Here is a 114297-nt window from a genome sequence, read left to right on the forward strand (position 1 = left end):
TGCCAACTCCGCTGGCGGAAGATCGTTCAGCCTCAAGGTCCTTCAACCGGCGCGCCTCCGACACGTCCATGCCGCCGAACCTTGCGCGCCAAGTGCAGAACGACGCGTCACGGAACCCGTGCTTCCTGCACAGTCCCTTGACCGGCATACCAGCCTCGGCTTCCTTCGGAAACCCAATGATCTGCGCTTCCGTGAAGCGCTTCTCGATGTTCGTCTTCTTCTCCGAAAAGGAACCTTACTAGACTCCGGCTCGCCCTGTTTGCAGGGGGCAGGTCACCAGGGCAATGCCTATTGACAAGAGTGCCGGGCAACTTGCATCGTGACGCACCTGTCTTCGGGCCCAACAAAAAATAGAGAGACACACGCCATGAAAGCCGCCCCCGCCGACGCCCGCCACGCCACAGAAGCTCCCGAGCCGGTTGTCTACGTCGTCGATGACGATGGCGGCGTCAGGACTTCGCTGAAGTGGCTGCTGGAGTCCGTGGGCCTGTGCGTACACGCCTACGCCAATGGCCGCGAATTTCTTGATGCCGCAGATCCCTCTGTGCCGGGATGCATCCTGCTTGACGTCCGCATGCCGTACATGGGTGGCTTCGATCTGCAGGAAGGCCTCGCGCCCAGAGGCTTCCTGCTGCCGGTCATCTTCCTCACCGCGCATGGCGACATCCCCATGACCGTGCGCGCCATGAAGGGCGGTGCTCACGATTTCCTCGAAAAGCCCTTCAACGACCAGGCTCTGATCGACCGGGTCCAGGTCGCCTTGCAACTATCGCTGCGCCAGCACGCCGCGGCCACGACACGTGGCAGCCTCCGCAGCAGGCTGGGCCAGTTGTCGGCGCGCGAACGCGAGGTCTTCGAGAAGATGGTCGAGGGGAAGGCATCGAAAGTGATCGCCACGGAACTCGACATCAGCTACAAGACCGTCGAGGTGCATCGCGCGCATATCCGCGAAAAGCTCGGTGTCACTTCACTCGCGGAGCTGGTCCGCCTTGCGGTGGAAGACAGGTCCGCGAACGATTCCGGCCCACCCGTGCGGGAGTAAGTGCTCCCCCTTATTCCCCTAGGTGGGTGAACGAATTTACCCGCACCATGCCGTCACTTAACCTTGATTCCGAGATAACACGATCGGAACGAGGAGAGACAAGGCATGAAGAAGTTCGCAATCATCGGTGGCGGCCAGTGCGGGCTGCATCTCGCATTCGGCCTGCTGGACCGCGGCCACGACGTCACCCTTTACAACGATCGTAATCCCGAGCAGCTGCTCGCCAGCCGCATTCAGAGCACCGCCTTCCTGTTCAACCGCACCCTGGAGATGGAGCGCCGCCTGGGCCTCAACTTCTGGGAGCATGAGGCTCCGCTTGGCGAAGGCATGCTGGTCGATTTTCGCGACCCTGGCGGCAAGAGCATGCTGTCCGTCGCGGGCCGCCTGCACGAGAAGTCCGGGCAGGCGCTGGACCAGCGCACCAAGTTCGCGCGGTGGATGCAGGAGTTCGAGCGGCGCGGCGGCAAGCTCGTGATCCGGACCGTCTCGCTCGATGAGCTCGAACAGGTTGCTGCCGAACACACCCTGACGTTCATTGCCGCCGGCAAGGGCGCCGTCAACGCCCTGTTCGAGCGCGATGCCGAACGCAGCCGCCACCACACGCCGCCGCGCCAGCTGGCCGCGCTGCTGCTGCGCGGCCCCAAGCTGCTTGGCGAGCGCCCCTGGCCCAAGGCCGACTTCCGCCCGCTACGCTTCAACTTCATCATGGGCGTGGGCGAGTTCTTCTCGCTGCCGTTCTATACGCATACGGCAGGGGAATGCCGCAGTTTCCTCTTCGAAGCCCGCCCCGGCGGCCCGATGGACCGCTTCGGCGATGCAGCGGATGGGCAGGAGATGCTTGCCGTCGCCAGGCAGGTGCTGCGCGAGTACGCACCCGATGACGCCGCGCACCTCGAAGACGCCAAGCTGACGGACCCGAATGCGTGGCTCAAGGGCGCGTTCACCCCCACCATCCGCAAGCCGGTCGGTACCCTGCCCTCCGGGCGCGTGGTAATGGGAGTCGGCGACACGGTCTGCCTGAACGATCCGATTGCCGGCCAGGGCGCCAACAACGCCTCGCGCATGGCGGAGCACCTGCTCCAGGCCATCTCCGAGGCGCACGGCGAGGGCCTGGATGCGGCGTGGGTCCAATCGACCTTCGACGCCTTCTGGGAGAACTCCGCCAGTTACACGTCGGCCTTCTCGAACTTGCTGCTCGAGCCGCCAGGCGAGGCGGCGATGGAAGTGCTCGGCGCCGCGGCTCGCCACCGCGAGGTCGCCGATGCCTTCATGGCGTGCTTCGAAACGCCGCGGGATTTCTGGCCGTGGATCGACGACCGCGACGCGGCCCGGCAGTTCGTGGCGCGGAGGGTCCACGATGCAGCCTGACCTTCCCATGCTCTCGCCATTCGATCGCGCCGATCTGCGGCGGGCCCTTGGCACCTTCCCGACCGGCGTGACGGTCGTGACCGCGCGCGGCCCCGACGGGCAACGCCTTGGCGTGACCGCCAACTCGTTCACCTCGGTCTCCATGGACCCGCCCCTGGTGCTGTGGAACCTGGCGCTGAGTTCGCCCAATCTGGCTGCCTTCCAACGTTGCGGGCACTTCGCCATCAACGTGCTGGCCGGCGACCAGGCCGCCATCTGCCGGCAGTTCGCGACACCGTCGGCGGACAAGTTCGACGGCGTGGCGACGCTTGATGGCATCGAAGGCGTACCGCTCATCGAAGGCGCAGCGACGCAATTCGAATGCCGTACCGCCACGTCGCATCCGGCGGGCGACCACTTGATCCTGATCGGACAGATCGTCCGCTACCGGTCGCAGCAAGCATCGCCGCTGCTCTTTTGCCAGGGCCGCCTGCAGGCCTACCCGAGGCACCCGGGCGAAGCGCGCACCGTGGGCTGACGATTTCCGGAGACATCATCATGAAAGGCATACAGGACAAGGTCGCGATCGTCAGCGGCGGCGCAACCCTGATCGGCGCTGCGATTGCCCGCGAATTCCTGCGTTATGGCGCCAGCGTGGTCATCGCGGACATCGACGCGCAGCGTGGCGAAGCCTTGCAGGCCGAGCTCGGCGGCAAGGCCCGCTTCGTGCGCACCGACCTGCTGCAGGACCAGGAGATCCTGCACTGCGTTGAGGAGACGGTGGCCGCATTCGGCCGTATCGACTTCCTCGTCAATGTCGCGTGCAGCTATGTCGACGACGCGATCAGCTCGGACCGGCTGGCGTGGACGCAGGCGCTGAACGTCAACCTGATCGGCGCCGCCATGCTGCTGCGCGCAGCTCATCCGCACCTTGCGGCAAAGGGTGGCGCCGTCGTCAACCTCGGTTCCACCAGCGCGCGTGCGGCGCAGGCTGGCCGCTGGCTTTACCCCGCGTCCAAGGCAGCCATCCTGCAGCTCACGCGCAGCCAGGCGCTGGACCTCGCCGGCGATGGTATTCGCGTCAACAGCGTGTCGCCCGGTTGGACCTGGTCCGGCGTGCTGGACACCCTGTCGGGCGGCGACAAGGCCCGCACCAACGCCATTGCAGCGCCCTTCCACATGCTCGGGCGCGTGGGGGAGCCGGAGGAAGTCGCCGCCGCGGTGGTGTTCCTCTGCTCCGACCATGCGTCCTTCATCACGGGTGCCGACCTGCCGGTCGACGGTGGCTATAGCGCAATGGGGCCGGAACAGCGGCTGTCACCGATCGCCGCGCTGGTTGCATAGCCATCACGCCAGGCCGATACCGGGCCAATACGGCACCGGCGGCCTCATCGACGCAGTTTGTACGAGATCGATCCCATGGAAACCGCTGTCCACTCCCTGCACTTTCTTTGCCGCGCCGAGGAAGTCCCCGCCAACACCGCTCGCCGCGTCGACATTCCCGGCTTTCCCGCACTTGCCGTCTTCAACCTGGACGGCAGTTTCTTCGTCACCGACGACCGCTGTACCCATGGTGAAGCCTCGCTGTGCGAAGGAGAGATCGATGGCGACCTGGTCGAATGCCCGTTCCACCAGGGCACCTTCGATATCCGCACCGGCAAGCCGACCGGGGCACCGTGCCGCATTGCGCTCAGGACCTACGACGTGACGGTCGAGCAAGGCGGTGTCCACATCCGCCAACCGGAATGAGGTCGCCTTGATGTTCCGTATCCATCTTGAAGGCACCGCCGGCGGCTTTGCGTGCCACGCCGGCGATACGGTGCTGCGCGCCGGCCTGCGCGCAGGTCTCGCCCTGCCCTATGAATGCAATGTCGGCGCCTGCGGGACCTGCAAGTTCGAACTGCTGCAGGGTGAGGTCCTCAACCTGCGCGAGAACGCGCCGGGCCTTTCGGCGCGTGACCGCGCCAAGGGCCGGCTGCTGGGCTGCCAGGCCCGTCCGCTTGGCGACTGCACCATTAAGCTGCGCCTGGATGAGGCCTGCCGCCCGGCTGTGCTGCCTGCCATGCGGCTGGCGGAACTGACCGGGACACAGGACCTGACACACGACATCCGCGAGTTCCACTTCCGGGCGCAAGGGCGTGCGCAGTTCCTGCCGGGCCAGTACGCCCTGCTGCATCTGCCCGACGTCAACGCGCCGCGTGCGTACTCCATGTCGAATATTGCGAACGCGGACGGTCACTGGCATTTCCAGATCCGCCGCACGCCCGCTGGCGCCGCGACCGGGGTGTTGTTCGACCAAATGCGCATCGGCGACCGCATCGAGATCGATGGGCCATACGGCATCGCATACCTGCGTACCGACATAGCGCGCGACGTGGTCTGCATCGCCGGCGGCTCGGGCCTGGCGCCTATGCTGTCGGTTGCCCGCGGCCTTGCGGACAGCCAGGCCATGCACGCGCGCCGGCTCCATTTCTTCTATGGTGCACGCACGCCGCGGGACATCTGCGGCGCAGACCTGTTGCGGCAGCTGCCGGGGTTCGGCGAACGGATGGCCTACTACGCGACCGTCTCAGCCCCCGCCGCCGGGAATCCGCCATGGCATGGCCACACCGGCTTTGTCCATGAACTGGTGCGCGACACGCTGGCACCAGCCCTCGCAGACCACGAGTTCTACCTCGCCGGTCCCCCGCCCATGATCGAGGCCGTCGAGCACCTGCTGCTGGTGGAGCACGGCGTGCCGCAGGGCCAGATCCATTTCGATCGCTACTTCTGATGCTTGCGCTGAGCCTGCTCGATGGCGTCGGCCTGCTTGCCGCCGCCCTGACGACGGGCGCCTTTGTCCCGCAACTGCTCAAGATCTGGCGCTCGCGTTCCGCCGCTGACATCTCATACGGGATGTATATCGCGTTCATTGCCGGCGTCATGCTCTGGCTCGGCTATGGCGTCGCCATCGGATCGATGCCGATGGTGGTCTCGAACGCCGCCGTCCTGCTGCAGGCCGTCGCCATCCTCGTGCTCAAGCGCCGCTTCGAAGCGTGAAGCCCGCGCGCGGGCCAGGCGTGCTGCGGATACGTGTTTCACCTTATCCCCGTAGATAGCCGGCCGGATTCTCCGCAGCGCCCCCCACGCCTAAGCTGACCATTCGACAAGCCAGACAGGAGGAAGACCACATGTCCCCGGATACGCCCACTGCGACCATCACCGTCCCGCCTGTGGACCACGTCCATGTCAGCCGCTACACGCGCGGCGTGATCGGCCCCAGCCTCGAGATGCTGGGCCCGGTCCGCGACGGCGGCCGCATCTCCACCGGCACTCCGCCGGGCTGCTGGGGCCCGATGATCACGCCCATCTTCGAGGGCGGGCACGAGGTCACGCAGCCCGTCGCGATCGAAGGCGCCGAAGTCGGTGATGCCGTCGCGCTCAAGATCCTGCGCTGCGACGTGACGTCCGAAGCCACCTCTTCCGGCGTCATGGAGTTCGTGGAAGGACGCTATCTCGGCGATCCCTTCGTCGCCAAGCTGTGTTCGGCCTGCGGCACGCCGAGCCCGGCCAGCCACGTCGAAGGCATCGGCGACACGGCGATCCGCTGCAATACCTGCGGTGCCGAGGTCAACGCCTTCCGCTTCAGCAACGGCTATGTGATCGTGCTGGACCGGACCAATGGTGTGTCGCTGACCGTGGACCGCGCAGCCGCCCAGCGCATCGCCGCCATGCCGGGCGCGCACGCCTTGCTGCCGGAGCGCTCCGAGCAGCATTCGATCCTGTCGCTGGCACGTGCCGACATGGCCGGCGTGGCCGCCCACATGCAGCCATTCCTCGGCAATATCGGCACGCTGCCGTCTACCGATATTCCGGACTCGCACAACGCCGGCGATTTCGGCGCCTACCTGGTCGCCGCGCCGCACCGCTTTTCGCTGACTCAGGAGCAGCTCGACCAGCACAAGACCGATGGCCATATGGACACCAACTCGGTACGCGCGGGCGCGATCGTGATCTGCCCGGTCAAGGTGCCCGGCGCCGGCGTCTACATGGGCGATATGCATGCCCAGCAGGGCAACGGCGAAATCGCCGGGCATGCGACCGACGTAGCCGGCGAGGTCGAGCTGGAAGTCGAGGTGATCAAGGATCTCGCGCTGGACGGTCCGATCCTGCTGCAACGTCCCGATGACCTGCCGCCGATGGCCCGCCCGATGAGCGCGGCGCAGCGCGCCCACGTACGAGCACTCGCCGCGCGCTATGGCCAGGGTGAGATCGAATGCAATGGTCCGATCACCTTCATCGGCTCCGGCACGACGCTGAATGCGGCAACCAAGAACGGGCTCGATCGCGCAGCGAAGGTCACGGGCCTGCCCTACGACGAGATCCTCAACCGCGCCACGATTGCCGGGTCGATCGAAATCAGCCGCTTGCCGGGCGTCGTACGCGTGACCTTCCTGTGCCCGATGGCGGTGCTGGACCGCCTGGGCATCGGTCACCTGGTACGCCGCCAGTATGGATTGGAGGATGCGCCCGCGCAGCACGCCTGAGCGGGCCGCCTGATCATTGCACGAGAAAAAACGAGGAGCAACAATGAACGTACCCCATGAGCAATTGCGCTGGGCAAGCAAGTTTCCCGAGCTGGGACTGGAGCCCATTCCGGTCGAGCCATGCATCTCGCCGGAATACTTCGAAAAGGAAAAGGAGCAGGTCTTCATGAAGATCTGGCTCAAGGCGGGCCGCGTGGAAGAGATTCCCAATGCTGGCGATTACAAGGTCAAGAAGATCCATTTCGCCAAGACCTCGGTGATCCTGATCCACGGCAAGGATGGCAAGATCCGCGGTTTCCACAACACTTGCTCGCACCGGGGCAACAAGGTGATCGTGGAAAGCGGCGAGGAGACCTTCGGCCGCAGCAAGGCAGCCGTGGTGACCTGCCGCTTCCACGGCTGGGTCTACGACGCGCAAGGCCAGATCGCCCACGTGCCGGAGGAAGAACGCTTCTCACCGTGCTGGGAGAAGGCCTCCAATGGCCTGACCCCGGTCCATACCGACGTCTGGGAAGGCTTCATCTTCATCAATCTGTCCAAGGAGCCGGTCGACTCGCTGCAGAACTACCTGGGCGGCATGGGCAAGCACCTGGCAGGCTATCCCTTTGCTTCGATGAACCGGTGCTTCAGCTATCACACGACGCTCGACTGCAACTGGAAGATCGCGCTCGATGCGTTCTCCGAGGCGTACCACGTTTCGACGATCCACGCCGGCTCCTTCCCCAATGCCTTCTCGACCGGCCTGGCGGACGTGGAGCTGTTCGGCGACCACCGTACCACCGGCATCTGCCTGACGCTGGACGCCACGCCGACACCGATTGCCGCGATGGCCAACGAGATCACAGGTGCCTCCCTGGTTGCCAAGCGCGGTGCATCGATGCTGCCCGCCTCGGTCAACCCGAGCCGCCGCGAGGATTTCTCTTTCGAGCTCAGCGTGGTGTTCCCCAACATCCTGATCCACATCTCCGAAGGCATCTGGTTCACGCACCAGTTCTGGCCGATTGCCCACAACCGTACGCTGTGGGAAGGCAAGTACTACGTGCCGGCCCCCAAGACCAACAGCGAGCGCTGGGCGGTGGAGTTCGCGCAGGTCCTGCAGCGCAACGCCTGGCTGGAAGATACCGCCACGATGGAGGATACGCACGCAGCGCTGGAGTCCGGCGCGAAGACGCATATGGTTCTGCAGGACGAGGAGATCCTGCTGCGCCATGGGTACAAGGTGCTGGAGCAATACATGACCGCCAAGCAGGAGTGAAGACGCCATGAACGCCATGAACGCCGTGAACGCCATGAACACGAGTTTGCCGAAGGATTTCGAGATGCTGGAGCCCCTGGTGGCCGATTGGGCCCTGCAGACGCAGGATGCGCGCCAGGCGCGGCGCAAAGCCTCCAGCCGTGGGGAACTGCAGTACTTCTACGACAACATGCTGCCGCGGATGCCGGCGATCCTGAAGTACCTGGATCGTTATCCGCTGGGTGAACTGCCGCTCGACGTGTCGCGTCTGCTTGCGCTGTCGCTGTCGATGGCCGAGGTGGCGCCTCACATCGAGCTGTACGGCGGCAGTCCGGGCGTGCCCTACGCCTTCGAGGAGTCGCGCTTCGTGGCCGAGCACGGACAGTCCGTGCTGTAGGCGGCCGCCAGGCATCCACTTCGCCACCACCTGCCGCCGGCTTTTTGGCCGGCGGCCTTTCATCCCGCCATGACATAGCCCGCCATGACATCCGCGACCCTTTCACAGCGCCTGCGCAGGCTGGAAGCCATCGAGGCCATACGCCGGCTCGTTGGCGAGTACGCACGCGGGGCCGACCGTCGCAACGATCCCGGCATCCTGGGCCCACTGTTTCATGAGGACGCGGTCTGGGAAGCGGAAGGCTTCGGCCGATGCGTGGGCCGCGAGGCCATCGCCGCGCACCTGGCGCAGATCGGCACGGAGCAGATCGTCTGGAGCCTGCACTACATGGTCTCGCCGGTAGTCGAAGTCAACCCGGATCTGCGCTCCGCCCGCTGCCATTGGTACCTGTGGGAACTGGCGCAGCTCAAGGAAGACGGCGCACACCGCGCCCACTGGATCGGCGGTTGGTACCACAGCGAACTGACCGAGGCCGACGGTATCTGGCGCTTCCGGCACGTGCAGCTGGACCTGCGGCTCGTGCATCCGAACGGAGAGGACTGGGTGCCCACGGCGGCATGAGATGCCGTCCGCGAGGCCTGCTTGTTGCGCTAGGCGGCCTGCGCGGCGCAGCCGGGCAACAATACGTGGCAGCGGGTTTCGCGGACCCCGCCGTTCTCAGGCGCGGCTGCCTCGGTCATCCAAAGGTGTCCGCCATGTGATTCAACGATGGACCGGCACAGCGACAGGCCGATTCCCAAGCCCTCGCGCTTGGTTGTGAAGAAGGCGCCGAACATCTTGTCCGGGCTGATGCGCGGCAGGCCGTGGCCCGTGTCTGCGAGTGTCATCTTGATGCGGCCCGAGGATTGCCGTCCCACGGAGATCCGCAGGCGCCGGCAGTCGCCCTGTGCCTGTTCGATCGACTCGATGCCGTTGACGGCAAGGTTCACCACAACCTGCTGGATCAGCACGTCGTCGCACTCCACCCAGCATGGCTGCGCATCCATGTCGTACTCGAGCGTCACGCCCGCATGCCTGGCGCGCACACCGATCAGTTCGCCCATATCCGCCGCAAGCCGGCGCAGGTCGGCTGTGCGGCGTTGATAGTCGCTCTTGCAGGTGAAGTTCCGCACGGTATTGACGATCTTGCCGGCGCGTTCCGCCTCGTTCTGCGCGAGTTCGAGCGCCCGCAGGATGCCCGCTTCGGAATAGCTGCCCGACTGGATCTGGCGCCGGCAGCCGGCCACGAAATTGAGAATGGCAAAGAACGGCTGGTTTAACTCATGCGCCAAGGCCGCAGCCATCTCTCCGGTGGTCGACAACCTGGCGATATGGCCGAACTGGCGCTCGCGTGCGTGGGCCAGCTCCTCGTCCTGCACGCGGCTGGTGATGTCGCGGAAATTGATCAGGATGCCCGCCACGGCAGGATCGCGCACGAGGTTCCGGCATGTGGCTTCGTGGACGCGCCAGAGGCCGTTCCGGTGCAGGATCCGATAGGTCAGCGTGGTGTCCGCCTCCGGCGGCAGGCTGCCCAGGATTTCGCGGAACCGCTCGCCCTCTGCCTCGCTGACGAAGTCATAGACCGAACGGCCCGTGGCAAAGCGCGGCGGCACGCCCAGGAGCGGCAGGATGGACGGGCCCGCAAACCGTATGATGCCGTCTACCGACAGGATCGCGATGCCGTCGGCGGAGCGCTCGATGAGGCGGCGATAGTAGCGCTCTTTTTGCCGCAACGCAGCCTCTGCCTGCTTGCGTTCGGTGATGTCGCGCGCAATGGCGAGGACCCGGACCACGCCATCCAGCGTGATGGGCTTGAGGCTGACCTCCACCGCCGTCTCCGCGCCGGCACGGTCCCGGATCACCCATTCGAACAGCTTGTCCTCCGGGGTGGTCGCGGCCTCGCGGACGAGCCGCAATCCCTCGTCGTTGTCGTACGGAAAGTGGTTGCGCGTCAAGTCGCCGATCGCCATCCGGCGCAGTTCCTCGACGCTGCAGCCATACACCTCGCAGGCCTTGCGGTTGGCATGAAGGATCTCACCGCTGTCCTTGTCATGGATGACCATGACGTCGTTCGCGTAGTCGAACACGTCCCGATAGTTGGTGGAGGCGGTCATGTGTGAATCCGGAATAGCTACGGACAACTGGCGCGGCGTGCCGCTGGCGCGTCAAGCGTATGCCAGAAGCCGTCGTCCGCGCAAGCCGGTGTGGCGGTGCCCGCACCGGACGGAGGCTGCATTCGCGACGATCCCATAGCGCGATAAGGGATAGCGCTTATCGCCGTACATGGACGGACCGATCCCAAACTGCGCGAGCGCCGCGTACGCTCACGTCAGGCCTCGCATATGTCTGGGCCGGAAAAAATCATAACCATTCCATGGAGGAGACAATGCAGGCAAAGAGGGATCTTGCCGCCAGCGTGGAAGACCACGCGCTGGAGGCTGTACCGGAAGGCAGCCGCAAGGGCTGGCTATCGCTGTCATGGAGCACCGTGGGGATCGTCACGACACTGGTGCAGCTGTTCATCGGCGCCCTGACCACGTTCGTGGCCGGGCTCCATATCGCAGTGCTGGCTGGCATCACCGTGGCGGTGATCGGCGCCCTGCTTGGCTGGGGCGTCGGCCATGTTGCGTATCGCACGGGCCTGTCAAGCACCGTGCTGTCTCGCCACCATGGTTTTGGCAGCAAGGGATCGGTACTGACCGCCGCGGTGTTCGGCTTCATGATCATCGGCTTCCTTGCGCTGGAAAACGCCTTGCTCTACAAGGGTTTTCTGTTCTACCTGAACCAGCCGGACACACTGTCCAACCGCGTGATGATCTACGGCGGGCTGACGCTGGCATGGGTGGTCATCACCGCCTTCGGGTTCGGCCTTGTCTCACGCGTGTCCTCGTGGATGCTGGTCGCCTTCCTGGCCGTGCTGGCGTACATGGTGTTGGAAGTGATCGCCGTCTCCGGACAGAGCTGGAGCGCCGTCTTTGCATTCGGCGCACAGTTCCCGCCGAATGCCCTCAAGGCGCTCGGCGCCGCGACGGATTTCGGCAAGTTCGCTTTCTGCGTCAACGTCATGGTGGGTTCGGCCGGGGCGCTGGCCCTGATCGATGCCGATCTCGGGCGCTATGCCCGACGCTCGCGCGATATCGCGATCGCGGCGCTGCTCGGCAATCTCTTCATGGATGTGATCATGCTGGTGGTCGGCGGTGTCGTCATGTACGCCGGCATGGCGGCATTGACGGAGTACTACGTCGGCACCGGCATGTCACGCAGTGCAGCCCAGGCAGCCGCGTTGCAAAGCCCGGACAGCGTCGCGGCCGCCTTCATCGTCTTCGGCGGCGTTGCCGGCACCGTGCTGATGGTACTGGCGCAGTCGAAGGCTCAGGTGCTCAATGTCTACAGCGCGTCGCTGTCGCTCACCAACCTGTTTGATGCTGCGTTCTCGTGGCGTCCCGGCAGGCTCGTGTTCGTGGTACTGGCCAATGCCATTGCCCTGGTGATGCTTGCTGGCTCCATCCTTGCGTGGTTCAACACCTTCATCACGGTGCTTGGCATCCTGACCACGAGCTTCGCCGGCATCATCGTCGCTGACTACTTCCTGGTGCACCGCTTCGTTTCCTGCGCCGGCCCGCAGGCCGGCAGCCGGTCCGGCTTCAACTGGGCGGGCATCGTCACCTGCGCCGTCGCCTTTGTGCTTGCGCACTATGTGCTGGTTGAATGGATGCCGGTCGAGTTCTTCGTCTCCATCAGCGTCTCACTACTTCTCTACCCGGTGCTGCGCATCGCTTCCGTGCGGCGTCAACGGGATACCGCGTCTTCCGTCAGCCTCGGCTAGCCCGGGCACTCCTGCCAGTGGCGATCCTCCCGGCCGCTGGTCCACCCATCGGTAACGTGCTGGTGCGCTCCGCCCCTATCTGCGCACAGTCGAAACATAAAGCCATGACGATGATTTCAAGAAAACTGCTCGGCCGGCTCCTGCCTGGCCTGGCCGTGACGTGCGCCGCAACCGCGCACGCCCAGTCCTCGGTCACACTCTATGGTGTGATGGATGCCGGCATTACCTACGTCAACAACCAAGGCGGCCACGCCAACTGGCTGCTGGACACCGGCATGCTCTCCCCCAACCTGTTCGGGCTGCGCGGCAGCGAATCGCTTGGCGGCGGCCTCAAGGCGGTGTTCACGATCGAAGGCCAGTATGCGCTCGACAACGGGGCCAGCATCGGTGGCCTGTTCGGCAGGCAGACGTTCGTCGGCCTGTCATCGCCCTGGGGCACGCTGACGCTCGGCAGGCACTACGACTTCAGCTTCGACATGCTGGCCGTACTGCGCTATGGCCCCTCCTTTCCGTTTGTCAGCCTGCACAACCTCAGGCATGGGCCGTTCGGGGGGCTGGGCATTCCCAACATGCCAGGCGGCGCGATGGACTTCGACCGCGTCGGCGGAGCCGAGCGCATCCCCAACTCCATCAAGTTCAGCAGTGCCAACTATGGCGGACTCACGTTCGGCGCCTTGTATGGCCTGGGCGAGCAACCCGGAAGCTTCAGCCGCGACCGCGCCTACAGCGCCGGTGTCGGCTACGAGCGCGGACCGTTCGCGCTCAGCGCGGCGATCACCGAGGTCCGCTACGCCGCCATCAACAATGGCAACGACGGCATTCGCACCTGGGGCCTCGGCGGGCGCTACGCACTGGGCACGAGCAACATCAACGCGCTGTACACGAACACGCGCAATACCTTCACCGGGGGCGGCGTGCAGGTACTGCAGGCAGGCGTAACCATGCCGGTCGCACCCGCAACCACCGTGCTTGCGGACTATCAGTACCAGTGGGCCAATGCCGCGCTGAACCGCAACCACGCGCATCAGGTCGGCCTGACCTTGGATTACGCCTTCTCGCGCCGCACCGACACCTATCTCGGCGCCGTCTACCAGCGTGGCAGCGGCACAGGTGCCGCTGCCTGGATCCCGGGGTTGATGATCGGCTCCGACAACAAGAGCCAGGTGCTGGTACGAGCCGGGATCCGGCATGTCTTCTGACCGTGAATGACTCTGTTTTCCCGCAATGCGCGGCGCGCATCCGCTGCGTCTGACTCTTTATTACTCACACAAGAAGGAGGAACAGCCATGGCTGAACTGAATGCCAAACAACTGCTCGATCTGGTGAACAGCCGTCGCGTCGCCGACGGCAACGAACGCGTGCGCGCCATCACGGCGCGTATCGTCGGCGACCTGTTTCGCACCATCGACGAGTGCAACGTCTCGCCCGACGAGTTCTGGGCCGCGGTCAAGTGGCTGACGCGCCTTGGCCAGGCCGACATGATCGGCCTCATTACCGCAGGTCTCGGCTTCGACCGCCTGCTCGATATCCGCGAGGACGAGATCGACCGCGCCGCCAGCCGCTCCCTGGGCACCCCCCGCGCGATCGAAGGCCCGCTCTACATTGCCGGCGCGCCGCTGCACCAACGCGAGGTACGTCTTGATGCCGGCAACGAGGACAGCGGCACGCCCTTCGTCATGGAAGGCCAGGTGCTGGGCACGGATGGCCGCCCAGTGCCGCATGCCATGGTCGATGTCTGGCACTGCAACGCCTCCGGCCGCTACTCGCACTTCGACCCGTCCCAGCCGGCCTACAACCTGCGACGCCGCATCGAAGCCGACGAGCAGGGCCGCTACCGCTTCCGGAGTTTCCTGCCGCCCGGCTACGCAATTCCGCCCAACAGCCCGGTTTCGGAACTGTTCGAGAAACTGGGCCGCCACGGAAACCGGCCGGCCCACATCCACTTCCTGATCTCGGGCCAGGACAAGCGGACCCTGACCACCCAGATCAATCTGCCCGGCGATACCTACCTGGACGATGACTTTGCCTTCGCCACCCGCGATGGCCTTGTGGTGGAACTGCAGCAGGTACAGGACCCGACCGGCTATGAGTCGCTCGGCATCAGTTCGCCTTTCGCCCGGGTGCAGTTCGACTTCCGGCTCCAGGATGCAGCCAGCGATCGCGAAACGCGCGCCGCCAGCCGCTACGAGACGGCGCTCGGCTAGGCGTCGAGCGCACGCCCGGGCCGCCTTGACACTACCTGGGTACGACTCTCTTCCATGGCCGGCGTGCCCCGCCGGCAGAGATCTCCCGCCCGTTGGTTCCGACAACAACAATAACAACAGCGTGTTCATACCGCACTCGCCGGGATGGTCGGCTCTACGGCAGGCGATCGCCGGTGAAATTGCGATGCATGCGGCAGCAGCACCCGCCTGAGCGGTGCAATGGTGTCCGGGGCCGGGTCCGTGGCCGGGCTGGGGCGCGGCATCATCCAAGTACTTGCTTTGCCAGGTACCGCGAGAGCCCGATCTGTGGCGCCTTACGCCGGACAGGCCTTCCCCGCCACCGAGCCATTCGCCCGGCCAACAAAAAACGCCCCGCACAAGCGGGGCGTTTTTCCAGGCACCGGCAGCCCTCACTGCGACAACCGCGTCACCTTCAGTGCCGGATCGGCCGCGATGGCCGCTTCGGAGAACGGCAGCCGGTTCCAGTGCTTGCCCGAGTACGCACGCATCTGGTCGAACGCGTGCGGCGAGGCGTGGTCGGTCGATTCGCCGTAGGTGAGGATGGCGTCGGCGACCGGGCCCTGGTCGTCGAAGGTCACGGTCTGGATGTAGCTGGTGCCGAAATACACCGGCAGCCCCTTCGGCCCGATCGGCAGGGTTTGCAGCTTGTTGAGCACGCCTTCGTATTCCTCGCCGCCGTGCAGGGCGATGGAGCCGTCCGGTGCGTGCGCGGCCTGTACCGTGCCCAGCGGCGCATCCAGCGCGAAGCCCGCCTTGCGCACCGCGCCCACGGCTTCCTTCAGCGCCTTGAACACCGCCGTGCGTACCGTCGCGTCGTTCATGCGCAGGCCGCGCGGCGTGTGGACCGGGTCGGCCGGGTCGAACTCGACGGCGTGCACCTGCGCGATGTCCTTGGCGCGCATCCAGAACTCGCGGAACAGGTGCGCGGCGCGGGCGTCGGCGTTGCTGGTGCGGTTCCACTGGCCGAGGGCGGCGCAGCCGTCGCGCACGTCGGCATCCGGGGCCGGCGTGGCCTTGCATGCCGCGAGCAGGTCGCCCAGCACCAGTTGTCCCGCCAGGTTGGCATTGCTGAAGATCATCGCCTGCAGGTTCGGCAGGTCGATGCGGTTGCCGGGCAGTCCGTCGGTGCCGGCCAGGCGGCGGCCGATCTCGATCAGGCCGATGCGCGTGCGCAGCCGCTGCGGTACGTCGACCGAGCCCATCACCGGCGAGAAGCCGGTCAGTTTCTGCGCCGGGTTGGTCAGCCACGAGCTGTCATTGCTGTTGGCGACGTAGTCGTCGCGCTCGAGCACCGGCATGCGCGCGGGCGCCACCAGCCCGGGTACCGGCGAAGCCGGATCGACCTGCCAGTTGCAGGTGCCGCGCGAGCCGTCGAGCAGCACCAGGCCCGCGTCCTTGAAGAGTTTGCCGGCCAGCGGCGACGGGGCACAGCGCTGGAGCTCCGCGGCCGGCACGTCCGGCGTGGTCGACACGTCGGCGAACAGTGCGCGGCCGTTGCGGTCGGTGGCGATGGTGTTGACCCAGGGAATGCCCAGGTTGCCGATGGCCTGGCGGATGCCGGCCACGTCCCGGGCCTGCCCGATATGCAGCCAGCTGTCGACCGAGCGCGTGTTGTTGCGGTTGGCGTCGCGCAGGGCGTAGGCCTTCTGCGTGGTCCACGGCATGCCGCCGCTCGGCATCGACAGCACCGGGCCGTAGATGGTGTCGTAGAAGGTGTGCGTGCGGCGCTCGAGGCGGCCGTCCGGCAGCTTCACGTCGAAGGCGACCGTGCGGGTGGTCATCTTGTGCGGCGTGCCGTCGACCAGGTAGGTGGTCGGGTCGCCTTCGGCCAGCTTCAGTTCGAACAAGGTGAAGCGGCGGCCGGTGGAGACGGTGTGCGTCCACGCCACGTCCTTGTTGAAGCCGATGCTCACCACCGGGAAGGCCGCGATCGAGGCGCCCATCACGTCGAGCTTGCCGGGCACCGTCAGGTGGACCTGGTAGAAGCGGTTGGTGGTCGTCCACGGGAAGTGCGGATTGCCGAGCAGCACGCCGCGCCGGTTGGCGGTGGCGTCAGCGCCGAAGGCCCAGCCGTTGGAGCCGATCGGCATGTCGCGCAGCTGCAGTTCGCGGTCCAGCGCCACGGTGTCGACGGCCTGCGGCGGAATCTCGCGCTCGGCCACCGGCGTGCGGCCCGGCGGCTGCGCGGCGACGATGCCCGCCAGCATGGCGCCGGCGCTGGCCTGGATCGCCTTCTCTTCGCCCATGCGCATCATGTCGCCCAGCGTGAGCGGACGCACCCAGGCGGCATTGCGGCAGGCGGCCGGGAAGTTGGCGGGCGGCGTGTCCTTGAGATAGCGGTTGAAGCCGGCGATGTAGCCGCGCAGCAGCTCGCGCGCCTCGGGCGACATCTGCGCATAACCGGCGCGCAGGCCGTCCTCGTCGAAGATGCCCTTGAAGAAGGCGTCCGACTGCAGGTTGGGGATCGGCTTGAACGAGACCGTCACGGTGCCCTCGGGCCCGAAGGTCTTCGAGCGCTCGCCGTTGACGGTGACCACCTGGTCGGCCAGCAGGCACAGGTTGTCCTGCGCGTAGGCATAGGCCATGCCATAGCCGAGGCTGGCGTAGTCGTTGGCGCGGATATGCGGAATGCCGAAGCCGGTGCGGCGGATCTCGGCGGACAGGCCGGTGTCGCTGAGCGATCCCCAGCGGCCATCGGTGGAACTGGCGCAGCCGGCCAGCGCCGCGAGCGCGGCCATGGCGAGCGTGCCGCGCAGCGCGAATCCCTGCATCATGCGTTGTCTCCTGTTGTCGGTCTTGTCTTGTGTCGCTCTAGTCTTGCGGCGGCGCGCAGGCGCAGCCACCGCCGTATCGTCGACTGGGGCCCGCCCGGAGGAAAGAGGTATTCCCGCCAGAGTTGGGGTCAATCCCGCCACGCAGGAGGCCTCCGCCCCGCCTCCCCCTATACTCTGCGGCATGCCGACCATCGACCTGCTGACCTTTCCCGACGCCGGCCTCTCCACGCTGGCGACCGTCGCCGACACCCTCGGCGTGGCCAATGCGCTCGCCTCCATGCATGCCGGCAAGCGTGCCGATGCCGCCAGCCCGGTGTTCGGGTGGCGGCTGGTCGCGCGCGACCCGGCCCGCTGGCAGGCCGCCGCCGAGACCCTGGCCTGCCGCTGCCAGCCGCTGCCGGCAGACGACGCCGCGCTGGGCGACGCGCTGGTCGTCCCGCCCCTGCATTTCGACCACATCAGCACGCTGGAGCAGCGCCTGGCCCTGCTGGAGTGGGAACGCGCCACCATCCGGCGCTACCTGGACGCCGGCAGGCTGGTGGCCTCGTCCTTCACCGGCGTGGCGCTGCTGGCCGGCGCGCTGCCCGCCGGCCGGCGCCTGACGGTGACGTGGCTGATCGCCGGCTGGCTGCACGGCAACTACCCGCAGCTGAAGGTGGTGGCGGAGCAGGCCATCGTCAGCAGCGGCAACGTGCTGACGGCGCGCGCGATGGAGCACGGCGTGGCGCTCACGCAGCGCCTGGTCGGCCGCCTGGCCGACACCCGGCTGGCACGCACCCTCGGCCAGGCCGTGCTCGACCACCCGTCGCGCGGCGAGTCCACCGCCATCTGGCTGCGCAGCAAGCCCGCCATCCGCACCAGCGTGGTACTGCGGGCGCGGCGCTACCTGCAGCAGCACCTGCACGAGCCGTTCGACCTGGCTAAGCTGGCCGCCGCCGCCTCGACCAGCGAGCGCACGCTGCTGCGGCATTTCACCAAGACCCTGGGCACCTCGCCGCTGCAATTGCTGCACCGGCTGCGCGTGGAGCGCGCCTGCCACCTGCTGGAAGTCAGCACGCTGAGCCTGACGGCAATCGCCGAACAGTGCGGTTATCACGACATGTCCGCCTTCCGGCGCCTGATCCGGCGCCACACCGGCCAGCCGCCGGGCGCCCACCGGCGCGCGCATTCGGTGCGCGCCGAGCTGCGCGGCTGAGGGGCGGGGCGCTGCACAGCGCGCTCCCACCTTCCCCACCCCCTGATCAGGGAAACCTATAAGCCAGAACTACCCGGACGGGTGGGACCGGGCCGGCCGCCCGCTGCCTACACTGCAGGCACAACGATAAGCCACCGGAGACAGCCATGACCGACCACCCCGCCCGCCACGGTCCCTGAGCGGCCGCCCCGCGCCGGCCGCAGCGCCGGCTGCCTGACGCACCAGACGTACCGCTTGCCACCTGCCACGCGCTCCGCCTTCGCGCCGGAGCGAAGGCGTCCTTTTGCTCCTCGAAAAGCGAGACTGCGCATGAGCACCTCATACGATCCCGACCCCGCCGCCGGCACGCCGCCGGCGCCTGCCCACGCCGGCGCGGCGCGGAAGCTGCTGATCAACATCGACAACGGCGGCACCCTCACCGACATCTGCGTGATGGGCGGCGGCGAGGTGGTCCGCACCAAGACGCTGACCACGCCGCACGACCTGTCCCAATGCCTGTTCGACGGCCTGCGCAAGGCCTCGGAAGCCGTCTACGGCCACGAGGACCTGGAAGCCTTGCTGCTGTCCACGGCCGCCATCCGCTATTCCACCACGCAGGGCACCAACGCCCTGGTCGAGCGCAAGGGGCCGCGCCTGGGCCTGGTGGTGGGCGGCACGCTGTCGGTCGAGCAGGTGCGCGCCGCCGACGGCGCCGCCGCGCTGTTCGACAGCGTGCTCGGCGACCGTGCCGTGGCGCTGCCGAGCGGCCTGCAGGACGATGCGCTGGACGACGAAGCGGTGCGCCAGGTCGGCGAGCTGGCGGCGGCGGGGGCCAACCGCCTGGTGGTGGCGATCGGCGGCCCGCGCCGCGCCGCCCTGGAGCAGCAGATCAAGCGCAAGCTGCTGCGCACCTTCCCGCCGCACCTGCTGGGCGCGCTGCCCATCCTCTACGCCCACGAAGTGGCCGACGACGCGGACGACGCCCGCCGTACCTGGACCGCGCTGCTCAACGCTTTCCTGCACCCGGCCATGGAGCGCTTCCTGTACAGCGCCGAGCAGAAGCTGCGCGAAGCGCGCGCGCAGAGCCCGCTGCTGGTCTTCCGCAACGACGGCCTGGCCGGGCGGGTGGCCAAGACCATCGCGCTGAAGACCTACAGCTCGGGGCCGCGCGGCGGCATGGAGGGCACGCGCGTGCTGGCCGCGCACTACGGCTTCGGCCACCTGCTGTCGATGGACATCGGCGGCACCACCACGGACATCGGCCTGGTCGATGCCGACGGCGTGCGCGCCGACCGGCGCGGCCGCGTCGAGGGCGTGGCCACGGCCTTCCCTCTGTGCGACGTGGTCAGCGCGGGCGTGGGGGGCAGTTCCATCCTGCGCGCCGACGGCGCGGCGATCCGCGTGGGGCCCGACAGCGTGGGCAGCGCGCCCGGACCGGCCTGCTTCGGGCTGGGCGGCACGCTCGCCACCATCACCGACGCCTTCCTGCTGTCCGGCCTGCTCGATCCGGATTCCTTCTTCGGCGGCAAGCTGCGCCTGGACCAGGAGCGTGCCCGGCAGGCCGTGCACACCCATATCGCCGATCCGCTGCGCATGGGCGGCCAGGAGGCCATCGCGGCGATGGAAGCGGCCTGGGTGGCCAAGGTGGCCGACAGCCTCAAGGCCTATGCAGAGATCCGCCCGGACACCACGCTGGCGGCCTTCGGCGGCGCCGGCGCGCTGGTGGCCTGCCGCGTGGCCGAGGCGATCGGCGTGCGCCAGGTGCTGATCCCGGGCCTGGCAGCCGTGTTCTCGGCCTACGGCATCGGCTTCTCGGACGTCGGCCACACCGTGTCGGCGCCGCTGGCGCAGGCCAGCGACGCCGCCCTGCAGGAGGCCGCGACGGTCCTGCGTGCGCAGGCCGAGCGCGCCATGTTCGGCGAGGACGCCGCCATCGACGACTGCGCGCTGCGCTACACCCTCGAAGCAGTGACGGCCGACGGCGAGGTCCAGGCCCATGCGCTGCCGGACGGCGCGGCCCGGACGCTGCCGCGTGGCCTGCCCGTGGGCGCGGCACTGTCGCTCTCGCTGACGGCGGTCAAGCCGATGGACCGCCCCGCCATGACGGGACGCTTCGGCGGCACCAGCCAGCCGGCCGTGCCCGGTGGCAGCCGCCGCGTGGCCGTGGGCGGCCGCGAGTCCGAGCTGCCTCTGTACCGCGTGGAAGACCAGCCCAAGGGCGTGGCGGTGCGCGCCGCCGGTCCCGCGGTGCTGGAGGAAGCCTTCTTCACCGGCCGCATCGATGCCGGCTGGACCTTCGAAATCAACGCCAGCGGCGACATCCTGCTCAGCCGCGGCACGGAGAGTGTGCAATGAACGTCCTGATCACCGAGACCCTGCGCATCAACCTCGACAGCGAGCAGTGGGAGTGCCGCCGCTGCGGCCATGTGCACGGTAGCGCGCGCGACAACTACAAGCGCGGCCTGCTGGTGTACGACCGCGATCCGCGCGAGATCCACAAGCCGCTGCTGGATACGCGCCTGTACGCCCGCACCTATTCGCCCGATCCCGACTGGTGCCGCATCCTGGAGTACTACTGCCCCGACTGCGGCACGCTGGTGGAGGCCGAATACCTGCCGCCCGGCCATCCGCCGCTGCACGACATCGAACTCGACATCGACGCCCTCAAGGCGCAGTGGAAGGACCGCCCCGAGATGCAGGAGCCCGCGCAGGCGCCCGACCTGGCGCTGGAGCGCGTCAAGCTGCAGCGTGCGCTGCACGCCGCCGCGCACCATCCGCGCCACCTCGGTGCGCCGGCGGACGCCGGCTCCGCGCCTTCCACGCCCGATACCCCCACCCCCTGACCCGACCACGGAGCCACAGATGAAACGCGTTTCCGTCGACATTGGCGGCACCTTCACCGACTGCTTCGTCGCCTGGGGCGAGCAGTGCGTGGAAGGCAAGGCCCTCACCACGCACCACAACCTCGCCGTGGGCTTCAACGACGCGCTGGCCGATGCCTGCCGGCAGCTCGCGCTGACGCCCCAGCAGCTGCTGCCCGAGGTGGACTCGGTGCGCTACGCCACCACGCTGGGCACCAACGCGCTGATCGAGCGCAAGGGCCCGCGCGTGGGCCTGCTGGTCACCACCGGTTTCAAGCACACCGTACCGCTGTCGCGTGCACGCGGCTATGGCGAGGGCTTGAGCGAGCCGGAGCAGATGGACATCCCGAACGCCGCCCGCCCCGATGCCCTGGTTCCCATCCCGATGATCCGCGAGGTGCGCGAGCGCGTCGACTACCTGGGCCAGGTGTTCTGGGCGCTGGACGAAGACGATGTGCGGCTGCGCATCCGCGAGCTGGTCGACGCCGGCGCCCAGGCGCTGGTGGTCATGTTCACCAACAGCGTGGTCAACCCCGCGCACGAACTGCGCGTGCGCGAGATCTTCCTGGAGGAATACCCGGCCCACATGCTGGGCGCGGTGCCGGTGCTGCTGTCGCACCAGGTGGTGGGGCGCAAGGGCGAGTACGCGCGCGCCACCTCCACCATCGTCGACGCCTTCCTGCACCAGATCATGTACCACGGCCTGGGCACGCTCGAACTCAACCTGCGCCAGCAGGGCTACCTCAAGCCGATGCTGGTCAACCACAATTCGGGCGGCATGGCCCAGCTCAACTCCACCGATGCGCTGCAGACGGTGCACTCGGGGCCGGTTTCCGGCATCGCCGCCAGCGAGTACCTGGCGGCCGCAGCCGAGCTGGGCAATGTGGTGGCCACCGACATGGGCGGCACCAGCTTCGACATCGGCATCGTGGTGCAGGGCGGGCTGAAGTTCTATGACTTCAACCCGGTGATCGACCGCTGGCTGGTCAGCGTGCCGATGGTGCACCTGGTGGCGCTGGGCGCCGGCGGCGGTTCCATCGCGCGCTACGAGCGCATGTACAAGACCGTGGAGATCGGGCCGCAGTCGGCCGGTTCCGATCCCGGTCCGGCCTGCTATGACCGCGGCGGCCAGCATCCCACCGTGACCGATGCCGACCTGCTGCTGGGCTACCTCGACCCGAAGCACTACGCCAACGGCCGCATTCCGCTCAATGTGCGGCGCGCCCGCCAGGTCATGCGCGACGCCCTGTGCGATGAGCTCGGCCTCGACGTGATCGAGGTCGCCAAGCTGGTCAAGAAGCAGGTCGACGCCGCCATGGCCAACGGCATCGCCACCGAGCTGCGCACGCGCGGCTACGAGCCCAAGGACTTCACCGTGCTGGCCTACGGCGGCAACGGTCCGTTGCATGCCTGCGGCATCGCTTCCGCGCTGGGCGTCAGCAAGGTGCTGGCACCGCCGTACTCGTCGACCTTCTCGGCCTGCGGCGCCGGCACCGTGAACCAGATGCACATCCACGAGATGAACACCTGGACCGTGCTGTTCAATCCGAATACGCGCAGCTTCTTCGGCGACTTCGACGCCTTCAACCGCGGCGTCGAGGAACTGGAGCGGCGCGGGCGCGAGGACCTGGTGCGCCAGGGGCTCGACCCGGCACTGATCCGCTACCGGCTGGAGCTGGACATGCGCTACGGCAACCAGCGCGTGCAGACCGCGGTGGTCACGCCGCTGGCGCGGCTGCGCTCGCAGCGCGACGTGCTGCAGCTGATGGAGCTGTTCCACGCGCGCTATGGCGAGCGCTTCGGCGAAGGCTCGCAGAGCCCGGAGACCGGCGTGCGCATCAATACCCTGCGCGTGTGCGCCTATGTCGAGCAGCCCTCGGTCCGCTTCGCCAGCCTGGCCATCCGCGGCGAGCCGCTGGCCCCGCCGGAGCCGGTGGCCTGGCGCGAGTGCCACTTCGTCGGCCACGACGCACCGCTGCAGACCGCGGTGTACGACGACCGCGCGCGCGCCGAAGGCACGCAGATCGATGGCCCCGCCGTGATCACCACGCGCGCCACCACCTACCTGGTCGAACCCGGCTGGACCTACCGCGCCGTGGCGCAGGGCGGTGCCTGGTTCCTGCGCCGGTAGGCGCCGCACGACACCTTGCGCAAGGCCGTGCGCACGACACCGCATACGACGCCGCTCGCGACGATGCAGACGCCGATGCCCACGGCGGCGCACACGACAGAACAGATGGAGACGGAGTTCAGCATGTCACACGAAAGCAATGCCGAAGAGCGCGCCCTGCTCGACAAATTCCTCGCCGACAACACGCTCTTCCTCGGCCCGGATCCCGAGATCATGCGCAACCACAGCGTCCTGCCGCGCTCGCCGCAGGAGGATGCCGTGCTGCGCCGCGGCCTCGACCCGCACCAGGTCCACCATGTGCGCGGCCTGATCAACGCGGCCCTGTCCGAGGCCTTCACCATGGTCAACCAGATGGGCGCGGCCCCGGGCGCCAAGTGGGGTGACCTGGTCACCGCCATCTATACCGCGCAGGGCGACCTGTCGATGATCGCGCCGCACGGCATCATCGCCTTCGCCGCCTGCTGCTTCTATCCGATCCGCTTCATTGTCAAGAACTGGACCAACGACCCGACGGTGGGTGTGCGCGACGGCGACGGCTTCATCCACAACGACGCGCGCTACGGCGGCATCCACAACACCGACCAGTCGATGATGATGCCGCTGTACTACCGCGGCGAACTGGTGTGCTGGCTGTCCTCGACCATCCACGAAGGCGAGAACGGCGCCACCGAGCCCGGCGGCCTGCCGGCCGCGGCGGAGAGCAAGTACGACGAGGGCATCAAGATGCCGCCGTTCAAGATCGTCGAGAACTTCGAGCTCAAGCGCGACCTCGTCACCTTCCTGCAGAACTCGGTGCGCGATCCGCGCCTGCAGCTCGAGGACATGAAGGTCAAGCTGCACGCCGTGCTGCGCCTGCGCGAGCGCATCATCGCCATCCTCGACCAGTACGGCCGCGACGCGCTGATCGGCACGCTGCGCACCCACCTGGAGGATGTCGAGGGCGAGATGCGGCGGCGCATCGGCGAGCTGCCCGACGGCACCACGCGCGTGCTGCAGTTCATGGACTCCACGCTGCGCGAGAACGCGCTGCAGAAGATCTCGTGCGCCATCACCGTCAAGGGCGAGCGCATGACCATGGACTTCCGCGGCTCCTCGCCGCAGTTCCTCAACCGCTCGGTCAACACCAACCTGGCCTCCTTCAAGGCCGCGCTGTGCACCGGCCTGCTGCAGAACATCTGGCCGGACCTGCCGCACACCATGGCGGTGCTGTCGCCCATCGAGATCCTGACCGACCGCAACTCCATCCTCGATGCCGAGGGCGAGATGCCGCAGGCGATGAGCCTGATGCCGCTGTTCAAGGGCTGCGTGGTGTGGACCATCCCGATGAACAAGCTGAGCTACAGCCTGCCGCACCGCTACTCGGCCATCATCGCCTCGCAGTACGACCAGGCCGCCACCTTCATCTATGGCGGCCTGACCCAGCACGGCGACGTCACCGGCAACTTCTGCGCCGACATCAACGGCAACGGCCAGGGCGCGCGCAGCCATGCCGACGGCGAGCACTCGATCTCGCCGGTGTTCGGCTTCATGTGCGATACCGGCGAGCACGAGGTGGCCGAGGAAGACACGCCCATCATCCGGCTCGGCGCCCAGCGCCTGGCCAAGGACCGCATCGGCTGGGGCAAGTACCGTGGCGGCATGGGCTACGAGCAGATCGCGACCGCGCGCGGGTCCGGCCTGTGGGGCTTCATGACCGGTTGCGAGGGCTCCAAGTTCCCGTCGGCGCAGGGCCTGTTCGGCGGCTATTCCTGCCCCAGCTACCAGCTGATGAAGATCAAGGGCATCAATATCTTCGAGGTGCTGAAGGCCGCGCCGAAGACGGTCGAGGTGTTCGACATCGTCGAGCTGATGAACAAGCGGCCGATCCCCGGCGCGCAGTACAGCAGCCACGACATGGGCATGACCTTCGAGCTCTGCAACGAGGGCGAGATCTACATGATCTGCCAGGGCTCGGGCGGCGGCTACGGCGACGTGCTCGAACGCGATCCGGAGCTGGTCATGCAGGACCTGCGCGAGGACCTGATGTCGCACGAGAACGCGCGCGACATCTACCGCGTGGCCTACGACGCGCAGACCCTGGTGGTGGATGTCGAGGCCACCACCGAGCTGCGCGCGGCGGCGCGCCGCGAGCGCATCGCGCGCGGCAAGCCCTTCGATGCCTTCTGCCGTGAATGGGTCAAGCCGGAACCGCCGGCGGGCCTGCCTTACTTCGGCAGCTGGGACGATCCGAAGACCATCTACATGACCACCATGGGGCAGCGCGTGAAGGTGCCGGCCGAGCAGATGCAGGGCGCCTTCATGCTCAACCCCAAGGACGTGCGCATCGCCGAACTGGAGGCGCGGCTGGCCGCGCTCGAGGGCGGCGCGCCGGCGCTGCCGCGCTGAGGCGCGGCGCATCCGGTCCATTCCACGGGCCCGCCGCATGCTGGTGCAGCGCACAGGAAGCGAGGCAGGCGGCAGGCCCTGGCAACGAAACAGGTGAGACATCATGGATAGCTTGAAGCAAGCCGCGCAGGCGCGGCGGCTGCTGTGGCTCGAGCATGGCGGCTACGCCGCCCGGCTGCTGGCCGGCGGCGAGGCGCCCTGGCGCGACGTGGCGGCGACGCTGGCCTGGATGCGCCAGGCACAGGGCCTGTTGCGCTCCGACGTCGTCACGCTGCCGGCCGGCGAGGTGGCGCGCGCGCTGCTCGCGCAGGCGCCGGGTGCGCCTGCCGCGTCGGCCTCGTCGAGCTTAAGGCAGGCGATGGCGGACAAGGCGGCACGGCCGGCCGGTCCGCTGCGCGTGTGGCTTGCCGACACCGCCTTGCGCGACCACGTGGCGGCGCTGCTGGCGGGCCTGCGCGCCGCGCTGCCCGGCACGCTCATCGCGCTGGCTGTGCCGGCACCGCGCCAGTGGCTGCGGCTCGCGGCGGCCGCGGCCGGTGTGGCGGGGGAGGGACAAGGTGAGGTCGATGAGGCCGATGAGGACAGCCTCGACGCCGCCGCCTCCTACAGCGCCGACTTCCTGCGCCACTTCGGCGCCAGCGGCATCGATGCGGTGCTGCTGCAGGAGGACCGCCCCTGGCCCGATGCGGACAGCGCCGCGCTGTGCCTGGAGCTGTACCAGCCGGTCGCCAATGTGGCCGCGCACTACGGCTGGAGCTACGGGCTGCAACTGCCCGAGGCGATCGCGCTGCCGGGCGGACATCTGCCCGGTTTCGTCATCGCGCCGGCGCCGCTCGAAGGCGTGCTGAGCGGCGTGGCGGTGCCGGCCGGCATCTGGCAGGGCGAGCCGCTGCCCGCGGCGCCCGCCGGCGCCTTCGACCACGCCACGATTCCGCCTGCAGCCGAGCCGGAGTCGGTACTGGCCGCGCTGGCGCGGCTGCGCGAGAGGAGCGGGACATGGTGAGCGAAGGCCAGTGGCTGTGGAGTCCAGCCGCGGAGCAGACGCGCGCCTCCAACCTGCAGCGCTACATGGACTGGCTCGGTGAGGCACGCGGCCAGCCGTGCCAGGACTACGCCGCGCTCCACCGCTGGTCGGTGCAGCAGCCCGATGCCTTCTGGCGCTCGATCTGGGACTGGTGCGGCGTGCGCTACGACGGCGATGCGACACGCGTCACCGACGGCGCGCCGATGCCGCATACGCGCTGGTTTCCCGACGCGCGCGTCAACTATGCCGAGCACGTGCTGCGGCACGAGGAACAGGCGGAGGCCGATGGCGAGGGCGGGCGCATCGCCTTCCATCACGCCACCGAAGCGCAGCCGCTGCGTGCCATGAGCCTGCGCGAGCTGGGCAGCCAGGTGCGCCGCCTCGCCACCCGCCTGCGCGAACTCGGCGTGCAGCCGGGCGACCGCGTCGCCGCCTACCTGCCCAATGTGCCCGCCTGCGCCGTCGCCATGCTGGCCACGGCCAGCATCGGCGCGGTGTGGTCGTCGGCGGCGATCGACTTCGGCGTGCGCTCGGTGGTGGACCGCCTGCGCCAGATCGCTCCCAAGGTGCTGATCGCCGCCGACGGCTACCGCTTCGGCGGCAAGGACTTCGCCCGCCGCGACGAAGTGGTGCAGATCGCGCAGGCGCTGCCGTCGCTGCAGCAGCTGATGTGGCTGCCGGTGCTGGGCGGCGGCGTGCCGGCCGACCTGCCGGACCTGCCTTGCCGCGTGCAGGACTGGGACGCGCTGCTGGCCGGGCCCGAGGTGCCGCGCGCGGCCTTCCGCTATGCGCGCGTGGATGCCGCCCACCCGCTGTGGATCGTGTTCTCGTCCGGTACCACCGGCCTGCCCAAGCCCATCGTCCATGGCCACACCGGCGTGCTGGTCGAGCACCTGAAGCTGATGCACCTGCATATGGACCTGCGCGCCGGCGACGTGATGTTCTTCTACAGCACCACCGGCTGGATGATGTGGAACCTGCTGGTGGCCGCGCTGATGACCGGAGCCGCGGCCGTGCTGTACGACGGCAGCCCGGTGCATGGCGGCCCCGGCTGCCTGTGGCGGCTGGCGGCGGACGCCGGCGCCACCAGCTTCGGCGCCAGCCCCACCTATGTGCAGATGATGGAGAAGGACGGGCTCGAGCCGGGCCGGCACTTCGACCTCGCGCGCCTGCGCAGCGTGGTGCTGAGCGGGGCGCCCAGCACGCCGGAGACCTTCGACTGGTTCTACCGCAGCGTCAAGCGCGACCTCTGGGTGACCTCGCAATCGGGCGGCACCGAGTTGTGCAGCGGCCTGGTCGGCGCCGTGCCGCTGCTGCCGGTGCATGCCGGCGAGATCCAGGCACGCATGCTCGGCATGGCGGTCGAGGTGTGGAACGACGCCGGCGAGCCGGTCGTCGACGAGGTCGGCGAACTGGTGGTCACGCGGCCGGCGCCCTCCATGCCCATCGGCTTCTGGAACGACGCGGACGGGGCACGCTACCGCGAGTCCTACTTCGAGGTCTTCCCCGGCACCTGGCGCCATGGCGACTTCATGCGCCTGACGCCGCAGGGCGGTTGCTACATCTACGGCCGCTCCGATTCCACTCTCAACCGCTACGGCGTGCGCATCGGCTCGGCCGAGATCTATCGCGTGGTGGAAGAGATGGAGGAGGTGGCCGACAGCCTGGTGGTCTGCTGCGAGCTGCCGGGCGGGCGTTTCTTCATGCCCTTGTTCCTGCGGCTGCGCGACGGCGTGCCGCTCGACGACGCGCTGCGCGTGCGCATCGCGCAGCGCTTGCGCACCCTGTGCAGCCCGCGCCATGTGCCGGACGTGATGGTGGCGATGGCGCGCATCCCCTACACCCTGACCGGCAAGAAGATGGAGGTGCCCGTGCGCAAGATCCTGATGGGCCGCCCGCCCGAGCAGGCGGCCAGCCGCGATGCCATGGCCGACCCGGCGGCGCTGGATGCCTATGTCGCCTTCGCGCGCACGGAGGTGCCGGCATGAGCGCGGTGGAAGCCATGGCCGCCATGGCAGAGCCGGCCGGACCCGGTGCGGCCTGCCCGCAGGAGCATCCGCGCGCCGGCTACGCCGGGCTGGCACCGTTGTGCTGCAACCCCCTCGCCGCCTTGGCCGCCTTCGCGCGCGTGGGCGGCTGGTCGCCGCCGCTGCCCGAGCGCGGTGAGGCGGCGGATGCCGCCGCCGGCGCGCCGGCCCGGGTCCCGCGGGAAACCCCGCTTGCCCCCGCGCAGGGCGGCCGCTAAGCTCGTTGGCGAGCCTACCCGCCCGCCATCCCCTCCCGCACTGACCGTGGCCGACCTTCCCGCCCCTCCGCAACGCGGCAGCCGTACCGGCGCGCCGCGCCGCCGTGCGTCCGGCTCGGGCGTGGAGATCCGCGAACACAAGCTGTTCGCGCCACCGGCACGGCCCGGCGCCATCGTGCGCCATGCCTTGCTGGAGCGCGTGCTGGCGCTGGGCGCGCCGCGCGTGGTGATCGTGCAGGCCTCGCTGGGCGGGGGCAAGTCCACCTTCCTGCAGCAGGCCATGGACACGTGCCGCGCCCGCCGCTGGGCCACCGGCTGGCTCACGCTGGACGAGGACGACGACGACCCGCATCGCTTCGAAGTCCATTTCGCCGCGCTGGTCGCCCGCCTGGCCGAGCAGGCCGGCGCCGCCGTGGCCGGCGTGGCGGCGCGCGTGGCGGCCGACAAGATGCTGGACTGGACGCTGGGGCAGCTCGCCCGCATCGCCACGCCGGCAGCCTTGTGCCTGGACGATGTGCAATGCCTGCACAACCCGGTGATCCTGCGTTTCCTGCGCGACCTGCTGCGCGCGCTGCCGCCGCGCTGCCGCGTCTTCATCGGTTCGCGCAGCCTGCCCGACATCGGCCTCAGCTCGTTGCTGGTCGCCGAGCAGGCCATGGTGCTGCGCACCGAGGACCTGCGCTTTTCCGCCGCCGAGTCCGCGGCCTTCCTGGGGGCGGAGGGGGGCCGCGCGCAGGCCGACGCGGACGCGGACGGCATCGACGCCGAGACCGCCGCCGCGATCCATCGCCGCACCGAAGGCTGGCCCGCCGGCCTGCAACTGTTCCGGCTGTCGATGGCGCGGCCCGGCATGGCGCGCGCCCTCGACGAACTGCACGCCCTGCGCGAGCGCGAGCCGCTGGCGCTGGCCGGATACCTGTCGGAGAACGTGCTGTCGATGCAGCCGCCGGAGATGCAGGATTTCCTGCAGAAGACAGCGCTGCTGCGGCGCCTGAGCGGTCCGCTGTGCGACGAGGTGGCCGGCGGCGCGGACGGCACCGCCAGGCTGCGCCAGCTGGAGCAGTCCGGCCTGTTCCTGGAGGCCCTGCAGGGCAGCCCCGGCTGGTACCGCTACCACAGCCTGTTCGCCAGCTTCCTCGCCGAGCGGCTGACGCGCGAGGATCCGGACCAGGCCAGCGCCGTGCACCGTCGCGCGGCCCACTGGCATGCGCGGCACGGCACGCCGGAAGAGGCGATGTTCCATGCGGTGGAGGCACGCGAATTCGCGCTCGCCATGGAGATCCTCGACGGGTGGGCACCGCGCCTGATCACCAGCGCCGAGCTGGTCACGGTGGTGGACTGGTTCGACCGCCTGCCGCCGCACGAGATCGTCCAGCGCGAGGGGCTGGCCATCAAGATCGCCTGGGCGCTGGTGTTCCTGCGCCGCGCCGCCGGCCCGCACCCGCTGCTGGCCCACCTGGCGCGCAGCGGCGCGGAAGATGGGCGCGACGGGAAGGCAGGAGACAGCGGGGATAGCGGAGACAGCGGGGACGGGGGAGCGGGCGCCGGCGCGGCCGGGCACAGTCCGGTCGTCGTGCTGGCCATGGCCGCCATGTTCGGCGGCGACCTGCGCGGGGCCGCCCGGCTGGCCGACGTGCCCGCGGTGCAGGAGCCGGCGCCGGATCGCTTCGTCGCCTTCGAGCGTGGCGCCGCGGCCAACCTGCTGGCCTTCCGCGCGATGGCCCAATGGCAGGAAGAGGACATCCGCCGGCTGCTGGTGCTGGCCGACAGCCACAACGAACGCGCCCAGGCCGCCTTCAGCCAGGGCTACACGCTCGCCTTGCGCTGCCTGCTGCAGGTCATCCGCGCCCGGCCCCTGGAGGCCACCGGCGCGCCGCCCTATCCGCCGGGCCTGCGGCCGCGCCTGGAACGCGGCATGGCCGCCGCCGCGCTGGGGGCGGTACGCATCTGGGCCAGCTACGAGGCCGACCAGCTCGATGCCGCGGAGGCCCTGGCCGCCCAGTTCGAACAGGACATCACGCGCGCCGCGGTGCCGGAGTTCGTCGCCCTCTCGATGGTGGCGATCGCGCGCCTGCACCAGCTGCGCGGACGCCCCGCGCGCGCCAGCGACACGCTCGACACGCTGGAACGGATCGGTTTCGAAAGCCGCTGGAGCGTGGTGCGCGAGATGGTGGCCTGGGAGCGGCTGCGCATGGCGGCCGCCGCGGGCGATGCCGCGCTGGTGGACAAGCTGCTGCGCCAGGTGCCCGGCCAGGAGGCGCCGCCCGACGGCAGCTGGCTATCGGTCACGGAGCTGTTGAGCGGGCCGGTGCTCGGACGCATCCGCCTGGCGCTGTACCAGCGCCATCTCAGCCAGGCCGCCGGACTGCTGGAGGCGGCCCAGGCCATGGCGCCGGCGCGGCCGTTGCTGAGCCTCAAGCTGTCCGTGCTGCAGGCGCAGCTGCTGCACTATCAGGGCCAGCCGCGCCAGGCCGGCCGCCTGCTGCTGCAGGCCCGCGAGACGGCGCGCGCCGGCGGCTGCCTGCGCGCCCTGCTCGACGAAGGCGCCGAAGTCGCCAGCCTGCTGGCGCCGCCGCCCGAGCCCGCCGCCGTGGCGGCGGCACTGCCGGCAGCATTCCCGGCTGCGGGATTGGCCGCTGGCCTGGCCGACCCGCTCCCCGCCGGTGGCGCCGGCAACGGCGAACTCTCGCAGCGCGAGCGCGAGATCCTGCGCCTGCTGTGCAGCGGCGCATCGAACCGGGAAATGTCGCAGCAGCTCTACCTGTCCGAGAACACCGTCAAGTTCCACCTGAAGAACCTCTACCTCAAGCTCGGCGTCAAGAACCGCGCGCAAGCCATCCTGCGTGTGCGTCCGCCGGGCCCGTCAGGGCCGTCAGGGCCATCAGGCCGCTAGGGGGGGGCCGCCACACGGCCTTCACCTGCATCGGCCCTGCCGCCCCCGCCGCCCCCGCATGGGGCCGCACCGCTTACTCCGCCTGCTCGCCGTCCCGCGCGCCGCCGTAGTGCCGCATCTCCAGCGGCGCCATGCCATAAGCCCGCCGGAACGCGCGCGTGAAATCCGACGCGCTCTGGAAGCCCACGGCATAGGCCACCTCCTGCACCGTCAGGCCGGGGTAGCGCACCAGGTCGTCGGCCGCCGCGCGCAGGCGCAGGTGGCGGATGTAGGCGCCCAGGCCGCCTTCGTGCTGGAACAGGCGGTACAGGCTGGGGCGTGACAGGCCGAGCGCCTGCAGCACGGACTCGGGGGTCAGCTCGCTGTCGGTCAGGTGGGCGTGCACGAAGCGGCGGGCGTGGTCGAAGGCCATGGCGCGGGCGATGGCACGCTTGCCGCCGCGCAGCCCGGCGGCCTCGGCGTAGGCGGCCGCGATCAGCTCCACCAGGGCGAGCAGCTCGCGGCAGGCGGCCTCGGCGGGCAGGTGGCGGATGCCGTCGGCCAGGCGCTGCGCGCGCGCGAGGATCAGGCGCACGGTGGGCTGGTGCGGGCCGAGCACTCGCCCGTGCAGCGCGCCGGGGTCGGGGAACAGGTGCTGCAGGCGTGTGCCCGGCACGAACAAGGTGGCGTGGCGGCAGGCGTCGCGCTGCGCGAAGATGGGCTGGTCGAGGTCGATCGCCAGGATGCCGACTTCCTGCGCTGAACCGGCACGGTTGGCCGGCCGCCCCACCACGCAGCCGTTGGCGCCGCTGAGCACCATGTGGAAGGCGATGCGGCGCAGGTTGTCGCGCGAGATGCGGGCGATGGTGCGTTCCTGCGTGACCTGGTCGGTCTCGGAGTCGGTGAACAGCAGGTCGCCGACCTCGTAGCGGTCCATCACGCCGTGGAACGGCAGGGCGATGGTCGCGCGCGAAGGCAGCACGTCGATGATCATGCCCAGCCGCTCGCGCCAGGCCAGCAGCTGGCCGGCCGCCGGCGCGACGCTCACGTCGAAGTGCCCATGCACGATGGCCAGCGGTGGCGCCGGTCCGGCGCCCGTCTGGCTGGGCGGAGGCGGTGTGTCGTCTGCCATGGCGGGGGCGATGTGGGGCGGCGCTCAGGGACGGCGCTCAGGGACGGCGATCAAGGACGGCGCTCAAGGACGGCGGTAAGCGGTCCGGCAAGGTGCCCGCCAAAGGGTGCCGCAAGAGCGCGGGACGCTGCCGGCAACGATGATACTGCGCTGCATGCCGGCGCCGCTGGCGCGCCGGGCGGGTGCCGGGCCGGCTGTGTCCCGCCGGTGCTGCAGCCGCTCAGCCGCTCAGCCGCTCAGCCGGCGCGGGCCGTGTCCAGCTGGCGCGCCAGTGCCGCGTCCACGCCCCCGGCGCAGCGGCGCGCCGCTTCCCAGATCTCGCGCGTCAGGTCGCCCGCATCCGTCTCGCGCGCCAGCGCGGCCGCCTCGCCCGACCACAGCACCGAGAAGTCGTCGCGGCCCGCTTTCTCGAAGGCCGCGCGCAGCGGGTCGACGGCGCCGGTGGCGAGCGGAAAGGCGGGCGCCACCTCGCTCATCGGGCCCTGCTCGCGCATGAAGCGCGTCAGCAGGCCGCGCGCGGGCCGGCCGGTGTAGAGATTGGTCAGGCGCGTGGTGTCGTCGCGTCCCGCGCGCACTGCGGCGCGATGCAGCGCCGAGCGCCCGGCCTGCGGCGTCAGCAGGTAGGCGGTGCCGATCTGGGCGGCGCTCGCGCCCAGCGCGAAGGCAGCGGCCACGCCGCGCCCGTCGGCGATGGCGCCGGCGGCGATCACCGGCACGCGTACCGCGTCGACGATCTGCGGCAGCAGCGCGAACAGGCCCGGCTGCGCATGGATATCCCCGGTCAGGAACATGCCGCGGTGGCCGCCCGCCTCGTTGCCCTGCGCGATGATGGCGTCGACCCCGCGCGCTTCCAGCCAGCGCGCCTCTTCCACCGTGGTGGCGGACGACAGGATCATGGCCCCGGTGGCCCGTACCCGTTGCAGCAGGCCGGCTTCCGGCAGGCCGAAATGAAAGCTGACCACGGGCGGCCGGGTCTCTTCCACGACCGCGCACATGGCCTCGTCGAAGGGCGCCCGGCCAGGGCCGCTGCCGGCCGCCGACAGCTCGACGCCGATCTCGCCGTAGTAGGGCGCCAGCTGCTCGCGCCAGCGCGCCTGGGCGGCGTCGTCGGGCGGCGGCGCGGTGTGGCTGAAGAAATTGACGTTGAAGGGCGCCGGCGTGGCCGCGCGGATCGCCGCGATCTGCTCGCGCAGCTGCGCCGGCGACAGTGCCGCGCAGGCCAGGGAGCCGAGGCCGCCGGCCTCGCACACGGCGATGGCGAGCGGGCTCAGGGAGCCCACCATCGGGGCCTGAATGATGGGGAGACGGGAGGGCAGGAAGGACATGGCGACTCGCTGGGGGTGGCGTCGAGGGAGCGGGCGGTGGCGGCCCTGCTTCAATCCGGGTTCAGCTCGCAGAAGCGCAGCCGGTTGCCGAAGGGGTCGGCCACCTGCAGCTGGCGTCCCCAGTCCAGCGTGTCGATGCCGGGACGGGCGTAGGGATAGTCCTTGGCGGCCAGTTCCGCATGCAGCGCGTCGATGTCCTGCACCGGCACGAACACCGTCGAGCCCGGCGTGCTGTCGCCGTGATGCTCGCTCAGGTGCAGCGTCAGGCCGTCGCGGCGGATCTGCGCGTACAGCGGGAAGCTGGCCTCGAAGCGGTGCTCCCAGTCGAGCGTGAAGCCGAGGAAGTCGAGGTAGAAGGCCTTGGCGTGCTCGACCGAGAAGATGCGCAGGATGGGGATGGCGGACGACAGGTGCATGGCGCGGGTCCTGGGAGAGGAGAGCGTGGGTGCCGGCCAGCGGGGAGCGAGGCAGTGGCTGCCGCATCCTTGCCGCCTGCGGGCGGGGTTTGCCCGGGGCGTGCCGTCGGCGCGCCAGGCGAGGCAATCGCCACATTCTAGCCGTGCCGCGTGGCCGCCGCTTGCGGCCGTCTCCGCATTCCCGCTCCGGCACAGGCTGTGCCGGCGGCAGCGGCAGGTGCGCCTGCCGCTGCCAGCCGCTACCAGCCGCTCCCGGCCGGCGCCGTGCCCGCCCGTCGTCAGTTGCCGCCCGAGCTGGCCGCCACGGTGGTGGTGGCGCCCGCCGCCGGCACGGCGGGGATCGCCTGGCCGGCCACGGCCAGGCGCGCGGTCGGCGTCAGCACGATCTTGATCGGCCTGCGCGCCAGGGGCTGGGCCTGGGCCAGCGTTTGCGACTGTGCCGTGGCGGCGGCCGGCGCAGCCGGTGCCGGCTGGGCCGGCGGCACCGAGTTGGCCGAGTTGGCCGAGTTGGCCGAGTTGGCCGAACGAGCCTCCTGCGCCGCGCGCAGGGCCTGCTTCCTGACCGCCTGCGCCACCAGCGCCGATTCCTTGTCGACCTCGCGCCGCGCCGCCGCCGGCAGCTTGGCCACGCGCACCAGCGACTGCGCATCGTGGCGGCGGCCGCTGGCCGTCAGCCAGATCGCCGCGCGGCTCACCGCCACCGGGCTGGCGCCGTCCAGCTCCAGCGCCTGCATCACCGGCGCCTTGGCCTCCTGCAGCGCGCCCGCGCGCATCAGCGCATAGCCCAGCGCGCTGGCGATCTGCGGGTTCAGCGGCTCCAGCGCCAGCGCCTGGCGCAGCTCGCCGGCCGCCAGTGCGAAGTCGCCCTGGCGCGTGGCGATCATGCCCAGGCCGTAGTGGCTGTCCACCGCCTTCCCCTGGCGGTTCAGGTCGCGGTAGGCCTGCGCCGCCTCGGCTTCCTGCCCGGTCTCGCGCAGCGCGGCGGCGCGCAGCGCCAGCAGGTCGGCGTCGGCGCCGAAGCGCTGCTGGTAGGCCGCGATATGCGCCAGCGAGGCGTAGTAGCGCCGCTCGCGCTGCAGCGCCTGGATCTGCTCCAGCGTGCGCCCCCGTTCGGCGCGTGCCGCCGCCGAGGTGGCCAGCGCCGCCTCGTCGGCCCTGGCGGTGTTGGCCGTGCCGCCCGCCGCCGGCCGGGCGGCGGGCGCGCCGTCGTTCTGCACAGCGCTGCCGGCGCAGCCGGCCAGCAAGGCCGCCGCCGTGGCGGCGGCCATCCAGAGCCCCTTGGGTCCTCTGGGTCCTCTGGGTCCCTTGCGGCCCGGCTTGTCGTTCCTGTTCATGATGCTTCCCTTTGTCCTGATCCGTAGTATCGGTGAGTCGGCTCGCCGCGGCGGACGTTCCAAGGGAAAGGAGAACGGCAATATGCGTGCCATTGCCCCGGCCGGCGGCCGCGCCTGCCCGCGCTCCGCCGCCGGCAGGCGCCAGGCAAGGCATGGCGGGCACCGGGTATGGGCTAGCGCTTAGACGGATACGTGTTACGCGTTACGTAACATGGCGATGGGGCGCCGTCTGCGCGCACGCAGCGGACGGGCGACGATGGCGTCGTGCTGGCGAGCGGTCGTGGCCCGGACAGGGGGGGCGAGAGCCGCGCGGGGCTGCGCGGCCATCGCTTCAGCCGCGCGCCTCGCCGCGGGCCCGCGCCGCCAGTGCCACCACCAGCGCCAGGCCCACCAGCCCGGCCGCCACCGCGAAGGTCGCCCGCATGCCTGCCGCCACCGCGGCGGGTGGCGCGGCAGTGATATCGCCGCCGCCGGCGGCATGGGCGAACACCGCGCCCATCACCGCGGCGCCGGTGACCAGCCCGAGGTTGCGCGCCAGGTTCAGCAGGCCGGAGACGACACCGCGCCGGTCCGCGCCGATGCCGCGCATCACCGCGGTATTGTTGGCCGCCTGGAACAGCGCGTAGCCCACTGTCACCACCACGATCGCGGCCAGGTAGGCGGCCACGCCCAGCGTGGCCGGCAGCAGTGCCAGCAGCGCCGTGCCGATTACCATCGCCGCCAGCCCGGCCGCGACCGCACGCGCGGCGCCGTAGCGGTCGACCAGGCGTCCCGCGGGCAGGCCGCCCAGCGCCGACACCAGCGGACCGGCGGACAGCGCCAGCCCCACCCGCGCCGCATCCAGGCCCAGGCCGCGCGCCAGGTAGAAGGGACCCACCACCAGCGTCGCCATCATCACCGTGGCCACCAGCGCGCTGGCCAGCAGCCCCGCGCGCAGCACGGGCTCGCGCAGCATGCCCAGGCGCAGCAGCGGCGCCGCCGCGCGCGCCTGGACCCGCACGAAGAGCGCGCCGATGGCCAGCGCCGCCGCCAGCAGTGCGCCATTGCGCGGGCCGAAGCGGCCGTGGCCGGTGGTCATGGCGAGCGCATAGGCGGCCAGCGCCAGCGCCAGCGCCAGCAGCAGCGTGCCGAGCGGATCGAGCTGGCCGGCGCCGCCTTGCCTGCGGTCGGGATCGGGCGGCAGGCCGCGCCGTGCCAGCCACCACGCCAGCAGCCCCAGCGGCACGTTGGCCAGGAACAGGGCGCGCCAGCCGCCGCCGGCGATCAGCAGGCCGCCCAGCGAAGGCCCCAGCGCCGTGCCCACCGCCGACATGGTGCCGAGCAGGCCCATGGCGCTGCCGGCGCGTTCCTGCGGCACGGCCTCGCCCACCAGCGCCAGCGTCAGCGCCATCAGGATGGCCGCGCCCAGCCCCTGCAGCGCGCGCGCCGCCACCAGCCACCCCAGCGCCGGCGCGGCGCCGCCCAGCCCCGAGGCCGCGGCGAAGAGGAGCAGGCCGGCCAGCAGCAGGCGCCGGCGTCCGGCCAGGTCGCCCAGCCGGCCCATGCTGACCACCAGCGCGGTCACCGCCAGCAGGTAGGCCAGCACCACCCACTGCACGGCCTGGAACGGCGCGGCGAAGGCCTGCGCCAGCGCCGGCAGGGCCACGTTGGCGCTGCTGGTGCCGAGCGAGGACAGCAGCATGGACAAGGACAGCCCGGCCAGCGCCAGCCGCGGCGAAGCGCGGTCCCGGTTGCGTCCGGATGCCGGTGGCTCGCTGCCGGCGTCGATCGATCGGAAAGTGGTCATCAGGTCTCCACGCCTGCGGGGGCAGGCCATGGGGCAACAGCCTAGGCCTCGGCGAGCGCAGGCGGAAGGCGCATGGATCGCAAGGTATTCCTGCATTTGACGCCATCTCATGGCGGCGCCAAGATGGCGCCATGAGCACGCCCGACTTCAATCTCCTCCTCACCCTGCACGTGCTGCTGGACGAAGGCAGCGTGGCGCGCGCCGCGCAACGCCTGGGCCTCAGCGCCTCGGCCATGAGCCGCGCGCTGGCGCGCCTGCGCGCCACCACCGGCGATCCGCTGCTGGTGCGCGCCGGGCGCGGCCTGGTGCCCACGCCGCGCGCGCTGGCGCTGCGCGAGCAGGCCGGGCAGCTGGTGCAGGAGGTCGAAGCGGTGCTGCGCCCCGCCGCGCGGCCGCGCCTGGCGCAGGTCGAGCGCACCTTCACGCTGCGCACCAGCGAAGGCTTCGTCGAGAACTTCGGCCCGGGCCTGCTCGCGCGCATCGCGCAGCAGGCCCCCGGCGTGCGGCTGCGTTTCGTACAGAAGCCCGACAAGGACAGCGCGCCGCTGCGCGACGGCACGGTCGACCTGGAGACCGGCGTGGTCAGCGAGGAAAGCGGCCCCGAGCTGCGCGTGCAGGCCCTGTTCCGCGACCGCTTCATCGGCGTGGTGCGCCAGGGGCATCCGCTCAGCCGCGGCAAGGTCACCGCCGCGCGCTACGCCGCCGGCCAGCACATCAGCGTCTCGCGGCGCGGGCGCGACAAGGGCGCCATCGACGACGCGCTGCAGGCCATGGGCCTGGCGCGCCACGTCGCCACCATCGTCGGCGGCTTCGCCACCGCGCTCGCGCTGGCGCGCGCCACCGATCTCATCGCCAGCGTGCCCGAGCGCCATACCGGCAACCTGCGCGCCGGCCTGCACAGCTTCGCGCTGCCGGTGGCCACGCCCGAGCTGACCGTTTCCATGCTGTGGCATCCGCGCCTGCACGCCGACCCGGTGCACCAGTGGCTGCGCGGCTGCGTGCGCGAGGTGTGCACCGGGCAGGTGGGCGAGCTGGCGCCACGCGAGAAGGAGGCGACGGGCGGGAAGGATGGGACGGGCGGTGGCAAGGGCGGCAAGGGCGGCAAGGGCGGCAAAGGCAGGGCGCGCGGCTAGCGTGAGCCTGATGCCGCGCCGCCTGCGCGGCCCGCGGCGTGCCTGCTAAAGCATCCTGAAACCCGGCTTTCGCAAAGCGAAATTGGCCGCCGGGGGGAAATCGCCGATGCTTGTGGCCTGCATCCGCGCGCGGGCATGGCGCCGCGACGGCCACCGCCACCGCTTCGATGGCCGTTTCCATGGCCGCTGCCCGCCGCGGATGCCCGCACAGAACAAGCCAGGAGACACTGCCCCATGATGCAGTCCCGCACCATCGGCGACCTCAAGGTCACCCGCATCCTCGAATACGCCGGCCCCACCCACGATCCCGCCTTCCTGTTTCCCGACATCGACCGCTCGGTGCTGGACGCCAATGCCGGCCTGATGGCGCCGCACCACTGGATCCCGCACATGAACAAGCTCATCGTGACGATCCAGTTCTGGGTGGTGCACGCGGGCAACCACATCATCGTGGTCGATACCGGGGTGGGCAACTTCAAGCCGCGGCCCGGCATCGCGCGCATGAACATGCTGAACACCCTGGTGCGCGAATGGATGACCGCGGCCGGCGCGCCGCCGGAGCGGGTCACCCACGTCGTCATGACGCACCTGCACGCCGACCACGTGGGCTGGAACACCACCTGGCAGGACAACCGCTGGGTGCCCACCTTCCCCAATGCGCGCTACTACATCCCCAAGGACGACTTCGTCTTCTGCGAGCAGGGCCGCAACAAGGAGCCCGGCGTGGTCGACGTGTTCGGCGAGTCCTTCTTCGACAGCGTGATGCCGGTGGTCAACGAGGGCCTGGCCGAGATGATCGTGCCCGGGCAGGAGATCGCCGACTGCCTGCAGGTGGAGGACGCCGCCGGCCACAGCCCGGGCCAGGTCGCCTTCCGCGTGCGCTCGCGCGGCGAGGAGGCCGTGTTCTGCGGCGACATCCTGCACAGCCCGCTGCAGATCGTGCGCCCGGACGTGAACTCCGGCTACTGCATCCGCCCGGACCTGGCGCGCAGCACGCGCCTGGGCTTCCTGCACCAGGCCGCCGACAGCGGCGCGCTGGTGCTGCCGGTGCACTTCGGCGAGCCGTACTGCGGCTACGTGCGCCGCGAAGGGCAGGGCTTCCGCTTCGAGCCGGCCGGCTGGTAGCGCGGCGCGGCCCCGCGTATTGCCGCAGCTTTCCGCGTCTTCCCGCATGTTGCCGCGGCGGGTCGCGCGGTTATCATCCGGGCAATACGATCGAGCCGCGAGACCTGCAGCATGGCTGTTCCCTTCGATATCACCGACTTCCGCCTCTTCGTCAACGTGGCGGAGTCGCGCAGCCTGACGCGCGGCGCCGAGCGCTCCTTCCTGTCGGTGCCGGCGGTCAGCAACCGCATCAAGAACCTGGAAGACACGCTGGGCGTGCGCCTGCTGGAGCGCTCGCCGCAGGGCGTGGCGCTGACCGCGGCCGGCGAGGTCTACCTGCAGCACGCGCGCGTGGTGCTGGCCGAGCTGGAGCGCCTGACCGGCAACCTGCAGCCCTACACCGCGGGCCTGAGCGGGCAGCTCAAGCTGGTGGGCAACACCACGGCCATCACCGAATACCTGCCGCCGGTGATCGGCGACTACCTCGCCACCCACCCCGACGTGCGCATCGACGTGCGCGAGCGCCTCAGCGACGACATCGTGCGCGTGGTGCGCGAGGGCGGCGCCGACCTCGGCATCATCTCCGGCAACGTGCCCACGGCCGGCCTGCAGGCGGTGCCCTTCGTCAAGAGCGCGCTGATCCTGGTGGCGCCGCTCGGTCATCCGCTGCTGGCCCGGCCGGCGGTGTGGTTCGAGCAGTCGCTCGAGTACGCCTTCGTGGCCCTGCTCGAAGCCACCGCCTACCAGATGTTCCTGACGCGCGCGGCGGGCGCGCTGCACAAGCCGATGACCATCCGCGTCCACGTGGCCAGCTACGACGCCACCTGCCGCATGGTGGCCGCCGGCGCCGGCATCGCCATCATGCCCAAGGCCGCCTTCGCGCGCCTGCGCGGCGAGCAGCCGCTCGGCAGCTGCGACCTGCTCGACGACTGGGCCGTGCGCACCTTCCAGCTCTGCGCGCGCGATCTCGAAGGCCTGTCCAGCTTCGCGCGCGAGTTCGCCAACCGCCTGATCGGGCGCTACGCGCCGGGTGGCGGCGCGGCGTAGCGGAGCAACGGTGTAGCGGTGTAGCGGTGTCGAACCGTAGCGGCGTTGCGTGACGGGGTGGCGCCGCGCTGACACCGTCCTTCGCCGCGCGCCCGCGCGGCGTCGCGTGCCGGCCAACGGGGCCGGCGCTTCCATGGTCGTCACCTTCTCCACTTCTGTTGCCATCCGAACCGCCAAGGCATCCTGGCGCGCGCTGCGCCGCGTATCGTCACGCGCCCGCGTGTCCTGTCACGGCCTGCCGGCAGCCTGGCCTTAACGCGGCGCTAAGGGTGCTTGTCGATCGCGAAATTGTGAGTCGCGCGGCGCGGTGGCAACCTTCTCGCATCCACAGAACAACGACGCGAGACATGATCGACAAGCTTTACGAAACGGCGCGCGCGGCCGTGGCCGACGTGGCCGACGGTGCCACCGTCGCCATCGGCGGGTTCGGCGGCGCCGGCATGCCGGACGAACTGATCGATGCCCTGATCGAGCAGGGCGCGCGGGATCTCACCGTGGTCAGCAACAACGCCGGCAATGGCGACACGGGCCTCGCCGCGCTGCTGGCGGCGCGCCGCGTGCGCAAGCTGATGTGCTCCTTCCCGCGCCAGCGCGATGCCCATGTGTTCGAGGGCCTGTACCGCGCCGGCGAGATCGAGCTGGAGGTGATCCCGCAAGGCACGCTGGCCGAGCGCCTGCGCGCGGCCGGCTGCGGCATCGGCGGCTTCTACACGCCGACCGGCCACGGCACGCTGCTGGCCGAAGGCAAGGAAGCGCGCCGCATCGGCACGCGCGACTACGTGCTCGAATTTCCCATCGCCGTCGACGTCGCCCTGATCAACGCCGAGGCGGCGGACCGCTGGGGCAACCTGGTCTACCGCAAGACCGCGCGCAACTTCGCGCCGGTGATGGCCATGGCCGCCACCACCACCATCGCCGCGGTCCGGCGCGTGTGCGAGCTGGGCGAACTGGATCCCGAGACCGTCGTCACGCCCGGCATCTTCGTCAAGCGCGTGGTGCTGCGCGACGGCGCGCCGCCGGCCGCGGAGCCGGCCGTGCGCGTGCCGGCCGTCGTGCCAGCCGGCGTGGCCATCAATACTTGGGGGAGGTGAGGCGCATGGACCAAGTGGCAAGAAACCTGCTGGCCGCGCGCGTGGCGCGCGATATCCCCAACGGGGCCTACGTGAACCTCGGCATCGGCCTGCCCACCCTGGTGGCCAACCACCTGCCCAAGCATCGCGAGGTGATCCTGCACAGCGAGAACGGCGTGCTCGGCCAATGGTCGGCGGCCGAGCCCGGGCAGGAAGACTGGGACCTGATCAACGCCGGCAAGGAAGCCATCCGCCTGGAGCGCGGCGCGGCCTTTTTCCACCATGCCGACTCCTTCGGCATGATGCGCGGCGGCCACCTCGACATCTGCGTGCTCGGCGCCTTCCAGGTCTCGGAGCGCGGCGACCTCGCCAACTGGCATACCGGCGCGCCCGATGCCATTCCGGCGGTGGGCGGCGCCATGGACCTGGCCATCGGCGCAAAGCAGGTGTTCGTGATGATGGACCACCTGAGCAAGGACGGCGCCAGCAAGCTGCGCCGCCAGTGCAGCTATCCGCTGACCGGCCTCGCCTGCGTGAGCCGCGTCTACACCGAACTGGGCACCTTCGCCATCGGTCCGCACGGCGTGGCGGTGCTGGAACTCGTCGGCGACATGTCGCCGCAGGCCCTGCAGTCGGTCACCGACGTGGCGCTCGACTTCACGCGCCTGGCATCGCCCGAGTACGCCTGAACGCCCGGACGCATGAATGCCCGGACGCCGGCGTGGCAGCCGCTGCCGCGCCGGCGTTCGGGAGAGTACACAAGACGGGCCGAAAATCAGGCCGCAAGACAGGCCGCAAGACAGGCCGCAAGACAGGCCGCAAAACAGGCCGCAGCAGCGGCTACAAGACAGACAAGACAGACAGGAGACGACAATGATGGATTGGTACAAGTCCGGCACGCCGCAGCAGAAGAAGACCTTCTGGGCCTGCTATTCCGGCTGGGCACTCGATTCCTTCGACATGCAGATGTTCAGCTTCCTGCTGCCCGCGCTGACCGCGGCCTGGGGGCTGGGCAAGGCGGAAGTCGGCGTGCTCGGCACCGTGGCGCTGGTGGTCACCGCCATCGGCGGCTGGGGCGCCGGCATTCTCGCCGACCGCTACGGCCGCGCGCGCATCCTGGTGTTCGCCATCGTCTGGTTCACCTTCTTCGGTGTGCTGGCCGGCTTCGCGCAGAGCTACAACCAGCTGCTGGTGGCGCGCACGCTGCAGGGGCTCGGCTTCGGCGGCGAGTGGGCGGTGGGCGCGGCGCTGATGGCCGAGGTGATCGACCCCCGCCACCGCGGCAAGGCCATGGGCTACGTGCAATCCGGCTTCGCCGTGGGCTGGGCGCTGGCGGTGGTGGTGGCCACCGCGCTGCTGGCCTGGCTGCCGCACGACATGGCGTGGCGCATGGCTTTCTGGTTCGGCGTGATCCCCGCGTCGATCGTGCTCTTCATCCGCCGCCATATCCGCGACTCGGCCATGTTCGAGCGCGCCCGCCGCAGCCGCGCGCCGCGCGCTTCGCTGGCCTCGGTGTTCAACCGCCAGTACGCCCGCTCGCTGATCCTCGCCAGCGTGCTGGTGATCGGCCTGCAGGCCGGCTGCTACGCCATCCTGGTGTGGCTGCCCTCGCTGCTGGCGCAGCGCCAGGTGGCTGCCTCGTCGATGATCGTCACCGTCTTCATCATGGCCTTCGGCTCGTTCTGCGGCTTCGCCGTCGCCGCCGACCTGGCCGACCGCATCGGCCGCCGGCCCACGCTGATCGGCCTGGCGGTGTGCGCCTGGATCGTCACCGCCAGCTACATGCTGCTGCCGCTCAACCCGGTGCTGGCCGCCGTGCTCGGCTTCCTGGTCGGCTTCTCCGCCATCGGCATGTTCGCCGCGCTCGGCCCCTTCCTCAGCGAGCTGTTCCCCACCCATGTGCGCACCACCTGCATGGGCTTCGCCTACAACGTCGGCAAGTCGGTCGGCGCGGGCTCGGTGGTCGGCGTCGGCGTGCTGTCCACCCACATCGGGCTGGCCAATGCCATGGGCGCGTTCTGCCTGGTCGCCTACGCCATCGCCGTGTTCGGCATCCTGCTGCTGCCCGAGACGCGCGGCATCGCCATCGAAGCGATCGGCGCGGCGGAGGACGAGCCGGCCGCGGTGGCCCTCGCCGACGCCGCGCGGGCGCATACTTGAACACCTGAAAGAGACGGCCGGTACGGCGACGCTATGCGATGCCACGCAGCGCTGCCAGGTGCCGGCCCACGGATTCCACCCTGAGGAGACACGATGATCCGCATGCTGTACCTGCTGGTGAAGCCTGAAGGCATGTCCGACGCCACCTTCCGCGCCGAATGCCAGCGCCACTACGACATGTCGCACGGCATTCCCGGCCTGCACCGCTACGAGGTGCGCCTGGTCGCCGAGCAGCCCACCGACACGCACGTGCCGTTCTTCGACATCGGCCACGTGGACGCCATCGGCGAATGCTGGTTCGAGAACGAAGCGGCCTATGCCACCTACCTGGCCTCGGACGTCCGCAAGGCATGGTTCGAGCACGGCAAGACCTTCATCGGCCGGCTCAAGCCGTTCCGCACCGAAACCGTCGGCGGCGACGACACGGCCTGAGCACGGCGGGCGCCGGCCAGGCTTGCCGATATCCACGAGCCCGACGACTGCCTCGACGAAGACGCCAGCCATCGACAACGCCGACCCCATCGACCCCATCGAAACCACCCAGGAGACACCATGCTGTTCCACGTACAGATGGACGTGAAGATTCCCGACACCCTGCCGGCCGAGCAGGCCGACGCCATCAAGGCCGCCGAGAAGGCGCGCGCCATCGAGATCCAGCAGGCCGGCAAGTGGCCGCACCTGTGGCGCGTGGTGGGCCGCTACGCCAACGTCAGCATCTTCGACGTGGAGAGCAACGACGAGCTGCACGCGCTGCTGTCGTCGCTGCCGCTGTTCCCCTACATGACCATCCAGGTCACGCCGCTGGCGCGGCATCCGTCGGCGATCTGAGCGCGGGCGGGCATGGTGCGCCGGGGCGGCGCGCCTGCCAGCTGTCCCGACGCATTGGTGCCTGCGTGGTAATCGGCAGGTGGAAGCACGACGCTGCCATCGGCCGTACTTTGGTGCCTACAATCCGGATTGTGTATCAGGAAAAAACAGCCTATGCTTTGTAAAGTAAAAATACAGGCCATAGACTGTATGCGCGAATTCACGGTCCGCACGCCCGAGCAACTCCCAGCCATGCTCCGAGGCTTCCGCAAGCAAGCCGGCCTGACCCAGGCCGAACTGGCTGCCCGTCTGGGCGTACGCCAGCAGACATTGTCGGGGCTGGAGCGCAACGCGGAAAGCGTCAGCGCCGGGCGCCTGTTGACGCTGCTGTCGGTATTGGGTGTCGAACTCGTGCTTCGGCAAGCGGACGCTGCCGCGCAGGCCGCGCCCCCGCCAACCGATCTTCCTCAGTGGTGACGCCGATGGGGCGCCGCTCTCGCACGCGCAGCCTCGGACTCTGGATGAACGGCGTCTATGTCGGCAACTGGCAGTTCCAGCCGCAACACGGGGACGTACTGCAATATGCGGAGGCCTGGCTTTCGGCGCCCGAAGGGCGTCCGCTGTCCTTGTCGCTGCCGTTCACGCCGGGCAACGCCGCGCATCGGGGTGACGCCGTGCGCGCCTACTTCGAAAACCTGCTGCCCGACAGTCGGGAGATACGCGATCGCATTGCACGGCGTTTCCGCACGGAAACGACCGATGCCTTCGATCTGTTGGCACAAGTCGGGCGCGACTGTGTGGGCGCACTGCAATTGCTGCCGGACGGCATGGCGCCGACAGGCGTCGCCACGATCGATGGGGAACCACTGAACGAAGCGCAGATGGCGAGGGCATTGCGCGGAGCGGTCATGCAGCAGCCGCCAGCCGAGGCCGATGATGGTGAGTTCCGCATATCGATCGCCGGCGCCCAGGAGAAGACTGCTTTCCTGTGGGCGGACGGTCAATGGTTGCGCCCCAGAGGCTCCACGCCCACCAGTCATATCTTCAAGCTCCCCATGGGACTGGTCGGCAATATGCAACTGGACCTGGGCGAATCGGTCGAGAATGAATGGCTGTGCGCACAGATCCTCGCGGCCTATGGCATGCCCGTGGCCGCTTGCCGGCCGCTCATGTTCGAGAACCAGAAGGTGCTCTGTGTCGAACGCTTCGATCGCATGTGGTCGAAGGGAAGCAAGCCCTGGCTCATCCGCCTGCCTCAGGAGGACATGTGCCAGGCCACCGCCACGCCGCCATATCGGAAGTACGAAGCCGATGGTGGCCCGGGGATCGACCGCATCATGCGTCTGCTCGATGGCTCGATGCATCGTGAGGCGGATCGCCTGCGCTTTTTCCAGGCACAGGTTCTGTTCTGGATGCTGTGCGCCCCCGACGGACATGCCAAGAATTTCAGCTTGGCGTTGCGTCCTGGTGGCGCCTACCAGCTGACACCCCTATACGATGTGATGTCGGCCTATCCACTGCTTGGCGAAGGACCAGGGAAACTCTCGCCGCACAAGGTCCGCCTGGCGATGGCGGTCCGTTCCAGCAACGCACATTGGCGAGTACGGGACATCCGGCGGCGGCACTGGCTGGAACTGGGGCGCCGCCACGCCATCGTCACGCCGGAGGGCGGCGACGCGGAGTCCGTGGTCAACGGTCTCGCAGCAAGCACGCCTGCGGTAGTCACCCGCGTGCGCAGCCTGTTGCCAGCGGGGTTCCCTTCGGCACTGGCCGACACCATCCTTGGTGGATTGCAGGCGGCGGCGGACAAGCTTGCGGCCTGAGTCCAGAGCGCGTCTCCGGATACCGTTCCCGCCCATCCCCGAAATGGCGCGCTATGCCAGCGCGTCGTCGAAAGCGGGCCCTCTCCGGCGTCAGCAGCGGCCCGATGTCCGTTTCGTAGACATGGTGCCCGCTGTCGATGAGCAAGCCGGGTCGTCCAACATCGACTCGCCGGTCTTGTGGCCGCATCTGCCTTTCGATGCGATGGCCATGAGGATGCGGGGCTCGAAGCCGTGCACCGCACAGGGCGTCATGTGCATGAAGCAAAGCCAGCCCCGCAGGGCTGGCTTTTTTTCCGGGTGCAATCAATGCACCGCCGGCAGTTCAGTCATGCGCCCCGTCGGTGTACGGGTCGCGCGGATCATTGGTCCTGGCGCTGTCGGCATAGACATCGAACTTGCCGGCCTTCGCGCCATCGGTGTAGGGATCGCGCGCGCCGGTGCGATAGGTGATGCCGGCGCGGTTGTCGGCGGCGCGCGTGCCGTCGTGCAGGCCGGCGGCATTGGCATCGGCGGCGATGGCCGCCAGGGCGGCGATGGCGATCGGGATCAGGATTTTCATGATGCGCTCCAGGTGAGTGGTGATGACTTCCGCGGTGCGCTGCCTCGACCTTGTGGCGGGCATCGCGCCGGGGCATGGCGGCCGCGCCGGTTGCCGCGGGTGTCGCAGCGCGCGGCGGCGGGTGGGCCATGCATCCGTAGGACCGGGCCGGCGGCGGACTTATTCCCTCGGATCGCCGACGGCGTCGCGCAAGGCCTGCGCGAACGCGCGCACGTGCGCCAGCTCGGCGTCGCTGATGGCCCAGAAGTCCATGCCGGCCGCGCACCAGCGCACCATCGCGTAGCCGTCGGCCGAGCGGTTGGCAGGCGTGCAGGCGCCCTCGGCGGCGGGCAGGACATAGAGGTCGATCGGGTGCCGCTGGTCGCGATAGACCAGCACCGCGACACGGCGATGCGCCACGTAGTCCATGCGACCCCCGGCCAGCGGGAAGCCGCGGGTCGCCAGGTCGACCACGGGCGGCGCATAGTCGAGGCGGCCGTTGAACCATGGCTTCACGGTATGCTGGTCCGTCGACACCACGTCGACCGGATGCTGGGACAGCAGCGCGCGCACATGGCTCGCCACGATCTCCTGGCCGAGCCGTTCGTCGTGCCGCGCCGGCACCGGCGCGAGCAGGGCGAACAGCAGCGCGGAGGCGGCAAGCCCGGCCAGGCCGCCGCCTGCCCAGGGCAGCGCGGGGCCGATGGCCGGACGCAGCCATGGCGTCCCGCGCGGCCATTGCTGCAATGGCCGTGATGGCTGCCATTGCGGCCAGCGCAGCCAGCGCAGCCAGCGTGTGCGGCGCGGCTGGCGTGCCGGATCCGCCGGATCCGCCTGATCTGCCTGATGTGGCAGGTCGTCCCGGCGGGCATCGCCGGCCAGCCGCGCCATCACGCGCGCGCGCAAATCCGGCGGCGCGCGATGATAGAGCGAGTCGTCGCGCAACAGTTCATGCAGCAGTCCGTGCAGTGGTTGGTTCAGCCGCTCATGCTGCTGCGCAGGCAGCGGGCGGCCGGTCGGGTCATGGCTCATGATTTGCTCCCATCGGATGGCCGGATGCCGGCGCGCGCGCCAGCGCGGCGCCCTCCGCCTGCGCGGCACGCAGCGCGGCGCAGAGCAGGTGGCGGCCGCGCGACAGCCGCGACATCACGGTGCCGAGCGGAATGCCGGCGATGCCGGCGATATCCCTGTAGCTGAGGTCTTCGAGCTCGCGCAGCACCAGGACCTCGCGGTACTCCACCGGCAGTTGTTCGAGCGCGTGGTGCACCAGGCGGCTCGCCTCCTGGCGCATCACCAGGACCTCGGGATCGCTGCCGATGCCGTCGACCCAGCCCGGCAGGCGCGTGTCGCCGTGCAGGGTGTCGTCGTAAGGCGTGCCGTCGGCGGCATCGCTGCGCCGCCGCCATTCGGTGAACCAGGTATTGCGCACGATGGCGAGCAGCCAGGCGCGCGCGTTGTCGCCGCGGAAGCTGTCGAAGAAGCGGAAGGCGCGCAGGCAGGCTTCCTGCACGATATCGTCCGCCTCGCTGGCGCTGCCGCTCAGCCAGCGCGCCAGGTTGTAGGCGGCATCCAGGTGCGGTAACGCCACCTGCTCGAAGCGGCGGGACTCGTCGGTCAGGGCCACGGCATTCTCCTGTCCCTCATACCTGTCTTACCGGGCGCGGCCGCGCGCTATTCCCGCAGCGGCCGCCACAGCCGGCACCGGCGCGTGCGGGGCGCCGCTTGCGGCGCCCCGCACGATGGACTACGACTCAAGCAGGTAGTCCGGCACCACCTGGGTGAGCCGCAGCACGCCCTGCGGATCGAAGTAGAAATGCATGGTCGCGTACGACACGTTGTCCTCGGCAAAGCGGTAGCTCCATACCTGGCGCTGCATGCGCGGGAAGCGGCTGGTGTCGACCGGCTTGCCGTAGTGGGCCAGCACGTCCTGCATGGTCCACTCGCCGACCTTGGCTTCGCCGGCCTCCGCGCCGCTCAGCATCGGATGCACGCGGATCACGTGCCCGGAGGGGTCGAGGCTGGCGGACCACTTGGTCTGGCTCGGCCCGGGGTAGAGCCAGCGCTGGGAGCCGTCGGGCAGGCGATAGGTTTCGCGCGGCGGTCCGAGCCTGGCCTGCAGCGCGTCGCTGCCGGCGCCGGGCGCCACCGTGCGCCAGGCGGGATCCGCGCAGGCGAACAGCAGCGGCAGGGCGCACAGCGCCAGCCACAGTCCCGCGCGGCGGGGGCGCGGCGCATGGGCGGATCGGGTCAGGGAAGCGGGCTTCATGATGGCACTCCGACGGTCTCAGTCTGGTTGAGGAAGGCCTCCCCCGTGGCCGCGTGAAGGCCCGGCTGCCTGGTGGCGGCGCGGGCGGGCAGCGGCCGCACGCCGGCGCCTGCCGGTGGCCGCTTGCCGCGATAGGCCTCGCGATAGGCCTCGCGATAGGCCTGGAACAGCCGCACCGCCCGGCAGAGCGCCGCGCGCGGATGGCAGTGCCAGTCCCGCACCTGCTCGCTGCGGCTTTCGCCGGACAGGCACCAGGTGCAGAAGTGCTCGCAGTTGTTGCTCAGGAGCCGGTAGTCGTTCTCGTCGAGCCGGGAACGCGCACGCCGCACCACCTCCGGGCCCGGGTAGCCGGGCCGGGGATCGGCGTCGATCCACACGGGCTGGCCGGCGGTGAAGCCGGCCAGGGCCACTTCCTCCACCGGTCCGCGCTGCAGCGCGCCGCCGAATCCCGCGTAATGCACGACCTTGCCGTCTCCCACGTAGATGCCGTGGTGGCAATAGCCGCAGCGCAGCGTGACGAGGTGGGTGCCGGGGGCCGGGGGGAAGTGGGTGTCGGGCATGGTGCGCTCCTCGCGGGTGGAGGTGGCCGGCACCGACGGCGGCATCGCCATGGCGGCGTTGCTGTCCGTGCCGGCACCTGTATGACGCCGGCAGGACGGGATTTATTCGCGCGGCGGTTCAGGCTGGCGGGGCCGCGCCGCCCTCCGCCGCCCTGCGCCGGCCCCGCTCAGCCCAGGTGCTGCACGAACCAGTCCCGCGCCGCCGCGATGGCGCGCCCGGCATGCGTGGTGTAGGGATCGAAGTGCCCGCCCGGCAGCAGGCACAGCCGCTTCGGCTCCAGCGCCCGTTCGTAGGCCGCCAGCGCCAGGTCGGTCGGGGTCACCGTGTCGTGCCCGGCCACCACCATCAGCAGCGGGGTCGGGCTGACGCGGTCGATCCACGCGCCCGGCTCGTACTCGCTGGCCAGCTCGCTGGAGCGCAGCGTGACGCGGTTGTCCCAGCCATCGGCCAGCGTCCAGGCCGCGCTGTAGAAGGCCTGCGCGTCATCGCTGCCGTAGATGCCCGCCTCGCCGTCCTGGTCGATCACGCGCCGGTAGCGCGGCGGCTCGCCGCGGTAGCGCGCCGCGCGGTCCTGCGCGAAGGCCGCGCGCACCGCGTGCAGCTGCGGCCCGGCGCGGCGCAGCAGGCTCTGGTAGCCGCTGATGGTCGGCACCTGCGCCACCACGCAGCGCACGCGGCGGTCGTGCGCGCCCACGGTGATGGCGTGGCCGCCGCTGTAGCTGGAGCCCCACACGCCCACGCGCGCCGGATCCACCTGCGGCAGCGCCATAGCCCAGCTGATGACGTCGCGCAGGTCGTCCACCTGCTGGCGCGGATCGATCTCGCCGCGCAGCGCGCCGCCGCTGCGGCCGAAGTTGCGGTGGTCGTACAGCACCACCGCGAAGCCCGCCTCGGCGAAGGCCGCGGCGAAGCGGTCGAGGTACAGCTCCTTGACCGCCGCGAAGCCGTGGCTCATGACGATCAGCGGGGCCGCTGCCGTGGATGTAGTCGATGCCGCTGCGGTCGCTGCGGCCGGCAGCGCCGGGAGGTAAAGCCAGCCATCCAGCTCGATGCCGTTGGCCGGGATGCGGTGCGATTCACGGGTGGGTCCTGCCATGTCGGCTCCTGCTTGCGTGGGTAGCGAAGGGATGCCGCCGCGCGGCGGGCCCGTGCCGAAGAGGCCGGCCCACGCGGCGAAACGATACCCCGCAGCATAGGCCGCCGCGCCCGCCCCGTCTGCCGCCGGCGCGCCACGAACTTGCGCGGATCAGCCAGCCTGGCGCCGCAGCTCGCGCGGCGAGTACCCGGTCAGCCGCCGGAAGGCCGTGGCGAACGCCCCCGCCGAGCCATAGCCCAGGTCCGCCGCCACGCGCGCCACTGCCTCGCCCTCGCGCAGGCGCGGCATGGCGGCGAACACCCGCGCCTGCTGCCGCCACAAGGCGAAGCTGGTACCGAACTCCGCCTGGAACAAGCGCGACAAGGTGCGCGTCGACGCCCCCACCAGCCGCCCCCACGCCTCCAGGCCACGCTCGTCGCCCGGGTCGTGCAGCAGGCCCAGGCAGATCTTCTGCAGGCGGCCGTCCCTGGGCATGGCAAGCTGCAGCGGGATCGCCGGCGCCAGCGCCAGCTCGTCCAGCAGCAACTGCATCAGATGCGCCTCGCGCCCATCCGCCGGCGTCGCCCGCGTCACCGGCCGCGCCTGCAGCACCAGCTCGCGCAGCAGCGGCGCCACCACCAGGCTGCGCGGCTGCGCCGGCATGCGCGCCGCGCACAAGGCCGGCGCCACGTACACCGTGCGCAACGCCACCGCACCCCGCGCGCGCAAGCGGTGCGGCACGCCGGCCGGCATCCACAAGGCCTGCTGCGGCGAGATCACCCAGAAGCCGTCTGCGCAGCGCAGCTCCATCACGCCGCTCACCGCATGGATCAGCTGCGGCGCCTCATGCCAGTGCTCGGGCATCTCGTGGCCGTCGGGGTAGGCGCGGGCGACCGGCTGGAGCAGGGTGTCGGGGGTGGGGAGGACGGGGAGGTGGGTGGGTGGGGGCATGGTCGGCGGGGCGGATGGGGCGCGACTATCGTCTCATGGCTTGGCAGGGGCTGTCGTGCGTTCAGGGAGCGCTCGGATGCGGTAGAGGGTGCCCTGCCGGGCGTGTCTCGCTCGCACACTGCCGCGGCATCGTCGCCGTGCCGATAGTCCGATGCACCCCCCCGATCAGGAGGGGGCCGATTCCCCTAAAGCCGCACGCCCGGCCACCGATACTAAATGCCGAGCCCACGGCATTCCGCCCGGCATCCCGCCGTACCAGGGCCTAGCCAAAGACCTGCCATGGCCACCTCTTCCCTCTGGCCCGAGCTCGAGAACGACATCCTCGCGCGCATGCCCTCCGCGGCCGAGCAGCCGATCGCCTCGGGCGAGCTGATCGACCGCGTCCAGCAGCTGCATCCGCGCCAGCCGCCCAGCCGCGACACCATCCGCCGCGCGCTGGAGCAACTGGAGCTGGAGGGCTATGTCGGCAAATCCGGCGAGGCACGTGCCCGCAAGTGGTGGAAGACCGGCAAGCCGCGCGCCGCGAACGGTGTGGCGCGGCGCCCGCCGCTCGAGCTGGCGATCGCGCTGCTGACCTTGCAGCGCCACGCGCCCAATCACCTGCCCAGCCATGTGACCGGCCTGCTCACCGAGTACTTCACCGGCGCCGAGAAGGTGCTGCAGGAGAGCCCGGTCGATCCCACCCTGGTCGACGCGCGCGCCTGGGCCACCAAGACGGTGCGCATCGATGCCGGCTATCCCTTCGTCTCGCCGCCCGTCGAGAGCGGGATCCTGAACGAGATCCGCCGCGCCCTGTACGCGACCAAGGTGCTGTCGGTGTCCTACCGCAACTCGCGGCTGGAGACCGCGGCGCCGGCTTCGTACGAGGTGGTGCCGCTGGCGCTGGTCGAACGCGGCCCGGTGCTCTACGTGGTGGCGAGCCGGCGCAGCAGCAGCACCGGCGCCTTCCGCCGCTACCAGCTGCGCCTGGACCGTTTCGTCGACGCCACCTGCACGGATGTGCCCGGCGAGCCCGATCCCGCCTTCGACCTGGACGCCTACGTGCGCCACAACCAGTTCTTCTCCTTCTTTCCGCAGGAGCCGATCCGCATCGCGCTGCGCGTGCGCGAGGACGTTGGCCTGCGCGACCGCTTCCGCGAGCAGCGTCTGTCCGACGACCAGTGCATCGAGGAAGAGGCCGGCGGCTTCCGCCTGAGCGCGACCGTGATCCCCTCGGTGGAACTGCGCAACCTGCTGATGGAGCGCGCCGCGCGGGTCGAGGTGCTGGCCCCGGCCGAGCTGCGCGCGGAAATCGCGCAGGGCCTGCGGCAGGCCTGCCGCTACTATGACGACCTGCCGGCGCAGCCGTGAAGCGCGCGCGGCCACCCCGCTCAGAACGGTGCCAAGGGGGTGGCGGGCCAGGGATAGACCACGGTGAACTCGGCCGACAGGTCGAGCGAGCCGGTCTGGCGCCGATGCAGGCGCAGGCGTTCCCGCATCTGCGGGCGGAAGGTCTCGACCAGGTCCACCACATGCGTCTGCGCGGCCACCAGCACGCGGCGCGGCGCGGCGTAGGCGCGCTCGCAGGCGGTCCACAGCACCTCCATGGTGCGCTTGGCCAGCGCGTCGCGGTCGGTGCCCTGTTCCCGCGTCAGCACGCACAAGGCATTGGTGGCGGCCAGTTCCTCCAGGCCCACGGGCAGGCCGGGCTCGGCCGACAGCATCGGCTCGATCGCCGTGCGCGCCAGGATGTTCAGCGCCGTGGCCAGGCTGCGCTCGCCCGCCAGCACCCAGCAGCCGACCCGGTCGAGCGGCAGGTGCTGGGTCGAGCCCAGCACCAGGGCGATCTCGACAGTGCGGCGCTGGCGCGCCTTGCGCATGGCGTCCACCGGGCCCATCGCATTCCAGCGCGCACCGCCGAACACGCCGCTCAGGCGCGTGGCATCCACCAGGTGGATGACGATATCGGGCCGGCGCGCCGCGCGCTCCTCGACGCCCCATTGCAGCCGGCCGTCGAGCGAGTCCAGGTCCGGCAGCAGGCCGGCGGCCTCGGCCTCGGAGAAGCCCCAGCGGCGCAGCAGGATGCGCTGCGCGACGGCTTGCGGTTGGACGTTGTGTACGGTGAGATGGGCATCGATGCGCGACATAGACGGATTGGCTCTCCCTCGGATTGGATGAGGCCAGTGTGGCGCGGCATCTGCGCAAGGCGTGCGCAGATATCTGCGCAGAATGCAGGGCAGGCGGGAGAGGGCGGACAGGTACCGCCAGGCACTACCGAGGGCGCTAGCGAGGGCACTAGCGAGGGCACTACCGAGGACACCAGCGGGCGCATGCCGGTGACGCTGCCGGAGCGCCGGTCCATGCCGCCGGTACAGAAGACGCAGCCAACGCAGCCAACGCAGCCAACGCGGAACATGCCGGCCACGCCATCGCGCGGGGCCGGCCAGGAGGACAGCTTGTGAACACCAGACCACGGCACACCATCGTCACGCAAGGGCGCCTCGCCCTGCGCGGGCAGCGCCTGCGCGCCGCGCGGACGCGCGCACAGGGCGTGCAGATCGTCGATATCGAACAGCTCGCCGCGCGCCTGGCCGGCGGCTTCATCGCGCCGCTGGACGACGACACCCTGCGCGCCGCCATCCAGGCCGTGCTGCCCGGCACGCCGCTCGGCGAACTCGATGCCATCAAGGACCTGCCCGGCATGGTCGGCGCCGCCGCCGACACACTGCGCAAGGCCTGGCGCGCCGGCATCGACCTGCAGGCGCGCGCCGGCGACCACGCGCGGCTGGCGGCCATGGCCGCCCTGGAGCGCGCCGTGCTGGCCCAGCTGCCGCCGGGCATGCTCCATCCGCCCGCGCTGGCCGCCGCCGCCCAGGCGCGCCTGGCGCACGCCCCCGCGCTGCTCGGCCGCGTCGACGTCGACGGCCTGGCCGACCTGCCGCCCTGCTGGCGCCCGCTGCTGCTGGCGCTGGCCGCCGTGCTGCCGCTGCGCTGGCTGGCCGGGCCGCGCCCTGTGCCGGCATGGCTCGACGGCAGCGCGGTGGCGGTCGAGCGCAGCGCGCCCTGCGCGCCGGCGCGCAGCGTGGTCAGCGCCGCCACCGCGCAGCACGAGGCCATCGAAGCGATGCGCTGGGCGCGCGCGCTGCTGGCATCCGGGCAGGCGCGCCCGGAGGAGATCGCCATCGCCGCGGTGACGCCGGCCGACTATGACGACCACTTCCTCGCGCTGCGCTCCGACAGCGGGCTCGACCTGCACTTCGTGCATGGCGTGACGGTTGCCGCCAGCCGCGACGGCCAGGCCGCCGCCGCGCTGGCCGACGTCCTGCTGCGCGGCCTGAGCCAGGCGCGCCTGCGCCGCCTCGCCACCCTGTGCGCCGGTGGCGCGGGCCTGCTGGGCCAACTGCCCGAGAACTGGACGCGGGCGCTGCCGGCCGACGCGCCGCTCAGCAGCGCCGCCGCCTGGACGCGGCTGCTGGACCGCCTCGGCGCCACCGGCACCACCGACGCCACCGGCACCACCGGCACCACCGAGTGGCCGGAGGCCAAGGCACTCGACGCCACGCTGCGCGCCGTGGTGGCGCTGCTGTCGCGCGGCCATGACGGTGCGGCCGAGGCCGGCGAGGCGCTGCTCGGCGGGCGCGCGCTCGCCGTCTGGCGCCGCGCCCTGCTGGCCGGTCCGGCGGCAGCGCTCGACGTCACGCTGGCCGGGCTCAAGCAGGACGACGGCCTGGAGGCCTGCGTGTGCGCGGCCTGGATGCCCGCCAGCGCGCTGGCGTCGGCGCCGCGCCGCTTCGTGCGGCTGCTCGGCCTCAACTCCTCGCACTGGCCGCGCGGCCGCGCGGAAGACCGCCTGCTGTCCGATCACATCGTGCCGGCGGCCGAGCTCGATCCGCTGCCCGTCGCCGCCGCCGACCGGCGCGACTTCGGCATCATCCTCGCCACCACCGAGGGCGAGGTGGTGCTGTCGCGCGCACGCCGCGACGGCGAGGGGCGCCTGCTGGGCCGCAGCCCGCTGCTGCACGGCCAGCCCGACGAAACCTATCTGCGCCGCAACGCGGCACCGGCACAGGCCTGCAGCGAGGGCGACCGCCTGCTGGCCCGCCCCGACGAATTCGCGCGGCTGCCGCAGGCCGAGGCCGCGCAGCGCTGCTGGCTCGACTGGCAGCGCACCGAGCTCACGCCGCACGACGGCCTGGTGCGCGCCGGCCATCCCGCGCTGGCCGCCGTGCTGGCGCGCCCGCAGTCGGCCAGCTCGCTCAGCCGCTTGCTGCGCAATCCGCTCGGCTACCTGTGGCAGTACGGCCTGGGCTGGCGCGCGCCGGAAGACGGCACGGAGCGGCTCACGCTCGATCCGCCCAGCCTGGGCAACCTGGTCCACCTGACACTGGACCTGGCCCTGCAGGCGCTGGAGGCACAGGGAACGCAGGGAACGCAGGGAACGGAGGAAGGGGGGCTGGCTGCCGCCAGCCCGCAGCGCATCGCCGCCGCCGTGCAGGCGGCCGCGGCCGAGGCCGCGCGGCAATGGGAGGCCGGCGAGGCCGTGCCGCCGGCGCTGATCTGGCGCCGCACCCTGGAAGACGTGCGCGCCATCAGCACCACCGCGCTGGCCGCCAGCCAGGGGCGGCTGCCCGCCGCGCGCGCCTTCGGTGAAGTCCCCTTCGGCGGCATGGCGCCCAAGACCGGCAGCGCCGTGCCCTGGGACCACCAGGCCAGCGTCGAGATCCCCGGCACCGGCCTGCGCATCCGCGGCTATATCGACCGCCTCGATATCTCCGGCGACGGCCGCCGCGCGCTGGTGCTCGACTACAAGACCGGCGCCGTCCCGGACACCGGCAGCGAGGGCAAGGAGAAGCCCTTCGTGCTCAACGGCGGCAAGGAACTGCAGCGCTGCCTGTACGCCTTCGCCGTGCGGGCCCTGCTGGGCGACGGCGTCGAGATCAGCGCCGCGCTGCTCTACCCGCGCGACGGCGTCGAGCTGGTGCTGGACGATCCGCAGGGCACGCTGGATACCGTGGTGGCCAGCCTGCGGGCCGCGCGCGACGCGCTGCTGGGCGGTGCCACCGTGATCGGCATCGACAGCGGCAGCGACTACGACGACCTGGGCTTCGCCCTGCCGGCCAATGCCAAGGCCGGCTACCTGCGGCGCAAGCTCGCCGCCGCCACCGCACGCCTGGGCGACGCCGCCCGCATCTGGGAAGCCGCATGATGATCACCGCCACGCCTGTCCTCCTCGACCAAGCCGCCCGCAGCACCGCCATCGCCGCGCATGAGCGCTCCCTGCTGGTGGAAGCCGGCGCGGGCTCCGGCAAGACTGCCGTGATGGCCGGCCGCATCGCGCTGCTGCTGGCGCGGGGCATCGCGCCCGCGCACATCGCCGCGGTGACCTTCACCGAGCTGGCGGCCAGCGAATTGCTGATCCGCGTGCGCGAGTTCGTCGCCGCGCTGGCCTCGGGCCAGGTGCCGGCCGAGATGCGCGCCGCGCTGCCCGCCGGTCCGGATGCCCGCCAGCTCGAACACCTGCAGGCCGCCAGCCACGCCATCGACGAGATGACGTGCTCCACCATCCACGGCTTCTGCCAGCGCCTGATCCGGCCCTATCCGGTGGAGGCCGGCATCGACCCCGGCGCCACGCTGATGGACCGCGACCAGGCCGACCTGGTCTACCGCGAACTGGCCGACGCCTGGCTGCGCGCGGCCCTCGCCGATGCCGGCGCAGCGGGAGCGGCCGACCCGCATGGCGGCAGCCTGCTCGCCCAGCTGGCCTGGCGCGAGCCGGCGGCCACCGTGGCGCTGGCCGGCAAGGTGCTGGACCTGCTGCGCCAGCATCGCCAGGCCGGCGTGCGCGCGCCCGAGGCACTGGCGCCGCGGCTGGCGGCCTTCCGCGCCGCGGTGCAGGACTTCCAGGCCTTGCTGGCCGAGTGCGCAACGGTGGACGAAGCCGAGACCGCCGCCATCGTCGCGGGGTTTGCCGGGATGGCGCAGGCCATTCCCGCGCGCTGGGAAGGACACGGCAACGAGCACGCCGCCCAGCAACTGGCCGCGCTGGTGCTCACGCGGCCCGCCGCCGTGCTGCTGACGGCCAGCGGCGGCTTTGCCGCCTACAAGAAGAAGGGCAAGTGGAGCGCCGCCGCGCGCGCCGCCGGCCTGCGTGCCGCCGACGGCGAGGCCATGGCCCAGCGTGCCACCGCCTGCTATGCTGCCTGCCGCGATGCCTGGCTGGCGCTGCAGCAGCACACCGCCTCGTGGGTGCTGGCCGGCCTGGTCGAGGCCCTGCGCCCGGTCGCCGACCAGTTCCGCGACTACAAGCGCCAGGCCGGCCTGCTCGACTTCGATGACCTGATCCACGCCGCGCGCGACCTGCTGCGCGACCACGAGCCGGTGCGCCGCGCGCTGGCCGGGCGCTTCACCCACGTGCTGGTCGACGAGTTCCAGGACACCGACCCGTTGCAGTCCGAGATCTTCTGGCGCCTGTGCGGCGAGCCCGTCGCCGGTGGCGATGGCGGCGAGATCGGCGGTGACGGTGGCGACGGCGGCGACGGCGGCGACGGCGGCGATGGCGGCGATGGCGGCGCGGACTGGCGCGCCTACCGCATCCGCCCGGGCGCGCTGTTCCTGGTGGGCGATCCCAAGCAGGCCATCTACCGCTTCCGCGGCGCCGACGTGGCCACCTATGTGGAGGCGCGCACGGCCTTCGCGCGCCAGGACGGCGACAGCGTGCTCGCCATCGCCACCAACTTCCGCTCGCGCGCCACCATCCTCGACTGGGTCAACGCGCGCTTCGCCGACCTGCTGTCCGAGGCGCAGGGCCAGCCCGGCTTCACCGCCCTGCAGCCCTTCCATGCCGATGCCGGCGAGCGGCCCTGCGTGGCCGCGCTGGACGTGGCGGCCGCCGACGAGGACGGCGCCGCCAGCGCCGAGCAACAGCGCGACGCCGAGGCCGAAGCCGTGGCCGAGCTGTGCGCCCGCCTGATCGGCAGCGAGCCCGTCATCGACCGCCGCAGCGGCCAGGCCCGCCCCTGCCGCCCCGGCGACATCGCCCTGCTGGCCCCCACCGGCAGCGAACTGTGGCGCTACGAAGAAGCGCTGGAGCGGCGCGGCGTGCCGGTCGCCACGCAGGCCGGCAAGGGCCTGTACCGGCGCCAGGAGATCCAGGACCTGATCGCCGTCACGCGCGTGCTGGCCGACCCGCGCGACACGCTCGCGCTGGGCGCGCTGCTGCGCGGGCCGCTGGTCGGCCTGAGCGAGGAAGAGCTGCTCGATATCGTGTGGGCGCTGCCGCGCACCGACGAGGAGATCGCCGCCGGCAAGCTGGCCGCGCTCACCCTCCACCTCGAGGCGCAGGCCATCGTCCATCCGCTCGCGCGCCACATCGTCGAGACCCTGCAGGCGCTGCGCCGCCGCGCCAACGCCACCACGCCGCACGCGCTGATCGCGCAGGCGGTCGAGGCGCTGCGCGTGCGCCCGCTGCTGCTGCAGCGCCACCGCGGCCAGGCCGAGCGCGCGCTGGCCAACGTCGACCTCTACCTCAATCTCTGCCGCGCCTACGCGGTGCGCGGCCTGCGCGCGCTGGCCCAGGCCATGACCGCCGCCTGGAGCGACGAAGCGCGCGCCCCGGAAGGCCGCCCCGACGCGCAGGAAGAGGCGGTGGCGCTCTACACCATGCACGCCGCCAAGGGCCTCGAATGGCCGGTGGTGGTGCCGATCAACACCATGACCCAGGTGAAGGCGGCCGACAGCACCGTGGTGGAGCGCCACACCGGCCATCTCTTCTGCCCGGTCTTCGGCACCGACCCGGTCGGCCTGGAAGCCGCGCGCCAGGCCGAGCAGGACGAGCTGCAGCGCGAGCGCCTGCGCCTCTGGTACGTGGCCGCCACCCGCGCGCGCGAACTGCTGGTGCTGCCGCGCCTGGACGTGCCGCCGCCGCGCAGCAACGCCTGGATCGCGCTGCCGCAGTTCCCGCTGCAGGCACTGCCCGCGCTCGACCTGTCCCACCTGCCTGCCGACCCCGGCGCTGGCGGCCTCGGCACCGCCGAAGCCGCCAGCGCGCAGACGCCCGAGGTCTTCGCGCAGCAGGCCGAAGCCATCGCCGCCGGCCGGCGCCGGCTCACCTGGGTGGCGCCCAGCCGCGACGAAGGCGCCGGCACGCCGCTGCTGCGCCCGGTCGACACGGAGCGCATCGCCAGCAGCCTCGACGACGCGCCGTCCGCCGCCGCGTCCGATTGCGCGCAGGCGACGGCACAGGCGATGGCACAGGACGAGCGGCAAGAGGCCAAGGTGCAAGAGGCCAGGGTGCAGGGCGGCCGCGAGCGCGGCCTGCTGATCCACAAGCTGCTCGAAGAAGTGCTGAACGGCGAAACCGCCGACGTCCCCGACACGCTCGCCGCGCGCGCCGCCGAACTGATCGGCATGCTGGGCCTGCCGCCGTGCGCCGACCCCGCCCGGGGTCCGGCCGCCGTGGAGATCGCCGCCAGCGTCGCCCGCACCCTGGCCCTGCCCGAGATCGCCGCGCTGCGGTCCGCGCTGGTACCCGAGTACACGCTGTACGCGGCCACCGCCTGGGACGACCAGGAAGAAGCCACCGCCGGCATCGCCGACGCCATCGCCTTCGGCGACGACGGCCGCCCGCAGGTGGTCATCGACTGGAAGAGCGACGTCGATCCCGCGCCGCAGACCGTCGAGCACTATCGCGCGCAGGTGCGGCAGTACCTGGCCATGAGCGGGGCGCGGCGGGGGCTCATCGTGATGGTGACGTCGGGACGGGTGATCGAGGTGGAGAGCTTCCGCGCATGACAAGCACACCACGCCAGAGCGCCAGCAGGAGAACACCATGCCCCAACTGATCGAACACATCGACGCCATCGCCCGCCGCAAGCAGCGTGACGTCCTCTATCTCTCCTTCTTCGACGACGACGCCGACTGGCGCCGGCCGGGCAACTGGCGGGCCAACCCCACGCGCGCCCAGGTCATCGACTGGCTGGACGCCAACGGCGTCGGCTGGTGCGAGTGCGGCGAGATCGCCAGCGAAACCGCCATGCGCAGCTATGGCGGCACGCTCTATCTCGACGTGCCCTTCGATCTCGCCGACCCGGCCTACCAGGCGCTGGCCGCCTTCCTCGAGCATCCCGACGGCACGCTGCGCCTGCCCGGCATGAAGTTCTGGGCGGTATCGCTCGAAGTGGCGATGCGCAATGCACATCATGACGAGCCGGGGTTCTGGGAGGCGTGGGCGGAGCGGTTCTGAGGGAGGTCGGACGGGGTGATGCGTTTGCCTGCATCGGGATCGCAGCGAGACATCGCAGCGATCGCCGGGTGGGTTGTTCCGGGCCTGGCAAGGCCGATTTTCCAAGAGGAGACAAGACGATGAGTCAATGCCGATTCTGCGGTTCGCGGAGCTATGGCAGTGGTTGCACTTACAGTCCGCACAAGCGTCACGAACACAATGGCGACGAAAAAAAGTGCGAGTTCTGTGGATCGAGCAGCCATGGACGGGGTTGCACCTACAGCCCGACCAAAACACACCGCCATGGCAGTGGCAACAACAAGTGCCGCTGGTGCGGTTCCAGTGCCACCGGCTCGGGGTGCACCTACAGTCCGAGCCGGACACACGAACGCTGATCGCGCGGGACGGCGGGCAGGGTGCTTGCTACAACCGCTCCACCAGGATCCCCGCCGCACGTTCCGACAACACCAGAACCAGCTTCATCGTCGCCCGCGTGGCGCCGACGAAGAGCCGGCGCACGGCCTGGTCGTCCAGCGTTTCGAAGTCGACCTCGGCCAGCACCACGGCCGGCGCCGACTGGCCCTTGAAGCGGTGGACCGTCTCGGCCAGCACGTCGCCTTCGGAGTAGACCGGCCGGCCGTGCATGTCGTATTCGCCGGTGAAGGTGCGCAGCGTATGCGGGCCGAGCTGGTTGAAGCCCAGCAGGCGCGAGCTTTCGCGGCCGCGGTAGCTGAGCAGCGCCACATCGCCCTTGCGGAAGCCCGCCGCGTAGCACTGGCGGATGCCGTCCTTCACGCATTCGCGCAGGGTGGCGTCGTCGCGGTAGACCAGGAACTCCACTTCGGCGGCCGCGAGCGGCGCGGCCGCCTCGATCTTCACCTCGGCCGGCACGATGGCCTGCAGCAGCTTCACCACCGGGCGCGGGCTGCGGAAGTTGCTCTCGGCGCGCAGCCGCACCCAGCCAGGCAGCTCCACCGGCGGCTGGCCGTACAGGTTCTGCAGCGGGTCTTCCAGCCACAGCACGCGCCCTTCTGGGCGGGCGTGGCGCAGCACCAGGTCGCGCCAGGCGGGGGCGAAGTCCTGGCCTTCGTCCACGATCACGCTGTCGAACAGGAAGGCCGGCGTCACCTCCCGCTCCGCGGCCGCGGCCACCAGGCGGCCGAAGGCGTCCGGCTGCTGGAAGTCCGGCGTGATGCCGGCCGCGCGCAGCAACTGGTCGCACAGCATGTGGAAGGTGCCGACATGGCCGCCGGCCGGCGCGATGCGCGCGAAGTGGTCGGCCAGCGGGCGGTTGAAGCAGACATAGAGCGGGCGCTTGCCGGCCTCGATGGCGGCGCGGTACTCGGCCAGCGCCAGCTGTGTCTTGCCCGATCCCGCCGTGCCGGTCACGCGCAGGCGGAAGGGCTCCAGATCGAGCTGCCGCGCCCAGTGCGCCAGCCCGCCCGAGACGCGCGTGACCATGGCGCGCGCCTGGCCCACCAGGGCGCTGACGTCGGTCTCGAGCTGGATGATGTCGCACAGGAAGCGGTCCACGCGCGCCGCCAGCGCATCGTCCTCGCCCACCGGCAGCACCTGCTGGATCCACTGGCACAACACCTCGCGCCGCTGCGCATCGATGATGCGCTCGGGCGACAGCCCGGCGGTGGCCGGCGAGCGCACCACGTGGTCCGGGCAGTACAGCAGGTGCTCCAGCCGGATCGGCTGCCCCGGCAGCGCGCGCCCCAGCTTGCCGCGCAGGCCGTCCGCGGTGCGGCCCATCTGCACCGGCACCGACTTCAGCCTGCCGCCATAGTTCTTGGCCAGCCCCTCGTCGGTCTCGACCAGGTAGCCGCTCTTCTGCTCGATCAGCATCAGGTGGCCGGCGCGGTTCATCACCACGAAATCGATCTCGCCGTAGATGGCGTGGGCGCGCTCCACATTGGTCCAGTGCACCGCGTGGTAGACGGTGTAGCCGTCCGGCAGGCCCTTGGCCAGCACCGCCAGCGTATCGAGCTCTCGCTGCAGCGGACCGTCCGCTTCCATGGTCTCCCAGCCGTCGGGAACGACGCGTGCCATCTGGATTCTCCGTCTTGGTGAGGTGGCCGACGTGGCCGATGTAGCCGATGTAGCCGATTTAGCCGATTTAGCCGATGTGGATGATGTGGCGGGAGGATACCGCATGGCGTGGCAGGCAGCGCTCCCGCTCCATGTGCGATGCAATCGGCGAGGTCGATGCATCCGGCCAGGCGGTCCCCCTCGCATGGGGGGCTAAGGATGCGTGCATGCCTTCCGATATAGGGCTGCGCGGACAAAGCTCTTCCCGGCGGCGGCGGGGCCGGATACGCATGGGCGGCCGCGGCCGCAGCGAAGAGGAATGCAATGGACATATCGGCAATCACCACCGCATTGCCCGAGCGGCGCGACGACATCGCGCGCCTGCAACTGCTGTCAAGCAGCGGCCGGCTGCCGACGGTCGCCGTGCTGGGCAAGTACAACCACGGCAAAAGCACGCTGCTGAATGCCTTGATCGGCAACGAGGTCTTCAAGGTGTCCGACGTGCGCGAGACCGTGCGCGTGCAGGCTCACGAGAACCAGGGCATCCGCTGGCTCGATACGCCGGGGCTCGGCGCCGACGTGGCCGGTGGTGACGACGCGCTCGCGCGCGAAGGCAATGCGCGAGAGGCGGATATCCGCCTGTTCATCCATGCCGCCGGCGAGGGCGAGCTGGATGCCGAGGAGCAGGCGTGCCTGGAGGCCCTGAGCGCGGACGACGAGTGCTCGTCCCGGCAGACTGTCGTGGTGCTCACCCGCATGGCGCAGGTCGACGAGGCCGACATGGCAGCGATCCTCGGCGCCTTGCGCCAGCAGACCGGCGACCTGCCCGTGTTTCCCGTGTCCGCATCGCGCTATACGCGCGGGACCCGCGAGAACAAGCCCTTGCTGGCGGGCCGCAGCGGCGTGCCGGAGCTGCTGGCCTTCCTGCGCGAATGCGCCGATGAGGTAACGGAGCGGCGCGAGCGTTCGCGCCGCGCGCTGGGTGAGCTCCTGCTCGAGGCTGTGCGGCAGAAGCGGGCGGCATGCGAGGCTGCGCGCGGGCGCCTGCGCAAGGACATGGCTTCGCGCCTGGCGGCGTTCAAGCACGACTACGTCGATATGCGCACCAGGCTTCAACGGGAACTCAAGGGAAACTGAATCATGCTGCCCTTTCTGGCTGCCGTGGCAGCCATCGCGGCCGTCACCGCCGCCGTCAAGCACTTCTCCAGCGATGAGGACACGTCGCACTCGTCGTCCGGAGGTTCCCAGCGCGACGAAGACGGCGAGCGCCGAGCCGCGCAGCGCGCACTGGTGCGCCGCAATGCCACCGTGCAGTTGAACAGCCTGCTGGCACGCCACGGGCTGGATCCCGGCGACGCTGCCATCCAGCGCTTGGTCGAGCGCTTCGTGACACACAACGCCGCCAGCGAGGAGAATCCGTTCACCGACCACTTCGCTCGCACACCGCCGATGCGGGAGCTGGCGGCCCGCGTCGAAGCCGCCTCCCAGGAACTCGACACGTTCGATGCCGCCGAGCTGGCACTGCAACGCCTGCTGAACGGGGACGTCCGATGAGCGCGTTGGAAAAGGCCCGCACGCCGGAACGCGCTTTTCTCGATGCGCTCGCCAGCTTCGACGTGATCGCCCGGGACGTGGCGCCGCAGGTGGCGCGGCTGGAGCACTGGCGCAGCACGCTGCGGACCGCGCTGGAACTTGCACCGCCGCCGAAAGGCCTGAAGCCAGGCAGCGCGCTGGCCAGCCAGGCCGAGCACGTGCGCACCCTGCTGCGCGACAGCATGGCCCGCTGGGAAGAGGATCTCGCCCGGCGCGCCCCCATGCGTCAGCTGGCCGAGACCTTCGGCGACCGCGCGGTGCTGCTGGTATTCGGCAAGGTCAACGCCGGCAAGAGTTCGTTCTGCAATTACCTGGTCGACAGGTTCCGTGCGCTGGGCATGCCGGTCGAGGCCTTCGTGGTGCGCGATGGCGCGCTGGAGGCACTCGATCAGCCCTTCAGCGTCGGCGCCACGGAGACCACGGCGACCATCCAGGGCGTCCGCGTCGGCGAGCAACTGGTGCTGCTCGATTCGCCGGGCCTGCATTCGATCACCGCGGAGAACGGCGATCTGACACAGCGCTTCATCGACAGTGCCGATGGCGTGCTGTGGCTGACCAGCTCCACGTCGCCAGGCCAGGTGCAGGAGCTGGCGGAACTGAAGCGCCAGCTGGCGCAAGGCAAGCCCCTGCTGCCGGTGATCACCAAGAGCGATATCGACGACGAGGACGAGGTCGACGGACAGATCGTCATGCGTTGCATCAACAAGACTGCCGACAACCGCCACAGCCAGCAGGCAGATGTGTTGAAGCGGGCGCGCCAGTGCCTGGAGGCGGCGCAGCTGGACCCCGCGCTGGTGCGCGAGCCGGTGTCGCTGTCGGTGCAGATGGCGCGTCTGGACGATACCGCCGCCGGGCGCGCGGCGGCCGGTATCGATACGCTGTTCCGGGCCTTGCGCGAGATCGTCGCCCCCGCGAGCGGCTACAAGCGCACCAAGGCGGCCACGCTCGTCCTCAACCATCTCGAAGCGGATGTGCTGGCGCCGCTGGAGCGCGACATCCTGCCGCAACTGGCCAGGCTCGAAGATTCCGCGCACCAGGCGACCGCCCTGCTGGCCGAGCGCACGCCGCGCATCGCGTCGGCCGTGGTGGCGGAAGTGCTGGGCGGCCTGTCCGAGCTGCTGGAAGCGCACAAGGAGAGCCGCGACATCGATGCGCTCTATCGTGCGCTGTCGGCGCGCGGGCGCGACGCGGTCGAGCACCATGTGCGGAAGGAACTGGCCGACTATGCCGAGCAGCTGCGCGAGATCGCCCTCGACCTGAATGCCGACGGCGCGCAATACGATGAAGAGACCATCGAAGTGATGGTGCGCAGCGGCGGCGTCAAGAAGGCCGCCGTGGCCACCGGCGCGGGACTGATCGGCACGGTGCTGGGGACTCTTGCGGGCGGACCGCTCGGTGGCGTGATCGGCGGTGCCGTGGCGGGCTGGCTGGGCGACAAGGGCGGCGATCGCCTGCTGGAAACCCATCGCAAGACCATCCCGGTCGGCATCAGCTACGACCGGCTCTACGCCAGCCTGGAGCAGGAACTGCGCCGCGTGCTGCCCGATGCCGTCGCCACCTGCGTCGGCGAATGCCGCAAGGCCATCGGCTTCGTCGCAGCGGAGGCCCGCGGACTGGCGGCCATCGTCGACGCCAGCCGCAGCAATCTCGCCGTCATCAAGGAGGCTATCCGCCATGAGTCCGTTTGAAATCTACCAGGTGCTGCTGAACGACGCCGAACCACTCGCGGCACGCCATCTGGAGGGCGCGCCGGCCGTGATCGCCCGCCTACGCGCGGCCGTCGCCGAGAAGACCATCCACGTCATGCTGTTCGGCGCCTACAACGCCGGCAAGAGCACGCTCATCAATGCGCTGAGCGGCGCCATCGTTGCCAAGGTGGACGACGTGCCGACCACGGCCGCGGTGCAGCCCTATCCGTGGAACGGCCATGTCCTGCTCGACACGCCGGGAATCAATGCACCGATCGAGCATGAGACCGTCACGCTGGACGAAATGCGCGAGCAGGCCCACCTGGTGCTCTTCGTGCTGCGCCAGGAAGACCAGGATGCGCAGGACATCGTCGAGCGCCTGCTCGACATCATCGAGAGCGGGCATCCGCTCTTCGTGCTGCTGAACTACCGGGGCGAAGCGGACATTGCCGCGCTGATCGAGCGCTTCGCCGCAACGCTGGCGCGCGCCGGTGCGGCGCGCGGCATTCCGGAGGCAACGCTGGCCGCCGTGCCGGTGCTGATGATGAACCTCCGTTCGGCCGAGCGTGGCCGTGTCGATGGCAAGCCGCTGCTGCTAGAGCACGCGCGCTACGACATGTTCATCGACCGCTTCGCGCAATGGCTGGGTGAGTACGAGGACGAGCACAAGCGGTTGGCGGGCACGCATGCGCTGATCACGCGCGAGCTGCTCGATCCGGTGCGGGCGGCGCTCGGCAACGGTCGCGCGGGCGGCGCGGATGGCAAGGCCGAGTTGCTCGCCGCGCAACTCGCGCACCTGCGGCGCGACCACAACGTGCTGCGGCTGGCCGCCACCAGCCGGCTGCGGCGAGAGCTCCAGCAGAGCCGCGCCGCGCTCGGCGTCGCGCTCGATGAAGCGGGTTCGGAGGCCGAGCTCACGGCAAAGGCATCGACACTGGTCGGGGAGCTGGCCGAGACCATGCGGAAATGGCTGGAGCTTGAACTCGCCTCGCAGCACAAGGCGCGCATCGATGCGGCGCTGGGCGACAACGTGCTGGACGCCACCCAGTTCCAGTCGCTCGACGAGAAGTCCTGGGGGCGCCTGGTCGGCCCCGCGCTGGAGCAGCTCAAGAACGTCGACAGCGGCCATATCAAGCAACTGCTGATGTGGGGGCGCCAGCTGAAGATCCCCGGCCTCAAGGGTCGCTGGGAGAAAACGTTCGACAAATGGGCAGGCCGTGCCGGCCCGGCCATCAGTGTGGTGGTCGCACTCGGCCAGATGGGGCTGGCCGAAATGGAGGAGCGGCGCGAGAACGAGCGCGCCCGCGCGCGCGCCATCCAGCGCAGCCAGTGCCTCGACCAGATCTCGGCCGACATCTTCGCCGGCTTGCAAGCCAGCCTGTACGAAGCCATCGACGGCATCTTCGCCCAGCAGGCGCAGCCGGTGGAGGCCGACCTGAAGACAGCGGAGGCCGAGGCGTCGGCGCTGGAGCGCGACCGGGTTCGCTGGGCGGCCATCGCAGACGGCTTCGCGGCGGCGAGGTTCTGAGCGGCGGGCGGGCAGGCAGGTTCGCGGTACCGGCAGCGCGCTCGCGATTGCCGCGACCTGCCCGCGCCGGCTCTTTGAGGGGCGCAGCAGCAACGGTGGCGAGTTCGGTGCGCAGCTGCGCGCTCCGCCCAGCGACACATCCTGTCGCACCCCCGTGGAGAATGGCCTGCCATGCCCACGGAGAACCGCCCCATGCTGCGTCACCACCGAAGCCGCTCCCACCGCGATCCCCAGGACGTCTCGCCCGCCGTGCGGCTCTGGCTGCTGCGCCTGCTGGTGCCGCTCGGCGCGCATCGGGAGTTCATCCAGCGCTCGGGCTTCGGCAACGATGCGCTGGCCCACGCGATCGGCCTCGGCGCCTTTGTCGACCCGGAAGACCTGGAGTTCGACGCGGAGGCGGTGCGCCGCCGGCTGCGCAAGCTGCACCAGGAGGCCGAGCGCAACGCCGGTGATGCTGGCGCCGGCGGCGATCGCGACATGCCCGCCTTCCTGGCGCGCAATATCGCCCGCCTGGCCGAAGTGGTCGGCTTGTCGGCGCTGGACTGCCGCATCCTGGCCTTCGTGGTCCTGCTCAAGAACGAGCGCCTGCTCGACGACACCGCCGACTGGCTCGGTTCCCTGTCGGCCGCCAAGGTCTTCGACACCCTCGCCGTGCTGCTCGACGAGCCCGAGCCCGCGGTGCGCGCCGCGCTCGGCCCGCACGGCGTGCTGGCCCGCTCCGGCCTGGTGTCGATCGACCGCAGCTGCCGCTACACCCTGAACGGCAAGCTCGAACTGCTCTCGGACAGCTTCGCCGACCACATCGTCTCCACCGATGCCGACCCCATCGGCCTGCTGCGCGACACCGTCGCGGTGGCGGCGCCGGCCACGCTGCGGCTGGACGACTACGAACACGTGCGCAGCTCGCTCGCGGTGCTGCTGCCCTATCTGCGCCAGGCCATGGCGGCAGGCCGCCCCGGCGTCAACGTCTTCCTCTACGGCCCGCCCGGCACCGGCAAGAGCGAGCTGGCCAAGGTGCTGGCGCGCGAGATCGGCACCGAGCTGTTCGAGGTGGCCAGCGAAGACGACGACGGCGACCCCATCAGCGGCGAGCGCCGCCTGCGCGCCTACCGCGCCGGGCAGAGCTTCCTCGGCCAGCGCCGCGCGCTGATCCTGTTCGACGAAGTCGAAGACGTGTTCCAGGATGGCGACGGCCTGTTCGGCCTGGGCGGGCGCAAGAGCACCGCGCAGACGCGCAAGGCATGGATCAACCGCACGCTGGAAGGCAACCCGGTGCCCACGCTGTGGCTGTCCAACTCGGCGCGCGGCCTGGATGGCGCCTTCCTGCGCCGCTTCGACATGGTGATGGAACTGCCGGTGCCGCCGCGCCGGCAGCGTACCCGTATCATCGAGGGCGCCTGCGCCGGCCTGCTGGACGCCCGCGCCGTGGCCCGCATGGCCGAGTCCGAAGTGCTGGCGCCCGCCGTCGTCACGCGCGCCGCCGCGGTGGTGCAGGCCATCCGCCAGGAGCTCGGCCCGGACGGCACCGCCAGCGCGATGGCACTGCTGATCGGCAACACCCTGCGCGCGCAAGGCCACCCGGACCTCGCCCGGCCGGGCGCCGAGCGCCTGCCCGAGCTCTACGATCCCGCCCTGGTCCACGCCGATGCTGATCTCGACGCCCTGGCCGCCGGCCTGCAGCGCTCCCGCGCCGGCCGCCTGTGCCTGGTTGGCCCGCCGGGCACCGGCAAGACCGCCTTCGGGCGCTGGCTGGCCGAGCGGCTCGCGGTGCCGCTGCACGTCAAGCGCGTCTCCGACCTGGTCTCGCCCTACGTCGGCGAAAGCGAGCAGAACCTCGCCCACGCCTTCCGCCGCGCGGCCGAAGACGGCGCGCTGCTGCTGATCGACGAAGTCGACAGCTTCCTGCAGGACCGCCGCGGCGCGCAGCGCAGTTGGGAAGTCAGCCTGGTCAACGAAATGCTCACGCAGATGGAAGCCTTTCCCGGCGTCTTCGTCGCCTCCACCAACCTGATGGACGGCCTCGATCCCGCCGCGCTGCGCCGCTTCGATCTCAAGGTGGCATTCCACCCCCTGAAATCCGATCAAGCCTGGACGCTGCTGTGCCGATATGCAGAGCAGCTCGCGCTGCCGGCGCCGGAAGCCGCGCTGCTGCCCCGCGTGTCGCAGCTGGCGCGCCTGGCCACGCTGACGCCCGGCGACTACGCCGCGGTGGCGCGGCGGCACCGCTTCAACGCGCTGGCCTCGGCCGCCGATTTCGTCGCGGCGCTGGAGGGCGAATGCGCGCTCAAGGACGGCGGCAGGGTGGCGATCGGGTTCCGGTAGCCGCGGCGTGATCGCGCATGGCATCATCGAAACACGGGTCCCGTGCCACGGGAACCCGACCCCAACAACGACACGCCATCCGCCTTCGCGCGGATGGCGGGCAAGCTCCCACGCACCGCCACATGCCCAAGCGACCGGATACGCTGGAGACCACCCTGCTGGCCGTGGAACTGCTGCGCCGCATCCCGCGCCACCGCAAGATCTCCGCCGTCGAGCTGCACGAACAGCTCAAGCACGCCGGCATCGAACGCGAACTGCGCACCATCCAGCGCCAGCTGGAAAAGCTCAGCGAACAGTTCGACATCGAACGCGACGACCGCAGCAAGCCCTTCGGCTACCGCTGGAAAGAACGCGCCAGCGGCCTCTCGCTGCCGGTGCTCAGCGAACAGGAATCGCTGATGCTGATGCTGGCCGAACAGCACCTGCGCCACCTGCTGCCCAGCAGCCTGATGCAGTCCATGGACGGCTTCTTCCAGCAGGCCCGCGCCAACCTTTCACCCCACGGCGGCAACGCCACGGGCAATGTGACGGGCAGGGGCAACCGGCGCGAGCGCGAATGGCTCAACAAGGTGCGCGTGGTCAGCACCACCCAGCCCCTGCTGCCGCCCAAGATCCGGCCCGGCGTGTTCGAAACGGTGAGCAACGCCCTCTACGCCAACCGCTGGCTGGCGCTCGACTACAAGAACGCCGCCGGCAAGCGCAAGACCGCCAGCGTGATGCCGCTCGGCCTCGCGCAGCAAGGCGTGCGCCTCTACCTGGTGTGCCGCTACGAAGGCTATGACAACGAACGCATCCTGGCGCTGCACCGCATCCTGTCGGCCGAGGCATCCGTGCACACATTTGAGCGTCCGCGCGATTTCGATCTGCAGCGATACGACGCCGACGGGCATTTCGGCTTCGGCGATGGCAAGCGGATCCGGCTCATGTTCCGCATCGCCAAGGAGGCCGGCCTGCATCTGCTGGAGTCGCCGTTGTCGAGCGATCAGCAGGTGCGGGAGGTGGGGGATGGTTTTGAGATTTCCGCGACGGTGGTGGAGACGGCGCAGTTGGAGTGGTGGTTGCGGGGGTTCGGGGAGGCGGTGGGGGAGGTCAGGCGAGAGGCACTCTCCATGTGACTCCTGCAGCGGGAAGTCTGCCGGCGAGCGATGAGTTTGCCGAGGCGGCGGACGAGAAGAGGACACGAGACGAGCATCAGATCAACACCAGACGAACACCACACGGGCAAAGCAAGCGATGACTGACCAGGCCTTTGATATTGAACATTTCCACTTGCTCAACTCCTGGAAAGGGGAGGTCCGAGACAAGAACGACGCACAGCATGAGCACGTCTACGAGAGGCTGAAGGCGGCTTACGGGCTGACCAAGCAGTGGGCGGAACGGGTGCAGAAGAGGCTGTTTCCGCAGGGCAAGACGCGTGTGGTGCAGCGTCCGACCCACCAATGGACCGAGCGCTTCCTTTCCTATAACTGGGCGCGCATCTACCCGACGAAGGACGCACCTGCTGGACTGGCGTACACCGTGGGGATGGAGGCCGGGCACGGCTTTGTCGTCAAGATCGACGTCGTCAACAAGGCGGTGAGCGATCCCTCGCTGCGTGGCCGGTACGAGGAGATGCGCGGCGAGTTCACGGCATCGGGGATCGTCAAGGTCATGCCGACGGAGCAGGGTGTGCAGTTGGGGCTGGATGGCCTGGTGGACTGGGCCGTGCAGGCGATCCAGTCCTTCACCCCGACTTACGATCAACTGGTGGAGCGACTGGGATTCGCCAACGGCCAGGACGATCGGAGCCTGCTGGCCAAGTTCCGCGGCCACCAGGATTTCGAGGCGCGGCAGCCGAAATGGAGCGCGCAGACCACCGCGCTGTTCCTGCGCATGGCAAGCGCCCTGCACGAAGCCGGGCTGGACTGGTGGTACACGCGCGCAACGAACAGCCAGCTGCGCTTCGGCCGCAAGGAGCTCGGAGCGGGAAAAGGCACGCCGGTCGGATCGTTCTATCTGCAGCATGAAGGCATCCGCGTCCGCCAGGTGCTGACGTCGCCCGGCGGCGAAGCGGAGACCGCCATGATCTCGGACGATCTGCTGCAGCGGATCGAGGCGGTCATCGACGGCGACGGCGGCTGGCAGGAGCGGCTGGGCAATCGTCCGGACCGGCCCGGACACTGGCCGGTGGATTACCTGGCGAACGGCGATGCGGGCGAGGCAGCCGACGAGCCGGACGAGCCGGACGAGCCAGACGTGGGGGCGTTGGAGCGCGCGAGTAACACGATCTTCTACGGCCCGCCCGGCACCGGAAAGACGCGCGCGCTGCAGGAATGGATCAAGACACACTACACCGGAGAGTCCGGCGCCCGGCACGCCTTCGTCACCTTTCACCAGTCCTATGGCTATGAGGAGTTCGTCGAAGGCCTGCGCCCGGTGCTGGCCGACGATGCGGCTCGCATTGCCGCAGGGGCGAATGGAGAGGAGAAGGCCGAAGTGATCGAAGCGACCGAAGCCAAAGGCGACGTGCAGTACGAGATCCGCCACGGGATCTTCTGGAATCTCTGCGACCAGGCCCGCCAGGACCCGGGCCAGCGCTACGCCATGGTCATCGACGAGATCAACCGCGGCAACATCAGCAAGATCTTCGGCGAACTGATCACCCTGATCGAGGCGGACAAGCGCGAAGGCGCACCCTACGAGGCGAAGGTGACGCTGCCCTATTCGCAGCAATCCTTCACCATTCCACCGAACGTCGACCTCATCGGCTCGATGAACACCGCGGACCGCTCGCTGGCGCTGGTGGACACCGCGCTGCGTCGGCGCTTCGAGTTCATCGAGTACATGCCGGATCCGTCGTTGCTGACGGGCATCAGGGTCTCGCGCCATGGCATCGACATCGACCTGGAAGCGATGCTGGCCAAGATCAACCAGCGCATCGAAGCGCTGTACGACCGCGACCACACCATCGGCCACGCCTACCTGATGCCGCTGAAGACGCTGCCCGAGGGAGCGGACGCCTTCCAACAGCTGGCCGCCATCTTCCGCCGCAAGATACTGCCGCTGCTGGAAGAATACTTCTTCGAAGACTGGCAGAAGATCCGCCTGGTGCTTGGCGACAACCAGAAGACGAGCGAGGAGAAGCAGTTTATTCGGGCGCTCCAGAAGTCAGATGACCTGACTGCGTTGTTCGGTTCGGGGCATAACCTGGATCAATACTCCGTTCGACCGCGCTATGAGCTCAACATCTCTGCCTTCTCCGATCCGGAGGCATATGTCGGAATCTATCGCGAAGCGGCGCGTCGCTCCGAGATGGAAGAATGAACGCGCTGACCCTGCACGAGTTCGACTGCGTGGTGAGCGAGGCGCATGGCGCCGCCCGCCACGCCGTGCCGGCACGCGTGTTCGCCTGGCTGGAAAGCCAGTGCTTCCACGAAGGCGACGATCGTCCCGCCTGGCTGCGGCCGGCGCGCGTCGATGGCCGCAGGGCCGTGCAGGTGCGCCACTACGCCGGCGTGGTCCAGGCCCCCTGCGGCTTCCAGATCGAGGTGCTGCCCAAGATCGGCAGGCACACCTCGGCGGACGAAGCGAGGGCGCGGCTGATCGACATGCTGAAGTGCCTGGGCGGCTTCCGCCACCTGCAGACGGCGCAGGCCGATCTGTCCACCGTGCGCATGCCGCTGCTGGACGTATTCATCCGCTCCTTCCTGGCGAGCGTGCAGAGCGTGGTGAAGCGTGGTGTGCGCAATGACTACGTCACGCACCAGGACAACCTGGCGGCCCTGCGCGGCAAGCTGCTGATGGCGCCGCACCTGACGCAGAACCTGGCCCGCCGCGACCGCTTCTTCACCGCGCACGACGAGTACTCGCCCAATCGCCCGGAGAACCGCCTGCTGCACGCCGCCCTGCGCGCCGCCATCGCCATCTCGCGCGCCCAGGAGAACCAGCGGCTGGCCCGCGAACTGTGCTTCGTCTTCGCCGACGTACCGCCGTCGTCGTCGATTGCCGGCGACCTGCGCGCGATCCGCCTGGATCGCGGCATGGCGCACTACGAAGCGGCGCTCGACTGGGCCAGGCTGATCCTGCAGGGCTTCGGCCCGGTCACCAGCGCCGGTGCGCAGCAGGCGCCATCGCTGCTGTTCCCCATGGAGCAACTCTTCGAAGCCTACGTGCGCAAGCACCTCGCCAGCCAGTTGCGCGATGGCCACGTGCTGACGGCCCAGGCCAGCCAGCACCATCTTGTTTCCCACCGGCAGGCGCAATGGTTCCGCCTGAAGCCGGACCTGCTGATCCGCGCCGGCCGCAATACCCGCGTGGTGCTGGACACCAAATGGAAGCTGCTGGACGCGAGCCAGAACACGGCGCGCGACAAGTACCAGCTCAGCCAGGCCGATTTCTACCAGCTCTATGCCTACGGCCACCACTACCTGGACGGCCAGGGCGACCTGGCCCTGATCTATCCGCGCACGGACGCCTTCGCCCAGGCACTGCCCGTGTTCGACTTCCCTTGCACGCCGGGCATGCGGATGTGGGTGCTGCCGTTCTGCCTGAAGACAAAGCGGCTGATGCTGCCGGCGTCGCTCGCATTGGATCAGGTCCTGCAGCGGCCGGCCGACTGAGCGGGCTCGATCCCTACCCGCTCGCCCAAGCCTTCCTGGTGCCGATATTGCGCTGATACGGCGCTGATACGGCGCTGATACGGCGCGGATACGTCGCCAGCGCTATCGTCAGGATCGTCCTGCCATGCCTGCTGTCTGCTCGGCCTGACAGCCTTCCAGCCTCCACGCTTGGCCGCGCTCGCGGGCCCGTCACGTGCAGCCTCCCGCACCGCCGCTGCTGACGATGGGAAATGTGGTGCTCCCAGTTGGGATTCTTCGGTTCCGCACGATCCGCCGTTGGCCGCAAGATGCCGGGCTGGATCGCGCGCCTGCAGACGGTGCAGCAGGCACGGTGTCGATGCCATCGGTACTCCGACAGGCGCACCGGACTCGCTGCCCGCCATGCTCTGTCTGGCATTCCAAGCCCGCCATTCCCAGCCCGCTAATCCCAGCCCGCTAATCCCAGCCCGCCAATCCATGCCCGAGCCCGCTGAACTGCACTACCGTGTTTCGGAAGACGACTTTGTTGCCGTGCGGCGCGTGCTGGCCTGGCCCCAGGCGTGGGTCCGCCTGCTTGCGCTGGTCATCTACCCCATCGCCGGCGCGGTCTTTGCCGGCGTAGCTTGGTCGCGCGGCGAACTGGTGTGGATGGCCGGCGCGCTGGCCTACGCGGTATCGCCATGGGTATTGCGCTACGCCGTGGCCACGCCGCTGTCACGCCGCTGCTATCGCCGCTCTCCAACGCTGGGCATGGCGGCCACGATGCGCGTCGATGACGATGGCGTGGCCCTGGCCTCCGCCTGCGGCCGGATGCGGCTGCAATGGGCGGACATCGTGCGCTGGTACCAGGACGAGCGGCTGCTGCTGCTGTTCATCCAGCCGAGCTATTGCTTCGTGATTCCCAAGCGTGCCGACGCCGATGGCCACGTCCTGCCGCGCCTGTGCGGGCTGTTGCGGCAGCACCTGGGGCGCGCGCCAGGGTGCCGGACCGGGGCCGCCGCACTGGAGCTCGGCAAGGCACGCTGTCACGCCAAACGCTTACCCCTGTAGACATGCCACCATGCTCACCCCCATGAAATCGACCTCCTTCCTCGCTTCACTCTGCCTCGCTGCCGGCATCACAGCACTCTCCGCCCAGGCGCTCGCCGCGCCGCCTGCCGCCCAGGGAACGGCAGGGGCAGGGGCAATGGCAGCGGCAGAGGCGGAATATGTCCCCACCGCGCAGGACTTCATCGGCCGATGGGAACTCACCGGCGCAGGCCTGCGCCGGCCGCCGGATCTCAAGAGCCCGGAAACGCCGGAGCAGAAGAACGGCGCCGCGGCCTGGCAGCAGACCACGCTGGCCTTCTACCGCGCCTTCGACTACCTGGAAATCAAGCCGGACGGCAGCTTCAATTTCCACCAGCCCGGCGATGGGGCCGCAGCGCGCTGCGTCTGGTGCGGCAAGTGGACGTTCCGCGATGGATCGCTCTGGCTGGACCAGGGAACCAGTCCCAGGCTCGACATCTTCGCCCGCCATGGCGACATGCGCATGAGCTACACGCAGGAAACCGCCGAGGTCTCGTATTACAAGTGGCTGGTCTGGTCCTGGAAGAAGCTTCCCTGAGCCGGTGACGGCGGTTCGCCGGCGGCCGTAGGCCCCCCGGGGCTGTACGGCGATCACACCACGGGTGGTGGCTCGCCCTTGCCACGGCCACCGTACTGCATTGCCTGCCCATCCTCCCATGAACGAATCGACTGAACTGCGCTACGTCATCTCGGAAGACGAGTTCCTCGCCGTACGGCGCCTGCTGTCGTGGCGCCGGCCGTGGATCCGCAAGCTCGTCCTCAGTGTCTTCCCCGTGGTGGGCCTGGTCCTCGCCCTCCTGACCTGGTGGCGAGGGGAACTGATCACGATGGTGGGCGCACTCGCCTACGCCGTTTCGCCCTGGGTGTTGGGCTACGTGGTAGGCACGCCGCTGGCGCGCCGCTACTATCGGCGCTCACCGACCTTGCACGAGGCACAGGCGATGCGGTTCGATGACGAAGGAGTGACCTTCATCTCCACTGTCGGCCAGTCGCGCTTGCACTGGAAGCATCTCATTCGCTGGTACCAGGACGAGCAACGCTTGCTGCTGTTCATCCAGCCGGGCATGTGTTTCATCATTCCCAAGCGCGCCGACAGTCGTGGCGATGTCCTGCCGCGCTTGTGCGCACTACTGCGGCAACACCTGGGCCCCGCGCGCTAGTGTCCTGAATCACAAATTCGTGGACTAGGTCAGCCCTGAGTCCGTCGATGGGCCGCGCGATGCGTCGTCACGAATGCTCACAAGGCTCCAGCCTTGCTGCGCTTCGTTCCGAGCCTCGCACGGCTTCTCGACAGACTTGGTTCTTCCACGAATTTAAGACTCAGGGCACTAGTGAAGCCCTGTACAAATCGTCCTTGGACAGGAAGGATATCTTTGGCGCCGCCAGTTCATGACTGCGAGTTCAGCATTCGACTTGAACACGCTTAGTGGAAGTGCAATTCAAGGGTCTACAGTAAAGCTATCCCGTGTCGAACTGGGAAAGTTCTCGAGCGCAGCCTTCACCAAGGCAGCGGGACTGCAGCGGCTTTCGGAATTCATTGCCGTGCAGGTTGCCCGGCTCTCCAGTACAACATCTCCACGAGGGATCGTCATCAGTGAGACGCTCACGGTGCGTGTTCTGGGAAAAGCCATGCGGTCGGCCGAATAGGACACATCGAGATAGTAGTGAGCCTGTTCCGGGCTTTCCACTTGGACCCACCCATGACTCACCAATATCTGCGCCGCCCGCCTTCGCCCTTCAAGTTGTCCCATCAAGGGTATCTCTGTGGGCAGCGTGCTGCTGGAATCCAATGGGACAGGCCCGGCATCCACGGGCACGTAGCTTGCCACCAGGAAGGTCGCACTTCGGAGTTCAGCAGCCTTCAGGGTGGTACTGCGGTTGACCCGAATAGGGTCCGCGCTTACGGAGCCACAAACTGTCAACGTGGCCATAAGACCTAAGAAGGTTTTACGTAACATGAGGGGATATCCGGGGAAGGAAGGCTCGGCATGTTTCGCCCGGAGTGTGATCGACTGATCAGCATGCGTCCATCGGACTAGTCCGAAAGACGATTTTCAAACAACGGCGCATGATGGCTGGTGAGCGGCCGCGTGCAGGGCGGCCTTGGGCGACCGCGCGTTCCGACCAGGGGCTATGCGGCGACTCAGCCTGCCACGTCTACTCGATCCACACCCGGTTCCGCCCCGCCTCCTTGGCCCGGTACAACGCCCGGTCCGCCACCACGAAGGCCTCGCGATACCCCCGATCGCACGGCCCGTTGCGCAAGGTGTGCGAGCCGCCGATGCTCAGCGTCACCCGCCCATACGGCGAGCCCCGATGCGCGATGGCGAAGCGCTCCACACCGGCGCGCACGCTCTCCAGCACCGCGCCCAGCGCCGGCCGCTGCGCCGCGCCCACCAGCAGCGCGAACTCCTCGCCGCCGACGCGGCCGGCCACCATCTGGTGCTTCTCGGCCTCTTCGCGCAGCAGCGCTGACACCTGCCGCAGGCAGGCGTCGCCGGCCGGATGGCCGTAGGCGTCGTTGTACTGCTTGAACCAGTCCACGTCGATCATCACCGCGCCCAGCCCCTCGCCGGCGCGCGTGTCCTGCCACTGGCGGTGGATGCGCTCCAGCGTCTGGCGGCGGTTGAAGAGCTGCGTGAGCGGATCGACGGCGGCCGCGGTGCGCAGCTTCAGGTCGTTCTCGATCATCGCGCCCAGGTGGCGCAGCGCGTCCACCTGGCGCGGCTCCAGCCGGCGCGGCTGCGGATCGAGCGCGGCCAGCGCGCCCACCACCTCGCCGTCCGGCAGGCGGATCGGCACCGCCGCATAGAAACGCGCATGCGGCGCCTCCTGCACCAGCATGCACTCCTGCACCTCGGGCCGCAGCATCGTGTCCTCCACCACGAAGACCCCGCCCGAACGGATCGCGTATTCGCACAAGGAGTTGTGGCGCGGGATCGGCCGCACCGCCAGGCCCGCCTCGCCGCGGTAGTGCTGGTGGTTGCGGTCGATCAGCGTCACCAGCGCCAGCGACGCGCCGGTCGCCACCTTGATGATCTCCGCCGCGTGGCGGAAGCACTCGCGCATCACCTGGTCGTCATGCAGCAGCCACTCGGTGACGGAAGGGGCGGGGTTGTCGCTGGCGGAATCCGAGGCATGTGCTTCAGGAGGCGCTAGGGCGAAGGAGGGCAGCATCTGGCAGCGAGGGCGGGGAGGGCGGGAGTCCGGGTGCCTAACGGCAGTGGGGGGCGAAAGTTTAGCGACGGTGGGGCCCGTGCTGGTCGGAGCGGGGAACGCGCGCGGCAGGGGGAGCGGCAGCCGCTGCGGTGCGGAGGGGAGCCGGCGTCACAGCCTTCCGGCATCGGGCTTTCGGTTGGCAGACATTTGTGAGGCACGTCATCCCTTGGATGGCCCAGGCTGTCGCCGCAGCAGTAGCCTTCCATCCGGCGGGTCTCGCCGGCCCGCTTCACCGGAGCCCGGGCCGGATGACCGGATGCCGTCGCGGCAGGCCCTACCTCACCGGATGCTGGGCCAGATACAGCAACCACGTCAGCGCCAGCATCAGCAGCAAGGACGCGCAGGCCCAAGCCAGCAGGACCCTTCCCGCGCGAGGCTTGCTGCCCGCAATGGCCAGAAGCACCCCCCAACCCAGCGGCATGGCCACGTACACGGCCAGCGAGGCGCTGGTCAACCAGGGCGGACACGACTCCCGGCACACATCGGTGCCCGCCAGGCGCTCGACAACGCCGACCACCATGTCGAAGACAAGGCCGAGCAACAGCCCGACCAGGAAAAGGAACGCCCGCAGCAAAGCCCGCAGGAGCACGCGAAGGAAAGCCCGCTTCATCATCGGATCTCGAAAAAGAGAATGGTCTTCGCCCGGCGCAGGTCGGAGTACAGCGGAATCCACGGATCCTGGATGCCCAGCGCGAAACGCAGCCCGTTCAGCAAGGAACCCGCCACGCCGTGGTTCGTCAGCCGCGAGCCGTTCCACAGATCGATATGGCCCCCACTCGCCCGCGCCGCCGACTCCCCGGTCCGCGCCCAATAGCCATCGAAGGCAACGATCCCCGTCCGGCCCCGGATGCGCGCCTGCCAGTCCCTGCCGGTGATGTCCTCCGGCCGCGCCGGCAAGCCGCAGAACGGCCGCCTGGCCAGCCACGAGCCCATCTGGTCGGCACGCACCGCGGTGAACTTGCCATCGAGCAGGATGCGCCCGAACACATTGCCCGGCTTCACCGTGACGTTGGCCGGCGTGAACGACCGCATCTCCACGCCCAGCCGATGCAAGGTCACGCTCAAGCGGATCGCGCACTGGTTGCCGAAGCCGGGTGGCACACCGCCGCTGGCGGGGTCGCGATACGGGTTGCCGGTGACGTAGCCCTGCCAGAGGTCGGCGAAGGTCACCGTTGGCGTGGAAGATGGGCAGGCGGGGGCGGCGGAAGCGAGGGTGATTGTCGGGCAGGCCAGGGCGAAGAGAGCGAGTCTGCGGAGGAGCATGGATGACATCCCGCTTGCAGTTGGTGTCGGCATGACGACGTGCGGAGTTTGTGGCCGGCGCATCTAGGCCGGCGACGCCGTTCCGCGGCGCTCGCCGTTGCCGCAGCAATCGTTCGGGCAAGCCGGCAGCAGGGAAATCTCCACACGCTTGCCGTTCGATACCGTCCCCGCAGGATAGACACCGTAGTGGGTCGCGATGGGCACCTGATTGAATCGCCACCCGGTCAACAGGCGGTGCACCGCATCGAGGCGAAGACGTGAGAGCTCGTGCGCCCTGGGCTCTGCGGAATCCGCGTAGCCGCTCATGGCAAAGACTTGCTGCGCCGGCACGTCGCGGCGCAGTTCCGCAACCCAGAGCGCAAGCCGCCTCACCTCGGTGGCCGATGGAACAACGGACCCCGCCGAGAAATAGAGATCGAAGTGCTTGCCGGGAAGGCAGGCCAGCGCGGGATTGGCGAATGAACAGGCAAGAACGAGAGGCAGGTACCAAGCGAGGATCATCGATGCAAGCCGCAGAGCGGCCATGGCGAGCCGGATGGGAAAGGCGTCCTGTGCGACAGGGCCGGCGTCCATTCTCGTCGTGGCTGCGGCCGTCGAAATGACGAAGATTCCCCGCGTCCTTGCGAATCCAGCCAATCGCTTGTTGGGCGCGTCAATGCCACAGTGGCAGTGTGTGGACCACTATGCGTACCGCCAGCTCGACCACAGGAGACCTGCATGGAGGACTTTCGAGAAGCGCCGAAGCATGGCGACGCAACGGGCAACAGCACCGTGTTCCATGCCACAGTCATCGGTGCTACGTATGACGGCGTGGTGCCCGCGCCCGTGCTGTCCTGGGATGGTGCCAATCGTGAAGCCATCCCAGACAACGGACAGCAGGGCGCACGGGGCTCACGGGCTATGACGATCTTGAAGGCGCGCTCGCCCAAGGCACTCCACGCTGCCACCGGCATCGCCATGCTGCTGGCGATGCCCGCGCTGGCCTGCAGCTTCGATATCTCCTTCAACTCCGAATTCGAACCGGGCAAGGCGCGCCTGCCCGCCGCTGAAGTCCGTCGCATGGCGGAATGGATGATCGATGAACCCAGGCAGTTCGAAAACCAGGAAGCGTTTCACATCGCGCTCCACCAGGCGCCAGGTTCAGGCATCAGCCCTGCCATGGCACACAGACGGGTGGCTCACTTGCAGGGTTTGCTGGAGAGGCTTGGTGTGCCGGCCGGCATGATCTCCAGCGAGATCGCTCCATACCGGCCGGGCAAGTCTGAGCTACCGCCAAATCTCGCCCATGTGAACTTCATGCCGGGATGTCCACATCCATGCTGTCCGGGGCCGCAGCCGATCGAGCGGTCCCGATAGCGGAGCGCGGCGGAAGAGTTCTGCCTCTTCCGCAATGTCGGAGACTATTTCGTACTGCATCGCGAACGGAAAGTTGCAGGCGACGCGGGTCGCCTGGGCCCGCAACAGGTCAAGCAAGGTTTCTCGCGCCAGCGAATTCAGGAAGACGCGCAAACAGCTTCCGACGATTCCCACGATCAGCCGAATGCCACTGACGTAAAAGGACCGCATTGTCTTTGCGACAGGAGCGCGCTGCGATGCGGAAACCCAAACCGACCAGCCGGCCTTGCGGCCATGTCCTCCACACAGATCCCCACCTCTACGTGCTCGCGCGCTACGCGCCCCGCCCGGATGAGCCGGACTACTGCAGGGCCTCATGCGAAGCCCTGGATGCCGAAAACCCGGAGCTGGGCAACGGACTGGTCTTCTACCTCTCGCCGTTCGATGCGCACCTGGACGCGGCATTCCGGTCCGGCCCAGGCGAGCCCTTCCACGTCGTCCCCGCGGTGGCCTTCGACCCGCGCGAGATGATCTGCGAGCACGGCGACAAGCTCCACTACTTCCTGCACTTCGGCTGGTGCGCCAGCGACGGCAAGCTGGTCATGCGCCGCCAAGGCAGCCTGGCGAGCGTGTACTTGCGCGAGACGCTGCAGGTGCCACCGGCCAAGCTGCACGCCATCGACCTGACGATCCGCACCGACGACCTGGCGCACCACCGCTACACGCGCGAACAAGCCGGGCTGTACGCCTACACCGAGACCTTCGGCCAGATCCTGGCGCTGGACGAGCGCAGCCGGAGGCAACAGGTGGGACGCGCCATCGAGAACATGCCGGAAAGAACGACGGCGGATGCGCTGGTCAATCAGTTGGCCATGTACGACCCCGAGGCTGCGCAGTGGCATTTCATTCCGTTTGAGGTGTTTGTGTCGAGGTTGGGGGAGGGGAGGCGGACGGCATGACGAATTTCCCAGAGTGTGAACTATCCGCTGCTCGTCGCTCATCGCTCAGCTGGAAGCTAAAGCTGAAAATCCCCAATGCATCGAAAATGCAGATAACGTGGCCGGCTATGTCATTGTCCAGACTTCACCTTGCGGTTGGTCTCCTGGCCGGGCTTCTCTCGAAGCCGGCGCTGGCTTGCAGCTTTGATATCTCGTTCAACTCCGAATTCGAACCGGGCAAGGCGCGTCTGTCCGCTTCTGAAGTCCGTCGTATGGCGGGGTGGATGATCGACGAGCCGAGAAAGTACGAGAACCAAGAGGAGTTTCACATCGCCATCTACCAGGCACCAAGCGCAGGTATCAGCCCTGCACTTGCACGTAGACGGGGGGCTCACCTACATGGGCTGCTGACGACATTTGGCGTGTCGACGAGCAAGATTTCCAGTGAGATTGCTTCATACCGGCCGGGGAAATCTGAGCTATCGCCGAATCTCGCCCATGTGAACTTCATGCCAGGGTGTCCGCATCCGTGCTGCCCTGGGATGGTACCCATCGTGAACAAGGCGCCAGTGAATTAAAGAAGATGCGCGATCAGCTTCCGACGATTCCCAAGACTAGCCGAATGCGACTGACGTAAAAGGACCGCATTGTCTTTGCGACAGGAGCGCGCTGCGATGCGGAAACCCAGACCGACCAGCCGGCCGTGCGGCCATGTCCTCCACACCGATCCCCATCTCTACGTGCTCGCGCGCTATGTGCCCCGCCCGGATGAGCCGGACTACTGCCGGGCCTCATGCGAGGCCCTGGATCCGGAAAACCCGGCACTCGGCCATGGGCTGGTCTTCCATCTGTCGCCGTTCGACGCGTACCTGGACGCAGCATTCCGGTCCCGCCCAGGCGAACCCTTCCACGTCATCCATGCGGCGTCATTCGACCCGCGCGAGCTGATCCGGGACCACGACGGAAAGCTCCACTACTTCCTGCATTGCGGCTGGTGTGCCAGCGACGGCAAGTTGATCATGCGGCGCCAGGGCAGCCTGGCAAGCGTGTACCTGCCCGAGACACTGCAGGTGCCGCCGGCCAAGCTGCACGCCATCGACCTGACGATCCGCGCCGACGACCTGGCGCACCACCGCTACACGCGCGAACAAGCCGGGCTGTACGCCTACACCGAGACCTTCGACCAGGTTCTGGCGCTGGACGAACGCAGCCGGAAGCAACAGGTGGGACGCGCCATCGCGAACATGCCGGAAAGAACGACGGTGCATGCGCAGGTCAACCAGCTGGCCATGTATGACCCGGAGGCAGCCCAGTGGCACTTCATCCCGTTTGAGGTGTTTATGTCGAGGCTGAATGAGGAGAGGAGGACGGCATGATGAATTTCCCCGAGTGTGAATGGCTCAGTCCACTACAACACTGGAGCGCCGCTCGCCCCCTTGCGGTTCATCGGCTCGATCGAAGGAGATGAAGATGGAAGATTTGCGGGAGGCATTGAGGCACGGCGATGTGACGAGCACCGGCGGGATGCTGACATCGACCGTAGTCGGGTTCAGGCATGAGGGAGTTCCCGTAGCCGCGGAGGGGGACTATGCAACTTGCCCTGCCTGCAAGGCAGGTGGTCCGGTCCAGAACGATGCGCACGTACCCTTCACGCTCCCGAATGGGCGCCGCCTCCTGGTGCGGGGCGCGCGAGTGATGTGCCAGTGTGCGGACAAGCCTGTGGTCATCCCCTCGCAGCACCACTTCGTCGTCGGGGTCGGCGGCCCCGGTCGCGTCTATCGTCCCGCTGCGCTCAATGCCCATGTTCCCATGGCCGCAGAGAAACTCTCAGGCGATGGGGCGGGCATGCTGGTGGATGATGCCGAGCGGATCTGTCCGAACATGAGCAATGGAGACTTCATCAGCATGGTCCTTCGGCTTCGAGACACAGCGGTGGCATGCTGCGTGAAGCGTTTGGAAGAACTGCATCGCTGGGAACACGGGGACAGAGCGCGCGTCATGCACTGGTTCGGCGTGGCTGACGAAACGATCCGCCATCACCTGCTCGATGGAATTCCGCGCATTGAGCGCATCCTGCGGGAGTTGACGGGAGACAACTTCGTTCGGTACTCGGATGAGAGGATGGAGTACATCGGCTGTACGCCGAAGACGCGGAACAATCCTAGGGTTGCCGCTGCCGTGTGCGCGCCGGATACCGGAACGCACACGATTGCCATTGCGCTGAACTTCTGTGCCCTATCGCCCTACGCAGACAGTGTCGATTCGCAGTTGCTTACACTCGTGCACGAAGTCTCTCACTTCCATGACGCCATGGCGACGACGGACCACTTCTATCGACTGTACGCCGCTCGAAGAGAAGCCAAGGAGGCGAATCCCCAGTGTCTTGAGAACGCAGATAACGTGGCCGGCTATGTCATTGTCTAGTCTTCGCATCGCTCTCGGAGTCGTCGTGACGATGCTTGCGAATTCCGCGCTGGCGTGCAGCTTCGTCATTGCATTCAATACACAATTCGAGACCAGCGCGAGCCGCCTGCCGGCCTCTGAAGTGCGCAGGCTTGCAGAGTGGTTGATCGACGAGCCGGGCAGGTACGAGAACCAAAAGGAGTTCCACATCTTCCTGTATGCCGCACCTGGCTTGGGCGTCAGTCGAGCCCTAGCACACCGGCGGGCATCCCATTTGCAACATTGGCTGACCACGCTCCGCGTGCCGGAGAGCAAGATCTCCGTGGAGGTCGGCCGCTATCGGCCAGGGGTAACGTATGAGCCCTTGAACTTCGCGCAAGTGGACTTCATGCCGGGCTGCCCGCATCCGTGCTGCCCTGGAATGGTGCCCATCGTGAAGTAGCCCCAGGGCAACGGACAGCAGGCACGCGGAGGCCCAAGCATGATGAAGATTGCGAAAGCGCGGTTGCCGAAGGCACCCCGCGCTGCCTCCGGCGTCGCCTTGCTGCTGGTGCCGCCGGCCGAGTTGCACGCCATCGACCTGAAGATTCGCGCCGACGACCTGACGCACCATCGCTAGGGAGACCGAGATGCTGAAAGCCATTGCCGTGCTGTTCCTCGGGCTTTCCTGTAACGCCTACGCGTGCAAGCTCCCCTATATCGAGTATGAGCCGGTGTTCGAAGTCGGGAAAAGTGTTCTATCTGGAAGCGAAGTGAAGCGTATGGCCCTCTGGCACAGCGATACACGTCGAGCCTTCCCCGCAGGCTTTCGCGTAGACATCGTGGTGTGGCAGAACAGCTACGCCGGCATTTCGCCGTCACTTGCACAGGATCGGTCCGAGCATCTGAGAACCCTGCTACGGAATCTCGGCGTACAGCAAGACGACATCGTAGAGGCGGAGATTCGAAGAAACACCATGCGGCTTAGCAAGCCCGGGGCTGACGCGCTCTTCAACCGTGCCGAATTACACTTGTCTCCCCGCTGTCCGCATGCGTGCTGCGACCTGGGCGATCTCAGGTAGAGGACATCGTCCTATACACAAGCCACGATGCGTCAATTTCTCGTCTTCTTAATTCTTGCGGGTTCCTTGAATGCTCACGCTTGCAAGCCTCCGTACATAGAATATGAATCGTTCTTCGAGGCCGGATCGGGATCCCTATCCAGCGAGGAGATACGGCGCATGCTGGATTGGCGCGACAAGACGCGCCAGGCCTTCCCGGTCGGATTCGAGGTCTTGATCGAGGTGTGGGAAAACCCCAATGCAGGCATCTCCCCATCGCTCGTCTCACGTCGCGTGGCGTTCCTGCGCGGCTTGCTTGAGAACCTGGGCGTGGCGCGCCAGGATATCGGCCCGGAAGATGTGTATCAGAGCAGAGAGAAGATCCTCGTCATGGAGCACGAGCGATTCCTCAACACTGCATCGTTGATTCTCAAGCCACGCTGCCCGCATCTTTGCTGCGACCCAGGAGACCTTCGCTAGGTGCGGTCGGATGACGCGGTGACGGCCTCCCTGCCTGCCAACACGGTTTTGAAATCCTCTATCGAAAGCCACGTCTTTCTCACCTGCATCGCGCGATGCAATAGTCTGTGGCACGTTGCACAGAGCAGCGCCAAATTGCCGACTCGCGTCGCAGTCCCCTGTGGGCCCGCTTGCTGAAGAGGGATGGTGTGGTGGGCTTCGAAGCCCGCGTCGCTCAGCAAGTCGTCAGCAGTTTTCGGCCCATCACCGCACGCATCACAAGTCAGGGAGCCATTCGATTTCCGCCTCGCTCGCAGCAAGAGGGGACGAAGTCCCTTCTCCCGCTCGCGCCGCTTGTGCACCAAGGTCAGCAGCCGCCCCTCTGCGAACTCTTCCTCCTCATCGTCCGACGCACCGGGAGGCTGCGCCGTAGCGGATTCACTTCGGATCAGCGCTGCCAAGCGCGTCACAACGTCAGGCGTCTGTCCGAAACTGGCCCAGACCTCTCGGTCAACTGCCGAAACATTGGCCAAGCCCCGTCCAGTAGCCACCTGCCGAAGGTTCTGGAGCTTGAAGGCAACGCCCTCTGGATTGCGAAAGGACGCTTGCCGGATCCCAGGGGGATGGACGGGAAGATTTCGCAACTCTTCGGATAAGGCAACGACGCGAGGATCGCGCGGGCCGGGCATGGATCCCTCGGCTTTGAAATAGAGTTCCAACGCGAGGATAGTTTCGTCGCGTGTCCATGGCGGGTTGCCATGCCCCTTGGTGACTGCCATGAGATTTTCCCGATATTGTCAGCGTATTTATGGCTGAGTAATAACGGTTGCTGGCGGCGGTTGTGAACCCTTCTTCGGTTGGGCGGTGAAGGCCACCCGTGCATGAGCCTTATGGCACGGCTTGGCAGTACTCGAGTTACCGCTCCGAAGTGAGCAAGAGCGTAACGACTCCTGTGCTACTCGCCAGTTCAGCCTGTTATGGGTTCCCCGACATTTGATCGCACATTCGCCCAGTCCAGGCTACGGCACACCCAGCACACAGAGCTGCTCTGGACATTGATCAGATGTGCCAAGTTTATCTTAAAGCTAGCGCGGAACTGACTTATCTCTCGCTTTTCCCTCGTTGATTCAGATTGCCCTCCTGTCGCCTTGTCATGGGAAATCGGACTACCAAAATACCTGGAGACCCGAGGTTGCGGTTGGGGCTGAGTGCACGGCTGGAGGCAGCCTTCTCAACGTGGTTGATGGCATCATTGGATCAGAATCCTAGCGAATCGAGTTGAGAATGCTATGTAAGTGTAGCACTTGGTGCTATATAATTAGGGTCCATTCGAAGGCTCGTTTGGCGGAAGTGCGTCTATTGCTAGGTGCAATGCAACTTGTCCGCTCCTTCGGCGAGCACCGTTATCCTCTGAAAGCGAACTTTGATGGAAATTGTGATCGAGAGGAACGGCACGTGCGTTGTGTCCGCGCTACGTTGAGGTCTGGGTTGAGAGGGGCGCGGATATGAAGGGTGTAGCGTAGAGGAGCTTCGGTGATCGGAAGCGCATCGCAAGTTTTATAGGTAATGAAGGCAGTCTAAAATACGCAAGGGAAAGATTTTGGCTTCCGATGCCGTTCAAGACTTGAAATTCGCTGGGGTGACGCGAATCACGTTGCGTGAGTTTGGTGATCTCTGTTTGCAGCCGGTGGAGCCGCTGGATCCTGAGCAGATCAAAGGGATCCGCGAAGCATCACATGTAAGTCAGGCAGTCTTTGCTCGTTTGCTTAACACCAGTGTGTCTACAGTACAGAAGTGGGAGATTGGAAAGAAGCGACCGGCAGGTACCGCTCTTAAGCTTTTGCACTTGGTGCGAAAGCGAGGATTGGAGATCGTTGCATGATCGGATTCGATCGCATGTTTGTCTCGTTGAGCTTTAGCTGTCGATCAAAAAATCCAATAGTCGAGCACCAAAAGCGTCCGAAGGTAAGAATTGGGTCGGAATCTAAATGTGAAACCGCCAACCATAAATGAAGTAAATTTGCATGCAACAAAATACGGTAAGAAATATCGCTGAAGAACCTGATGGGCGGCCTATAAGCCCTTTTCTTGGGCGGCCACCTTTAAGTATGGCTTATGCTACGCATTGGGGAAGGATGCTGCATGGGAGATCTGATGATCTGCTTTCGGATGGATCGCTGTCGCGCTTTGAGGGGCGTGTCAATCTTATCTTTACATCACCCCCATTTCCTTTAAATCGAAAAAAGCGATATGGCAATGAGACTGGCGATAGCTATATTCAGTGGCTTTCGGCATTCGGTCCTTTGTTTAAAAAAATGTTGGCGCCAGACGGCTCCATCGTAATTGAGATGGGGAATTCTTGGGAGCCGGGGATGCCGGTGATGTCTACGCTGGCCTTGCGTGCACTTTTGGAGTTCCAGTCGAAGAATGAGCTATATCTTTGTCAGGAGTTCATCTGGCAGAATCCAGCAAAGCTTCCTTCGCCAGCTCAGTGGGTTAATGTTGAGAGAATACGTGTCAAGGATAGCTTTACTAAGCTGTGGTGGATGTCGCCCAGTCGAACGCCAAAAGCGAACAATCAGCGAGTCCTCCAAGAATATAGCAAGGCTATGAAGGATCTCCTGAAGAAGGGGGCTTACAACTCGGGGAAAAGACCATCGGAGCACGCAATTAGCGAGACGGCCTTCTTGCGGGATAATGGTGGTGCAATTCCATCTAATGTTCTGACGTACGCTAATACTCACAGTTCTGACCCCTATCAAACTTATTGCCGTGAGCATAATCTTCAGCCACACCCCGCTCGCATGCCTGGTGATTTGGCAAAGTTCTTCATAAAATTCCTTACTGAGCCGGGGGATATCGTTCTCGATCCATTTGGTGGGAGCAATACAAGCGGTGCGGCGGCTGAAGACCTTGAGCGGTTCTGGATAAGCATTGAGGCATCGGAAGATTACATCAAGGGATCGCGAGGGCGTTTCGGGGATCGTCTAACGCAAGATGTTTTCTCGCGATAAGTGAGAATGGTTGTAAGCTAATAAATTTTTAATCGAGGGGAAGGGTAATGGTGCAAGACTTCGAGGCGGAATTGACCGTTGGTCCTAAGGCGATCGATGCATATAGTCGTTTAAGTTATACGATGTGGTTTGCGCTGGCAGAGTTTGTCGATAATTCGACGCAGTCGCGTCTTAACTACGGTAGTCTGATTGATGACGTTCTTAAGGCTGATGGTCAACCACTCACGGTGTCCATCGTCCACAATCGCCAAACCAAGGAAATCACGATCGAAGATAACTCGATTGGGATGACTAAGGACGATCTAGTCGCTGCGTTGCGCATTGCCCACCCTACAGCAGATAGCAAGGGGCGATCTAAGTATGGTATGGGCATGAAGACCGCCGCTTGCTGGATTGGTGGTAAGTGGACTGTAACCACTTGTGAATGGGACAGTGGCGAGGAGTGGACAGCTACCGTTGATGTGGACGCGATTGCCAACCATAATGCAAAAGTCCCATTGACCATGAAGACGGTCGACAAAGGGGCGCATTACACGCGAATTACTATAAGTGGATTGAGGCGTGTGATTCAAAAGCGATCGGAAGAGACTATCAAGACCTATCTTGGGTCGATGTACATGTTTGATTTACGACCAGATGACGAAGGGCAGGTCGCGCTGAAATTAACCTACAACGGTGAGGAGGTGACTCCCCCGCAAGAGAGTGATTGGGACACTGATCCATCTGGCATTGTCATGAAGAGGGATCTTCCTGAGCTAACGATTGAGGGAAAAACTGTTAAGGGCTGGATCGGAGTCCTGCGTAAAGGTGGGCGAAAGTTTGGTGGATTTTCCCTTTTTCAGAACCGGCGGCAAATTCAGGGTTTCCCCAACGCGTGGAAACCCAAAGCTATCTTTGGTGGCGTTGATGATGAGGGTGCAAACAACTTGGTCGCTCAGAGGCTGACAGGAGTGTTGCAACTCGACGGTTTTATGGTCTCGCACACCAAGGATGCAATTCTCTTCGAAGGCGACGAAGAGGATGTCCTTGAGCAGTTTCTTGTGAAGGAAACAAAAGCCTATGCGGATTATGCCAAGAGCCGTCGCGGGCCAGGAAGAGGTCAGAAGTGGTCCAAGGAGCAAGTTCGCGATCTTGTCAGGAGCATGAAGGATGAATTCACAAGCACGGAAATTAAGGACGCACTGAATAATGCCGCACTTCCACCAGCCGAGACTCTCTCCGCGAACAACCAGCAGCAGCTAAAATCACTGGTTGCTGAGGATGAGGTCGGTCGCCTTGAAATTCTGCCGGATTTACTTGTAATCATCTCGCAGAAGGAGACGAGCGAATGGGAGCCCCATGTCACTTTTGTGCCAGGTGCTGAGGCCGGTGTTATCCATGTGATCATAAATGGCCTACATCCGTACTACCAGACGCTTGAGGCGAAGGATTCGATTAGCGAGTGTGTGCAGCAGTATATTTTCGATGCGGTTGCCGAATTTAAGGCTAGCAAACTTGTATCTCGTGTGAATCCCGATAGTGTCCGTCGCTTGAAAAATGACCTGCTCCGCGCCAGAGCGACTCAACTTGATAACGCTGATGCAGAGGTGAGGGAGCAGGCCGAGTACGATCTATTTGGCCCCAATGTAAAGTAGAAGTAGATCTCTGATCGAGGCTAGGAGAGTGGATTGCCTAAGTTGACTCCAAGAGGCTGGCAGGTTGAGGCGCTCAATGAGTGGGAGCGCGCCAATCATCGAGGTATCGTAAGTGTAGTTACTGGTGGTGGGAAAACAGTTTTTGCTTTGGCTTGTATTGATCGAATTCGGCCGAAAGCTACACTTATTGTGGTGCCTACGGCAGCATTGTTGGAGCAATGGTGGGAGGAGGCGGCTAATTATTTTGATCTCGATCTTGATGAGATAAATGTGATTACAAGTACTCTGAGGTTTCGATTGGGGGCTATTAATATTGCTGTGCTTAATACGGCGGCAAAGCTCGCGGGGCGAATGGGGGAGCACAGTTGTTTCTTGATCGTTGATGAATGTCACAAGGCTGCTTCAGAGTATTTTCGTGCAGCCTTGAGTGTGAAGAGTTTTGCTTCACTTGGCTTGTCGGCGACCCCCGAGCGTCCGTATGATGATGGGCTGCACGATGTACTTATTCCAGCGCTTGGTTCGGTCATATTTAGCTACGGCTACGCAGATGCATTGCATGACGGTGTAATTGTGCCATTCCAACTCAAAAATATCGTTTTTGAATTGGAAGAGGAGCGACAGGCTGAGTACGAAAAACTGTCGAAAGCCATTGCAAGATCGATTAGCAGGTACGGTGCGGAGGCCGACGAGACAGTTGCATTATTTTTGAGGCGTGCGCGTGTTCTTAACCTTAGTCTGAACCGTATTCGCTTGGCGCTGAAGTTAGTTGCTGCAAACCGTGGTAAGCGTGCTCTGGTTTTTCATGAAGATATCGAGGCTTGTGATCTTATCCATGCTGTTTTGACGGAGAATGGGGTTAAGAGCGGGGTCTATCACTCAAAGATGCCGCTGCGTGCCAAGGCAGCCATGCTTGGGCAATACCGGAAGGGTGAAATCGACGTGCTTGTTACATGCCGAGCCTTGGATGAGGGCTTCAATGTCCCAGAGACGGAGGTCGGCATTATCGCAGCGAGTACCGCGACGCAACGCCAGCGAATTCAGCGCCTGGGACGCGTAGTACGCCCCGCTCAGGGGAAAAAAAATGCGTCGATATATACGCTCGTGGCCACAGGGCCGGAAATCGACAGGCTCAAAGAAGAGGAGGAGCGTCTAGATGGCGTCGCGACAGTCACATGGAGCCGGGCATGAGGAGACTCTTGACTGGAGAGTGCCATAAGGACAATATTTTCGAGCTTGTCGATCCAACACAATTCGTGGAGATTGATTTTGAGGCGGAAGTTGTCAAGGCGCTTGCGTGCCTCCTGCCCGACTACTTATGCGGCGTATTCGCTGGTACGTTCGTTCTGGAGGGGGAGCGCAGGGTTGCCGATCTCGCACTTATTCATAAAAGCCTCTCTCATTGGTTCGTCGTCGAGGTTGAGTTGGCCGGCCATTCGCTCGAGCACCACGTTCTCCCACAGGTCCGATGTTTCAGATATGGCGAGCCTGAGGCTTCATGTGTTACTAGCTTGACGCGTGCTTTCGAGGAAATTAACCGAGAGCGTGCAGAGTCATTGCTGCGATATGTACCACGCTATGTAGCTGTTGTTGGAAATCTGCATAACTCTGTTTGGGAAACTGCCCTGCATGCGGTCGATGTGCAGTATTTGACTATTTCCATCTATCGAGATCGAAGCGGTCGTACCGCGCATGAACTAGAGGGGCGGCTCAACGTCAGGGCCGAAAGCCTGGGCTTTGCTCGCTACTCGGCTATTGATAATAGTCTCCGCATACCGAAGGGGTGTGGGCTTCCCACAGGAAATATCCAAATTGTCGATCAGTTTGGAAACTGCGGAGATTGGACTGTTCGCGAGACCGCTGGTGTTCTTTGGGTAAGCAAGGACCGAGGACCGGCTCTGATTGATCACGAGAGCTATGTGCAACTCATCCGAAGTTTCGAAGGGCGTATTTCAATCCGGCCATCTAACACATAGCAATGATGCGCGTAGATTAAGCCTATTGTGAATTAGGTTTTTCCACTTCCTCAAGAGGCTCGTAGATCGCTCCGATCTCTGCAGCCTAGAGGGAAAAGGGCTGGTGGGTAAGTTCCCTTCTGCTCGGATGCGCTTACTCAATATCTACGCGTCGCTTCTAGGAGCGACGCCAGCCATCTATTGGTCGCCCTCTTCCTTGACTTTCTCCAAATCCCGAGCAATCCGATCCCGAGTGGGCGAGGTATGTCCATGCACCTCATCCGTCTTCCCGGTGACCAGCCAGTAAGCATACTGAGGCCAAATCACCCCAATCGCTTCAACCATGTCCTGCGTCACCCGCTGCTGGTTCCGGCAGGTGTTCTTCCAGTTGTCCGCCTTCACGCCGGTCAGCTCTTCCATGCGCTTGTAGCGCCGGTTCCCGCCAGCAACGAAATCTATCAGCTCGACAACACGATCGCGCATTTCAATTGGGCTATATTAGCCTTGCAAGGTAAATTTAGCCTCGTTCGCCGCCAGAGGTATGTGCCTCAGGTGGCGTGACGCGGGAGCGCGCACATTGTCCGAGCGGCGATGGGTGCTTCCGTGCGTCTCGAGGTACCGCAGCAAGCCCAGGGAGGCCGAGCCATCTGGCAACGGTATGGCCCGCGCTCAGTCTCGGAAAAGCTGGCGCGGGCTCGGGATTCTATTGGGCCTGATCAGCCGCATTATGGACTATGCGGGTGGGGCTGCTGCGTCTCTGCGGATTGCGTGAGCCAGTCCTTGCAAAGGGCGTGAGGGCGCATGCATTTCGAAAACCCTTGGATGAAGGAGTCGCCTATGACCGCCCGTCAACGCCGTCTACGCCTTGCCGCCAATCCTCACGAGGCCACACCTATCGCCCAGCGCCTGCTGTCGGATGACACTTCCATGCTCGATAGCGACGATTCTCACCGCGACACCATCCTCCAATCCTGCGACGAACTCCTGCGCGTCAGCGCCGGCCTGGACGCTTTGCTGACCTTGCTGGAACTGCAGGCAGGCGAGAGCTTCGACAGCAACGGCCTCCACGCCTTGCTCCTGCCGCTGAAGTTGCAGATGGACGAGGCGGTAGACCGCGTCCAGTCCCTGTACTGAGCCTGCAAGCAAGCGAACGAACGCGCGGGCGCCGGCCTACATCGAGCCGTCGCCCCCACCCCCCTGCCGCCCCCGCCGACTCCCCCCAGCCCGCCGATCCGCCAACGGCAACCCACCCCGCTCCGCCATCCCCGCCGCCCGCTGTTCCAGCTTCCCCAGGATCGCTTCCAACTGCGCCACTTCCGCAGCCTCCAGCGCCCCAAGCAGTTCAAGATTGACCGCCTGCGTCACCGGAAAGACTTCCCGGTACAGCGCCAGTCCTGCGTCGGTGAGTGCCAGCGAGACATGGCGCGCATCGCCCGCGCGGGTGGTGCGGCTGACCAGTTTTTTCTGCACCAGCTCGGATACGGTGCGCGAGGCGCGCGGGCGGTCCAGGTGGGCCAGCGTGGCCAGGGCGGATAGCGTGGGGGCGGGGCCGCTGGCGTGGGCGCCTAGCAGGGCCAGCAGCCGCCATTCGCGGCGCGTGATGCCGAAGCGGCCTTCGCATTGGCGGATGACGATGCCGCCGGCGCCGGCCAGCACGGCGCTGAGGCGGTAGAGGAGCAGGTCTTCGATCGACTGGGGCTGGGTCAGGCGCGTGCGGTCCGGCATGGTGGGGTGGGGCGGGTGGCGGGTAGCCAGTGGCCTTTGGCATGGGTCGCTGGCCACTGGCCACTGGTTAACACGGGGGATGGTTGTTTTGAACAACTGATTGTGCGCAACGTACATTGCCCTGACAACCCGGGTTGTCGGCAGGCTGGCGCGGTGGCGCTGGCTGCCTGGCCCAGGGTGCCCACCAGCCGGTGGAGGAGGGATGTCGTGGCGGCGCGCGGGTTCCGCTGGCCGTCTGTGCGCGGTCGGTGGCCTCGTGTGTGGCGATGGGGGCTGTGCATCGCGGATGCGTGGGCCCTGCGCGGGGCGCGCATCGTCATCGCCATCGCTTTCCAACCGGCGCTTAGAGGAGTTGGAGACATGTCTGTTTGCCGTTCCCTGCCCCCTGGCCCACATGACGGGCTGCGTTCCTGCTGGCGTTCCCGATGGCCTGCCGCGTCGCTGTGCCAGCCGTCGTCGCTGGCGCAGCCCGCGGGCCGTCCGCGTCGCGCTGTGCTGCGCCGCTTGCTGGGCGCGTTGTCGTGGTTGCCGGCGCTGCCTTTGCTGTCGATGGGCCTGCCTGGTGCTGTTGCCGTGGCGTACGCGCAGGACCTGTATCCCAGCAAGCCAGTCCGCTTCGTCAACAACTTCCCGCCGGGCGGGCCGTCGGACATCCTGGCGCGTTCGGTGGCGCAGGTGCTGCAGGGCGAGCTGAAGCAGCCGTTCGTGGTGGAGAACAAGCCCGGCGCAGCCGGCAACCTGGGGGCGGGCGCGGTGGCGCGCAGTCCGGCGGATGGTTATACGGTGCTGTTCGGCATCGATACCACTTTCACGGTGAATCCGCACATCTACCGCAGCATGCCGTTCCAGCCGGGGGAGATGAAGCCCTTGATGATCCTGGCCACCTCGGGCCTGCTGGTGGGGGTGAATCCGGCCACGGGCATCGGCAGCATGGCCGACCTGCTGGCGCGCGCCAAGGCGAAGACGTTGAACTTCAGTTCGGCGGGCAGCGGCAGCCCGGGGCATATCGCGGTGGAGTCGTTCCGCCGTGCCACGGGGGCCACTTTGAACAACGTGCCGTACAAGGGCAGTTCGCCGGCGGCCACGGCGGTGGTGGCGGGCGAGGTGGATGGCGGCATGCTGGCCACGCCGGCGCTGCTGCCTTTCGTGAAGGCGGGGCGGGTGAAGGCGCTGGCGGTGACGGGCGCGCAGCGCTCGACCTTGCTGCCGGAGGTGCCGACGGTGACGGAGCTGGGCTTCAAGGCGCTGGAGCATGAGGTGCTGTACGTGGCGATGGTGCCGGCGGCCACGCCGGAGCCGGTGCAGCGCGTGCTGGAGCGCGCCATGGCGGATGCGCTGGCGCGGCCGGAGGTGCGCGCGCGGCTGGCGGCGCTGGATATGCGTCCGGATGGCGCGGTGGGCGCGGCGGCGGCGCAGCGCATGGCGACGCTGTCGGAGCGCTACCGGCAACTGATTGCCGCCGCCGGCATTCGTGCGGATTGAGGGGCGCGGATTGAGCGGCGCAGATTGAGTGTCGAGGGCTGAGCGTCGCCCGGCCGCGGCCGCCACGCGCATGACTTTCTGAACGCCGGCGCGCGTGTCCGTCGCGCCGCGCCGGTTATCGAGTGAACGATGAAACCCAACCTGATCTACATCGTGGCCGACGATCTCGGCTATGCCGACCTGGGCTGCTACGGCGGCCGCGTGCCCGTCTCGCCGGTGCTCGACAGCCTGGCCACCAACGGCCTGCTGCTGACGCAGGGCTATGCCAATTCGCCGGTGTGCTCGCCCACCCGCTTCGCGCTGATGACGGCGCGCTACCAGTACCGCCTGCGCGGCGCGGCGGAGGAGCCCATCAGCAGCAAACGCATCGGCCAGCCGCAGGGTTTGCCGCCCTCGCATCCGACGTTGCCGTCGCTGTTGCGCGATGCGGGCTACCGCACCGCGCTGATCGGCAAGTGGCACCTGGGCTTCGCGCCGGACTTCGGCCCGCTCTTGTCCGGCTACGACGAGTTCTTCGGGCCGATGGCCGGCGGTGTGGACTACTTCACCCATTGCGATTCCACCGGCCGCCATGACCTGTGGCACAACGACGCGCCACACCAGGAGCCCGGCTACCTGACCGACCTGCTGTCGCGCCGCGCGGTGGACTACGTGGAGCGCATGGCGGCGCAGGACGCGCCCTTCTTCCTCAGCCTGCACTACACCGCGCCGCACTGGCCGTGGGAGACGCGCGACGACGCCGCGCTGGCGCCGCAGGTGAAGGACAACCTGTTCCACCTCGACGGCGGCAATATCCACACCTACCGCCGCATGATCCACCACATGGACGAAGGCATCGGCTGGCTGGTGGAGGCGCTGCGCCGGCTCGGCCGGCTCGACAACACGCTGATCGTCTTCACCAGCGACAACGGCGGCGAGCGCTTCTCCGACAACTGGCCGCTGGTGGGCGGCAAGATGGACCTGACCGAAGGCGGCATCCGCGTGCCCTGGATCGCCCACTGGCCGGCGGTGATCGCGCCGGGCGGCAGCAGCGCCCAGCCATGCATGACCATGGACTGGTCCGCGACGATGCTCGACGCCGCCGGCGTGGCGCCGCATCCCGAGTACCCGCTCGACGGCATCTCGCTGCTGCCGCTGCTGCGCGACGCCGGCCACCGCTTCCCGCGCCCGCTCTACTGGCGCATGAAGCACCGTGACCAGCGCGCCCTGCGCGACGGCGACTGGAAGTACCTGCAGGTGGACGGCCACGACTACCTGTTCGACCTCAGCCAGGACGAACGCGAACGCGCCAACCGCGCCGCGCGCGAGCCCGGGCGGCTGGCGGCGATGCGCGAGGCGTGGCTGGCGTGGAATGCGCAGATGCCGGCGATACCGGAGGAGGCGCTGGTAAGCCTGGGGTATTCGGCGAAGGATATGCCGCAGCGCTGAGGGGGCGGCTTTCCACGGCTGCTTTCCACGGCTGCCTTCGACGGCGGCCTTCCATGGCCGCTCTCCACGGCAGCCTTCCGGGGCGGCGCTCGGCCGCCCGCGCCTTCCATCTCGTTCCATCTCCTTCCATCGCCCGCTGAGCCGACCGCTCACCCGACCGCTCACCCGACCGCTCAGCCACCCCCCAGCGCATACACCTCGCGCGCGGCCTCGCGCAGGGCCTGCGCCATCTGCTGCGTGGCCGGCGAGGGCAGGCGGTCGGTGCGCAGGATCAGGCCGAAGTCGTCCATGCGGCAGGGCATGGGCAGCGGCAGGATGGCCACCATGCCGTGCTCGGCGTAGTAGTGCGCCACGTCGGCGGCCAGCACGGCCAGCATGTCGCTCTGCGCCAGCATGCGCGTCAGGAACAGCAGGGCGGCGGTTTCCACCACATTGGCCGGCGGCGACAGGCTGTCGCGCTGGAACATCAGGTCGAAGCGGTGGCGCAGCACACTGCCGGCGGGCGGCACGATCCAGGTGGCGTGCTGCAGGTCGGCCAGGGTCAGCCCCGGCGTGTCCAGCAGCGGGTGGCCGGGCCGCGTGACGGCGCAGGCCGGTTCGTCGGCCAGGGGCTCGTAGCTGAGGTGGAGCTTGTCGTGCTCGGCGAACAGGCGGCCGACCACCAGGTCGAGCTTGTCCTGGGCCAGGCGCTCCAGCAGCACGTTGCTGTTCTCGATCTCCAATGACACGCGCAGGCCCGGGTGGGCCTGCTTGAGCCGCGCCACCGCCGGCGGCAGCAGCTTGACGGCGGGCGAGGTGATGGTGCCCACCGCGACCTGGCCCAGGTGGCCGGCCCGCAGCGCCTGCACTTCTTCCTGCGCCTGGTCGAGGCTGCCCACCACCGCGCGCGCGTGGCGGATCATCGCTTCGCCGTAGAGGGTGGGGCGCATGCCGCGCGGCAGCCGCTCGAACAGCGGCACCTGCAGCATGTCTTCCAGTTCGCGCAGCAGCTTGGAGGCGGCCGGCTGCGTCATGTTGAGGGCGGCCGCGGCGCGGTGGATGTTGCTCTCTTCGGCCAGGGCCACCAGCAGCAGCAACTGGCGGGTCTTCAGGCGGGTGCGGATGAACCAGGGGCTGGTGGCGCCGCCCGGCGTGCGCGCGGGGGAGGGCGATGGGGAGGGCGCCGGGGAGGGCAAGGATGATGGTTCAGGGTTTACGCTGATATTCATCTGTGTATCGATCCGTCCGAAACTTTCATTAGAAGGTTATCAGGTTGGCTCGTACACTGCGCCCTGTCCGATCCCACACCACAACAGATAGAACCACGGAGACAAGCCGCCCCCCAGGGCGCGGCCGCGCGCCAGGCCAGCCGCCGGCGCCAGGCGGCCGCCGCCGCGCCGGGCGACGACCTCTCCCCGCTTTTGCCTTGCCATGCCGTCGCGCGGTGCCACCTGGCGCGCCGTGCCCCGGGGCCATCCGTCTCCAGACACCCCAGACCTTCCCTGCCATCGCTTACCCGTCATGCCGGAATCGAAACCCAAGTCCAAGCTGCGCTCCGCCCAATGGTTCGGCACCGCCGACAAGAACGGCTTCATGTACCGAAGCTGGATGAAGAACCAGGGCATTCCCGACCACGAGTTCGACGGGCGCCCCATCATCGGCATCTGCAACACGTGGTCCGAACTGACGCCCTGCAACGCGCATTTCCGCAAGATCGCCGAGCACGTCAAGCGCGGCATCTACGAGGCCGGCGGTTTCCCGGTGGAGTTCCCGGTGTTCTCCAACGGCGAGTCCAACCTGCGCCCCACCGCCATGCTGACGCGCAACCTTGCGGCGATGGACGTGGAGGAGGCCATCCGCGGCAATCCGATCGATGCGGTGGTGCTGCTGTGCGGCTGCGACAAGACCACGCCGGCGCTGCTGATGGGCGCGGCCAGCTGCGACGTGCCGGCCATCGTGGTGAGCGGCGGGCCCATGCTGAACGGCAAGCTGGACGGCAAGGACATCGGCTCGGGCACGGCGGTGTGGCAGCTGCATGAATCGCTCAAGGCCGGCGAGATCAATGTGCACCAGTTCCTCTCGGCCGAGGCGGGCATGTCGCGCTCGGCGGGTACCTGCAACACCATGGGCACGGCCTCCACCATGGCCTGCATGGCCGAGGCGCTGGGCGTGACGCTGCCGCATAACGCCGCCATTCCGGCGGTGGACGCGCGCCGCTACGTGCTGGCGCATATGTCCGGCATCCGCATCGTGGAGATGGCCAGGGAAGGGCTGTCGCTGTCGCGCATCCTGACGCGCGCCGCCTTCGAGAACGCCATCCGCGCCAACGCGGCCATCGGCGGCTCCACCAATGCGGTGATCCACCTGAAGGCCATCGCCGGGCGCATCGGCGTGCCGCTGGAGCTGGAGGACTGGACCCGCATCGGCCGCGACACGCCGACCATCGTCGACCTGATGCCCTCGGGCCGCTTCCTGATGGAGGAGTTCTACTACGCCGGCGGCCTGCCGGCGGTGCTGCGCCGGCTCGGCGAGCGCGGGCTGCTGCCGCATCCGGACGCGCTCACGGTCAACGGCCGGTCGCTGTGGGACAACGTCAAGGAGGCGCCCAACACCAATGACGAGGTGATCCGGCCGCTGGACCGGCCGTTGATCGCCGACGGCGGCATCCGCGTGCTGCGCGGCAACCTGGCGCCGCGCGGCGCCGTGCTCAAGCCCTCGGCGGCAACGCCGGAGCTGCTTAAGCACCGCGGGCGCGCGGTGGTGTTCGAGAACCTGGAGCACTACAAGGAGCGCATCGTCGACGAGTCGCTCGAGGTCGATGCCAGCTCGGTGCTGGTGATGAAGAACTGCGGCCCAAAGGGCTACCCCGGCATGGCCGAGGTGGGCAATATGGGTTTGCCGCCCAAGCTGCTGCGCCAGGGCGTGAAGGACATGGTGCGCATCTCGGATGCGCGCATGAGCGGCACCGCCTACGGCACCGTGGTGCTGCACGTGGCGCCGGAGGCCGCCGCCGGCGGACCGCTGGCGGCGGTGCGCGACGGCGACTGGATCGAGCTGGACTGCGACGCCGGCACGCTGCACCTGGATATCGACGCGGCCGAGCTGGCGCGCCGCATGGCCGAGCTGGCGCCGCCGCGCGGGCATGGCGATGGCGGTTACCAGCGTCTCTACGTCGACCACGTGCTGCAGGCCGACGAGGGCTGCGACCTGGATTTCCTGGTGGGCTGCCGCGGCGCGGCCGTGCCCCGTCATTCGCACTGAGGGGGCCTTCATGCAGAACGGGAACGGAAACGAGATGGCCCTGCGCGGCGAACTGCTGATCGGCGGCGGCGCGCGCCGCGGCGCCGGACCGGTCTTCCAGGCGCTCGATGCCGCCAGTGGCGAGCCCATCGCGGCACCGCGCTTCGGCAGCGCGCTGGCGGCCGACGTGGACGAGGCCTGCCGCCTCGCCGCGCAGGCGGACGACGGCTTCCGCGCACTGGCGGCCGAGCCGCGCGCGCGCCTGCTGGAGGACATCGCCACGCGCATCGAAGGACTGGGCGACGCCCTGATCGAGCGCGCGATGCAGGAAAGCGGCCTGCCGCGCGGCCGCCTGGAGGGCGAGCGCGCACGCACCGCCGGCCAGTTGCGCCTGTTCGCGGCGCTGGTGCGCAGCGGCGACGCGTGCGACGTGCGCATCGAGCCGGCGCTGCCGCAGCGGCAGCCACCGCGCACCGCGCTGCGTTTCTGGCGCGTGGGCATCGGCCCGGTGGCGGTGTTCGGCGCCAGCAATTTCCCGCTGGCCTTCTCGGTGGCGGGCGGCGACACCGCCGCCGCGCTGGCGGCCGGCTGCCCGGTGGTGGTCAAGGCCCACCCGGCGCATCCCGGCACCTCCGAGCTGGTCGGGCGCGCGGTGCAGGCGGCGGTGGCCGCGGCCGGACTGCCGCCCGGCGTGTTCTCGCTGTTGTTCGATGCCGGCCATGAGGCGGGCGCGGCGCTGGTGGCGCATCCGGCCATCCAGGCGGTGGGTTTCACCGGTTCGCGTGCCGGCGGGCTGGCGCTGATGCGCATCGCGGCGGCGCGCGCGGTGCCGATTCCGGTCTACGCAGAGATGAGCAGCGTCAATCCCAATCTCCTGCTGCCGGCCGCGCTGGCGGAGCGCGGCGAAGCGCTGGCCGCCGAACTGGTGGCCTCGGTGACGCTGGGCTGCGGCCAGTTCTGTACCAATCCCGGCCTGGTGCTGGGCCTGGCCGGCGCCGCCTTTGAGCGCTTCGCCGACACGGCGGCGCAGGCGCTGTCCGCGGTGCCTGCCGGCGTGATGCTGACGCCGGGCATCGCGCGCGCCTATGCCGCGGGCTGCGAGCGGCTGGCCGGCCACCGGGCGGTGCGCACGCTGGCGCGCGGCGCCGCGGCGCCCGGGCGCGCGCAGGCCGCCCTGTTCCGCGTGCGCGCCGCCGACCTGCTGGCCGATGCCAGCCTGGCCGACGAGGTGTTCGGCCCCTGCAGCGTGCTGGTCGAGTGCGCCGATATGGCGGAGCTGCAGCGTGTGCTGGCCGGGCTGGAGGGCCAGCTCACCGCGACCCTGCACCTGGACGAGGCCGACCACGCCGACGCGCGCCGGTTGCTGCCGCTGCTGGAGCGCAAGGCCGGCCGGGTGCTGGCCAACGGCTTTCCGACCGGCGTCGAGGTGTGCGACGCCATGGTCCACGGCGGTCCTTTCCCGGCCACCTCCGACGGGCGCAGCACCTCGGTGGGCACGGCCGCCATCGAGCGTTTCCTGCGTCCGGTCTGCTACCAGAACCTGCCCGAGGCGCTGCTGCCGGAGGCGCTGCGCGACGGCAATCCGCTCGGGCTGCGCCGTCGCGTGGCCGGCCGCGCGGAGAGCGGCGCCGGCTGAAGGCTGTCCGCGCCGTGCTGCGGGGAGAAGGCGCGTGGCCGCGCGTCTTCGCCCGAAGCGGCACGCTAAGCGTTAGCTGAAGCGGTACACGAAGCGATACACGAAGCGATACACGAAGCGATACACGAATCGACACCTTAAGCGTTATCCGAAAGCGACACACCAGGCGACACACCAGGCGACACATCAAGCGACACATCAAGCTGCACCAAGCAACACCCAAGCTGCACCCATAACGACATCAACAGATTCGAGGAGAGACCCATGGAAACCACACGGACCGCCGGCGCCGCCGCCCCGGCGGCGCGCACGCCGCTGCAGGCGGATGCGCAGGAGCAGCGCATCATCGGCCTGCTCACCCGCAAGCTGATCCCCTTCCTGGCGCTGATCTACGTGGTGGCCTATATCGACCGCTCGGTGGTCGGCTTCGCCAAGCTGCACATGAATGCCGCGGTCGGCATCGGCGATGCCGCCTACGGGCTCGGGGCGGGCCTGTTCTTCATCGGCTACTTCCTGTGCGAAGTGCCGAGCAACCTGGCGCTGGAGCGCTTCGGCGCGCGCCGCTGGTTCGCCCGCATCCTCTTCACCTGGGGCGTGATCACCATGGCCATGGCGCTGGTCAGCGGCCCCACCAGCTTCTACGTGCTGCGTTTCCTGCTCGGCGCGGCCGAGGCCGGCCTCTACCCGGGCATCCTCTACTTCCTCACCAAGTGGTTCCCGGTGCGCCACCGCGCGCGCATCATCGGCCTGCTGGTGCTGGCCCAGCCCGTCGCGCTGATCATCACCGGGCCCATCGCCGGCTGGCTGCTGTCGGTGCCGGGGCCGTTCGGCTTGTCGAGCTGGCAGACGCTGTTCGTGCTGAGCGGCCTGCCGGCCACGCTGCTGTGCCTGCCCACGCTGCGCATCCTGCCCGAGTCGCCGGCGCAGGCGGCCTGGCTGGCGCCGGCCGACCGGGCCTGGATCGAGCGCGAACTGGCGGCTGACCAGAAGGCCTACGCGCTCAAGTCGCACGGCAACCCGCTCAAGGCGCTCAAGGACATCCGCGTGCTGCTGCTGGCGCTGCTGTTCCTGCCGTTCCCGCTCAGCATCTACGGCCTGTCGCTGTGGCTGCCCACCATCATCAAGCAGTTCGGCGTGAGCGATGCCACCACCGGCCTGCTGTCGGCGGTGCCCTATCTGTTCGCCGTGGTGGGCCTGTACCTGGTGCCGCGCCACTCGGACCGCAAGGGCGAACGCTACGGGCACATCGCCGTGGTGTCCGCGCTGGCCGCGCTGACGATGGCCGCCAGCGCCTGGTGCCAGGCGCCCGCGCTGCAGTTCTTCTTCATCTGCCTGACGGCCTTCTCGATCTATTCGATCCAGGCCGTGGTGTGGGCGCTCCCGGGCCAGTTCCTCACCGGCGCCAGCGCCGCGGTGGGCATCGCCACCATCAACTCGCTGGCCAACCTGGGCGGCTACTTCGGGCCGTACGGCATCGGCGTGATCAAGGACGCCACCGGCAGCCTGGCCGCTGGCCTGTACTTCCTTGCCGTCATGCTGCTGTTCGCCGTGTTCATGACCTTCGTCGTGCGCGCCGTGCTGGACGGCGGGCGGCAACGCTGAGCCGCGCGGCCGGCCTGATCGCCGCGATGCGCCGCTATCCGCGGCGGTCGGGCGGCGATCCGGCTTCGATCGGGCCGCTCCCTCCCTTTTTCCTGTCATCCTGATTCCACGATACGCCATGACCCGCCACGCCAAGCCGCGCTACCAGGGCATCTTTCCGGTGGTGCCCACCACCTTCACCGCATCGGGCGAACTCGACCTGGACAGCCAGAAGCGCGCCGTCGACTTCATGATCGACGCCGGCTCGGACGGCCTGTGCATCCTGGCCAACTTCTCCGAGCAATTCTCGCTGGCCGACGCCGAGCGCGAGGTGCTGACGCGGACGGTGCTGGAGCACGTGGCCGGGCGCGTGCCGGTGATCGTCACCACCAGCCACTACAGCAGCCAGGTCTGCGCCGAACGCAGCCGCCGCGCGCAGGACATGGGCGCGGCCATGGTGATGGTGATGCCGCCCTATCACGGCGCCACCTTCCGCGTGCCGGAAGTACAGATCCATGAGTTCTACGCGCGCCTGTCCGATGCGCTGGCCATCCCCATCATGATCCAGGACGCGCCCGCCAGCGGCACCGCCTTGCCGGCCGCGCTGCTGGCGCGCATGGCGCAGGAGATCGAGCAGGTCGCCTACTTCAAGATCGAGACCGCCGGTGCCGCCGCCAAGCTGCGCGAGCTGATCCGGCTCGGTGGCGATGCCATCGAGGGACCGTGGGACGGCGAGGAGGCCATCACCCTGCTGGCCGACCTGAACGCGGGCGCCACCGGGGCCATGACGGGCGGCGCCTTTCCCGATGGCATCCGGCCCATCATCGAGGCGCACCGCGAGGGCCGCCACGACCTGGCCTTCGAGCGCTACCAGCGCTGGCTGCCGCTGATCAACCACGAGAACCGGCAGGCCGGCATGCTGGCGGCCAAGGCGCTGATGCTGGCCGGCGGCGTGATCGCCTGCGACGCGCCGCGCCATCCGCTGCCGCCGATGCATCCGCAGACGCGCGCCGAACTGCTCGACATCGCGCGGCGGCTGGATCCGCTGGTGCTGCGCTGGGGACGCTAGCGGATACGCTGGACGACCGGCGCCCTGTGGTACGCGATGGTGCCGGGATGGCGCCAGGGCGGCCCGTCACGCCGAGGCCGGACGAGCAGGGGGCTTGCCGGATGCCGCGTGCCTTAGGTTGCGTGCCTTAGGTTGAGTGCCTTAGGTTGCATGCCGTATGTCGTATGCTGTGCTCCGTCACAGTCAACGCAGGCAATGCAGAGCAAGATGCCGTTTGCAGGAAATCCGCAGCAAGGAGGGACCGCCCGGGGGCGGAGTATCGAGCGTCTCGAACGCATCGGCCGCATCGGCCTGGTCCTGGCGGGCGCGCTGTTGCTGGGCGACGCCGTCGGCCTGATGTCGCTGGGCCTGTTCAACTTCGGCGTGATCCTGCCCACCGCGATCGGCGCGGCCTTCCTGTTGCTGGGCTGGCGCTGGCCCGCCGTGGCGCGCTGGCGCGCGGCGCGGCGGTGGCGGCAGCGCTTGTGGCGGGCGGGGTGGACGGCCTTCGGGCTGTGGCTGGTGTCGGTGGCGGTGTTCTTCCACACGCTGCACGGCGAGATCGTCGCGGCGGCGCCGGAGGCCGCGGCGGCGCGCGCGACGGCGGCGAAGTCCATCGTGATCCTGGGCGCCGGCACGCCCAACTGCGCGGCCTCGCCCACGCTGGCGGCGCGCCTGGACGCGGGCCTGATGCTGGCGCGCCAGCTGCCGGCCGCCTGGGTGGTGGTGAGCGGCGGCGAGGATTTCCTGCGCGGCTGCCGCGAGGCGGACGTGATGGCCGACTACCTGCTCGCGCGCGGCCTGGCGCCCATCCGCCTGATCCGCGAGGGCCGCGCCACCAGCACCGACGAGAACCTGCGCTTCAGCCGCGAGCTGCTGGCGCAACAGGGCGTGCCGGCCACCGAGCCGGTCATCGTGGTGACCAGCGATTTCCACCTGATGCGCGCCGAGCGCATCGCGCGCAAGGCGGGCTTCACGCAGGTGGCGGGCGCGGCCGCGCCGACGCCGCTGTACCTGCGCTATAACGCCTGGCTGCGGGAGTATTTCGCGCTGATCAGCGGGCGGGTGCTGGGGGAGTATTGAAGCAGCCGCCGGGCGCCTCCGGCGTACCCCATCAGGATGCGGATCGATGGCGCTAAGCGCCCCATCCTGCAGCCCCAGCCATGGCCAAACCGTCACTTCGGCGGTCAGCCTTGCGCCCGGCCTCAACGGACCTGCCCTGTCGCGGGCGCAGAAGACCTTCCAATCCCTGATCCGCCAGATCGACAAGCGGCGCCAGCGCCTGCGCGGCTGGGAGGCGACGCTGCCGGTGTTCCAGCAGCGCTATGTCAATGAGCGAGCTGTTCGAGGCGCGTTTCGTGCGCAAGGACGGGACGGACGGGGAGTAAGGCCACACCTGTGGCCGACGGGCGCACCGCGATTCCGCTGGGCATTGCGGAACGCGGTGCGTGGCCACTTGCGCTTAGCGTTCGGCGTACAACAAGCGCACCAGCATCGTCGCCAGATTGGTCTGGGTGGTGGCGTTGTGCACGGCGGTGCTGGTCGGCTGCAGGCCGTCGGTGTCGATGACGCTCTTGTCGGCTTCGATGTTCCACAAGTGGCCGTTTGCCGGGTAGCGCTTGCGTCCGGTGAATGGCGACTCGCTGCCCACCAGGTCCTTGCACACGCCGGGACGCTCCATGGCGTCGACGGCCTTCTGGTTGTACGGGTACTCACGCACTAGTCCGCACATGTCGAGCGTATCGGCACCGGTCTCCACCGCGTAGCGCAACACGAAGAAGTGGAAGGGAGCTGGGGACCAGTAGTCGACGTTGAGCAACCCGGACAAGGTCGCCGGATCTCCGCAGCCGACGGCGTTGCAGTTCGCGAATCCGAGCTGATGCGTCTTGTATGGGCCGAAGTGGCCGATCGTCCTTCCGCTCGAGTCGTCCTCCGGGTGGTCGGGTTGCAGGTTGCCGACGTAGCGGGCGATCGGGTAGGTCCACTTGGTCGCCCAGTCGTCCAGGCTTGTGATGTTCACCCAGGTCGGCTTTCCAGCCGAGGGGGAGAGACGGGCCGGATCCTGGTAGAGGTCGTAGTAGGCATCGGCGCCGATGGCCGCGTTCAAGGTGACGATCAATGCCTTGTCTCCCAGCGGCTGATAGTTCTCGCGGAATTTGGGTAGCAGGGCGCGCGACACCAGCCGGCCGCCGAACGAATGCCCGGTCACCAGCATGCGGCTCGAAGCCGGCCCCGCCTGCACAGCGGCGGCGATGGTGGCGAGGTCCGCGGCAACGGTGCCTTGCGCGATCCGATCTGCGGCGCGGCCACGATCTGCCACCGTGAACACGCTGGGAATCGACGCCTCGATCAGTTCGCCGCGCCAGCCGACATAGATGCCGAGTACGCGGATGTCAGTGCGCCCCGCCCGGGCGAGTGCATCGGCATAGCGCGCAAGCATGTGATCGAAATACTTGACGTTGCCGTCTTCGGTGCTGGCGTTGTGGTGCCAGCCATGCACGTAGACAGCGACCAGCGTGGCCTGGCCGGCGGCGTTCGCGCTCTCGATGCGCTGCCGGATGGCCTGCAGTTGCCCGGGAGCGAACAACTGGCCCGGGGCTTTGCAGGCGGCGCTTTCCAGCTCGCAATATTCGAGGAAGGCCACGCTGAACTTCCGCTCGATGCGCTGGCCTTCTTCACCACGGCTGCTGTCCGGCGGGCAGGTGGCCTCTCGCCCCGAACCGTTCAACGAGCACGACTTGTCGCGGAAGCCGGCAGTCTGGTATTGCTGGTCCGGCACCGTGCTGCATCCCGTAAGCAGCGCGGCAGCGAACAATATGGCGAGAATGGCGCGCATGATCTCTCCCTGTTTCTTATGATCGTTGTCGGATCGGCGCATTCTGTGCCCGCCAATGGGGCAGGCGAATAGCTCGAATGAGGGGCAGTCGTGCTGTCCGGTTTCGAGCATGCTGTCGGGCTTGACTCGCCTGGTTTCGTCGCGGGTGGCGAGGGGCAGGAAATGGCCGTGTTCACTGCTGGCCATGATCTGTGCCGGTTCTCAACGGCGAACGCGCGTCGCCTCGACAAGGGGGGCGCAAGCTTCAGGACGCCCGCCCGCCGCCCCCCTCACGGATGCCACGTCGCCGGCCGCCCGATCTGCATCGGCTCGCGCTGGCTGCCCGCCATCGCGTACGAGAGCCGGTTGGCGGCGTCCATCACGGTCTGCGCCAGTTCCGTCAGCCGCGTTTCGTCCAGGCGCGCGGTCGGGCCGGAGATGCACATCGAGCCCAGCAGCCGCCAGTGCAGCCCGAACACGGGCGCGGAGACGCTGGAGACTTCGGGCTCGCGTTCGCCCAGCGAGAGGTGGAAGCCGCGCCGGCGGATCATTTCGTAGGGTTCGCCGGATTCGCCGGAGAAGGCCAGGATGACGCGTCCCGGGGAGCCGCTGTCGAGCGGCAGGGCGGCGCCGATGCGCACGTGGTGGCGGATCGCCTGCGGGCCTTCCACACGTACCAGGCAGATGCGCTGGCCGCCTTCGCGCACGTAGAAGGAAGCGCTTTCGCCGGTCTGGATGGCGAGTTCGCGCAGCACCGGCTCGACCACTTCCTGCACGTTGAAGGTGGCCTGGTAGCAGGCGCCCAGCCAGCCGGCGGCGCGGCCGAGGCGCCAGCCGCCGTCTTCGGTCTGCACCAGGTAGTGGTCGGCGGCCAGGGTGCGGGCCAGGCGCAGCACGGTGGTCTTGTGGATGCCGGTGCGCCGGCTCAGCTCGGCCAGCGAGAGTTGCGGGTCGTTCACGCCGAAGGCTTCCAGCACGCGCAGCGCGCGCGTGACGGCGCCGACGCCGCCGGTGCTGTCTTCCTGCGCGGCGGGCCCGGCGGGCGGGGGCGCGGCGGCGGTCTCGGGCGTGCTGCGTGGCGCCCGGGCAGGCCGGGATGGCGGGGCGGGCGCAGCGGCCGTCTTGGATTTCATCGCGCAGAACGTGTTTCGCTGTGGGAAACAGCATTGTAGGAGATGAAACGCACGGCAACAATCCGGGGCATAACCACCCATAAGATCCGGAGACATCCATGCGCGCTTCCCGCCGTAGCCTGTTCGCCCGCGCCTTCGGCGCCACCCTGGGCGTTCCCCTTCCTGTGGTCCTGAGTGCGGCCTTGAGTGCAGCCCTGACCGTCTTTCCTGCAGCCGCCTCGGCCAGCGCCGGCGGCACCGCTTATCCGTCCCGCCCCATCCGCGTGATCGTGCCGTTCCCGCCGGGCGGCGGCACCGACATCATCGCGCGCGAGATCACCAATACCGTGGCGATGTCGACCGGCTGGACCTTCGTGGTGGACAACAAGCCGGGCTCGGGCGGCAACCTGGGCGTGGATGCCGCCGCCAAGTCGCGCGCCGACGGCTACACCATCGCGCTGGGGCAGACCAGCAACCTCGCCATCAATCCCACGCTGTACCCGCGCCTGCCCTATGACCCGCTCAAGGACCTGACGCCGATCGGCCTGGTGGCCAGCGCGCCGCTGGTGCTGGTGACGCCGGCCGGCTCGCCCTACAAGACGCTGGCCGACGTGGTGCGCGCCAGCAAGGCGAAGCCGGGCGCGCTCAATTTCGCCTCGCCGGGCAACGGCACGGTGGCGCACCTGACCGGCGAGCTGCTGCAGAAGGCCGCCGGCATCCACCTGACCCACGTGCCGTACAAGGGGGTCTCGCAGGCGCTCAATGACCTGCTGGGCGGGCAGGTGCAGCTCTATATGTCGTCGGTGCCGACGCTGCTGGCGCATATCCAGGGCGGCAAGCTGCGCGCGCTGGCGGTCAGCTCGGCCAGGCGCATCGACGACCTGCCGCAGGTGCCGACCATCGCCGAGTCCGGCTATCCCGGCTTCGACGCCACCACCTGGTTCGGCTTCGTCGCGCCCGGCGACACGCCCAAGGAGGTGGTGGCGCGCCTGAATGCCGCCTTCAACAAGGCACTGCAGTCGCCCGAGCTGGTGCGCAAACTGGGCGAGCAGGGCGCCGCGGTGCTGGGCGGCACGCCGGAGCAGTTCGGCGCGCGCGTGCGGCAGGACATCGGGCGCTGGGCCACGGTGATCAAGGAGTCCGGCACCAAGCTGGACTAGGTGGAGCTGCGCAGGCGCCGGTCTACCAGGTGCCTTGGTGCAATCTGGGGCTCACGCGATCCTGCCCGCGATGGATACCATCTGGTCTCTCCGGCCGGCATGGCAGCGTGAGGCACCCGATGCAGACCACGATCACGATCGACGACGAGTTGACCCAGCAGGCGCTGGAGGCGCTGGCCTCGGCCGATCCGCCGAAGGACGAGGCCGAACTCTTTCGCGAGGCGCTGCGCACCTTCGTGCGGATCCAGGCAGCCAAGCGGCTCGCTGCCTTGGACGCGCCGGTGCGGGGCCTGCCTGAGGTACCGCTTCGCGTGACGTCCGCGAAGCGCTGAGCGAGCCCCCTTCGTGTGCGGCGCGGGGCGCTTGGCTATCTCTCCCTTCACCTGATCCTCCGGCCCTGAACCCCGGGCGCCGGACCGGCAAGCGCGGCCGCGCTTCGCCCCTTCGCCCTACCTCTGCAGCGGGCCCGCCAGCTGTCCGATATTCGCCCGCCACATGCCCGCCACATGCCTGCCATACCCCGGACATTCCCTTGGTTGTCAGATTTCGTCAGCTTTGCACTCACGCGAGCGGATAGCATGAAGATCGCTAAGAGGATCGGGACAGGGTACGGAGGGGTCTCAGAGGAGGCGGCGTAGTCAGCCTCCCGCATGCCACCCTGTTCCGGGTCCCGGGCGTTTCCCGCTTCCCCTCGTTACGCCGCCGTCGCGGCCGCGTAACGGGGTGGGCCGGTGGAAACGGCCAGCCGCTTTGCCGGAGGCCTGACCGCGGCCTGTCCCGTACCTTGCCCTAGAAGAGAGCGAGGGCGGGCGCGCCCCCCCACGGTCAGGCTTCCACAAGCGGCCGCCGGCAGGCGGCGAGTACCGGCGGTGCGGATGCACCGGCCGGTGGCGCCTGCCAGCGGCGGCAGGTCGCCGGATGGCAGCGGTGCTTCCGGCGGCAACCCGGTCGTGGTGACGCATTGCCGGGGTCATCCAGCGCGCCTGGCGTGCTGTCGTCGGGCGGCGGTCCCGGCCGTGGTGAGATACGGCCGGGGCCGCCTGCTTGCCGGCACGCGGTCCGCGGGTCCGCATGCGGGTCTGCATGCGGGCCGGATGGCGGCTGGCCTGGCCGCATCGGGCCGCTCGCTCTCCCGCGACCCGTTTTCCGGCTTCCGGCCCTTCGGCGACGATGTGGTGAAGTCCGCGCTCTTCATGCTCGGCATGACTTCGGCGGCGGTGCTGCTGGTGGACCTGCTGTGGCTGAAGGCGTACCGGCGCGCGGCGGATGCCGGCGCGGCGGGCGTGCACGCCTGAGCTGCGGCTGAGCGGTGGACCCCGGCGGGCCCCGCCGGGCCGGGGCCTGCCCGCGTCCGCGTGACGGTGTCATGGCGCTGCGGCGTCACGGCGTCACGGCGCCGTGGCAGCGCCGGCCGCATCCGGCGCGCTGCGCTCACGGCCGCTGAGGAAGACGAACACGGCGATCGCGCACAGGGCGGTGACCACCGCCAGTCCGCGCAACAGCAGGCCGAAGGCGTCGGCATAGCCTTGCCGCAGCGTGGCGCCCGCCACCGACGGCAGCCATGCCGCGGCATGGGCGAAGTCCCCGGCGGCAAGTTGCGCTGCGGCTTGTGCGGCGTCATATGCCGTCAGGCCCGCGTCGGCCGTCGGCATGCCTGCCAGCAGGCGCTGCTGCGTCAGCGCGGCCAGCACGGCGCTGACCACCGCCAGCGCGATGCCCTCGCCGGCCACCCGCGTGGTGCTGAAGATGCCGGTGGCCATGCCGGCGCGCTCCTTGGGTACCACGCTGACCGAGAGTCCATCCATCAGGCCCCAGGGCAGGGCGGTGCCGAGGCCGATCAGCAGCAGCGGCGCCAGCGCGGCCGGGCCGGCGCCCGCGCGCAGCGCCAGGCTGAGCCACCAGAGGCCGCCCGCCGCGAGCAGCAGGCCGAGGCCGCAGAGGATGCCGGGCGCGAGCCAGCGCGTGAGCGCGGCGGCCGCCAGCGGTACCACCAGCATCGGGCCCGACAGCGCCAGCATCATCCAGCCGGCATCGATCTCATCGAAGCCCTCGACGCCGATCAGGCGCAGCGGCAGCAGCACCAGCAGCACGATGTAGCCGTAGCAGGTGGCGATCGGCAGCACCTGCACGCCGACGAAGCGCGCATAGCGGAACAGGGAGAGATCCAGCATCGGCCGCGGCGCTCGCCTTTCCACCGCGACGAAGGCGGCCGCCAGCAGCGCGGCGGCGCCGAGCAGCCCGATCACCAGCGGGCTGGACCAGCCGCTCTCGGGCGCCTGGATCAGGCCGAAGGTGAAGCAGGACAGCGCACCGGTGAAGGTGGCCGTGCCGGCGCGGTCCAGCCCGCCGGCGTGCGGGTCGCGCGATTCGCGCAGGCGCGGCACGCCGACGGCCAGCGCCAGCGCGCCGGCCGCCGCGCTGCTGAGGAAGATGGCGCGCCAGCCGACCGTGTGGATCAGCCAGCCGGCCAGCACCGGGCCGAAGGCCAGGCCGATGCCGAAGGTGGTGCCCAGCAGGCTGAAGGCACGTGTGCGCGCCGGGCCGTCGAATTCCTGCGCCAGCGCGGCGGTGCCGCCCGCCAGCGCCGCCGCCGCAGCCACGCCTTGCGCCGCGCGCAGCAGGTCGACCGCCCATAGCGATGGCGCCAGCCCGAGGGCGAGCGAGCACAGGGCGAAAGCGGCCGTGCCGAGCGCGAACAGCCGCTTGCGGCCGTAGCGGTCGGCCAGCGTGCCGGCCGCCATCAGCAGGCTGCCGAAGGTCAGCATGAAGGCATTGGTGATCCAGCGCAGCGCCACCGCGCTGCCGCCCAGATCGCGGCCGATGGCCGGCGTGGCGACGGCACCGCCGGAAAAGCTGAGGGGCAGGGCGAGCGCCGCGAGGCAGACCGCCGCAAGGATGGCGAGCCGGCGCCGCGCGGGGCCGGCCGGGTGGGGGTGATCCATGGTCGCTCCTGGATGGGTTGGAAGGGCCTGGGGAAGGTGGCCGGCGCGCTGTCGTGCCCGCTGTCGTGCCCGCTGTCGTGCCTGCCGTCGTGCCTGCCGTCGTGCCAGTTGGCCGGGGCCGCGCCGGGCGAGCGATGAACGATAGAGGGGAATGAATCAGGGAAAAACCACGCCAGCTTCCGCTGACTGCGGAATAGAATTCCGCAATGCATGCGCGGACCGAAGCCGGACCGGCCGCGCGCGGGACGGCCGGGCATTGCCGGCCGGCCTGCCGATGTGCCGGCAATCATCGGAGCGACCATGAATGATCAGG

At 68.4% G+C, this 114297-nt stretch carries 102 protein-coding genes and 1 pseudogene (1 of these 103 cut by a window edge); 74 read left to right on the plus strand and 29 right to left on the minus strand.

Translation table 11 applies throughout. The features are described from left to right. Positions 1 to 19: 19 nt before the first annotated feature. Positions 20 to 208 (minus strand): annotated as a pseudogene (locus BKK81_RS34005) (transposase); the annotation flags it as partial. 159 nt (positions 209 to 367) lie between these two features. Here BKK81_RS34005 and BKK81_RS02045 point away from each other — a divergent pair. The 11 genes from BKK81_RS02045 (at position 368) to BKK81_RS02095 (ending at position 9107) form a co-directional block, all read left to right on the plus strand. Then, positions 368 to 1042, plus strand: coding sequence for a response regulator transcription factor (locus tag BKK81_RS02045; RefSeq protein WP_071010544.1), 675 nt, complete (start codon positions 368 to 370; stop codon positions 1040 to 1042). Between the two features lie 105 nt (positions 1043 to 1147). Next, positions 1148 to 2410 (plus strand): styrene monooxygenase/indole monooxygenase family protein, encoded by a 1263-nt coding sequence (locus BKK81_RS02050; protein WP_071010545.1) that lies wholly within the window; start codon positions 1148 to 1150, stop codon positions 2408 to 2410. Beyond that, a complete protein-coding gene (locus BKK81_RS02055) occupies positions 2400 to 2927 on the plus strand; it encodes a flavin reductase family protein (RefSeq protein ID WP_071010546.1) in 528 nt (175 codons plus the stop codon). Before BKK81_RS02050 ends, BKK81_RS02055 begins: the two co-directional genes overlap by 11 nt. Before the next feature lie 20 nt (positions 2928 to 2947). Then, on the plus strand, positions 2948 to 3733 hold the full coding sequence (locus BKK81_RS02060) for an SDR family oxidoreductase (RefSeq protein ID WP_083383875.1): 786 nt from the start codon (positions 2948 to 2950) through the stop codon (positions 3731 to 3733). Between the two features lie 75 nt (positions 3734 to 3808). Further along, on the plus strand, positions 3809 to 4138 hold the full coding sequence (locus BKK81_RS02065; RefSeq protein ID WP_071010547.1) for a non-heme iron oxygenase ferredoxin subunit: 330 nt from the start codon (positions 3809 to 3811) through the stop codon (positions 4136 to 4138). 10 nt (positions 4139 to 4148) lie between these two features. Next, positions 4149 to 5162, plus strand: a complete 1014-nt coding sequence (locus tag BKK81_RS02070; protein ID WP_071010548.1) for a 2Fe-2S iron-sulfur cluster-binding protein — start codon at positions 4149 to 4151, stop codon at positions 5160 to 5162. Next, on the plus strand, positions 5162 to 5428 hold the full coding sequence (locus BKK81_RS02075; protein WP_071010549.1) for a SemiSWEET transporter: 267 nt from the start codon (positions 5162 to 5164) through the stop codon (positions 5426 to 5428). The genes BKK81_RS02070 and BKK81_RS02075 overlap by 1 nt, the downstream gene beginning before the upstream one ends. 131 nt (positions 5429 to 5559) lie before the next feature. After that, a complete protein-coding gene (locus BKK81_RS02080; RefSeq protein ID WP_071010550.1) occupies positions 5560 to 6915 on the plus strand; it encodes an acetamidase/formamidase family protein in 1356 nt (451 codons plus the stop codon). 43 nt (positions 6916 to 6958) lie between these two features. Further along, complete coding sequence (locus BKK81_RS02085; RefSeq protein WP_071010551.1) at positions 6959 to 8170, plus strand: aromatic ring-hydroxylating oxygenase subunit alpha; 1212 nt, start codon at positions 6959 to 6961, stop codon at positions 8168 to 8170. A gap of 7 nt (positions 8171 to 8177) precedes the next feature. Then, entirely contained in the window at positions 8178 to 8546 is a 369-nt protein-coding gene (locus BKK81_RS02090; RefSeq protein ID WP_197523942.1) for a hypothetical protein, read from the plus strand. An 84-nt stretch (positions 8547 to 8630) separates the two neighbouring features. Further along, complete coding sequence (locus tag BKK81_RS02095) at positions 8631 to 9107, plus strand: nuclear transport factor 2 family protein (RefSeq protein ID WP_071010552.1); 477 nt, start codon at positions 8631 to 8633, stop codon at positions 9105 to 9107. Positions 9108 to 9136: 29 nt separating this feature from the next. On the opposite strand, the gene BKK81_RS02100 is transcribed toward BKK81_RS02095, so the two are convergent. Further along, complete coding sequence (locus BKK81_RS02100; RefSeq protein ID WP_071010553.1) at positions 9137 to 10639, minus strand: PAS domain S-box protein; 1503 nt, start codon at positions 10637 to 10639, stop codon at positions 9137 to 9139. Positions 10640 to 10899: 260 nt separating this feature from the next. Here BKK81_RS02100 and BKK81_RS02105 point away from each other — a divergent pair, with 260 nt between their 5' ends. The 3 genes from BKK81_RS02105 (at position 10900) to BKK81_RS02115 (ending at position 14555) form a co-directional block, all read left to right on the plus strand. Then, positions 10900 to 12351 carry a purine-cytosine permease family protein gene (locus BKK81_RS02105; RefSeq protein WP_071010554.1) on the plus strand — a complete coding sequence of 484 codons (1452 nt, stop codon included), beginning with the start codon at positions 10900 to 10902 and terminating at the stop codon, positions 12349 to 12351. 17 nt (positions 12352 to 12368) lie between these two features. Continuing rightward, positions 12369 to 13550, plus strand: a complete 1182-nt coding sequence (locus BKK81_RS02110; protein WP_231907961.1) for a porin — start codon at positions 12369 to 12371, stop codon at positions 13548 to 13550. An 87-nt stretch (positions 13551 to 13637) separates the two neighbouring features. Continuing rightward, positions 13638 to 14555 carry a dioxygenase family protein gene (locus BKK81_RS02115; protein ID WP_071010555.1) on the plus strand — a complete coding sequence of 306 codons (918 nt, stop codon included), beginning with the start codon at positions 13638 to 13640 and terminating at the stop codon, positions 14553 to 14555. Positions 14556 to 14965: 410 nt separating this feature from the next. On the opposite strand, the gene BKK81_RS02120 is transcribed toward BKK81_RS02115, so the two are convergent. Further along, positions 14966 to 17350 (minus strand): acylase, encoded by a 2385-nt coding sequence (locus BKK81_RS02120; protein WP_071010556.1) that lies wholly within the window; start codon positions 17348 to 17350, stop codon positions 14966 to 14968. Positions 17351 to 17531: 181 nt separating this feature from the next. Here BKK81_RS02120 and BKK81_RS02125 point away from each other — a divergent pair, with 181 nt between their 5' ends. The 9 genes from BKK81_RS02125 (at position 17532) to BKK81_RS02165 (ending at position 32063) form a co-directional block, all read left to right on the plus strand. Next, positions 17532 to 18545 carry a GlxA family transcriptional regulator gene (locus BKK81_RS02125; RefSeq protein WP_071010557.1) on the plus strand — a complete coding sequence of 338 codons (1014 nt, stop codon included), beginning with the start codon at positions 17532 to 17534 and terminating at the stop codon, positions 18543 to 18545. A gap of 309 nt (positions 18546 to 18854) precedes the next feature. Continuing rightward, positions 18855 to 20879, plus strand: coding sequence for a hydantoinase/oxoprolinase family protein (locus BKK81_RS02130; protein ID WP_083383877.1), 2025 nt, complete (start codon positions 18855 to 18857; stop codon positions 20877 to 20879). Further along, entirely contained in the window at positions 20876 to 21367 is a 492-nt protein-coding gene (locus BKK81_RS02135; RefSeq protein WP_071010558.1) for an acetone carboxylase subunit gamma, read from the plus strand. The genes BKK81_RS02130 and BKK81_RS02135 overlap by 4 nt, the downstream gene beginning before the upstream one ends. A gap of 19 nt (positions 21368 to 21386) precedes the next feature. Continuing rightward, positions 21387 to 23516: a hydantoinase/oxoprolinase family protein gene (locus BKK81_RS02140; RefSeq protein WP_071010559.1), complete on the plus strand. Its 2130-nt coding sequence runs from the start codon at positions 21387 to 21389 to the stop codon at positions 23514 to 23516. Positions 23517 to 23639: 123 nt separating this feature from the next. Next, positions 23640 to 25901 carry a hydantoinase B/oxoprolinase family protein gene (locus BKK81_RS02145; protein WP_071015920.1) on the plus strand — a complete coding sequence of 754 codons (2262 nt, stop codon included), beginning with the start codon at positions 23640 to 23642 and terminating at the stop codon, positions 25899 to 25901. 103 nt (positions 25902 to 26004) lie between these two features. Beyond that, a complete protein-coding gene (locus BKK81_RS02150; protein ID WP_071010560.1) occupies positions 26005 to 26904 on the plus strand; it encodes a hypothetical protein in 900 nt (299 codons plus the stop codon). Beyond that, on the plus strand, positions 26898 to 28913 hold the full coding sequence (locus BKK81_RS02155) for an acetoacetate--CoA ligase (RefSeq protein WP_071010561.1): 2016 nt from the start codon (positions 26898 to 26900) through the stop codon (positions 28911 to 28913). The genes BKK81_RS02150 and BKK81_RS02155 overlap by 7 nt, the downstream gene beginning before the upstream one ends. Continuing rightward, on the plus strand, positions 28910 to 29170 hold the full coding sequence (locus tag BKK81_RS02160; protein ID WP_071010562.1) for a hypothetical protein: 261 nt from the start codon (positions 28910 to 28912) through the stop codon (positions 29168 to 29170). Before BKK81_RS02155 ends, BKK81_RS02160 begins: the two co-directional genes overlap by 4 nt. 46 nt (positions 29171 to 29216) lie before the next feature. Further along, on the plus strand, positions 29217 to 32063 hold the full coding sequence (locus BKK81_RS02165; RefSeq protein ID WP_231907962.1) for a LuxR C-terminal-related transcriptional regulator: 2847 nt from the start codon (positions 29217 to 29219) through the stop codon (positions 32061 to 32063). Positions 32064 to 32136: 73 nt separating this feature from the next. On the opposite strand, the gene BKK81_RS02170 is transcribed toward BKK81_RS02165, so the two are convergent. The 5 genes from BKK81_RS02170 to BKK81_RS02190 all read right to left on the minus strand — a co-directional run bounded on the left by BKK81_RS02170 (position 32137) and on the right by BKK81_RS02190 (position 38035). Beyond that, positions 32137 to 33174, minus strand: coding sequence for a helix-turn-helix transcriptional regulator (locus tag BKK81_RS02170; protein WP_083383879.1), 1038 nt, complete (start codon positions 33172 to 33174; stop codon positions 32137 to 32139). A 236-nt stretch (positions 33175 to 33410) separates the two neighbouring features. Continuing rightward, positions 33411 to 34499, minus strand: coding sequence for an NAD(P)H-dependent flavin oxidoreductase (locus tag BKK81_RS02175; RefSeq protein WP_071010563.1), 1089 nt, complete (start codon positions 34497 to 34499; stop codon positions 33411 to 33413). Positions 34500 to 34549: 50 nt separating this feature from the next. After that, complete coding sequence (locus BKK81_RS02180) at positions 34550 to 34915, minus strand: glyoxalase superfamily protein (protein ID WP_071010564.1); 366 nt, start codon at positions 34913 to 34915, stop codon at positions 34550 to 34552. Positions 34916 to 35193: 278 nt separating this feature from the next. Then, entirely contained in the window at positions 35194 to 36183 is a 990-nt protein-coding gene (locus BKK81_RS02185; protein WP_071010565.1) for a hypothetical protein, read from the minus strand. 397 nt (positions 36184 to 36580) lie between these two features. Next, complete coding sequence (locus tag BKK81_RS02190; RefSeq protein ID WP_071010566.1) at positions 36581 to 38035, minus strand: MFS transporter; 1455 nt, start codon at positions 38033 to 38035, stop codon at positions 36581 to 36583. Positions 38036 to 38166: 131 nt separating this feature from the next. Here BKK81_RS02190 and BKK81_RS02195 point away from each other — a divergent pair, with 131 nt between their 5' ends. From BKK81_RS02195 to BKK81_RS02240, 10 genes are all read left to right on the plus strand, one after another. After that, on the plus strand, positions 38167 to 39168 hold the full coding sequence (locus BKK81_RS02195; protein ID WP_083383880.1) for a LysR family transcriptional regulator: 1002 nt from the start codon (positions 38167 to 38169) through the stop codon (positions 39166 to 39168). Positions 39169 to 39402: 234 nt separating this feature from the next. Further along, positions 39403 to 40293 carry an MBL fold metallo-hydrolase gene (locus BKK81_RS02200; protein WP_071010567.1) on the plus strand — a complete coding sequence of 297 codons (891 nt, stop codon included), beginning with the start codon at positions 39403 to 39405 and terminating at the stop codon, positions 40291 to 40293. Between the two features lie 111 nt (positions 40294 to 40404). Then, complete coding sequence (locus BKK81_RS02205) at positions 40405 to 41319, plus strand: LysR substrate-binding domain-containing protein (RefSeq protein WP_071010568.1); 915 nt, start codon at positions 40405 to 40407, stop codon at positions 41317 to 41319. 347 nt (positions 41320 to 41666) lie between these two features. Beyond that, complete coding sequence (locus BKK81_RS02210; RefSeq protein ID WP_071010569.1) at positions 41667 to 42410, plus strand: 3-oxoacid CoA-transferase subunit A; 744 nt, start codon at positions 41667 to 41669, stop codon at positions 42408 to 42410. A gap of 5 nt (positions 42411 to 42415) precedes the next feature. After that, positions 42416 to 43078, plus strand: coding sequence for a 3-oxoacid CoA-transferase subunit B (locus BKK81_RS02215; RefSeq protein ID WP_071010570.1), 663 nt, complete (start codon positions 42416 to 42418; stop codon positions 43076 to 43078). Between the two features lie 184 nt (positions 43079 to 43262). After that, the gene (locus BKK81_RS02220) at positions 43263 to 44549 is read left to right on the plus strand and encodes an MFS transporter (RefSeq protein WP_071010571.1); all 1287 of its coding nucleotides are present in this window, start codon (positions 43263 to 43265) and stop codon (positions 44547 to 44549) included. 93 nt (positions 44550 to 44642) lie between these two features. Next, entirely contained in the window at positions 44643 to 44981 is a 339-nt protein-coding gene (locus BKK81_RS02225) for a 4-methylmuconolactone methylisomerase (protein ID WP_071010572.1), read from the plus strand. 120 nt (positions 44982 to 45101) lie between these two features. Next, positions 45102 to 45377: a muconolactone Delta-isomerase gene (gene catC, locus BKK81_RS02230; protein WP_071010573.1), complete on the plus strand. Its 276-nt coding sequence runs from the start codon at positions 45102 to 45104 to the stop codon at positions 45375 to 45377. Between the two features lie 189 nt (positions 45378 to 45566). Beyond that, a complete protein-coding gene (locus tag BKK81_RS02235) occupies positions 45567 to 45833 on the plus strand; it encodes a helix-turn-helix domain-containing protein (RefSeq protein WP_071015926.1) in 267 nt (88 codons plus the stop codon). Positions 45834 to 45838: 5 nt separating this feature from the next. After that, positions 45839 to 47179: a type II toxin-antitoxin system HipA family toxin gene (locus BKK81_RS02240; RefSeq protein ID WP_071010574.1), complete on the plus strand. Its 1341-nt coding sequence runs from the start codon at positions 45839 to 45841 to the stop codon at positions 47177 to 47179. Between the two features lie 322 nt (positions 47180 to 47501). Here BKK81_RS02240 and BKK81_RS02245 read toward each other — a convergent pair whose 3' ends face one another. The 7 genes from BKK81_RS02245 to BKK81_RS02275 form a co-directional block, all read right to left on the minus strand. Beyond that, positions 47502 to 47738, minus strand: a complete 237-nt coding sequence (locus tag BKK81_RS02245; RefSeq protein WP_071010575.1) for a hypothetical protein — start codon at positions 47736 to 47738, stop codon at positions 47502 to 47504. 159 nt (positions 47739 to 47897) lie between these two features. After that, positions 47898 to 48749: an anti-sigma factor gene (locus BKK81_RS02250; RefSeq protein WP_231907963.1), complete on the minus strand. Its 852-nt coding sequence runs from the start codon at positions 48747 to 48749 to the stop codon at positions 47898 to 47900. Next, entirely contained in the window at positions 48739 to 49341 is a 603-nt protein-coding gene (locus BKK81_RS02255) for an RNA polymerase sigma factor (protein WP_071010576.1), read from the minus strand. Before BKK81_RS02255 ends, BKK81_RS02250 begins: the two co-directional genes overlap by 11 nt. Before the next feature lie 120 nt (positions 49342 to 49461). Beyond that, positions 49462 to 49983, minus strand: a complete 522-nt coding sequence (locus tag BKK81_RS02260; RefSeq protein ID WP_083383881.1) for a dethiobiotin synthetase — start codon at positions 49981 to 49983, stop codon at positions 49462 to 49464. Further along, the gene (locus BKK81_RS02265) at positions 49980 to 50543 is read right to left on the minus strand and encodes a lecithin retinol acyltransferase family protein (RefSeq protein ID WP_231908013.1); all 564 of its coding nucleotides are present in this window, start codon (positions 50541 to 50543) and stop codon (positions 49980 to 49982) included. The genes BKK81_RS02260 and BKK81_RS02265 overlap by 4 nt, the downstream gene beginning before the upstream one ends. Positions 50544 to 50710: 167 nt before the next feature. Further along, positions 50711 to 51640, minus strand: coding sequence for an alpha/beta hydrolase (locus BKK81_RS02270; protein WP_071010577.1), 930 nt, complete (start codon positions 51638 to 51640; stop codon positions 50711 to 50713). 150 nt (positions 51641 to 51790) lie between these two features. Then, positions 51791 to 52570, minus strand: a complete 780-nt coding sequence (locus tag BKK81_RS02275) for an AraC family transcriptional regulator (RefSeq protein ID WP_071010578.1) — start codon at positions 52568 to 52570, stop codon at positions 51791 to 51793. A 279-nt stretch (positions 52571 to 52849) separates the two neighbouring features. On the opposite strand from BKK81_RS02275, the gene BKK81_RS02280 reads away from it, so the two are divergent. Next, positions 52850 to 53920: a helix-turn-helix transcriptional regulator gene (locus tag BKK81_RS02280; protein WP_071010579.1), complete on the plus strand. Its 1071-nt coding sequence runs from the start codon at positions 52850 to 52852 to the stop codon at positions 53918 to 53920. A gap of 20 nt (positions 53921 to 53940) precedes the next feature. Here BKK81_RS02280 and BKK81_RS02285 read toward each other — a convergent pair whose 3' ends face one another. Further along, positions 53941 to 54696 carry a hypothetical protein gene (locus BKK81_RS02285; protein ID WP_071010580.1) on the minus strand — a complete coding sequence of 252 codons (756 nt, stop codon included), beginning with the start codon at positions 54694 to 54696 and terminating at the stop codon, positions 53941 to 53943. Between the two features lie 311 nt (positions 54697 to 55007). Between BKK81_RS02285 and BKK81_RS02290 the strand changes: the two genes are divergently transcribed. The 3 genes from BKK81_RS02290 to BKK81_RS02300 are packed head-to-tail and all read left to right on the plus strand — an operon-like array spanning position 55008 to position 61790. Continuing rightward, positions 55008 to 57755, plus strand: a complete 2748-nt coding sequence (locus tag BKK81_RS02290; RefSeq protein ID WP_197523943.1) for a PD-(D/E)XK nuclease family protein — start codon at positions 55008 to 55010, stop codon at positions 57753 to 57755. Next, entirely contained in the window at positions 57752 to 61339 is a 3588-nt protein-coding gene (locus BKK81_RS02295; RefSeq protein WP_197523944.1) for a UvrD-helicase domain-containing protein, read from the plus strand. The genes BKK81_RS02290 and BKK81_RS02295 overlap by 4 nt, the downstream gene beginning before the upstream one ends. 37 nt (positions 61340 to 61376) lie before the next feature. Continuing rightward, positions 61377 to 61790, plus strand: a complete 414-nt coding sequence (locus BKK81_RS02300) for a hypothetical protein (RefSeq protein ID WP_071010581.1) — start codon at positions 61377 to 61379, stop codon at positions 61788 to 61790. A 402-nt stretch (positions 61791 to 62192) separates the two neighbouring features. On the opposite strand, the gene BKK81_RS02305 is transcribed toward BKK81_RS02300, so the two are convergent. After that, positions 62193 to 63824 (minus strand): ATP-binding domain-containing protein, encoded by a 1632-nt coding sequence (locus tag BKK81_RS02305; RefSeq protein ID WP_071010582.1) that lies wholly within the window; start codon positions 63822 to 63824, stop codon positions 62193 to 62195. Between the two features lie 303 nt (positions 63825 to 64127). On the opposite strand from BKK81_RS02305, the gene BKK81_RS02310 reads away from it, so the two are divergent. The 11 genes from BKK81_RS02310 to BKK81_RS02360 all read left to right on the plus strand — a co-directional run bounded on the left by BKK81_RS02310 (position 64128) and on the right by BKK81_RS02360 (position 77739). Further along, positions 64128 to 64940, plus strand: a complete 813-nt coding sequence (locus BKK81_RS02310; RefSeq protein ID WP_071010583.1) for a GTPase — start codon at positions 64128 to 64130, stop codon at positions 64938 to 64940. Positions 64941 to 64943: 3 nt separating this feature from the next. Then, complete coding sequence (locus BKK81_RS02315) at positions 64944 to 65357, plus strand: hypothetical protein (protein WP_071010584.1); 414 nt, start codon at positions 64944 to 64946, stop codon at positions 65355 to 65357. After that, positions 65354 to 67084, plus strand: a complete 1731-nt coding sequence (locus tag BKK81_RS02320; protein ID WP_156811088.1) for a dynamin family protein — start codon at positions 65354 to 65356, stop codon at positions 67082 to 67084. The genes BKK81_RS02315 and BKK81_RS02320 overlap by 4 nt, the downstream gene beginning before the upstream one ends. Then, positions 67071 to 68612, plus strand: a complete 1542-nt coding sequence (locus BKK81_RS02325; RefSeq protein WP_071010586.1) for a GTPase domain-containing protein — start codon at positions 67071 to 67073, stop codon at positions 68610 to 68612. Before BKK81_RS02320 ends, BKK81_RS02325 begins: the two co-directional genes overlap by 14 nt. Positions 68613 to 68804: 192 nt before the next feature. After that, positions 68805 to 70934 carry an ATP-binding protein gene (locus BKK81_RS02330; protein ID WP_083384182.1) on the plus strand — a complete coding sequence of 710 codons (2130 nt, stop codon included), beginning with the start codon at positions 68805 to 68807 and terminating at the stop codon, positions 70932 to 70934. A gap of 122 nt (positions 70935 to 71056) precedes the next feature. Next, positions 71057 to 72049, plus strand: a complete 993-nt coding sequence (locus BKK81_RS02335; protein ID WP_071010588.1) for a helix-turn-helix transcriptional regulator — start codon at positions 71057 to 71059, stop codon at positions 72047 to 72049. A 118-nt stretch (positions 72050 to 72167) separates the two neighbouring features. Continuing rightward, a complete protein-coding gene (locus BKK81_RS02340; RefSeq protein ID WP_071010589.1) occupies positions 72168 to 74237 on the plus strand; it encodes an McrB family protein in 2070 nt (689 codons plus the stop codon). Then, the gene (locus tag BKK81_RS02345; protein ID WP_071010590.1) at positions 74234 to 75532 is read left to right on the plus strand and encodes an McrC family protein; all 1299 of its coding nucleotides are present in this window, start codon (positions 74234 to 74236) and stop codon (positions 75530 to 75532) included. Before BKK81_RS02340 ends, BKK81_RS02345 begins: the two co-directional genes overlap by 4 nt. A gap of 456 nt (positions 75533 to 75988) precedes the next feature. Beyond that, complete coding sequence (locus tag BKK81_RS02350; protein WP_071010591.1) at positions 75989 to 76561, plus strand: YcxB family protein; 573 nt, start codon at positions 75989 to 75991, stop codon at positions 76559 to 76561. Between the two features lie 22 nt (positions 76562 to 76583). After that, complete coding sequence (locus BKK81_RS02355; RefSeq protein WP_071010592.1) at positions 76584 to 77117, plus strand: hypothetical protein; 534 nt, start codon at positions 76584 to 76586, stop codon at positions 77115 to 77117. 118 nt (positions 77118 to 77235) lie between these two features. Further along, on the plus strand, positions 77236 to 77739 hold the full coding sequence (locus tag BKK81_RS02360; RefSeq protein WP_071010593.1) for a YcxB family protein: 504 nt from the start codon (positions 77236 to 77238) through the stop codon (positions 77737 to 77739). Between the two features lie 279 nt (positions 77740 to 78018). Here BKK81_RS02360 and BKK81_RS35080 read toward each other — a convergent pair whose 3' ends face one another. The 5 genes from BKK81_RS35080 to BKK81_RS02380 form a co-directional block, all read right to left on the minus strand. Beyond that, positions 78019 to 78537 (minus strand): hypothetical protein, encoded by a 519-nt coding sequence (locus BKK81_RS35080; protein ID WP_156811090.1) that lies wholly within the window; start codon positions 78535 to 78537, stop codon positions 78019 to 78021. 199 nt (positions 78538 to 78736) lie between these two features. Continuing rightward, positions 78737 to 79756, minus strand: coding sequence for a sensor domain-containing diguanylate cyclase (locus BKK81_RS02365; protein WP_083383886.1), 1020 nt, complete (start codon positions 79754 to 79756; stop codon positions 78737 to 78739). Between the two features lie 316 nt (positions 79757 to 80072). After that, positions 80073 to 80411, minus strand: coding sequence for a hypothetical protein (locus tag BKK81_RS02370; protein ID WP_071010594.1), 339 nt, complete (start codon positions 80409 to 80411; stop codon positions 80073 to 80075). Then, complete coding sequence (locus BKK81_RS02375) at positions 80408 to 81061, minus strand: type VI secretion system amidase effector protein Tae4 (RefSeq protein WP_156811335.1); 654 nt, start codon at positions 81059 to 81061, stop codon at positions 80408 to 80410. Before BKK81_RS02375 ends, BKK81_RS02370 begins: the two co-directional genes overlap by 4 nt. Before the next feature lie 63 nt (positions 81062 to 81124). Further along, the gene (locus BKK81_RS02380) at positions 81125 to 81634 is read right to left on the minus strand and encodes a hypothetical protein (RefSeq protein WP_083383887.1); all 510 of its coding nucleotides are present in this window, start codon (positions 81632 to 81634) and stop codon (positions 81125 to 81127) included. Between the two features lie 144 nt (positions 81635 to 81778). Here BKK81_RS02380 and BKK81_RS02385 point away from each other — a divergent pair, with 144 nt between their 5' ends. The 9 genes from BKK81_RS02385 (at position 81779) to BKK81_RS02410 (ending at position 87257) form a co-directional block, all read left to right on the plus strand. After that, positions 81779 to 82417: a hypothetical protein gene (locus BKK81_RS02385; protein ID WP_071010596.1), complete on the plus strand. Its 639-nt coding sequence runs from the start codon at positions 81779 to 81781 to the stop codon at positions 82415 to 82417. A gap of 236 nt (positions 82418 to 82653) precedes the next feature. Continuing rightward, positions 82654 to 83355, plus strand: coding sequence for a hypothetical protein (locus BKK81_RS02390; protein ID WP_071010597.1), 702 nt, complete (start codon positions 82654 to 82656; stop codon positions 83353 to 83355). Beyond that, positions 83352 to 83912 carry a hypothetical protein gene (locus tag BKK81_RS35085; protein ID WP_156811093.1) on the plus strand — a complete coding sequence of 187 codons (561 nt, stop codon included), beginning with the start codon at positions 83352 to 83354 and terminating at the stop codon, positions 83910 to 83912. Before BKK81_RS02390 ends, BKK81_RS35085 begins: the two co-directional genes overlap by 4 nt. Before the next feature lie 96 nt (positions 83913 to 84008). Then, a complete protein-coding gene (locus BKK81_RS02395; RefSeq protein WP_071010598.1) occupies positions 84009 to 84710 on the plus strand; it encodes a hypothetical protein in 702 nt (233 codons plus the stop codon). 94 nt (positions 84711 to 84804) lie between these two features. Further along, the gene (locus BKK81_RS34010; protein WP_197523945.1) at positions 84805 to 85758 is read left to right on the plus strand and encodes a M35 family metallo-endopeptidase; all 954 of its coding nucleotides are present in this window, start codon (positions 84805 to 84807) and stop codon (positions 85756 to 85758) included. Positions 85759 to 85783: 25 nt separating this feature from the next. Further along, the gene (locus BKK81_RS02405) at positions 85784 to 86179 is read left to right on the plus strand and encodes a hypothetical protein (RefSeq protein ID WP_071010599.1); all 396 of its coding nucleotides are present in this window, start codon (positions 85784 to 85786) and stop codon (positions 86177 to 86179) included. 39 nt (positions 86180 to 86218) lie between these two features. Then, positions 86219 to 86356 carry a hypothetical protein gene (locus tag BKK81_RS35090; protein ID WP_156811095.1) on the plus strand — a complete coding sequence of 46 codons (138 nt, stop codon included), beginning with the start codon at positions 86219 to 86221 and terminating at the stop codon, positions 86354 to 86356. Positions 86357 to 86366: 10 nt separating this feature from the next. Beyond that, positions 86367 to 86798, plus strand: coding sequence for a hypothetical protein (locus tag BKK81_RS35095; protein WP_156811097.1), 432 nt, complete (start codon positions 86367 to 86369; stop codon positions 86796 to 86798). A 159-nt stretch (positions 86799 to 86957) separates the two neighbouring features. Continuing rightward, entirely contained in the window at positions 86958 to 87257 is a 300-nt protein-coding gene (locus tag BKK81_RS02410; protein ID WP_071010600.1) for a hypothetical protein, read from the plus strand. Here the strand turns inward: BKK81_RS02410 and BKK81_RS02415 are convergent. Beyond that, the gene (locus BKK81_RS02415; RefSeq protein WP_071010601.1) at positions 87254 to 88015 is read right to left on the minus strand and encodes an HNH endonuclease; all 762 of its coding nucleotides are present in this window, start codon (positions 88013 to 88015) and stop codon (positions 87254 to 87256) included. The two genes, BKK81_RS02410 and BKK81_RS02415, sit on opposite strands and share 4 nt — an antisense overlap. Positions 88016 to 88923: 908 nt before the next feature. Here BKK81_RS02415 and BKK81_RS34015 point away from each other — a divergent pair. From BKK81_RS34015 to BKK81_RS35100, 5 genes are all read left to right on the plus strand, one after another. Then, positions 88924 to 89118 carry a helix-turn-helix domain-containing protein gene (locus BKK81_RS34015; protein ID WP_335582872.1) on the plus strand — a complete coding sequence of 65 codons (195 nt, stop codon included), beginning with the start codon at positions 88924 to 88926 and terminating at the stop codon, positions 89116 to 89118. Between the two features lie 142 nt (positions 89119 to 89260). Then, a complete protein-coding gene (locus tag BKK81_RS02420; RefSeq protein WP_083383890.1) occupies positions 89261 to 90250 on the plus strand; it encodes a DNA-methyltransferase in 990 nt (329 codons plus the stop codon). Positions 90251 to 90297: 47 nt separating this feature from the next. Beyond that, positions 90298 to 91884, plus strand: a complete 1587-nt coding sequence (locus tag BKK81_RS34020) for an ATP-binding protein (RefSeq protein WP_083383891.1) — start codon at positions 90298 to 90300, stop codon at positions 91882 to 91884. A 33-nt stretch (positions 91885 to 91917) separates the two neighbouring features. Beyond that, positions 91918 to 93072, plus strand: coding sequence for a DEAD/DEAH box helicase (locus BKK81_RS34025; RefSeq protein ID WP_083383892.1), 1155 nt, complete (start codon positions 91918 to 91920; stop codon positions 93070 to 93072). Next, positions 93069 to 93857: a hypothetical protein gene (locus tag BKK81_RS35100; protein WP_156811099.1), complete on the plus strand. Its 789-nt coding sequence runs from the start codon at positions 93069 to 93071 to the stop codon at positions 93855 to 93857. The genes BKK81_RS34025 and BKK81_RS35100 overlap by 4 nt, the downstream gene beginning before the upstream one ends. Positions 93858 to 94034: 177 nt before the next feature. Here BKK81_RS35100 and BKK81_RS02425 read toward each other — a convergent pair whose 3' ends face one another. Further along, a complete protein-coding gene (locus BKK81_RS02425; protein ID WP_197523946.1) occupies positions 94035 to 94256 on the minus strand; it encodes a hypothetical protein in 222 nt (73 codons plus the stop codon). A 417-nt stretch (positions 94257 to 94673) separates the two neighbouring features. On the opposite strand from BKK81_RS02425, the gene BKK81_RS02430 reads away from it, so the two are divergent. Next, positions 94674 to 94970: a DUF1484 family protein gene (locus tag BKK81_RS02430; RefSeq protein WP_083383893.1), complete on the plus strand. Its 297-nt coding sequence runs from the start codon at positions 94674 to 94676 to the stop codon at positions 94968 to 94970. Between the two features lie 36 nt (positions 94971 to 95006). Here BKK81_RS02430 and BKK81_RS36730 read toward each other — a convergent pair whose 3' ends face one another. Continuing rightward, a complete protein-coding gene (locus BKK81_RS36730) occupies positions 95007 to 95561 on the minus strand; it encodes a MarR family winged helix-turn-helix transcriptional regulator (protein WP_071010604.1) in 555 nt (184 codons plus the stop codon). A gap of 492 nt (positions 95562 to 96053) precedes the next feature. On the opposite strand from BKK81_RS36730, the gene BKK81_RS02440 reads away from it, so the two are divergent. Beyond that, positions 96054 to 97043 carry a Bug family tripartite tricarboxylate transporter substrate binding protein gene (locus BKK81_RS02440; RefSeq protein ID WP_231907965.1) on the plus strand — a complete coding sequence of 330 codons (990 nt, stop codon included), beginning with the start codon at positions 96054 to 96056 and terminating at the stop codon, positions 97041 to 97043. Positions 97044 to 97172: 129 nt separating this feature from the next. After that, positions 97173 to 98471: a sulfatase family protein gene (locus tag BKK81_RS02445; protein WP_071010605.1), complete on the plus strand. Its 1299-nt coding sequence runs from the start codon at positions 97173 to 97175 to the stop codon at positions 98469 to 98471. A 173-nt stretch (positions 98472 to 98644) separates the two neighbouring features. On the opposite strand, the gene BKK81_RS02450 is transcribed toward BKK81_RS02445, so the two are convergent. Then, on the minus strand, positions 98645 to 99679 hold the full coding sequence (locus tag BKK81_RS02450) for a LysR family transcriptional regulator (RefSeq protein WP_083383895.1): 1035 nt from the start codon (positions 99677 to 99679) through the stop codon (positions 98645 to 98647). A 292-nt stretch (positions 99680 to 99971) separates the two neighbouring features. On the opposite strand from BKK81_RS02450, the gene BKK81_RS02455 reads away from it, so the two are divergent. The 5 genes from BKK81_RS02455 to BKK81_RS02475 all read left to right on the plus strand — a co-directional run bounded on the left by BKK81_RS02455 (position 99972) and on the right by BKK81_RS02475 (position 107038). Then, entirely contained in the window at positions 99972 to 101711 is a 1740-nt protein-coding gene (locus BKK81_RS02455) for an IlvD/Edd family dehydratase (protein WP_071010607.1), read from the plus strand. Positions 101712 to 101745: 34 nt separating this feature from the next. Next, a complete protein-coding gene (locus tag BKK81_RS02460; protein ID WP_071010608.1) occupies positions 101746 to 103326 on the plus strand; it encodes an aldehyde dehydrogenase (NADP(+)) in 1581 nt (526 codons plus the stop codon). 264 nt (positions 103327 to 103590) lie between these two features. Then, a complete protein-coding gene (locus tag BKK81_RS02465; RefSeq protein ID WP_071010609.1) occupies positions 103591 to 104928 on the plus strand; it encodes an MFS transporter in 1338 nt (445 codons plus the stop codon). A 118-nt stretch (positions 104929 to 105046) separates the two neighbouring features. Next, positions 105047 to 105976 carry a dihydrodipicolinate synthase family protein gene (locus BKK81_RS02470; protein WP_071010610.1) on the plus strand — a complete coding sequence of 310 codons (930 nt, stop codon included), beginning with the start codon at positions 105047 to 105049 and terminating at the stop codon, positions 105974 to 105976. A 336-nt stretch (positions 105977 to 106312) separates the two neighbouring features. Then, complete coding sequence (locus BKK81_RS02475; RefSeq protein ID WP_231908015.1) at positions 106313 to 107038, plus strand: YdcF family protein; 726 nt, start codon at positions 106313 to 106315, stop codon at positions 107036 to 107038. A gap of 379 nt (positions 107039 to 107417) precedes the next feature. Here BKK81_RS02475 and BKK81_RS02480 read toward each other — a convergent pair whose 3' ends face one another. Next, a complete protein-coding gene (locus BKK81_RS02480; protein ID WP_156811101.1) occupies positions 107418 to 108977 on the minus strand; it encodes a hypothetical protein in 1560 nt (519 codons plus the stop codon). 83 nt (positions 108978 to 109060) lie between these two features. Beyond that, positions 109061 to 109903, minus strand: a complete 843-nt coding sequence (locus BKK81_RS02485; protein WP_071010612.1) for an IclR family transcriptional regulator — start codon at positions 109901 to 109903, stop codon at positions 109061 to 109063. Between the two features lie 98 nt (positions 109904 to 110001). On the opposite strand from BKK81_RS02485, the gene BKK81_RS02490 reads away from it, so the two are divergent. From BKK81_RS02490 to BKK81_RS02500, 3 genes are all read left to right on the plus strand, one after another. Continuing rightward, positions 110002 to 111042 (plus strand): Bug family tripartite tricarboxylate transporter substrate binding protein, encoded by a 1041-nt coding sequence (locus BKK81_RS02490; protein WP_083383896.1) that lies wholly within the window; start codon positions 110002 to 110004, stop codon positions 111040 to 111042. Between the two features lie 119 nt (positions 111043 to 111161). Beyond that, on the plus strand, positions 111162 to 111374 hold the full coding sequence (locus BKK81_RS02495) for a type II toxin-antitoxin system VapB family antitoxin (RefSeq protein ID WP_071010613.1): 213 nt from the start codon (positions 111162 to 111164) through the stop codon (positions 111372 to 111374). A 762-nt stretch (positions 111375 to 112136) separates the two neighbouring features. Then, complete coding sequence (locus BKK81_RS02500) at positions 112137 to 112337, plus strand: hypothetical protein (RefSeq protein WP_071010614.1); 201 nt, start codon at positions 112137 to 112139, stop codon at positions 112335 to 112337. Between the two features lie 93 nt (positions 112338 to 112430). Here the strand turns inward: BKK81_RS02500 and BKK81_RS02505 are convergent, their stop codons facing one another. Beyond that, the gene (locus BKK81_RS02505; RefSeq protein ID WP_071010615.1) at positions 112431 to 113984 is read right to left on the minus strand and encodes an MFS transporter; all 1554 of its coding nucleotides are present in this window, start codon (positions 113982 to 113984) and stop codon (positions 112431 to 112433) included. Positions 113985 to 114284: 300 nt separating this feature from the next. Between BKK81_RS02505 and BKK81_RS02510 the strand changes: the two genes are divergently transcribed. Further along, a protein-coding gene (locus BKK81_RS02510) for a LysR family transcriptional regulator (RefSeq protein ID WP_071010616.1) crosses the window boundary here: on the plus strand, positions 114285 to 114297 show its 5' end (the start). Its footprint extends 896 nt past the window's final position; the window shows 13 of its 909 coding nt (coding positions 1-13); the start codon lies at positions 114285 to 114287; the stop codon falls past the right edge of the window.

The sequence above is a fragment of the Cupriavidus sp. USMAHM13 genome, assembly GCF_001854285.1.
Lineage (GTDB): Bacteria > Pseudomonadota > Gammaproteobacteria > Burkholderiales > Burkholderiaceae > Cupriavidus > Cupriavidus malaysiensis.

Coding starts and splice junctions, on each gene's coding strand:
- BKK81_RS02045 (WP_071010544.1), top strand. CDS start 368: ATGAAAGCCGCCCCCGCCGACGCCCGCCACGCCACAGAAGCTCCCGAG.
- BKK81_RS02050 (WP_071010545.1), top strand. CDS start 1,148: ATGAAGAAGTTCGCAATCATCGGTGGCGGCCAGTGCGGGCTGCATCTC.
- BKK81_RS02055 (WP_071010546.1), top strand. CDS start 2,400: ATGCAGCCTGACCTTCCCATGCTCTCGCCATTCGATCGCGCCGATCTG.
- BKK81_RS02060 (WP_083383875.1), top strand. CDS start 2,948: ATGAAAGGCATACAGGACAAGGTCGCGATCGTCAGCGGCGGCGCAACC.
- BKK81_RS02065 (WP_071010547.1), top strand. CDS start 3,809: ATGGAAACCGCTGTCCACTCCCTGCACTTTCTTTGCCGCGCCGAGGAA.
- BKK81_RS02070 (WP_071010548.1), top strand. CDS start 4,149: ATGTTCCGTATCCATCTTGAAGGCACCGCCGGCGGCTTTGCGTGCCAC.
- BKK81_RS02075 (WP_071010549.1), top strand. CDS start 5,162: ATGCTTGCGCTGAGCCTGCTCGATGGCGTCGGCCTGCTTGCCGCCGCC.
- BKK81_RS02080 (WP_071010550.1), top strand. CDS start 5,560: ATGTCCCCGGATACGCCCACTGCGACCATCACCGTCCCGCCTGTGGAC.
- BKK81_RS02085 (WP_071010551.1), top strand. CDS start 6,959: ATGAACGTACCCCATGAGCAATTGCGCTGGGCAAGCAAGTTTCCCGAG.
- BKK81_RS02090 (WP_197523942.1), top strand. CDS start 8,178: ATGAACGCCATGAACGCCGTGAACGCCATGAACACGAGTTTGCCGAAG.
- BKK81_RS02095 (WP_071010552.1), top strand. CDS start 8,631: ATGACATCCGCGACCCTTTCACAGCGCCTGCGCAGGCTGGAAGCCATC.
- BKK81_RS02100 (WP_071010553.1), bottom strand. CDS start 10,639: ATGACCGCCTCCACCAACTATCGGGACGTGTTCGACTACGCGAACGAC.
- BKK81_RS02105 (WP_071010554.1), top strand. CDS start 10,900: ATGGAGGAGACAATGCAGGCAAAGAGGGATCTTGCCGCCAGCGTGGAA.
- BKK81_RS02115 (WP_071010555.1), top strand. CDS start 13,638: ATGGCTGAACTGAATGCCAAACAACTGCTCGATCTGGTGAACAGCCGT.
- BKK81_RS02120 (WP_071010556.1), bottom strand. CDS start 17,350: ATGATGCAGGGATTCGCGCTGCGCGGCACGCTCGCCATGGCCGCGCTC.
- BKK81_RS02125 (WP_071010557.1), top strand. CDS start 17,532: ATGCCGACCATCGACCTGCTGACCTTTCCCGACGCCGGCCTCTCCACG.
- BKK81_RS02130 (WP_083383877.1), top strand. CDS start 18,855: ATGAGCACCTCATACGATCCCGACCCCGCCGCCGGCACGCCGCCGGCG.
- BKK81_RS02135 (WP_071010558.1), top strand. CDS start 20,876: ATGAACGTCCTGATCACCGAGACCCTGCGCATCAACCTCGACAGCGAG.
- BKK81_RS02140 (WP_071010559.1), top strand. CDS start 21,387: ATGAAACGCGTTTCCGTCGACATTGGCGGCACCTTCACCGACTGCTTC.
- BKK81_RS02145 (WP_071015920.1), top strand. CDS start 23,640: ATGTCACACGAAAGCAATGCCGAAGAGCGCGCCCTGCTCGACAAATTC.
- BKK81_RS02150 (WP_071010560.1), top strand. CDS start 26,005: ATGGATAGCTTGAAGCAAGCCGCGCAGGCGCGGCGGCTGCTGTGGCTC.
- BKK81_RS02155 (WP_071010561.1), top strand. CDS start 26,898: ATGGTGAGCGAAGGCCAGTGGCTGTGGAGTCCAGCCGCGGAGCAGACG.
- BKK81_RS02160 (WP_071010562.1), top strand. CDS start 28,910: ATGAGCGCGGTGGAAGCCATGGCCGCCATGGCAGAGCCGGCCGGACCC.
- BKK81_RS02170 (WP_083383879.1), bottom strand. CDS start 33,174: ATGGCAGACGACACACCGCCTCCGCCCAGCCAGACGGGCGCCGGACCG.
- BKK81_RS02175 (WP_071010563.1), bottom strand. CDS start 34,499: ATGTCCTTCCTGCCCTCCCGTCTCCCCATCATTCAGGCCCCGATGGTG.
- BKK81_RS02180 (WP_071010564.1), bottom strand. CDS start 34,915: ATGCACCTGTCGTCCGCCATCCCCATCCTGCGCATCTTCTCGGTCGAG.
- BKK81_RS02185 (WP_071010565.1), bottom strand. CDS start 36,183: ATGGCCGCCGCCACGGCGGCGGCCTTGCTGGCCGGCTGCGCCGGCAGC.
- BKK81_RS02190 (WP_071010566.1), bottom strand. CDS start 38,035: ATGACCACTTTCCGATCGATCGACGCCGGCAGCGAGCCACCGGCATCC.
- BKK81_RS02195 (WP_083383880.1), top strand. CDS start 38,167: ATGAGCACGCCCGACTTCAATCTCCTCCTCACCCTGCACGTGCTGCTG.
- BKK81_RS02200 (WP_071010567.1), top strand. CDS start 39,403: ATGATGCAGTCCCGCACCATCGGCGACCTCAAGGTCACCCGCATCCTC.
- BKK81_RS02205 (WP_071010568.1), top strand. CDS start 40,405: ATGGCTGTTCCCTTCGATATCACCGACTTCCGCCTCTTCGTCAACGTG.
- BKK81_RS02210 (WP_071010569.1), top strand. CDS start 41,667: ATGATCGACAAGCTTTACGAAACGGCGCGCGCGGCCGTGGCCGACGTG.
- BKK81_RS02215 (WP_071010570.1), top strand. CDS start 42,416: ATGGACCAAGTGGCAAGAAACCTGCTGGCCGCGCGCGTGGCGCGCGAT.
- BKK81_RS02220 (WP_071010571.1), top strand. CDS start 43,263: ATGATGGATTGGTACAAGTCCGGCACGCCGCAGCAGAAGAAGACCTTC.
- BKK81_RS02225 (WP_071010572.1), top strand. CDS start 44,643: ATGATCCGCATGCTGTACCTGCTGGTGAAGCCTGAAGGCATGTCCGAC.
- catC (WP_071010573.1), top strand. CDS start 45,102: ATGCTGTTCCACGTACAGATGGACGTGAAGATTCCCGACACCCTGCCG.
- BKK81_RS02235 (WP_071015926.1), top strand. CDS start 45,567: ATGCGCGAATTCACGGTCCGCACGCCCGAGCAACTCCCAGCCATGCTC.
- BKK81_RS02240 (WP_071010574.1), top strand. CDS start 45,839: ATGGGGCGCCGCTCTCGCACGCGCAGCCTCGGACTCTGGATGAACGGC.
- BKK81_RS02245 (WP_071010575.1), bottom strand. CDS start 47,738: ATGAAAATCCTGATCCCGATCGCCATCGCCGCCCTGGCGGCCATCGCC.
- BKK81_RS02250 (WP_231907963.1), bottom strand. CDS start 48,749: ATGAGCCATGACCCGACCGGCCGCCCGCTGCCTGCGCAGCAGCATGAG.
- BKK81_RS02260 (WP_083383881.1), bottom strand. CDS start 49,983: ATGAAGCCCGCTTCCCTGACCCGATCCGCCCATGCGCCGCGCCCCCGC.
- BKK81_RS02265 (WP_231908013.1), bottom strand. CDS start 50,543: ATGCCCGACACCCACTTCCCCCCGGCCCCCGGCACCCACCTCGTCACG.
- BKK81_RS02270 (WP_071010577.1), bottom strand. CDS start 51,640: ATGGCAGGACCCACCCGTGAATCGCACCGCATCCCGGCCAACGGCATC.
- BKK81_RS02275 (WP_071010578.1), bottom strand. CDS start 52,570: ATGCCCCCACCCACCCACCTCCCCGTCCTCCCCACCCCCGACACCCTG.
- BKK81_RS02280 (WP_071010579.1), top strand. CDS start 52,850: ATGGCCACCTCTTCCCTCTGGCCCGAGCTCGAGAACGACATCCTCGCG.
- BKK81_RS02285 (WP_071010580.1), bottom strand. CDS start 54,696: ATGTCGCGCATCGATGCCCATCTCACCGTACACAACGTCCAACCGCAA.
- BKK81_RS02295 (WP_197523944.1), top strand. CDS start 57,752: ATGATGATCACCGCCACGCCTGTCCTCCTCGACCAAGCCGCCCGCAGC.
- BKK81_RS02300 (WP_071010581.1), top strand. CDS start 61,377: ATGCCCCAACTGATCGAACACATCGACGCCATCGCCCGCCGCAAGCAG.
- BKK81_RS02305 (WP_071010582.1), bottom strand. CDS start 63,824: ATGGCACGCGTCGTTCCCGACGGCTGGGAGACCATGGAAGCGGACGGT.
- BKK81_RS02310 (WP_071010583.1), top strand. CDS start 64,128: ATGGACATATCGGCAATCACCACCGCATTGCCCGAGCGGCGCGACGAC.
- BKK81_RS02315 (WP_071010584.1), top strand. CDS start 64,944: ATGCTGCCCTTTCTGGCTGCCGTGGCAGCCATCGCGGCCGTCACCGCC.
- BKK81_RS02320 (WP_156811088.1), top strand. CDS start 65,354: ATGAGCGCGTTGGAAAAGGCCCGCACGCCGGAACGCGCTTTTCTCGAT.
- BKK81_RS02325 (WP_071010586.1), top strand. CDS start 67,071: ATGAGTCCGTTTGAAATCTACCAGGTGCTGCTGAACGACGCCGAACCA.
- BKK81_RS02330 (WP_083384182.1), top strand. CDS start 68,805: ATGCTGCGTCACCACCGAAGCCGCTCCCACCGCGATCCCCAGGACGTC.
- BKK81_RS02335 (WP_071010588.1), top strand. CDS start 71,057: ATGCCCAAGCGACCGGATACGCTGGAGACCACCCTGCTGGCCGTGGAA.
- BKK81_RS02340 (WP_071010589.1), top strand. CDS start 72,168: ATGACTGACCAGGCCTTTGATATTGAACATTTCCACTTGCTCAACTCC.
- BKK81_RS02345 (WP_071010590.1), top strand. CDS start 74,234: ATGAACGCGCTGACCCTGCACGAGTTCGACTGCGTGGTGAGCGAGGCG.
- BKK81_RS02350 (WP_071010591.1), top strand. CDS start 75,989: ATGCCCGAGCCCGCTGAACTGCACTACCGTGTTTCGGAAGACGACTTT.
- BKK81_RS02355 (WP_071010592.1), top strand. CDS start 76,584: ATGAAATCGACCTCCTTCCTCGCTTCACTCTGCCTCGCTGCCGGCATC.
- BKK81_RS02360 (WP_071010593.1), top strand. CDS start 77,236: ATGAACGAATCGACTGAACTGCGCTACGTCATCTCGGAAGACGAGTTC.
- BKK81_RS35080 (WP_156811090.1), bottom strand. CDS start 78,537: ATGTTACGTAAAACCTTCTTAGGTCTTATGGCCACGTTGACAGTTTGT.
- BKK81_RS02365 (WP_083383886.1), bottom strand. CDS start 79,756: ATGCTGCCCTCCTTCGCCCTAGCGCCTCCTGAAGCACATGCCTCGGAT.
- BKK81_RS02370 (WP_071010594.1), bottom strand. CDS start 80,411: ATGATGAAGCGGGCTTTCCTTCGCGTGCTCCTGCGGGCTTTGCTGCGG.
- BKK81_RS02375 (WP_156811335.1), bottom strand. CDS start 81,061: ATGCTCCTCCGCAGACTCGCTCTCTTCGCCCTGGCCTGCCCGACAATC.
- BKK81_RS02380 (WP_083383887.1), bottom strand. CDS start 81,634: ATGGACGCCGGCCCTGTCGCACAGGACGCCTTTCCCATCCGGCTCGCC.
- BKK81_RS02385 (WP_071010596.1), top strand. CDS start 81,779: ATGGAGGACTTTCGAGAAGCGCCGAAGCATGGCGACGCAACGGGCAAC.
- BKK81_RS02390 (WP_071010597.1), top strand. CDS start 82,654: ATGCGGAAACCCAAACCGACCAGCCGGCCTTGCGGCCATGTCCTCCAC.
- BKK81_RS35085 (WP_156811093.1), top strand. CDS start 83,352: ATGACGAATTTCCCAGAGTGTGAACTATCCGCTGCTCGTCGCTCATCG.
- BKK81_RS02395 (WP_071010598.1), top strand. CDS start 84,009: ATGCGGAAACCCAGACCGACCAGCCGGCCGTGCGGCCATGTCCTCCAC.
- BKK81_RS34010 (WP_197523945.1), top strand. CDS start 84,805: ATGGAAGATTTGCGGGAGGCATTGAGGCACGGCGATGTGACGAGCACC.
- BKK81_RS35090 (WP_156811095.1), top strand. CDS start 86,219: ATGATGAAGATTGCGAAAGCGCGGTTGCCGAAGGCACCCCGCGCTGCC.
- BKK81_RS35095 (WP_156811097.1), top strand. CDS start 86,367: ATGCTGAAAGCCATTGCCGTGCTGTTCCTCGGGCTTTCCTGTAACGCC.
- BKK81_RS02410 (WP_071010600.1), top strand. CDS start 86,958: ATGCTGGATTGGCGCGACAAGACGCGCCAGGCCTTCCCGGTCGGATTC.
- BKK81_RS02415 (WP_071010601.1), bottom strand. CDS start 88,015: ATGGCAGTCACCAAGGGGCATGGCAACCCGCCATGGACACGCGACGAA.
- BKK81_RS02420 (WP_083383890.1), top strand. CDS start 89,261: ATGCAACAAAATACGGTAAGAAATATCGCTGAAGAACCTGATGGGCGG.
- BKK81_RS34020 (WP_083383891.1), top strand. CDS start 90,298: ATGGTGCAAGACTTCGAGGCGGAATTGACCGTTGGTCCTAAGGCGATC.
- BKK81_RS35100 (WP_156811099.1), top strand. CDS start 93,069: ATGAGGAGACTCTTGACTGGAGAGTGCCATAAGGACAATATTTTCGAG.
- BKK81_RS02425 (WP_197523946.1), bottom strand. CDS start 94,256: ATGGAAGAGCTGACCGGCGTGAAGGCGGACAACTGGAAGAACACCTGC.
- BKK81_RS02430 (WP_083383893.1), top strand. CDS start 94,674: ATGACCGCCCGTCAACGCCGTCTACGCCTTGCCGCCAATCCTCACGAG.
- BKK81_RS36730 (WP_071010604.1), bottom strand. CDS start 95,561: ATGCCGGACCGCACGCGCCTGACCCAGCCCCAGTCGATCGAAGACCTG.
- BKK81_RS02445 (WP_071010605.1), top strand. CDS start 97,173: ATGAAACCCAACCTGATCTACATCGTGGCCGACGATCTCGGCTATGCC.
- BKK81_RS02450 (WP_083383895.1), bottom strand. CDS start 99,679: ATGAATATCAGCGTAAACCCTGAACCATCATCCTTGCCCTCCCCGGCG.
- BKK81_RS02455 (WP_071010607.1), top strand. CDS start 99,972: ATGCCGGAATCGAAACCCAAGTCCAAGCTGCGCTCCGCCCAATGGTTC.
- BKK81_RS02460 (WP_071010608.1), top strand. CDS start 101,746: ATGGCCCTGCGCGGCGAACTGCTGATCGGCGGCGGCGCGCGCCGCGGC.
- BKK81_RS02465 (WP_071010609.1), top strand. CDS start 103,591: ATGGAAACCACACGGACCGCCGGCGCCGCCGCCCCGGCGGCGCGCACG.
- BKK81_RS02470 (WP_071010610.1), top strand. CDS start 105,047: ATGACCCGCCACGCCAAGCCGCGCTACCAGGGCATCTTTCCGGTGGTG.
- BKK81_RS02475 (WP_231908015.1), top strand. CDS start 106,313: ATGTCGCTGGGCCTGTTCAACTTCGGCGTGATCCTGCCCACCGCGATC.
- BKK81_RS02480 (WP_156811101.1), bottom strand. CDS start 108,977: ATGGCCAGCAGTGAACACGGCCATTTCCTGCCCCTCGCCACCCGCGAC.
- BKK81_RS02485 (WP_071010612.1), bottom strand. CDS start 109,903: ATGAAATCCAAGACGGCCGCTGCGCCCGCCCCGCCATCCCGGCCTGCC.
- BKK81_RS02490 (WP_083383896.1), top strand. CDS start 110,002: ATGCGCGCTTCCCGCCGTAGCCTGTTCGCCCGCGCCTTCGGCGCCACC.
- BKK81_RS02495 (WP_071010613.1), top strand. CDS start 111,162: ATGCAGACCACGATCACGATCGACGACGAGTTGACCCAGCAGGCGCTG.
- BKK81_RS02500 (WP_071010614.1), top strand. CDS start 112,137: ATGGCGGCTGGCCTGGCCGCATCGGGCCGCTCGCTCTCCCGCGACCCG.
- BKK81_RS02505 (WP_071010615.1), bottom strand. CDS start 113,984: ATGGATCACCCCCACCCGGCCGGCCCCGCGCGGCGCCGGCTCGCCATC.